This window comes from Treponema sp. B152, from assembly GCF_024181665.1.
Taxonomy (GTDB): domain Bacteria; phylum Spirochaetota; class Spirochaetia; order Treponematales; family Treponemataceae; genus Treponema_B; species Treponema_B denticola.
In genome coordinates, this window is the sequence record NZ_CP058668.1 from 1,499,208 (window position 1) to 1,614,550 (window position 115,343).

The 115,343-nt window shown below is 38.2% G+C and carries 105 protein-coding genes, 2 tRNA genes and 3 rRNA genes (2 of these 110 cut by a window edge); 38 read left to right on the top strand and 72 right to left on the bottom strand.

Annotated features, from left to right (window positions below; translation table 11 throughout):
• The 4 genes in view from purD to HYB91_RS06980 are tightly spaced (at most 51 nt apart) and all read left to right on the top strand, a layout consistent with a single transcriptional unit that may run on beyond the window.
• Positions 1–15 carry the 3' portion of a phosphoribosylamine--glycine ligase gene (purD, locus tag HYB91_RS06965; RefSeq protein WP_002677790.1) on the top strand. It extends 1,299 nt beyond the left edge of the window, so the window shows 15 of its 1,314 coding nt (coding positions 1,300–1,314); the start codon falls outside the window, past its left edge; its stop codon occupies positions 13–15.
• A 38-nt stretch (positions 16–53) separates the two neighbouring features.
• Entirely contained in the window at positions 54–1,154 is a 1,101-nt protein-coding gene (gene purM, locus HYB91_RS06970) for a phosphoribosylformylglycinamidine cyclo-ligase (RefSeq protein WP_002677789.1), read from the top strand.
• 51 nt (positions 1,155–1,205) lie between these two features.
• Entirely contained in the window at positions 1,206–2,369 is a 1,164-nt protein-coding gene (gene ispG / locus HYB91_RS06975; RefSeq protein WP_253719443.1) for a (E)-4-hydroxy-3-methylbut-2-enyl-diphosphate synthase, read from the top strand.
• Positions 2,366–3,490 (top strand): tetratricopeptide repeat protein, encoded by a 1,125-nt coding sequence (locus tag HYB91_RS06980; protein WP_002689495.1) that lies wholly within the window; start codon positions 2,366–2,368, stop codon positions 3,488–3,490. Before ispG ends, HYB91_RS06980 begins: the two co-directional genes overlap by 4 nt.
• Before the next feature lie 45 nt (positions 3,491–3,535).
• Here HYB91_RS06980 and HYB91_RS06985 read toward each other — a convergent pair whose 3' ends face one another.
• The 3 genes from HYB91_RS06985 to HYB91_RS06995 all read right to left on the bottom strand — a co-directional run bounded on the left by HYB91_RS06985 (position 3,536) and on the right by HYB91_RS06995 (position 7,786).
• Positions 3,536–4,339, bottom strand: a complete 804-nt coding sequence (locus HYB91_RS06985) for a zinc dependent phospholipase C family protein (protein WP_253719444.1) — start codon at positions 4,337–4,339, stop codon at positions 3,536–3,538.
• A gap of 91 nt (positions 4,340–4,430) precedes the next feature.
• Positions 4,431–5,999, bottom strand: coding sequence for a BCCT family transporter (locus HYB91_RS06990; protein WP_253719445.1), 1,569 nt, complete (start codon positions 5,997–5,999; stop codon positions 4,431–4,433).
• Positions 5,999–7,786 carry a phosphotransferase gene (locus HYB91_RS06995; RefSeq protein WP_010699206.1) on the bottom strand — a complete coding sequence of 596 codons (1,788 nt, stop codon included), beginning with the start codon at positions 7,784–7,786 and terminating at the stop codon, positions 5,999–6,001. The genes HYB91_RS06990 and HYB91_RS06995 overlap by 1 nt, the downstream gene beginning before the upstream one ends.
• 191 nt (positions 7,787–7,977) lie before the next feature.
• Between HYB91_RS06995 and HYB91_RS07000 the strand changes: the two genes are divergently transcribed.
• Both HYB91_RS07000 and HYB91_RS07005 read left to right on the top strand, forming a co-directional pair.
• Entirely contained in the window at positions 7,978–9,402 is a 1,425-nt protein-coding gene (locus tag HYB91_RS07000) for an alanine/glycine:cation symporter family protein (protein ID WP_002671600.1), read from the top strand.
• A gap of 62 nt (positions 9,403–9,464) precedes the next feature.
• Positions 9,465–9,860, top strand: coding sequence for a GrdX family protein (locus HYB91_RS07005; RefSeq protein WP_002677775.1), 396 nt, complete (start codon positions 9,465–9,467; stop codon positions 9,858–9,860).
• 47 nt (positions 9,861–9,907) lie between these two features.
• Here the strand turns inward: HYB91_RS07005 and HYB91_RS07010 are convergent, their stop codons facing one another.
• On the bottom strand, positions 9,908–10,387 hold the full coding sequence (locus HYB91_RS07010) for a hypothetical protein (protein WP_253719446.1): 480 nt from the start codon (positions 10,385–10,387) through the stop codon (positions 9,908–9,910).
• Positions 10,388–10,800: 413 nt separating this feature from the next.
• On the opposite strand from HYB91_RS07010, the gene HYB91_RS07015 reads away from it, so the two are divergent.
• From HYB91_RS07015 to HYB91_RS07030, 4 genes are all read left to right on the top strand, one after another.
• On the top strand, positions 10,801–11,877 hold the full coding sequence (locus tag HYB91_RS07015) for an IS30-like element ISTde2 family transposase (protein WP_253719447.1): 1,077 nt from the start codon (positions 10,801–10,803) through the stop codon (positions 11,875–11,877).
• A gap of 134 nt (positions 11,878–12,011) precedes the next feature.
• Positions 12,012–12,689 carry an HD-GYP domain-containing protein gene (locus tag HYB91_RS07020; protein ID WP_253719448.1) on the top strand — a complete coding sequence of 226 codons (678 nt, stop codon included), beginning with the start codon at positions 12,012–12,014 and terminating at the stop codon, positions 12,687–12,689.
• 37 nt (positions 12,690–12,726) lie between these two features.
• Complete coding sequence (locus tag HYB91_RS07025; protein WP_371922095.1) at positions 12,727–13,185, top strand: HD-GYP domain-containing protein; 459 nt, start codon at positions 12,727–12,729, stop codon at positions 13,183–13,185.
• A gap of 44 nt (positions 13,186–13,229) precedes the next feature.
• A complete protein-coding gene (locus tag HYB91_RS07030; protein ID WP_002677764.1) occupies positions 13,230–13,910 on the top strand; it encodes a hypothetical protein in 681 nt (226 codons plus the stop codon).
• A 3-nt stretch (positions 13,911–13,913) separates the two neighbouring features.
• On the opposite strand, the gene HYB91_RS07035 is transcribed toward HYB91_RS07030, so the two are convergent.
• From HYB91_RS07035 to HYB91_RS07065, 7 genes are read right to left on the bottom strand one after another with little or no spacing between them, the layout of a single operon-like run.
• On the bottom strand, positions 13,914–14,426 hold the full coding sequence (locus HYB91_RS07035) for a Smr/MutS family protein (RefSeq protein ID WP_002677762.1): 513 nt from the start codon (positions 14,424–14,426) through the stop codon (positions 13,914–13,916).
• A 17-nt stretch (positions 14,427–14,443) separates the two neighbouring features.
• Positions 14,444–15,874 carry an SH3 domain-containing protein gene (locus HYB91_RS07040; protein ID WP_002677761.1) on the bottom strand — a complete coding sequence of 477 codons (1,431 nt, stop codon included), beginning with the start codon at positions 15,872–15,874 and terminating at the stop codon, positions 14,444–14,446.
• On the bottom strand, positions 15,823–16,437 hold the full coding sequence (locus HYB91_RS07045) for a tetratricopeptide repeat protein (protein ID WP_002677758.1): 615 nt from the start codon (positions 16,435–16,437) through the stop codon (positions 15,823–15,825). Before HYB91_RS07045 ends, HYB91_RS07040 begins: the two co-directional genes overlap by 52 nt.
• Entirely contained in the window at positions 16,421–17,389 is a 969-nt protein-coding gene (locus HYB91_RS07050; protein WP_002677755.1) for a vWA domain-containing protein, read from the bottom strand. The genes HYB91_RS07045 and HYB91_RS07050 overlap by 17 nt, the downstream gene beginning before the upstream one ends.
• A gap of 10 nt (positions 17,390–17,399) precedes the next feature.
• Positions 17,400–18,383 (bottom strand): VWA domain-containing protein, encoded by a 984-nt coding sequence (locus tag HYB91_RS07055; protein ID WP_253719449.1) that lies wholly within the window; start codon positions 18,381–18,383, stop codon positions 17,400–17,402.
• Positions 18,376–19,311 (bottom strand): hypothetical protein, encoded by a 936-nt coding sequence (locus HYB91_RS07060; RefSeq protein WP_002677751.1) that lies wholly within the window; start codon positions 19,309–19,311, stop codon positions 18,376–18,378. Before HYB91_RS07060 ends, HYB91_RS07055 begins: the two co-directional genes overlap by 8 nt.
• Positions 19,296–20,240, bottom strand: a complete 945-nt coding sequence (locus HYB91_RS07065) for a DUF58 domain-containing protein (RefSeq protein ID WP_002668524.1) — start codon at positions 20,238–20,240, stop codon at positions 19,296–19,298. The genes HYB91_RS07060 and HYB91_RS07065 overlap by 16 nt, the downstream gene beginning before the upstream one ends.
• Positions 20,241–20,366: 126 nt before the next feature.
• Between HYB91_RS07065 and HYB91_RS07070 the strand changes: the two genes are divergently transcribed.
• Positions 20,367–21,356, top strand: coding sequence for a tetratricopeptide repeat protein (locus HYB91_RS07070; RefSeq protein WP_002677749.1), 990 nt, complete (start codon positions 20,367–20,369; stop codon positions 21,354–21,356).
• Between the two features lie 55 nt (positions 21,357–21,411).
• Here HYB91_RS07070 and HYB91_RS07075 read toward each other — a convergent pair whose 3' ends face one another.
• From HYB91_RS07075 to tpiA, 11 genes are all read right to left on the bottom strand, one after another.
• Positions 21,412–23,388: a tetratricopeptide repeat protein gene (locus HYB91_RS07075; RefSeq protein ID WP_002677747.1), complete on the bottom strand. Its 1,977-nt coding sequence runs from the start codon at positions 23,386–23,388 to the stop codon at positions 21,412–21,414.
• A 412-nt stretch (positions 23,389–23,800) separates the two neighbouring features.
• Positions 23,801–24,511, bottom strand: coding sequence for a DNA-binding domain-containing protein (locus HYB91_RS07080; RefSeq protein ID WP_253688464.1), 711 nt, complete (start codon positions 24,509–24,511; stop codon positions 23,801–23,803).
• A gap of 458 nt (positions 24,512–24,969) precedes the next feature.
• Positions 24,970–26,373, bottom strand: a complete 1,404-nt coding sequence (locus HYB91_RS07085; protein ID WP_002677744.1) for a leucine-rich repeat domain-containing protein — start codon at positions 26,371–26,373, stop codon at positions 24,970–24,972.
• Between the two features lie 390 nt (positions 26,374–26,763).
• Positions 26,764–26,976: a hypothetical protein gene (locus tag HYB91_RS07090; RefSeq protein WP_044909851.1), complete on the bottom strand. Its 213-nt coding sequence runs from the start codon at positions 26,974–26,976 to the stop codon at positions 26,764–26,766.
• A 108-nt stretch (positions 26,977–27,084) separates the two neighbouring features.
• Positions 27,085–27,861 carry a hemolysin family protein gene (locus HYB91_RS07095; protein WP_002677743.1) on the bottom strand — a complete coding sequence of 259 codons (777 nt, stop codon included), beginning with the start codon at positions 27,859–27,861 and terminating at the stop codon, positions 27,085–27,087.
• 2 nt (positions 27,862–27,863) lie between these two features.
• Positions 27,864–28,331, bottom strand: coding sequence for an rRNA maturation RNase YbeY (gene ybeY / locus HYB91_RS07100; protein ID WP_002677742.1), 468 nt, complete (start codon positions 28,329–28,331; stop codon positions 27,864–27,866).
• Positions 28,324–30,627 (bottom strand): HD family phosphohydrolase, encoded by a 2,304-nt coding sequence (locus HYB91_RS07105; RefSeq protein ID WP_002668515.1) that lies wholly within the window; start codon positions 30,625–30,627, stop codon positions 28,324–28,326. Before HYB91_RS07105 ends, ybeY begins: the two co-directional genes overlap by 8 nt.
• The gene (locus HYB91_RS07110) at positions 30,614–31,555 is read right to left on the bottom strand and encodes a PhoH family protein (protein WP_002671630.1); all 942 of its coding nucleotides are present in this window, start codon (positions 31,553–31,555) and stop codon (positions 30,614–30,616) included. Before HYB91_RS07110 ends, HYB91_RS07105 begins: the two co-directional genes overlap by 14 nt.
• Positions 31,556–31,732: 177 nt before the next feature.
• On the bottom strand, positions 31,733–32,083 hold the full coding sequence (gene secG / locus HYB91_RS07115) for a preprotein translocase subunit SecG (RefSeq protein WP_002668509.1): 351 nt from the start codon (positions 32,081–32,083) through the stop codon (positions 31,733–31,735).
• 79 nt (positions 32,084–32,162) lie between these two features.
• Positions 32,163–32,531, bottom strand: coding sequence for a hypothetical protein (locus HYB91_RS07120; RefSeq protein ID WP_002677739.1), 369 nt, complete (start codon positions 32,529–32,531; stop codon positions 32,163–32,165).
• Positions 32,532–32,660: 129 nt separating this feature from the next.
• Positions 32,661–33,413 carry a triose-phosphate isomerase gene (gene tpiA / locus HYB91_RS07125; protein ID WP_002677737.1) on the bottom strand — a complete coding sequence of 251 codons (753 nt, stop codon included), beginning with the start codon at positions 33,411–33,413 and terminating at the stop codon, positions 32,661–32,663.
• A 296-nt stretch (positions 33,414–33,709) separates the two neighbouring features.
• On the opposite strand from tpiA, the gene HYB91_RS07130 reads away from it, so the two are divergent.
• From HYB91_RS07130 to HYB91_RS07140, 3 genes are all read left to right on the top strand, one after another.
• A complete protein-coding gene (locus HYB91_RS07130; RefSeq protein WP_002677735.1) occupies positions 33,710–35,395 on the top strand; it encodes a hypothetical protein in 1,686 nt (561 codons plus the stop codon).
• A gap of 180 nt (positions 35,396–35,575) precedes the next feature.
• Positions 35,576–37,672 (top strand): formylglycine-generating enzyme family protein, encoded by a 2,097-nt coding sequence (locus HYB91_RS07135; protein ID WP_002677734.1) that lies wholly within the window; start codon positions 35,576–35,578, stop codon positions 37,670–37,672.
• Positions 37,673–37,818: 146 nt separating this feature from the next.
• Positions 37,819–39,546, top strand: a complete 1,728-nt coding sequence (locus HYB91_RS07140; RefSeq protein WP_002677732.1) for a hypothetical protein — start codon at positions 37,819–37,821, stop codon at positions 39,544–39,546.
• Between the two features lie 3 nt (positions 39,547–39,549).
• On the opposite strand, the gene HYB91_RS07145 is transcribed toward HYB91_RS07140, so the two are convergent.
• From HYB91_RS07145 to HYB91_RS07160, 4 genes are read right to left on the bottom strand one after another with little or no spacing between them, the layout of a single operon-like run.
• Entirely contained in the window at positions 39,550–39,972 is a 423-nt protein-coding gene (locus HYB91_RS07145) for a hypothetical protein (RefSeq protein ID WP_002677730.1), read from the bottom strand.
• A gap of 2 nt (positions 39,973–39,974) precedes the next feature.
• Positions 39,975–40,562: an MBL fold metallo-hydrolase gene (locus HYB91_RS07150; protein WP_002677728.1), complete on the bottom strand. Its 588-nt coding sequence runs from the start codon at positions 40,560–40,562 to the stop codon at positions 39,975–39,977.
• Positions 40,559–41,086 (bottom strand): pentapeptide repeat-containing protein, encoded by a 528-nt coding sequence (locus HYB91_RS07155; RefSeq protein WP_002677726.1) that lies wholly within the window; start codon positions 41,084–41,086, stop codon positions 40,559–40,561. Before HYB91_RS07155 ends, HYB91_RS07150 begins: the two co-directional genes overlap by 4 nt.
• 41 nt (positions 41,087–41,127) lie before the next feature.
• The gene (locus tag HYB91_RS07160; RefSeq protein ID WP_002677724.1) at positions 41,128–42,396 is read right to left on the bottom strand and encodes a YncE family protein; all 1,269 of its coding nucleotides are present in this window, start codon (positions 42,394–42,396) and stop codon (positions 41,128–41,130) included.
• A gap of 145 nt (positions 42,397–42,541) precedes the next feature.
• On the opposite strand from HYB91_RS07160, the gene HYB91_RS07165 reads away from it, so the two are divergent.
• Genes HYB91_RS07165 through HYB91_RS07185 form a run of 5 tightly spaced genes read left to right on the top strand, consistent with a single transcriptional unit; the run spans position 42,542 to position 46,984 of the window.
• Positions 42,542–43,480 carry a metal ABC transporter solute-binding protein, Zn/Mn family gene (locus tag HYB91_RS07165; RefSeq protein WP_002671643.1) on the top strand — a complete coding sequence of 313 codons (939 nt, stop codon included), beginning with the start codon at positions 42,542–42,544 and terminating at the stop codon, positions 43,478–43,480.
• Between the two features lie 26 nt (positions 43,481–43,506).
• A complete protein-coding gene (locus HYB91_RS07170; RefSeq protein WP_002668485.1) occupies positions 43,507–44,274 on the top strand; it encodes a metal ABC transporter ATP-binding protein in 768 nt (255 codons plus the stop codon).
• Positions 44,271–45,185, top strand: coding sequence for a transition metal ABC transporter permease subunit TroC (gene troC / locus HYB91_RS07175; protein WP_002677722.1), 915 nt, complete (start codon positions 44,271–44,273; stop codon positions 45,183–45,185). The genes HYB91_RS07170 and troC overlap by 4 nt, the downstream gene beginning before the upstream one ends.
• Positions 45,186–45,189: 4 nt before the next feature.
• Entirely contained in the window at positions 45,190–46,290 is a 1,101-nt protein-coding gene (locus HYB91_RS07180) for a metal ABC transporter permease (RefSeq protein WP_002677720.1), read from the top strand.
• Positions 46,291–46,315: 25 nt separating this feature from the next.
• Positions 46,316–46,984 carry a metal-dependent transcriptional regulator gene (locus HYB91_RS07185; protein WP_002677718.1) on the top strand — a complete coding sequence of 223 codons (669 nt, stop codon included), beginning with the start codon at positions 46,316–46,318 and terminating at the stop codon, positions 46,982–46,984.
• Here the strand turns inward: HYB91_RS07185 and HYB91_RS07190 are convergent.
• The 25 genes from HYB91_RS07190 to mraZ form a co-directional block, all read right to left on the bottom strand.
• Positions 46,977–48,179 carry a glycoside hydrolase family 3 N-terminal domain-containing protein gene (locus HYB91_RS07190; protein WP_002677717.1) on the bottom strand — a complete coding sequence of 401 codons (1,203 nt, stop codon included), beginning with the start codon at positions 48,177–48,179 and terminating at the stop codon, positions 46,977–46,979. The genes HYB91_RS07185 and HYB91_RS07190 overlap by 8 nt on opposite strands.
• 13 nt (positions 48,180–48,192) lie before the next feature.
• Positions 48,193–50,625, bottom strand: coding sequence for a tetratricopeptide repeat protein (locus tag HYB91_RS07195; protein WP_002677714.1), 2,433 nt, complete (start codon positions 50,623–50,625; stop codon positions 48,193–48,195).
• 14 nt (positions 50,626–50,639) lie between these two features.
• Positions 50,640–51,104, bottom strand: coding sequence for a flagellar export protein FliJ (fliJ, locus tag HYB91_RS07200; RefSeq protein ID WP_002677711.1), 465 nt, complete (start codon positions 51,102–51,104; stop codon positions 50,640–50,642).
• The gene (gene fliI / locus HYB91_RS07205; protein WP_002668473.1) at positions 51,104–52,528 is read right to left on the bottom strand and encodes a flagellar protein export ATPase FliI; all 1,425 of its coding nucleotides are present in this window, start codon (positions 52,526–52,528) and stop codon (positions 51,104–51,106) included. Before fliI ends, fliJ begins: the two co-directional genes overlap by 1 nt.
• Positions 52,529–52,537: 9 nt before the next feature.
• A complete protein-coding gene (gene fliH, locus HYB91_RS07210; RefSeq protein ID WP_002668471.1) occupies positions 52,538–53,464 on the bottom strand; it encodes a flagellar assembly protein FliH in 927 nt (308 codons plus the stop codon).
• A gap of 20 nt (positions 53,465–53,484) precedes the next feature.
• Complete coding sequence (fliG, locus tag HYB91_RS07215; RefSeq protein ID WP_002668469.1) at positions 53,485–54,534, bottom strand: flagellar motor switch protein FliG; 1,050 nt, start codon at positions 54,532–54,534, stop codon at positions 53,485–53,487.
• 1 nt (position 54,535) lies between these two features.
• The gene (gene fliF / locus HYB91_RS07220) at positions 54,536–56,239 is read right to left on the bottom strand and encodes a flagellar basal-body MS-ring/collar protein FliF (protein ID WP_002677709.1); all 1,704 of its coding nucleotides are present in this window, start codon (positions 56,237–56,239) and stop codon (positions 54,536–54,538) included.
• Between the two features lie 64 nt (positions 56,240–56,303).
• Positions 56,304–56,669, bottom strand: a complete 366-nt coding sequence (fliE, locus tag HYB91_RS07225; RefSeq protein ID WP_002671660.1) for a flagellar hook-basal body complex protein FliE — start codon at positions 56,667–56,669, stop codon at positions 56,304–56,306.
• A 34-nt stretch (positions 56,670–56,703) separates the two neighbouring features.
• The gene (flgC, locus tag HYB91_RS07230) at positions 56,704–57,159 is read right to left on the bottom strand and encodes a flagellar basal body rod protein FlgC (RefSeq protein WP_002677708.1); all 456 of its coding nucleotides are present in this window, start codon (positions 57,157–57,159) and stop codon (positions 56,704–56,706) included.
• A 23-nt stretch (positions 57,160–57,182) separates the two neighbouring features.
• Positions 57,183–57,602 carry a flagellar basal body rod protein FlgB gene (flgB, locus tag HYB91_RS07235; protein WP_002677706.1) on the bottom strand — a complete coding sequence of 140 codons (420 nt, stop codon included), beginning with the start codon at positions 57,600–57,602 and terminating at the stop codon, positions 57,183–57,185.
• 51 nt (positions 57,603–57,653) lie between these two features.
• The gene (hslU, locus tag HYB91_RS07240; protein ID WP_002677705.1) at positions 57,654–59,111 is read right to left on the bottom strand and encodes an ATP-dependent protease ATPase subunit HslU; all 1,458 of its coding nucleotides are present in this window, start codon (positions 59,109–59,111) and stop codon (positions 57,654–57,656) included.
• A complete protein-coding gene (hslV, locus tag HYB91_RS07245) occupies positions 59,111–59,647 on the bottom strand; it encodes an ATP-dependent protease subunit HslV (RefSeq protein ID WP_002671668.1) in 537 nt (178 codons plus the stop codon). Before hslV ends, hslU begins: the two co-directional genes overlap by 1 nt.
• 66 nt (positions 59,648–59,713) lie before the next feature.
• Positions 59,714–60,631, bottom strand: coding sequence for a tyrosine recombinase XerC (xerC, locus tag HYB91_RS07250; protein ID WP_002677703.1), 918 nt, complete (start codon positions 60,629–60,631; stop codon positions 59,714–59,716).
• On the bottom strand, positions 60,624–62,789 hold the full coding sequence (topA, locus tag HYB91_RS07255; protein ID WP_002677701.1) for a type I DNA topoisomerase: 2,166 nt from the start codon (positions 62,787–62,789) through the stop codon (positions 60,624–60,626). The genes xerC and topA overlap by 8 nt, the downstream gene beginning before the upstream one ends.
• Positions 62,790–62,807: 18 nt before the next feature.
• Positions 62,808–63,740 (bottom strand): DNA-processing protein DprA, encoded by a 933-nt coding sequence (gene dprA, locus HYB91_RS07260; protein ID WP_002677699.1) that lies wholly within the window; start codon positions 63,738–63,740, stop codon positions 62,808–62,810.
• 3 nt (positions 63,741–63,743) lie between these two features.
• Positions 63,744–64,466, bottom strand: coding sequence for a tetratricopeptide repeat protein (locus HYB91_RS07265; protein ID WP_002677690.1), 723 nt, complete (start codon positions 64,464–64,466; stop codon positions 63,744–63,746).
• On the bottom strand, positions 64,463–65,377 hold the full coding sequence (locus HYB91_RS07270; RefSeq protein ID WP_044909847.1) for a site-specific tyrosine recombinase: 915 nt from the start codon (positions 65,375–65,377) through the stop codon (positions 64,463–64,465). The genes HYB91_RS07265 and HYB91_RS07270 overlap by 4 nt, the downstream gene beginning before the upstream one ends.
• A 14-nt stretch (positions 65,378–65,391) precedes the next feature.
• Positions 65,392–66,675 (bottom strand): cell division protein FtsZ, encoded by a 1,284-nt coding sequence (ftsZ, locus tag HYB91_RS07275; protein ID WP_002677689.1) that lies wholly within the window; start codon positions 66,673–66,675, stop codon positions 65,392–65,394.
• 25 nt (positions 66,676–66,700) lie between these two features.
• Positions 66,701–67,945 carry a cell division protein FtsA gene (ftsA, locus tag HYB91_RS07280; protein WP_002677687.1) on the bottom strand — a complete coding sequence of 415 codons (1,245 nt, stop codon included), beginning with the start codon at positions 67,943–67,945 and terminating at the stop codon, positions 66,701–66,703.
• Positions 67,938–68,795, bottom strand: coding sequence for a cell division protein FtsQ/DivIB (locus HYB91_RS07285; RefSeq protein WP_002668441.1), 858 nt, complete (start codon positions 68,793–68,795; stop codon positions 67,938–67,940). The genes ftsA and HYB91_RS07285 overlap by 8 nt, the downstream gene beginning before the upstream one ends.
• Positions 68,796–69,929 (bottom strand): putative lipid II flippase FtsW, encoded by a 1,134-nt coding sequence (gene ftsW, locus HYB91_RS07290; RefSeq protein WP_002677685.1) that lies wholly within the window; start codon positions 69,927–69,929, stop codon positions 68,796–68,798.
• Entirely contained in the window at positions 69,930–71,360 is a 1,431-nt protein-coding gene (gene murF, locus HYB91_RS07295) for a UDP-N-acetylmuramoyl-tripeptide--D-alanyl-D-alanine ligase (RefSeq protein WP_002677683.1), read from the bottom strand.
• Positions 71,353–71,637, bottom strand: coding sequence for an FtsB/FtsL family cell division protein (locus HYB91_RS07300; RefSeq protein WP_002668438.1), 285 nt, complete (start codon positions 71,635–71,637; stop codon positions 71,353–71,355). Before HYB91_RS07300 ends, murF begins: the two co-directional genes overlap by 8 nt.
• A gap of 1 nt (position 71,638) precedes the next feature.
• Entirely contained in the window at positions 71,639–72,586 is a 948-nt protein-coding gene (gene rsmH / locus HYB91_RS07305; protein WP_002677682.1) for a 16S rRNA (cytosine(1402)-N(4))-methyltransferase RsmH, read from the bottom strand.
• A 5-nt stretch (positions 72,587–72,591) separates the two neighbouring features.
• On the bottom strand, positions 72,592–73,026 hold the full coding sequence (mraZ, locus tag HYB91_RS07310; protein ID WP_002671688.1) for a division/cell wall cluster transcriptional repressor MraZ: 435 nt from the start codon (positions 73,024–73,026) through the stop codon (positions 72,592–72,594).
• 194 nt (positions 73,027–73,220) lie between these two features.
• Here mraZ and HYB91_RS07315 point away from each other — a divergent pair, with 194 nt between their 5' ends.
• Positions 73,221–75,278 (top strand): prolyl oligopeptidase family serine peptidase, encoded by a 2,058-nt coding sequence (locus HYB91_RS07315; protein ID WP_002677680.1) that lies wholly within the window; start codon positions 73,221–73,223, stop codon positions 75,276–75,278.
• 37 nt (positions 75,279–75,315) lie between these two features.
• Here the strand turns inward: HYB91_RS07315 and HYB91_RS07320 are convergent, their stop codons facing one another.
• The 7 genes from HYB91_RS07320 to HYB91_RS07350 form a co-directional block, all read right to left on the bottom strand.
• Positions 75,316–77,886 carry a DUF2339 domain-containing protein gene (locus tag HYB91_RS07320; protein WP_002677678.1) on the bottom strand — a complete coding sequence of 857 codons (2,571 nt, stop codon included), beginning with the start codon at positions 77,884–77,886 and terminating at the stop codon, positions 75,316–75,318.
• Positions 77,887–78,097: 211 nt separating this feature from the next.
• A 5S ribosomal RNA gene (gene rrf / locus HYB91_RS07325) occupies positions 78,098–78,209 on the bottom strand.
• Positions 78,210–78,323: 114 nt separating this feature from the next.
• A 23S ribosomal RNA gene (locus tag HYB91_RS07330) occupies positions 78,324–81,283 on the bottom strand.
• Positions 81,284–81,468: 185 nt separating this feature from the next.
• Positions 81,469–81,542: transfer RNA gene (locus HYB91_RS07335), tRNA-Ile, on the bottom strand.
• 127 nt (positions 81,543–81,669) lie between these two features.
• A 16S ribosomal RNA gene (locus HYB91_RS07340) occupies positions 81,670–83,214 on the bottom strand.
• Together the 16S, 23S and 5S rRNA genes with 1 tRNA gene alongside form the textbook arrangement of a ribosomal RNA operon.
• Before the next feature lie 528 nt (positions 83,215–83,742).
• Positions 83,743–84,168, bottom strand: coding sequence for a hypothetical protein (locus tag HYB91_RS07345; RefSeq protein WP_002677676.1), 426 nt, complete (start codon positions 84,166–84,168; stop codon positions 83,743–83,745).
• A gap of 49 nt (positions 84,169–84,217) precedes the next feature.
• Positions 84,218–84,658: a Rossmann-fold NAD(P)-binding domain-containing protein gene (locus HYB91_RS07350; protein WP_002670742.1), complete on the bottom strand. Its 441-nt coding sequence runs from the start codon at positions 84,656–84,658 to the stop codon at positions 84,218–84,220.
• 197 nt (positions 84,659–84,855) lie between these two features.
• Between HYB91_RS07350 and HYB91_RS07355 the strand changes: the two genes are divergently transcribed.
• Genes HYB91_RS07355 through HYB91_RS07365 form a run of 3 tightly spaced genes read left to right on the top strand, consistent with a single transcriptional unit; the run spans position 84,856 to position 88,357 of the window.
• Positions 84,856–86,013: an NAD(P) transhydrogenase subunit alpha gene (locus tag HYB91_RS07355; RefSeq protein ID WP_002677674.1), complete on the top strand. Its 1,158-nt coding sequence runs from the start codon at positions 84,856–84,858 to the stop codon at positions 86,011–86,013.
• Positions 86,010–86,312, top strand: coding sequence for an NAD(P) transhydrogenase subunit alpha part 2 (locus tag HYB91_RS07360; protein WP_002677672.1), 303 nt, complete (start codon positions 86,010–86,012; stop codon positions 86,310–86,312). Before HYB91_RS07355 ends, HYB91_RS07360 begins: the two co-directional genes overlap by 4 nt.
• Entirely contained in the window at positions 86,309–88,357 is a 2,049-nt protein-coding gene (locus HYB91_RS07365) for an NAD(P)(+) transhydrogenase (Re/Si-specific) subunit beta (RefSeq protein WP_002677670.1), read from the top strand. Before HYB91_RS07360 ends, HYB91_RS07365 begins: the two co-directional genes overlap by 4 nt.
• A 14-nt stretch (positions 88,358–88,371) precedes the next feature.
• Here HYB91_RS07365 and HYB91_RS07370 read toward each other — a convergent pair whose 3' ends face one another.
• Positions 88,372–89,289, bottom strand: a complete 918-nt coding sequence (locus tag HYB91_RS07370) for a hypothetical protein (protein WP_002677668.1) — start codon at positions 89,287–89,289, stop codon at positions 88,372–88,374.
• Between the two features lie 152 nt (positions 89,290–89,441).
• Here HYB91_RS07370 and HYB91_RS07375 point away from each other — a divergent pair, with 152 nt between their 5' ends.
• Both HYB91_RS07375 and HYB91_RS07380 read left to right on the top strand, forming a co-directional pair.
• On the top strand, positions 89,442–89,942 hold the full coding sequence (locus HYB91_RS07375) for a hypothetical protein (protein WP_002670734.1): 501 nt from the start codon (positions 89,442–89,444) through the stop codon (positions 89,940–89,942).
• Between the two features lie 11 nt (positions 89,943–89,953).
• Positions 89,954–91,288, top strand: coding sequence for an SPOR domain-containing protein (locus HYB91_RS07380; protein WP_002677666.1), 1,335 nt, complete (start codon positions 89,954–89,956; stop codon positions 91,286–91,288).
• A 272-nt stretch (positions 91,289–91,560) separates the two neighbouring features.
• Here the strand turns inward: HYB91_RS07380 and HYB91_RS07385 are convergent, their stop codons facing one another.
• The 5 genes from HYB91_RS07385 to HYB91_RS07405 are packed head-to-tail and all read right to left on the bottom strand — an operon-like array spanning position 91,561 to position 95,863.
• A complete protein-coding gene (locus HYB91_RS07385; protein WP_002677665.1) occupies positions 91,561–92,322 on the bottom strand; it encodes an ABC transporter ATP-binding protein in 762 nt (253 codons plus the stop codon).
• Positions 92,319–93,338: a FecCD family ABC transporter permease gene (locus HYB91_RS07390; protein ID WP_002677664.1), complete on the bottom strand. Its 1,020-nt coding sequence runs from the start codon at positions 93,336–93,338 to the stop codon at positions 92,319–92,321. Before HYB91_RS07390 ends, HYB91_RS07385 begins: the two co-directional genes overlap by 4 nt.
• A 1-nt stretch (position 93,339) precedes the next feature.
• Positions 93,340–94,389: an ABC transporter substrate-binding protein gene (locus tag HYB91_RS07395; protein WP_002677663.1), complete on the bottom strand. Its 1,050-nt coding sequence runs from the start codon at positions 94,387–94,389 to the stop codon at positions 93,340–93,342.
• A gap of 22 nt (positions 94,390–94,411) precedes the next feature.
• Positions 94,412–94,861 (bottom strand): MarR family transcriptional regulator, encoded by a 450-nt coding sequence (locus HYB91_RS07400; protein ID WP_002671707.1) that lies wholly within the window; start codon positions 94,859–94,861, stop codon positions 94,412–94,414.
• Between the two features lie 6 nt (positions 94,862–94,867).
• Positions 94,868–95,863 (bottom strand): methyltransferase, encoded by a 996-nt coding sequence (locus HYB91_RS07405; protein WP_002677660.1) that lies wholly within the window; start codon positions 95,861–95,863, stop codon positions 94,868–94,870.
• Positions 95,864–96,047: 184 nt separating this feature from the next.
• Between HYB91_RS07405 and HYB91_RS07410 the strand changes: the two genes are divergently transcribed.
• The 8 genes from HYB91_RS07410 (at position 96,048) to HYB91_RS07445 (ending at position 103,468) form a co-directional block, all read left to right on the top strand.
• On the top strand, positions 96,048–96,962 hold the full coding sequence (locus HYB91_RS07410) for an ABC transporter substrate-binding protein (RefSeq protein WP_002671710.1): 915 nt from the start codon (positions 96,048–96,050) through the stop codon (positions 96,960–96,962).
• Positions 96,963–97,952 carry a FecCD family ABC transporter permease gene (locus tag HYB91_RS07415; RefSeq protein WP_002677656.1) on the top strand — a complete coding sequence of 330 codons (990 nt, stop codon included), beginning with the start codon at positions 96,963–96,965 and terminating at the stop codon, positions 97,950–97,952. It begins immediately after the preceding gene.
• Between the two features lie 15 nt (positions 97,953–97,967).
• A complete protein-coding gene (locus HYB91_RS07420) occupies positions 97,968–98,756 on the top strand; it encodes an ABC transporter ATP-binding protein (protein WP_002677654.1) in 789 nt (262 codons plus the stop codon).
• A gap of 27 nt (positions 98,757–98,783) precedes the next feature.
• Complete coding sequence (locus HYB91_RS07425; protein WP_002670723.1) at positions 98,784–99,287, top strand: flavodoxin family protein; 504 nt, start codon at positions 98,784–98,786, stop codon at positions 99,285–99,287.
• 43 nt (positions 99,288–99,330) lie between these two features.
• Complete coding sequence (locus tag HYB91_RS07430) at positions 99,331–100,599, top strand: coproporphyrinogen-III oxidase family protein (RefSeq protein WP_253719450.1); 1,269 nt, start codon at positions 99,331–99,333, stop codon at positions 100,597–100,599.
• A 130-nt stretch (positions 100,600–100,729) separates the two neighbouring features.
• Entirely contained in the window at positions 100,730–102,364 is a 1,635-nt protein-coding gene (groL, locus tag HYB91_RS07435) for a chaperonin GroEL (RefSeq protein WP_002670719.1), read from the top strand.
• Between the two features lie 232 nt (positions 102,365–102,596).
• The gene (locus HYB91_RS07440; RefSeq protein ID WP_002670717.1) at positions 102,597–103,346 is read left to right on the top strand and encodes an adenylate/guanylate cyclase domain-containing protein; all 750 of its coding nucleotides are present in this window, start codon (positions 102,597–102,599) and stop codon (positions 103,344–103,346) included.
• Positions 103,347–103,395: 49 nt separating this feature from the next.
• Positions 103,396–103,468 (top strand) — tRNA-Met (locus tag HYB91_RS07445).
• A 57-nt stretch (positions 103,469–103,525) separates the two neighbouring features.
• Here the strand turns inward: HYB91_RS07445 and aroC are convergent.
• From aroC to HYB91_RS07480, 7 genes are all read right to left on the bottom strand, one after another.
• Positions 103,526–104,611 (bottom strand): chorismate synthase, encoded by a 1,086-nt coding sequence (gene aroC / locus HYB91_RS07450; protein WP_253703794.1) that lies wholly within the window; start codon positions 104,609–104,611, stop codon positions 103,526–103,528.
• Positions 104,575–104,844 carry a hypothetical protein gene (locus HYB91_RS07455; RefSeq protein ID WP_002670713.1) on the bottom strand — a complete coding sequence of 90 codons (270 nt, stop codon included), beginning with the start codon at positions 104,842–104,844 and terminating at the stop codon, positions 104,575–104,577. The genes aroC and HYB91_RS07455 overlap by 37 nt, the downstream gene beginning before the upstream one ends.
• Before the next feature lie 21 nt (positions 104,845–104,865).
• A complete protein-coding gene (trmB, locus tag HYB91_RS07460) occupies positions 104,866–105,573 on the bottom strand; it encodes a tRNA (guanosine(46)-N7)-methyltransferase TrmB (protein WP_080612201.1) in 708 nt (235 codons plus the stop codon).
• Positions 105,574–105,582: 9 nt separating this feature from the next.
• A complete protein-coding gene (locus HYB91_RS07465; RefSeq protein ID WP_002677645.1) occupies positions 105,583–106,296 on the bottom strand; it encodes a hypothetical protein in 714 nt (237 codons plus the stop codon).
• Between the two features lie 24 nt (positions 106,297–106,320).
• Positions 106,321–107,490: a DUF8084 family protein gene (locus HYB91_RS07470; protein WP_002670701.1), complete on the bottom strand. Its 1,170-nt coding sequence runs from the start codon at positions 107,488–107,490 to the stop codon at positions 106,321–106,323.
• Positions 107,491–107,570: 80 nt separating this feature from the next.
• Positions 107,571–109,748 (bottom strand): tetratricopeptide repeat protein, encoded by a 2,178-nt coding sequence (locus HYB91_RS07475; protein WP_253719451.1) that lies wholly within the window; start codon positions 109,746–109,748, stop codon positions 107,571–107,573.
• Positions 109,741–110,481 carry a tetratricopeptide repeat protein gene (locus tag HYB91_RS07480; RefSeq protein ID WP_010696728.1) on the bottom strand — a complete coding sequence of 247 codons (741 nt, stop codon included), beginning with the start codon at positions 110,479–110,481 and terminating at the stop codon, positions 109,741–109,743. Before HYB91_RS07480 ends, HYB91_RS07475 begins: the two co-directional genes overlap by 8 nt.
• 37 nt (positions 110,482–110,518) lie before the next feature.
• Here HYB91_RS07480 and HYB91_RS07485 point away from each other — a divergent pair, with 37 nt between their 5' ends.
• The 5 genes from HYB91_RS07485 (at position 110,519) to HYB91_RS07505 (ending at position 115,262) form a co-directional block, all read left to right on the top strand.
• A complete protein-coding gene (locus HYB91_RS07485) occupies positions 110,519–111,892 on the top strand; it encodes a tetratricopeptide repeat protein (RefSeq protein ID WP_253719452.1) in 1,374 nt (457 codons plus the stop codon).
• Between the two features lie 10 nt (positions 111,893–111,902).
• A complete protein-coding gene (locus HYB91_RS07490) occupies positions 111,903–112,580 on the top strand; it encodes a metallophosphoesterase (RefSeq protein ID WP_253682316.1) in 678 nt (225 codons plus the stop codon).
• 73 nt (positions 112,581–112,653) lie between these two features.
• Positions 112,654–114,339, top strand: coding sequence for a PP2C family protein-serine/threonine phosphatase (locus HYB91_RS07495; RefSeq protein ID WP_253719453.1), 1,686 nt, complete (start codon positions 112,654–112,656; stop codon positions 114,337–114,339).
• Positions 114,340–114,364: 25 nt separating this feature from the next.
• Positions 114,365–114,703: an anti-sigma factor antagonist gene (locus tag HYB91_RS07500; RefSeq protein WP_010696721.1), complete on the top strand. Its 339-nt coding sequence runs from the start codon at positions 114,365–114,367 to the stop codon at positions 114,701–114,703.
• 16 nt (positions 114,704–114,719) lie between these two features.
• The gene (locus HYB91_RS07505) at positions 114,720–115,262 is read left to right on the top strand and encodes an ATP-binding protein (RefSeq protein WP_253719454.1); all 543 of its coding nucleotides are present in this window, start codon (positions 114,720–114,722) and stop codon (positions 115,260–115,262) included.
• A gap of 7 nt (positions 115,263–115,269) precedes the next feature.
• Here the strand turns inward: HYB91_RS07505 and HYB91_RS07510 are convergent, their stop codons facing one another.
• Positions 115,270–115,343, bottom strand: the final stretch of a protein-coding gene (locus HYB91_RS07510) for a hypothetical protein (RefSeq protein ID WP_253719455.1). The gene runs 754 nt beyond the window's last position; 74 of the gene's 828 nt are visible here — the last part of the coding sequence; its start codon lies beyond the right edge, outside the window; its stop codon occupies positions 115,270–115,272.

Sequence of the window (115,343 nt, forward strand, 5' to 3'; positions counted from 1 at the left end):
AACAAACTTAAATAAATATTTATTTAAATATAAAATAATAAGGAAGAAATAAAATGAACGAAATGAAAAATAAAAACCAAGAGCAGCCAAAGGGCAAGAGCGAAGAACTATCAAAAGATAAGAGTTCGGTATACAGCGCATCAGGCGTGAACATTGATGCAGGAAATGAGGCCGTCCGCTTAATGAGTGCAGCGGTTAAATCAACATTTAATAAATCCGTTCTTTCGGATGTAGGCACCTTCGGAGGTCTTTTCGGCACCGAAGAGCTTTTTAAAATGAAAAAGCCCGTTCTTGTAGGTTCTACGGACGGGGTCGGAACAAAGGTAAAAATAGCAGCCGAAGCCGGTAGATACACAACAATAGGCCAAGACATAGTAAATCACTGCATTGACGACATCCTCGTTCAAGGAGCCAAGCCCCTTTTCTTTTTGGACTATGTTGCAAGCTCAAAGTTGGACCCGCAAATGATTGCCGACATAGTAGGAGGCATGGCAAAGGCTTGTAAAGAATCGGGCTGTGCCCTCATCGGAGGCGAAACGGCGGAAATGCCCGGCGTTTATATGGAAGGAGAATTCGACATAGCCGGAACCATTGTCGGAGCTGTCGATGAAGAAAAAATTCTTCCCAAGAAAAACATAAAAGAGGGAGACCTCCTGATAGGCCTTGCATCCGACAGTCCCCATACAAACGGATATTCATTGATTAGAACAGCCTTTAAAGGCGTAGACCTTAATACCGTCTACCCCGAATTAAAAGCACCATTACATGAGGTTCTATTAAAACCGCATCGCTCCTATCTTAATGCAATCTATCCTATTTTGCAGGAGCATCCCGAAATTGTAAAAGCCCTAGCCCACATCACAGGCGGAGGTTTTATCGAAAACATTCCGCGCGTTATTCCTGCAGGTCTCGTCATCAAGGTAAAAAAAGGCTCGTGGCCCGTACCGCCTCTTTATCCCCTGATCCAAAAATTAACCGGTGCAAGCGGGGACGAAATGTACAGAGTCTTCAATATGGGTATCGGAATGATAGCCGTAGTTTCTCCCGACATGGCCGAAAAATATCGCGAGCTTGTCGGAGAAGAATCATGGATAATCGGCAAACTGGAAAAAGCTGACACTCAAACCCAAAAGCCTGTAACAATATTAGAGTGATTTTATAATAAAACTTGTATTTTGAATAATTTATGCCGATAATGAACTGATATGAACTCGATAAAACTACCGCGGACAATTCAGATAGGCGGCAAAGGACAGGTTAAAAAACTTACTCTCGGAGGCACTTCAGCGATTTTGCTTCAAACTATGTGGAAAGAAAGCCTATTGGGAGCTGATCTCCTTTCTATTGTAAAAAGCCTAAATGAATTGAAACAATTGGGCTGCGATATCGTGAGATTTGCAGTTCCCGACATGGATTCTGCGGAGCAATTTGTCAAACTCACCCGATTAACGGAGATGCCCCTCGTAGCCGATATCCATTTCGACTATAAACTGGCCCTGCGGTGCATGGACGGGGACACGGCAAAAATACGCATAAATCCCGGAAATATCGGTTCAAAAGAAAAAACTGAAGAAGTTATACGCAAGGCAAAGGATACGGGAACTGCTATCCGGATAGGGGTCAATTCGGGCTCTCTGCCTTCCGATCTAAAAAAGAAAATAGAAGAGGCAAATTCAAAAAGAAACTTAAGCAACGATAAAAAGGCCTTAGATGATGAAATTTCCATTTTGAGAGCTGATGCTTTAACCGAGGCGGCGGCAAGAGAACTGGAAATTTTCGAAAAAGCCGATTTTAAAGATGCCGTAGTTTCTATGAAGGCTTCCAATGTGCGGGAAACGGTTATGGCAAACGAAATATTTGCCAAAAAATTCGATAATCCCCTTCATTTGGGAGTTACTGAAGCAGGGCCCCTTATTCAAGGTATTGTAAAAAGCACAATAGCCTTTTACCGGCTTTTGGAACAAAACATAGGAAGCACCATAAGAGTAAGCCTTTCCGATTCTTGCGAAAATGAAGTTATAGCCGGAAGAGAAATATTAACCGAATGCGGTAAAAGGCAAGGCGGAATAAGGCTCATATCCTGCCCGCGTTGCGGAAGAAAGGGCTTTGATGTTCAAGCCTTTGTAAAACGATGGCAGACAAAACTCTTATCCGAAAAGAAGGACATAAGCATTGCCGTTATGGGCTGCGTAGTCAACGGCCCCGGAGAAGGCAAACATGCAGACCTTGGAATTACCGGAGCCGAAGACTCCGTTATAATATTTAAACACGGAGCAATTACCAAACGCTTGGATTTAAAAAAATTAACCGAAGAAGAAAAAATTGAGGCAGTGGATAAAGCCTTTATAGAGGAGCTTCAAAGTCTATGAAAAAACAATTAAAAATTATTTTTATCGTACTATCTATTTTTTATTTTTGCTCAAACCTTTTTTGTTTGGAAACCATTGACGAAAAAGAAAGGCCTTGGCATCTTTTAGAACAGGCAAAAATTCAAATGGAAAAAGGGGAGTTCGGCCTTGCCCTCCACTTAACAAATAAGGCACGGGATATTCATAAAGAACAAATGGAAGCAAAATATTCTTATATGTTCAATGCCCTAAAACCGAAAAGGGTAAAACTAGAGGGAGACAATATTTCGGAAGTCTATGCAATTTTAAATAAAAGGGAAGACCACGATGCCTGTAAAATTTTAGATGAAATCTTTTTAACTCATCCGCCCGTATTTTTTGATAAGTCTATTTCAAAATTAATGTCATGGCTCGAAAAACGCAAGGCCTTCCCTGAAACGGATTATTTGACAGGCCGAATTTATTTTGCAGAAGGAGATTATGAGCAGGCCATGCACTATTATAAGGAAGCATGGAATTTTCACAATTTTTTGGAAATCCCGGATGAAAGATTCAATATAATTTATGCACTTGCCGACACATCAAAACTTTTGCGCAAATACGATGAACAGGAAAAATACCTCTTGCTTGTTTTAACCGAAGATCCTATATACGGAACTACAAATTTGGAAAGCGATGCTCTTCAAGCTATGATTAAAACAATAAGCTCGGAAAAAACAACCGAAAAATTCTTTTTGCTGTATCGAAACCGTAATCCGATAGCCTTAAAAGCCTACATGGACTTAACGGAAATATATTTAGAAGCGGGCAAAAACAGAAGAGCTCTTGCAACCGCTGTTTTAGCTTCCATAATAACTATAACGAACCTTGATGACCTTATCTCAAAAGACGACTATAATTACAAATATACCGAATTTACAAACCTGCTTCACAGACTGAATAGAAGACAGGATGTAATATTATGGGCCGAAAAACAAAATTTTTGGAGAGCCTTTATGAATCTTGCGGATTCTCTTTCGAAAAACGGTAATACCGAACAGGCTTTATATCTTTATTCAAAACTGGCAGAATCTATTCCTTCCATAAAATATGCTCAGGAAGCCTCATATAAAAAAGAAGAACTTGCAAAAGGTAATAAATAAAGGGTATCTCTAAAAAACTGAAGTTTTTAGAGGTTCCCTAAAGTTTCACGCAAAATTATAGCCGAACCTGTCTAATAGAGGTTTATTTTCCGTAAGATTCTTATAAAAATTTTCCATCAACTCGGCCGTTATTTCTATCGAATTATTGTAAAGAGAAAAAAGCTTTTTATTTGTAATTTTACTTTTAATATGGTCAGCCGTTCTAATAATGTGCCCCTGCAAAAAATCATAAAGGCCTAAGATTTTAATTAAAGAAAGTTTTAGATTTTGAGATAATTTCGTAGGTGCATAGAAAAAATGTTTTCCCATTTTAAAACTACGAAAAGAACGCAAGATATCTTCTTTTGTTATAGAGGGAAGAAGACATCTGTAGATATTTGCAACGGCTTCAGCTTCTTTTTCACTTATATCGATATAATTATGGGCCTTGTATCTAAGAGGATGGAGCCCGTCCTGCTTTAATAAAAATTTTTCAAATTCCATTTCAATTTCGGCATGGTCTCTTTTCATCTCCTCGACCATAGCATTTACATAAGGGTGGCAGCAACTATCCAAGCCGAAGTGACCTATAAAGCCCATCATGTAAGAAAATTCATCCGTATTAGGCTCTATTCTAATTTTATTTAATACGGCATTAAAAACATCGGTACAATTTTTATTATGGATATCCTTTGCAAGCTGCAAAACAGGATTATTATTCTTTTTAAAGGGTTTATGAAAATACAAAAAATCAGGGCCCTGTAAGCCGAGATTATATAAATTTTTATTTGAAATTTCGGCAACGATTTCAGGAGATAATAGAGCAAAAACCCTTTGTCCATGTATATAATGTGCGTAAAAATCAGGCATAAGAACCTCCGATATATAAAATACAAGTTCTCTATATTCTATAATATCGGATATCCTGCAAATATTTTTACAATTTTATTTAAACATTAGGTTACCTATACCCTCCGTTATGTTTTAGTTCCTTAAAAAGACTTATCACTATCAGTATTATTATAATTCCCAAAGGAAAGGCGGCTATAATCGAAAGACTTTGAAGCTGGTTTAAATTAGTACCCACAAGGATTAAGGCTGCGGGAAGCATTACAAAGACTACAGCCCAAAAGGCTCTCAAGCCTTTTTTAGGCTCGGTATGTTTTTCCAAATTCTTTTGAGAATAGGAAGCTATTACAAGGGTAATTGCATCAAAGGTACTGGAATAAAAGGCTATCATAGTAATTATTAAAATGCCCAAAACAATTTTTGCGTAAGGAAGGGTGTTAAGAATTTGCAGGATGACTTGAGAAGCATCCGTTTCCTTTATTGCGGACGCTGCATCAAATATTCCGTGAGCCTGTAAATGAAGCCCATAATTTCCAAGGATTATAAAAGAACAATAAGTCCCCGCTATACCGCAGATAAGACCGCCGATTATGGTATTTTTTATTGTACGGCCTTCAGAAATCTTTCCTATAAAGAAAGGCGTTGCAACAAACCATGCTATCCAATAAGCCCAATAAAATATTGTCCAGTTTTGCGGGAAGCCGGCCCCTCCTTCTCCGGAAATACGCAATGGGTCCATCCATGTGGACATGCCGAAAAAGTTTTGAATAACCTTGCCGATACCGGTTATACTTGTTTCTATTATGTAGATTTTGGGCGAGGCTATAAAGACAAGGCCTAAAAGAACACAAAAAGAAACAACCGAAATCTTTGCAAGCTGAGAAATCCCTTTTAAGCCCAATAAAACGGCAGCCGTGTATACGGCAGCTATTATAAGAAGAATGGCAAGAGTCAAAATCTTTCCTTGAGGTATTCCAAAAATAGTAGAAACTGCCAAGGATAAAAGAGGAGTTGCAAGCGAGAATGTTGTAGCAGTTCCTGCCAATAAACCTATTACCGAAAAAACGTCTATCATCTTTCCTATAGGGCCGTCAATCCTGTCCCCAAAAATAGGACGGCAGCTTTCGGACAGCTTTTGCTTTGTTCTTCCCTTTACATGGAGCATATAAGCAAAGGCTATGGCAGGCACTATATGAAAAGCCCATGGTGTTATTCCCCAATGGAATAGAGGATAGGCCGCGGCCCAATCCTGTCTTTCTGCCAGTGAAAGAGAAGACAGACCGAAGGGACTTTCACCAAAATAATAGGCCCACTCTATCAGCGACCAATAAAGAATATCGGCTGCCATAGTCGAGGTAAAAATCATAGCCCCCCATGTAAAATTTCCGTATCGAGGTTTTTCAAGATTCCCCAGTTTTACAGTCCCGAAGCGGGAAAAGGCTAAACCTATGGCGGTAAAAACAAGCCCCAAGCCGAGTAAAATATAGAAAAAACCCAGTTTGTTTACAAAAACAGACCAAAGAGCATCAACTACCTTCATCGATTCTACAGGAAAAAAAAGAACCAATCCCGTCAAACAGATTATAACTGCGAGTGGTAATACGGTTATAAGCCAATCAATTTCATTTTTATCCTTTAACTCAAGTTCCTTTACACCAAGTTCATCTTCAGTGTTCATCATCAGTTACCTCCTCCTATAAAAACTTTTACCTTTTTATAATAATCCTTTGCGTATCGGTACATCTTTAAGCCGTAATCTCCAAAGCTTACCCCCAAAGCCTCCTTATAGCAAGTCCAAAGAGCCCATAAAAAGCCTGAAAGAGCAACATAACAATAGATACGCATTCTTTCCTCTTCTTTTACGGGCCTTTCAAAATAAAAAGACATCAAATTCTCAAGCTCTTCATTATCATAATGAGCATATATGGCAAACATAGCTATATCTATGAGGGGATCGCACATAGCGGCATATTCCCAGTCAATTAAATGAACATCGTTTCCGTTTATTATAAAATTGTCGGGAACAAGGTCTATATGACATAAAACATGAGGCTTTTCCGTATTTTCAATTAATTCCAAAAGCTCATTCATCAAAAGTCTAACCTCGTGGTAGTCATGATAGAAGATACCGTTTTTTTCGTTTGCAATTTTTTCGTAATAATTTATCCGTTCACGTAGATCAAAAGAATGCGCAACCTTTAAGCCGGACTCATGCAGACGGCGGGCTACCTTCATACATTTTTTTAAGTCTTCAGGATTACGGGCATCCGCAGTATGGGAGTTGGGAATAAACTTGGTAATTTTTACCCCCTTTTCAGGATCAAAATAAATAATGGAATCGCTTAAGTTTAAAGGAGAAATAGCCTTGTAGACCTCATATTCTTCCTTTCTGTTTATAAGGGCCTCGGTTCCCTCTCCCGGTATTCTAAAAATATATTCTTCACCTTCAAATTCAAACAAAAACGATTTGTTTGTCATTCCGAATTTTAAAGGTTTTAGATTTGTGATGCTGTGCTCAGGACGTTTAAATACATCCGATATAAGCTCAAGCCATTTATCATGGGAGGAAATAAGATAGGAAGAGTCAAAGAGGCGAATTTCGTCAAGGGATTCGAATTCATATACTTGGTGATCACCCTGCTTGTTTGCAAACATAGTTAATTCTTTTATGTTCCTCATATAGACATCTTCCCAGTACCAATCATCGGTATCATCTCTTTCATAGGCTTCTTCAATCAAAGGGCGTATCTTATCGGAAAATTCTTTTGAAAAATATACGGGGCCGTACATAACCCATCCGTTTCGCCCTCCGACTTTTACATCCATAATTTTATCGTGCAGGCCTAATTTTAATATCCACTCCTTCGTTTTTCCGGCTACCTTAACGGAAGAATACCATGAATCATACTCATGGGAATGATACATGTTTTCCCTAAGCCAATTATCGCTCGAAAGAATATAGGTGCTTTTAAGCTCATCCCTTACATGGTAAAGGGTGGAAAGATTGTTTTTATTCTTAAAATCGGGGTTATATACAAACTTTACGCCGTACTTATCTATCAGATATTCAAAGGTTTCCTTTAAATAGCCTACAACTATCGTTATGTCGTCGATACCGGCAGCTTTCAGCTGTTCAATTTGCCTTTCAATCATCCTTTCCCCAAAAACTTCCAACAAGCCCTTAGGTGTCGCATAGGTTAAGGGAACAAAACGCGAACCGAAACCGGCAGCCATAATAATTGCATTATCCACCCTGCACTCTTCAAAAGCTGTTAAAGCTTTTTTGCTAAGCCGCTTTTTACCAAAAGGAGGAACACCTTCGGTATACAAAAACCCATCATGCTCCATATCGAATAAAATTTTATTTACATAGGCCAAGGATATTTTTAACTTTTTTGCAATATCTCGTTGCGGGATATTCTTATCTTTTTGCATAAGTTTTATAATTTGAAAATATCTTCTTTTCATAGACTGACATTATACAAAAATAACGTTCAAAGTCAAGCCATTTTACATAAAAAAGTGAACATACTATAATAAAAGTATCTTATTTTTGTATATCAATATCTTGACAAGTTGTAATTTTGATTGTATAGTTAAAGGCGCTTGTTTTTAACAAGTCTATATCGCTATATGCGTAAAAGGAGTTTAATCGCACTATGGAACAATTTTTACAAAATCTTACTAGCCTTGTTTCTTCGGCTAACGGATTTATTTGGGGAGTTTACTTCCTTATTCCGCTTCTATGCGGTACCGGTTTGTTCTTTACAATCCGGTTAGGAGGAGTACAGTTTACAAAATTCGGAGCAGGCTGGAAACGCCTTTTCGGTAACTTTTCATTGAGCGGTAAAGAAGCCGGAAAACACGGTATGAGCTCTTTTCAAGCTGTTGCTACAGCTATTGCAGCACAGGTAGGTACAGGAAACCTTGTAGGTGCCATGACAGCCCTCATCATGGGCGGTCCCGGAGCCATCTTCTGGATGTGGCTTGCTGCCCTTGCAGGTATGGCAACCAACTTTGCAGAAGCTTCTATCGCTCAAATTTACAAGACAAAGGATGATTCGGGACAGACTGTAGGAGGTCCTGCATACTACATTTCTGCAGGTCTAAAAAATAAGGTAGGCGACGGCTTTGCAAAATTCCTTGCAGGTTTCTTTGCCATAGCCATCATTCTTGCTCTCGGATTCATGGGTAACATGGTTCAGGCTAACTCAATTTCAGACGCCTTCCAAAATGCTTTCCATATTCCTACATGGGTTACAGGTGCAGTTCTTGCGGTAATCGCAGGTATTATCTTCATGGGCGGTGTTAAACGAATTGCTTCGGTTACGGAAAAAGTAGTCCCCATTATGGCCATCGTTTACATTGTGGTCGGTCTTATAGTCATTATCATCAATGCAGCTCAGATCCCCGAAATGTTTGCTATGATCTTTAAGGGAGCATTTAATCCCAGGGCTGTTTGGGGCGGAGCTCTCGGTTTTGGAATGGGAAGAGCCGTACGATACGGTGTTGCCCGAGGCCTTTTCTCGAATGAAGCAGGTATGGGTTCTACACCTCATGCCCACGCTGTTGCCGATGTTAAACATCCCGTAGAACAGGGTGTTCTTGGTATCGTTGCCGTATTTATCGACACATTCATCGTTTTAAACATCACTGTATTTACCGTTTTAAGCTCAGGCATTGTACAATTTGAAGGTGGAGAAGCCACAATGAAGGGAATTAAACTCGTTCAAGAAGCTTTCGCACAGCACTTGTTCGGATCCACATTCGGCTATCTTTTCATTGCTATCTGTCTTTTCTTCTTCGCTTTCTCAACCATCATCGGTTGGTACTACTTCGGAGAAACAAACATCAGATACTTGTTCGGAACAAAGGGACTTATTCCCTATCAGCTTCTGGTAATTATCTTCATCTTTGTCGGAAGCTTGCTTAAGATTGACTTGGTTTGGGAATTGACCGACTTCTTTAACGGAATCATGGTTATACCGAACCTTATAGCCTTGCTATTCTTAAGCGGAACCGTTGCTAAAGTCTTAAAAGACTATAACAAGGGCCTCCCCTACGACGCAAGTCAGTACAAATAAGCACTAAAAAAGGGCAGCTTAAGCTGCCCTTTATCTTTACTTTTATTTCCAAAACACAAGATATGCAAAAAGATTCACAAACTAACAAAAGACTTATTATCACAAATAACCCTAAGGTTAAAACCTTCTATGAAGAAGATAGAACGGGCTTAAAAAACCGCTATGAACTTAAATTTTTAGATTCCAGAGATGAAGTTTTTAAGACGGTAAGGGATTTAATACACTCCAACTGGAAGCTCTTAAACCATGCCATGGCAGGAAATATTCCGCTTCATAAGCACCCTTATAGAAGCATGGCCTTGGAACAGCAGGAAAAGCTTGATACAAATTCTCTTATTCTTTGGGAATCGGCAATGGAAAGGGTAAAAAGAGGCAAAACGCCGCCCTACCCCGATGATGTCTTGGAAGATTTCCAAGAATTGGACTATAACTTGTTTTCAGGCTCGGTAAAATTTTAAAAAAATCTTCCGACATTCATTTATAGGACGAAAACAATTTTGTGAATTTAGAAGAAGAGCCAAGAAGTGACATCATCTATTATTTTTGTTAAAATCATTACATGTATTTCCTGTTTTTCGGACTCCGTATAAGCCTTCCATGACTCATAAGTATAGTTTTTATTTATTCTTGAATGCAAGAGAAGGGCTTTTGCTTTTATTTCCTCTTCAGTCAACTGTGAATAGGTTTGTAAAACGTTAACAACAAAATATGTACTAAGACACTTAATTAGAGGATTTTTTGCCGAATCCGATACCTTAGTGAATAAAGCGGCACTTTTTTCATAATTTTTCATCATTTGAAGGGAAAGAGCCGAATAAAATACAATCCATTCACTTGCTGTTGTTTTTAAAACAGGTAAAGACGAACTAAATTCAAAAACATCTTGATAATTCCCGGAAATCATCTTAGCTGCTGCAAATTTAGGACCCAGCTTTGATATATATTTTGGTTTATTATCCTTTAAAAAGTCACAAAATTTATTCATGGAAGTAAAATCACCTAAAAGAAGGAGAGATTCCGCCAAAAGAAGCGAACTTTTATAGGTAATCCGTTTTTTTGTATAGATTTTTTTCTCCAGTAAGGAGGCCAAAGAAGACCAATCTTCGGATTCAATATATTTGATCAAAAGTCTATTTTTTAAGAACATTATATTTACAAACAAAATAAGAATTAAAAATACAGGCCCAAAAAACCAGTTAGCTTTCCAAAATTCCCGCATAAAAGAGCCGTCAGCATAAAATAGGGGGAGGAAAAAAACGGTAAACAATAATAAAATTAAGACGATATTAAATATGGTAAGTTGTAAAATAAATTGCCCTAAAAATAAATAAAAAAGGTTCATCTGAACCAAAAAACCATTATAATGAAATTAGGAAAAACAAAGATAATGGGGAACAGATGAACCAAAACAATGATACCATAAAAAGTAAAAAATGGAAACACCTTAGCGAAAAAGAAAGATATGCGATAGAAGCATTATTCAAAAGCGACCATAACGCAAGACAAATTGCACAGTCTTTAAATAGGGATAGAAGAACGATACAGAGGGAGATAAAAAGGGGAATGGTAATAAAAGTAACAGAAAATCCATATGTAAGCCGTAATCCAAAAGTTCCTGACTATCTTGAAAAAATAGTTTACTCGGCACGAAAAGGACAACAAAGAGCCGATAAAATGAAATTACTAAAAGGCCGTGGTTTAAAAATAGGTAAGGATAAAAAACTTTTACATTATTTGGAAACATGTATAGCGGATAATAAATTTTCTCCTGATGCTGCTATAGGACAAATAAAAGAACTAGGCTTACAGTTTCCGGTTATGATATGCACCAAAACTGTATACAATATGATAGACAGAGGGGATTTTTCTAGGCTTACAAACAAAGATTTACCTGTAAAACGCAATAAAACTAAACGAAAATATAAAAAAATAAGCAAAATTGCTAAAAACAACATAAAAGGACGCAGTATTGAACAAAGAAGTGAACAGATAAATAAAAGACAGGAAAAAGGACATTGGGAAATGGATTTGGTGGTAGGTAAAGGAAGATGCTGCTTACAAGTTATGACTGAAAGAGTTACTAGAAAAGAATTAATATTTAAAATCCCCGATAAAAAACAGGAAAGTATTAAAAAAAATATAGATATGCTTGAGATGAAATATAAAGATGAGTTTAAAGAAATATTTAAAAGCATAACCATGGATAACGGGACTGAATTTTTAGACCAAGAAGGCCTTGAAACCTCTTGTTTAAAAGAAGGAGAAAAAAGGACAACTTGTTATTATGCACATCCTTATAGTTCTTGGGAAAGAGGAAGCAATGAGAATGCTAATAAATTAATTAGACGCTTTATACCAAAAGGAGCAGATATAAGTAAATATAGTGACATACAAATAAAACAAGTAGAGAATTGGATAAATAATTATCCTAGACGGATGTTTGGCTATAAAACGGCCAATCAAATGTATACATGAATTTCATAAAAATGGTATTTTTTGGGCAATACCTCTTACAATTTATAGACGATATTAAATATAACAAATAGTACTTTTAATTTCATATAAAATCCTTTATAATAATATATATTGTATCATAGGAGAGAAAATAAGTGAATACCTACAATGCAGAACATATAAAAGATTTATCGTTTTTTAATAAAAATGTTTATTTGGATAAAAAGTTTTTGCTTTTAATTCCGGAAACACCTCTTACTGCCGAGCTAAAGGCTATTTTAAACGAATGGGATTTTTCTCTCCTTTATTCTGACGGAGAACCTTCAAGTTTTATGAGTGTAAGGACCGATACTGCCTCAGGCAAGGATGTTTTGGACTCAAGCAAGGAAAACGAAATAATTTCCGACAAACTGAAAAAACAAAAGGAAATTATGGAAGAAACTGAAAATAAATTCTGGGATTTTTTACGATTTACGGATAAAATTTTTACCGATTATACTATGAAAAAAATTTTGGAACCTCGTTTAGTTTTTGATAAAATAAAAGAATTATGCGATTTTGTAAAAAGCGACAAAAAAAATATCCTTCTAATAGAAATGCAGAAATACAGCTCTCCGACAAATTATCTTGTCATGCATTCTTTGCGGTCTTCAATTTTTGCCATAATTATAGGACTTCAGCTTAAAATGCCTCCTCATAGGCTCATAGAGCTTGGAGCTGCCTGCCTTTTACACGAAATAGGTATGTTCAGGCTTCCGCCTCAATACTATATGTATGATGCCCCCTTGAGCGAAGAAGGGAAAAAGGCCTTATTTACACATCCTGTCCTATAATATTTTAAAAACCTCTTCTTTTTCTTTGCCCATATGTTTGGGAGCTCTGGAGCATCACGAAAGAGAAAATGGGCATGGATACCCGAGAGGCCTGACAAAAGAAAAAATTTCAATGTACGGCAAAATAATAGCCGTTGCATGTTCGTATGAAGCTGCTACAGCTCCACGTCCTTATAAAGAAGCTCAAGATGCATCATCGGGTATTGTGGAGATGATAAAGAATACTAACGGACAATATGATGAAACCATTTTAAAAGCCCTGCTTTATTCTCTATCCTTTTATCCTGTCGGAATGTATGTTTATCTTTCTAACGGAAAAATAGCAAAGGTAATAGATGTCAATCCTGATGACCCCAGATTCCCTATTGTTCAAATCTACGGAAAAACAACTCCTACCGGAGATCCGGTTATTGTACAAACAAAATCAAATAACGTAACCATAAAAAGACAATTATCCAAAGAAGAGCTAAAAAGTATTGATCGAAATACTGTATAAAAAAGTAAATTTAGTTTATAATCATGAAAATAAGAGGTAAGTAAATGAAAAAAAATAAGATTTTGTATTCCATATTTTTGGTATTTATTGCAGTATTTAGCCTTTGGGGAAATGAAGGAACAAAACTTTTAGAAGACTATAAAACCGTTCTTATGCGAATCAGGTATTCAAAAACTTCAGGCTTTTGTCATGACGGCAAAACAGAAATCAGGGAAGAAAAGGTAAAGGGTTCCGAAAATTCTTTTTTTACCGAACAGAGAAATATCTATTTAAAGGTAAAAAACATAAAAGAAAACAAGGTATATTATACAAGATGCTTTGAGCTACAAGAAGATAACGGAAAATTAGCAGCTGCTCCAAATTATCAAATAGAACCGGCCGTCAAAATAACGGGACATTGGAATTTTTTCAAAATAGGGAAAAAATTAAATATAACGGTATGCAGCGGTGAAAAATGTAAAAATACTGAGATAACTCTTTATGAAATAAATGAAACACCTAAAAATATAAAAGACGGCATATTTTTTGAATTCGATGAATCAGAAAAAAAGGAAGCCATGAATTTTAGTATAAGTCTTAACGCAAAGCCGATGCCTATCATAGATATTAAAGAGGAAGAAGCAAAAATGAATGAAATATTAAAGAAAATGGAAAAATATTTTACGGCAGCTCAAATTAAAGAAAAAAAAGACGCTTTTTATAAAGCCTTGGCATCTTTAAAATAATTTCTATTTTAATATAACCCAAGTGGAACCGGTGCCGCCGTCTGCATTTTTAGGATGACCGCACTCGCCTGCCCTTTTATGTTTTTCAAGATAGGAACGGACAAAGGGGGCCAATACGGCACCTCCGCCGGAGTGGTTTCCCTTACCGTGAATAATTAAAATTTTTTTAAAGCCGCGGCGTATGGAATTTTCAAAAAAAACATTTAAAGCGGCTTCGGCTTCATCGCATGTCATCCCATGTAAGTCGATCTCATCTTCGCAGTGCATCTCTCTTAATGTCTTGCGCTGCCTTGCATAATCGACTGAGGTAAACTCTTCTTGAGCATCCTTATCTTCAACGCCGTAACGCCTTAACCACATTTCCATGGGATTTATCTTTTTCGAATTATCTTCTTTTATAATCGTTTTATAGTTCTTTTTATTTAAATGCTCGTCTTTTTTTATCTGCTTTTTTCCATAAGGTTTTCCCGTTATTTTATCCCACTCGTCCAAGATGTCTCCGAAATTTTTACTCATGTAAGCCTCCCATCTTCCTAATCCGTTATAATAAAGCCGTTCTTTTTTTGCCAGCCGCCGGTACCGTCTTTTTTTTCTATAAAAAACCATTCGGAAGTTTTTTGTTTTATGATAACGGTTTCACCAATTTCCAGGGAGCTTACAATGGTTCCGCTTGTTTCGGGTATATGATAAAGTAAATACGGCTCATCATAGTTTAGCGGCCTATAAACAGCTCTTTCATATTGCCGCGAATATAAAAAGATAAGGACGGAAATCAAACCAAGACTTAAAATTAAAAAAAGCTTAAATACGATATTCTTCTTTTTATACAAGAAAAAATAGCTTGATAGCAGCAATAAAATAAAAAATAAAAACCATAATATTTTTTTTAGGATTACAGACCTGACGGCAAAGCTTTCTTTTAAATTAAGTTCTTTTTCATATTCAAGTCTTTGATTTTTTATTTTTCCCGGAAAAAAACTGCCGGCTTCCTTTGTACGTAGCTCTGCAATAAGTAAAGCCTTTTCTTTTTTTTCTTCAAAATTTTCTTTATGATTTTTCAGCTTAGTTTGACCAAGTTCGTTTTTCTTAGTGTTTAAGGCAGGGCCCAAAGTTTCATAAGCTTTTTTTTCGTCGTCGCTTATTTTTTCTTGTCCAAGGCTTCCCTTTATTACATTTACCCTTTGCTCTCTAACATAAATTTTGCGGGAATCTTTTGATTCGGAGGCTATACTTATTTGCGCCACCGGAAGACCTATATCGCCGGCTTTAAGAGGCGTCCAAAAAAAATAAGAAACAGCCTTCCAACCTGTTTCATCAATAATCGTACGCTCTATTTTTGACATATCGGATTCTTTAATTCTGACGGCAGCTTCGAAAATGGAATCTTCAGGAGCCTGACAGTTTATATCCAAACCGGAAGTCCTGCCCTCAGTTTGAACATAATCATAAAAAAAACCCATTAAAACGATGAGATATTTTTTCCCCTGTATAATTTTTTTAACCGGAGAATACGAAACAGCATCCAATATTTTCCATTTAAACGTTGTATTCTTTGATAGGGCCGGAGGTTCCACCTGAATAGAAAACTTTTTAAGTTTAGTCTGATACTTTCCCAAAGACAAGTAAGGAATAAGTTCAAAGTTTCCTATTTTTTTTAGCTTATACCTATTTGTGATTAAAATACCGCCGTATAATGAATTTATACTTGAATCCAAAAATTCAAGAACCGAATTCTCATCCAAAATAATCAGTTTAGGTTCATCCGATGACCTAGAAGAATATTCATCCAATTTTATTTTTATTTCAAAAACGGAATCTATAAATAGTGGGCCTGAAGAAAAAGATAGTTCCGGATCCTTCTCTATTCCGGCATAGATAAGTCCCGGATGAAGAGAAAAAAGAAAAAAAAGAATCAATAATCGAATGCCTGAGGCTGCTTGTTTTCTTGCTCTTTCTTTTGCCATTGTTCTTTCTCCTTTTGCCGTATTAAATTTAAAATCGTCTTTTCCAATAAATCGGCTTCTTTATTTTCAATAACGGCAGCACTTTTAGAATTAGGAAGTTTTTCCTTTTGTTTTTTTTGATAACGCATACTAAGCTCGAAATTAATCTTAGCATCAACACTATCCGGTTTAAGTTCCAGAGATTTTTTAAAAAGCCTTACAGCCTTTTCATATTCATGATTTTTAAATGCTATTATTCCTTTTTGATAATAAATATAGGAATTCAAATTTTTATCCATATTTTCATTTATCTTTTCAAAACGGGAAAGAGCCGAAGCATCTTCATTTTGCATAAGGTAGATGGAGCCGATTGCAAAATCCGAATAGTCTTTTATTTTTACATCTTTAACCTCTTCACTCAGGTCTATCGATTTAAAAAAGTTTGATGCAGCCTTATTCCAATCATTTTGTTTCCATGCAATATATCCCGAAAGAAAATTAAGCCTAGCCCTATCAACTTTACTACAAGAGGATATCAAAAAAACAAGGATGCTTATACAGATTATTTTATTTATTTTTACCATAAAAGGATACTCCGCCTAAACATAAAAAAATAAAAGCAAGTAAAAGCATTTCAAAATTTCTTTTTACAGGCTCCTGTATATAAACCATTTTTTCAACTCCCTCTACACCGGCGTCTATTATTTTTAAGATACTTTCTATAGACCCCGAACTTAAAGCCGAGATATACGTACTTTCACCTCCGGCTATACTTGCAGCCTTTTTTAAAAAGGCTTCTTCCAATCTTGCATCCTTTAATTGGATATTTCCCTTTTCATCAAGAACTTTTATTTTAGTTTCTTCAAGAGTACCGAAGCCCACAATAATTAGGATTGCATCCGTCTTTTTTATTTTTTCTGCAGCATGTAAAAGAGAACCTGAGGTTTCCCCGCCGTCCGTGCATAAAACTATTATTTTTGAGTTTCCCCTGTTTTCTCCAAAAGAATCCAATGCCCGTAAAACGCCCGCTTCAAGGTTCGTGCCTGTAGAAGAAAGAATTAAGGGAGATAAGGCATTTATTGCAGAGGATAGGGCATTTTTTTCAAAGCTTAAAGGCACCGATAAAACGCCCTCACCCTTTGTAATTACAAGGCCCACTGCAGGCTCGGCTGAGGTTTTATGCATCTTTTCGAACAAGATTTTTAAAAACTGTCTTTGTACGGCAATACGGCTGGGCTGAATATCTTGAAGGCTCATACTTTTTGAAATATCGGAGACAAACATAACCGATACTCCCCTTCTCCTGACGGAAACTGGTTTGGAACCCCAAAGAGGACAGGCCAAGCCCAAAATCAAAAAAATCCATGCAGCAGAAAAAAACAAGGCTCTTATTTTAGCTTTTTTGATTATCTTTTTTGTATTTTCCAAGCCTGAATATGCTTTTTGTATTTTTTTTAGGTTTATATAAAAAATAAACCAAACAGGAAACAAAAATAGGATAAAAAACAGGTATACCGAATTTTCAAAACTTATCATAGATATACCCTCATAAAAATTCGGCGCAAAAGCCACACAAGCACAAAGGAAAAAATTGAAGCCGACAAAAAGTACACATATAAATTTCTTCGATAATCCGGGTAAAATTAGACTGCGCTGCAGGGACCTGCTTGGATATTGTGTTAAATATATTTTCAAGTATTTCGGGTGAAGAGGCAGAGGCATATTTTCCGTTTCCGTATTGAGCGATTTTTTTTAACTCAACCTCATCGAACTTGGAAAAAATAGATCCCGAGTAGGTTTTCCCCGTTTTTCGATCTGTGTACTCCAAGGTAGTATATCCCGAACTTCCTATTCCTATAACATAAAAGCCGATGTTTTTATTTACTAAAACTTCTGCCGCAGTTTTTGGATTGATTTCACCCGTATTATTTTCACCATCTGTAAGTAAAACAATGTATGAAGAGTTCAGCTTAGTCCTTGTCATATAGGCTGAAGAAACCGCAAGCCCCATGCCGATTGCAGTTCCATCTCCTAATTCTCCTATACTCAAAGAATCGAGGCGGGATAAAAACACCTTATGGTCGATCGTAGGAGGAAGAATGAGAGCTGCAGAACTTGAAAGAGCCGTCAGGCCGAAAGAATCTCCGGGATACTTTGCAACAAATTTTCTTATAATTTTTTTTGCGGCTGCGATCCTCGTTTCTCCGTTCATATCCTTTGCCGCCATAGAAGGGCTTATGTCCAGTAAAAACATAATGGAACTTCCGGCATCGGTATAGACCTGCTTGTTTTTAAAAACAATAGGTTCCGATAGGGCTATTATTAAAAAAATAATACCGCAATACCAAAAAAAATAGCATAAGAAATTCCCAAATTCCATAAGTTTATTTTTTTTTGGGAAAAAGCCCTTCCAATTAACCAAATTTAATTTTAGCTCCGGAATTGCAACAAGGCCGCTTTTTTTTAATATAAGAAACAAGAAAAAAAACAAAATCAATAAAAGCATAAGGGGATGGTTAAAGCTAATCATTTGTATCCGCCTTGTATTTTAATTTTTCTTTTTGAGCGGCATTTACGATTTTTTGAATTTCGGATTCTGCTATTTTCATAAGTTTAAGTGTTTGATTTAAAAAATAAATACTTTCCATTTCAAAGTTTATTTCTTTTAGATCCGCAGCCCCAAAACGGAGAGCTTGAAGTTTAAAAAAGATTTTTTCAAATTCAAAGTAAACTCCGTAGGTGCTTTCAAACTTTCGTTTAAGGCTTTCCAATATTTCCGAGTATGTAAGACAGTCGCCCTCACCCGATTTTAAAACCTTTTCCGATGAAGTCAAGCTGAAGCAATACCTTCTAAAAGCAAACTCGAATTTTTTTAACCAATCCTTTCTTTTTGTAATTCCTTCAAGGCTGTCGGAAGAAGAAACGGAAGACACTTGCCGCTTTAACTTTCGCAAAGATTTATTTAAGGCCTTAATTCTTATTCTTTGAGCCCTCGAAAAAGAATAAACAAAAAAATATTTTCTTACAGCAGAAAAAACCATTATGGAAGTAAAAATAAGTACACCGCTTACGGAAGCTATAAGATAAAGCAAATAACTGGTACCCGGAAGTAAAAGAGGAGGACGCGGAGGCTGTATGACCTCAACCTTTGCCGTTTCCAATATTGAAGAAATAAAAACTTGGGGCATTGAATCGTAAATACCGGCCTCAGCCAATGAAGGAAAAAATACGGAGCCTGTTTCCCATGGAGTAAAATTTATGGATATGTATTCTTTTGTTTTCTGTTTTTTAATTTGAATGGAAGTTATATCCATCATAGTATTTTGTTTTATTTTATCAATCTTAAAAGAGCCGGACATTAAAATAGAAGGATCAAAAGATTTCAAATCATCTATGGGGAATAAAAATTCTGCGGAGTCTCCTACAAAAACCTGTTGAGGAATTAAAATGCCTTCCATCCATCCGCTCCAAACTTAGCTAAATTATCTTTTAAAACACGTTGATTGTTTTGTTTAGATAAAAAGAATTCTCCCAATACCTTTACGGTATCCTCATTTACATCGAGCAAAACAGGATTTGCAAGGGAATGCTTACAGGTATTCTCCCATCTTGATATTTCTTCAGTAAAATTCTTTTTATATTCCATCTGAAAAGTCTTAGAGTCCGTAGGCAAGAGCATTTTAAAATCGGTTTCCGGGTCTTTAAATCTTATAGCTCCGGCTTCCGGCAAAAAATAATCCATAGATCCGCTTATCTTAAGGCAAACAACATCATGTTTTGCCGCCAAGAGCCCAAGCTCCTTTTCATAGCCCTCAACCTTAAAATCAGAAATGATTATTACTAATGACCTTGAACGTAAAATCTTGGAGGCGGCAGTCATCGCAGACGTAATCTGTGTTCCCCTTACAGGTTTTCGATTTTTGCAAAAGGCAAAATCTTCCATAGATTTTAATATGGTCAAAATATTCTCTTCTCCCGTTCTAGGAAGAAACAAGGGGCCTTTTTCTCCATCAAAAAAAAGGGCTCCGACCGGGGAAAACATATGCCTCCCTGCAAAGGCTAAGAGGGCTGCCGTTTCGACAGCTTTTTCCTTAGGGCTGATTTTATCGAGCCCCGGCTCCATCGAAAGTGAAAAATCTACACATATAAAAATGCTTAGATCCCTTTCTTCACGGTACATCTTAACAAAGGTCTTACCGCTCCGTGCCGTAAGGTTCCAATCTATAGAGCGCACATCATCTCCCGTTTCATATTCCCGCACCGAATCGAATTCTATCCCTTGCCCGCGAAAAGCCGAACTGAAGCCGCCTGAACGTAAGCCTTCGGAAATAGAAAGAGAAGAGATTTTGAGTTGTTTTGCTCTTTCTGCGATAAAACCTGTTTTCATAAGTATGTATTTTAGTATTAAAACGAGTTTTATTCAAGATAGGTAAAACGGCATGATGATTACAAAATTGATTTCCGTGCCATCGGGCTCTTGATTTTTTTAAAAAAAAGACCGAAAATATAAGATATGAAGAAAGGATTTATTATATTTTTATTTGTTGTATCTTTTTACTTTACAGAACAAGCCGCTTTTACCGATGAAAGTCTTATCGGCGAAAATGAACTATCACAAGTTTTGCCGGAGGTAAAGCCCGATAAAACAGGTTCGGAAAAGATAGAATTCGCGGAAAATCCTCAAGAGCTGCAAAAAAATGAGGACTTTGCCTTTCTCTCATTTTCGATTCTCACAAGAGAAAGGTCTGTAATGATCAGCTGGAAAGCAAAACCTGAGGGGAGAAACTTAATTCTTTACAGATCGACAACGGGCTTTTCATCAATAAGCTCTCTTGCCGAAGCCGTCCCTATTGCAAATATAACCGATGACGGACTTCCCTTTTTTGACTACCCTATTCCCGGAATTCCCTATTATTATGCCATTGCCGAAGAAAACGAAATCGCTTCAGGCAAAATTCAATTTATAAACGGAATAAATACAATCAACAGCCCTGTAGAAGTTTTCGCTTCTCCTGAAGAACAAGAGAAAAAAAATGTTGCAGTACAAAACCGCCCTATTCCTCTGCCTTTTTTAAATCCTGCAAAGCAAATAAAAAAAAGAACGGAATTCTTTTCATCTCAAACCGAAACCCTTATAAACGCTCTTACGGCGGAAAAAAGGGATTTCAGAGAATTTATTATTTCTTCGCAAAGACTGGAGCCCTATGTCTTTCCTGATGACAAAAGAACTCCTGACGGCGGTGAGGGCATGGAATTACAACGAATTCTAAACGATTATTTTTATACAAAAAACTGGCAAAAATGTAATGTTGAGCTGAACAATTTTTTAAGAATACGCAGGACCTCCAGAGTTTCCGCGAGAACGCATTTTTATATAGGACAGACCCTCTTTTTTCAAAACCTCTATGACAAGGCCCTATTGGAATTTTTAACTGCCCAAGACCTGTATCCGTCTCAGGCAAAAGAATGGGCGCATTATTGTCTTGTAGAGCTAGCGAATTGAATTAGTTCAGTTCTTCGCCGGCGAATTGAATTAATTCTTCGCCGGCGAATTTCCGCTAGCGAATTTTCCTAAGGAGTAAAAGCAATAAAGAATTTTTTTGATAGGAATTCGTATAATCTTCCGCAGCTTTTTCTTTTGTATTTTCGCTAACAAGAATTACCGAATCGCCGGCATTCATTCTATCATAGTAACCGTTTCTCTTTAAAATTCCCTCGGACAAATTTTCCTCCGACTTTGAAGGTTCAAAATAACCTAAGAGATCGGATGGATCAAAGACTATGCCCAGGCCTTCTTTTTCGATAACCAAGCGGTCCTTGCGTATAACGGCAATTTTTAAATCCTTAAAATCCGAATCATGTTTTCCTATGTCGATAACGGCCTCATTTTGATAGCGGTTTATAAGCTTGCCTACTATGGGCATTGCCTCATTGAGCATTGAAGAAAGCCGCCTTATGCCGTTCGAAAAACGGTCATTACCTGAACGGTAAACGGTAAATGTTTTTGCCGGAGAACCGGTTCGCGAAACATAAAGTTCCAATATGATTTGAATATCCCTTCTATTCTCTTTAAGTTTTATAATGCCGAAATAGTCTTCATTCGCCGTACGCGATTTTTTCGAAGCCTCCCTATAAGTTGCAGGCTTATCCGAATAAGAAGTTATTTTTATTCCGGGATTATAAGAAAAAATATCCGAGGTAAGAATTTGAGTTATACGCTCGGCTTCAGGATGTAAAACATTTGAGCTTTCCATGGCATAAAATAAACCTATGGATATGTGGGCCTTATCCAAATAAAGGGGATCTATACGCCACTTTGATTGAATGGAACTTAAAAGATGTTTTTCATAAGCTTCAACTGCATCATTTACCTTTGTATTGCTCTTTACTATGGACTGAATAAAGAGCATTTGTTCCAAATATCTTTCGGGGTAACCGAGACGGAGCAAAATACTGGCATAGGCCTCTCTGCTTTCAACATCATAAGGATATATCTTCAAAGTTCGCCTGTACTCATAGAGGGCTTGCTCAGTCATATTTCGGCGGAAAAATCCGAGAGCTTTTTGTGCGTGATATTTTGAAAGCTCCATACGGAAAGAATCTTCAAAATTCAAATTTTCTATGGCAAGCTCTTCTAAAAGGCAGCGCATTATTTCATCGTCGGCATCCAAGGAAAGCCCTACCTTAGCAGCATTTATGGCCTCACCGTATCTTGCAAGCTGCCTTAAACTCAAAGTTTTTAAGTACCAAGCATCTGCCCTGTCTCTTTTTTTTGAAATCCTCATATCGGAAATCTTTATAACTTCTTCGTAACGCTTTTGTGCATATAAGACTGATGCAAGCAGGGCATAGGCCTCATCATAATCTTCTTTTAATTTAAGAGCCGAATAAATACGCCCTTCGGCCTCTTCAAGTTTTCCGTCAAGGGAATGTAAATAGGCTGCAAAATAATGAACCTGAGGATTATCTCCATGGTATTTTAAGGCTCTGTTTATGTAATCTTCGGCCTGCTTAACATTTCCGGCCTCATAGCTTACGAGGGCTAAAGAAAGAAGAGCCTTTCTGTTTTCGCCCTGACGCTGAAGGTTTTGCTTATACATCTCGGAAGCAAGATAGAGCTTCCCTTGGGAAACCTCTATTTCAGCCAAGCCGAAACGGGCTTCGGGATTGTTGGGATATTTTTTTAAAACCCCATTAAAAAGGGTCTTTGCCGCATCTATCTTTCCAAGGCCGACCAAAATAAAACCGTGGAGGTTTTGCAAATCGGGATCATCTTTTTTATATTTTCGGGCTGACTCTACAAAGGATAAGGCTTGGTCATATTCGTCAAGAGCATAAAAGCATTCGGCTAAGCCCTGATATACCAAATTATAGGAAGGGTTTTCCTTTAAAGCGGATTGGTACATTTCAATAGCCCCGTACCAATCTTCATTAGCCTGATATTCCGCACCCTTTTGATATAAATCTGCAGGGTTGCAGAATAAATAGGCCGACAATAAAGAAATAAACATAAATCCGAAAAAAAGCTTTTTCATACATTCCCCTCCCGTAAAAAGAATAGTCATATCATATCATATTTTCGGTATTGTTGCAATAAACTTATACCGATGATTACGAGATAATCGAGGCCGGTTTTGTAAAGCCTGTTATGAGCAAAAGTTTGTAAGAAACACCTGCATACAAAAAAACCGCCCTCGAAGTCGGAGTTTTGTCCGGCTGGGGGGCGGTCGATTCAATTGTTAATTTGTAATGTGTAATTTGTAATTCGGCCGGCTCGGGCTATGCACTACGACTGACATAGACTATGCACTACGGCCGGCGTAGGTTATGCTCTACGGCTGTCGTAGACTATGCTCTACGGCTGTCGTAGACTATGCTCTACGGCTGTCGTAGACTATGCTCTACGGCTGTCGTAGACGAGGGGCTTTGCCTGCCGTAGAGCCGTTGTTATGCGGCCGGAGTGAGCGGTTTATCAAATTTGCCCGTTTTAAGGGTTTTGCTTTTTTGCGATGAACCGATTATCTTCGTTCGTACCTCGATGTAATACGTTCCTGCCGCCAAATCTGCGGGAATGATGGCCATAAGGCGGGCAGGTTTGTTTTCGGCGATGACGGAGGCACGGACGGGGTTTCCCGTTTCGGGGACGAAGAAGATGCCTTGAGAGGCGTCTTTGGCGTCGAACTTGAGGCGGCTTCCGGTAATTTGTACAATGCCGCCTTTGGTCAGCACTTCGTTCGTCTTGCCGGAAACGATGTCGGCAACTTCGGTTATGTAGGGGTCGGTGCCGGCGGCTTCGGTCTTTTCGCATTTGACCTTGGTTACAGCGTCGCGAAGGAGCGTACCTGCGGTCATGTTCAAGTTGACCGTGTGCCGTTTTTTGTCGAAGGCGTCGTTTGCCCCGTTGAATACGCCCGCAATAGTCAAAGCGGTGTTGAATAAAGGCGTGTTGAGCGCCGAACCGTCTTTGATAAGGCTTGCGCAGACTTCGCCGTAGACTTGCAGCGTGGCGGCTACGTCTGCACGCGTAATGGTGGTGCCCTTGTCCATCATAAGGTCGATAATCTCGTCAAGGGTGTACGAGCGCACGTCCTGCGCCTGCGCCATGTAGTCGTCCGGCGCAGGGGTGAGTAAGTTTTCGCGAAGCGAGTATTTCAGCATAGCTTCCTCCTAAAAATGTTTTTTAAGGGGAGGTATCCCCTTAGACCCCCAACTGTTTTTGGGGAGGAAGGACACCCCGACAGAACAGGTTTTCCTCGAAGCTCCGCTGGCAGAACCTTCCTCCCCAAACCCCTCCTTCCTTTTCCGTCTGCCAAAGGGGACACCCCTTTGGAAACCCCGTTTATAGGCGGGGTTCTTAGGGGCAGAGCCCCTAAGCGGTTCTTTTGAAGAAAGGTGGGGTCATAGGGGAGGAAAGGAACTTTTATCCGAAAAAGTGCCGTTCCTCCCCTAATTTGGATTGACGGGTCTCAATCCGTAAGACCTAATGTACGCCGCACAGGACGTGCGGTGGTTTAAGCGTACGATGTTTTAGGCGGTAAGCCTAAAACTCGCGGTTAGTAAATATACAAGGACGTACATTTACTAACCTGACATCCTGTTCGCCGCGGCTTGTTCTCTTAAATGTCGCTCGGTACAAAAACGCCATTTACTTTTTGCATCTTCCAGTGCTTTGCGTCTTTCGCATTGTCAAAGGCTTTTTTAAGGCTTTCAGGCTGGCTGAAGTCTGTGCAGTTGCCTTCGGTAACGTTTGTTCCTTTCATATAAAGTACAGCCGTTGCACTGTCGCTTGTCTCACGTATCGGCAAATCGTTAAGGAGCTTTGTGAAGGCATCGGCATTAAGCTTATTCTTCCAGCATTCCAGCTTTTTCAAAGCGGTGCAACCTTGCACGTCAAGGGCAGGAAGCTGATTGCTTGCACAGTCAAGCTCTTGCAAGGCGGTTAAGCCCTGCACGTCGAGGGCGGTAAGCTGATTACCTCCGCACTTCAGCTTTTGCAATTTGGTTAAGCCGTGCACGTCAAGGGCGGTAATCTTATTGCTGTTACAGTAAAGCTCTTGCAATGCCTTTAAGCCTGACACATCAAGGGCGGTAAGCTGATTTCTGGAGCAGTTAAGCTCTTGCAAAGAGGTTAAGCCTGAGGCGTCAAGGGTACTAAGCTCATTGCTGTTGCAGATAAGCTCTTTCAAAGCAGTGCAGTCTGACACGTTAAGGGCGGTAAGCTGATTGGTCTTGCAGTCCAGTTTTTGCAATGCGGTGCTGCCCCGCACATCAAGGACGGTGAGCATATTGCTGTTGCAGTAAAGCTCTTGCAATGCAGTGAGACCTTGCACGTCAAGCTCGGTAATAAAATTGAACCGGCAGTCAAGCTTTTGCAAGGCGGTACAGCCTGAGGTGTCAAGGGCGATGAGCGGTCTGTTACCTCCTGGCGTTTCTTCACCCCTACAGTCAAGCTCGGTGATGTTTCCTATGAGGGTAACCTTTGTACCTATTGCGGTGAGTGTGGTTTCCACATCGCTTGTAAGTTCTGTTACGGTGCAGCCTTCCACCTTCATTGCAGAGCCGTCTTTTGTCTTTGCCTTCACTTTTACGGTGAACTTACCGGGGCTCAAGGTGAGTTTGACAGAGTAGGGCTCAAAGCTCACCGTAATGGCGGCCGGCTTTGTTACGTTGCAGGCGTAGGTGTTTGACTTGTGGCCTAAAATGGCGTTGCCGTCCACTTTCCACTCTTTTACGCGATAGCCTTCGTCGGCTTTGGCAGTAAATATTACCCATTTGCCCTCTTCAACCTTGTCGCCTGAAGTGATTTCGCTTGTGCCGAGTATCGCTTTCAGCGTGCCGTTAGGCGGCGTGCCTTCTACGCTGAAAGTGACGGCGTGTTTGGGCGGTGCAGGCGGGGCTGGCGGCTCGGGCTTCTCGGCACTCGCCGGCTGTTTGCAGGCGGTAAACATAAGTGCGATGAGCAGCATAAAAGCGGCTCCCAAAAAGGCATGTGCCTTTATCTTTGAATTACATGTTTTCATAGTAATTCCTCCTATAAAATATTTGAAATATAGCCACCGCACAGGATGTGCGGTCACTGCCAACTGTATGCGAGTTTGCGGAGCAAACTCGGATTGAAAATCGGACAGGATGTCCGATTTTCATACCGCCGCAGCTCTTTGGAAATCTTTGTTTGTATGCCTTTCTGTTTACGGATGGGGTTTCCAAAGGGGTGTCCCCTTTGGCAGCGTTGAAAAGGAGATAGGGGGCCGTAGGGGGAAAGAGGGAAACTTGCGTCTGACAAGTGTCTCTCTTTCCCTCTACAAAAAGTCGGGGGTTTAAGGGGGACGCAGCCCCCTTTACTAAACCAAGGTTGTTTTGAGTAAAATTGTACTGTTGTGTGTGAAAATTTACGCGGGCAGATTGCGCGCTTATGCCGCTTGTTGCTTGTTGCTTGTTGCTTGTTGCTTGTCGCTTGTCGCTTGTCGCTTGTCGCTTGTCGCTTGTCGCTTGTCGCTTGTCGCTTGTCGCTTGTCGCTAAAAATTATGAGGTGCGTTTCGGCTTTGTCAAGTCCTTTTGCAAAACTTTTTGCACTTTTTTTGTGAGAATGTTTGTAGCTTCTGTCGGTGCGTTTATCTATCATCAATATACAGTATAGCACGGTTTTGTGATGGTTTCAAGTTTTTGGGGGAGATTTTTAGGATTTTTTTTAATTTAACCCCAGCAGGAGCGTAGAAACAATGCACCTATACTAGTTCTCAAAAGAGTTTTTATTTTTAACAATTTTAACGGTCTTAACCTTATGTCCGTCCATATCCTGAACAATAAAGTCAAAATCATTCCAAGCTGTTTTTTCATATTTGGCAGGTATTTTTCCGAAAAGATCGAACACAAAACCTCCCAAGGTTTCAAACTCGTCTACAGGTAAGTCATCGCTTTTGATGGTTTCGGCAAGGTCGTCCAGATCGACACGGGCATCGCAAAGCCAGACACCCGGGGCGATTTCGGTAATATCCTCACCCTCATTGTCAAATTCATCCTGTATATCGCCTACAATCTCTTCTATGATGTCTTCCATACATACAATGCCTGAAACACCGCCGTATTCATCAACAGCAACGGCAATATGAACATGGCGTCTTTTAAATTCGGCTAAAAGAGCGTCAATTCTTTTTGATTCAGGAACAAAAAATGCTCGGCGCACTATCTTATCAAGCTCAATTTTTTGATTCTTTGTCAAAAGTTTTATTATATCCTTAACATAAAGAATACCTATAACATTATCGATTGACTCATCATATACGGGAAAACGGGAGTGGCCGCTTTCCGATATCCTGTCTAAAATTTCATCGCTAGGCGTATCAAGGGCTAAAAAATCAACATCTATACGCGGAATCATAACCTCTTTTACAGCCGTATCGGATAAGTCGACAACGCCGCGGATCATATCCCTTTTTTCCTCGTTTAATCCTTCTTTTAGAATATTGTTTACATTACCCTTCTTTTTAAATAAGTCTATTATACCCATAACTATACCCGATAAATTTCCATATTTTTATATTGCATAAGCAATTCTTCTTGAAATTTAAGCATTTCTTGTTCCGGAGAATTATCCGAATGATCCATTCCGTTCAAATGCAAAATACCGTGCACAATCAGTCTTTTTAGCTCTTCATTTATGTCTACGTTAAATTCTTCGGCATTAAAGCGGAGACTGTCAAGGCTTATAACTATGTCTCCGGCCATAAACCTTGTTTCACCGGCCTCGTCAAAATATTCGTCACCCTGTTCAAAAGAAAGGACATCTGTCGGCGAATCGATATCCCTGTATTGTTTATTAAGGTTTTGAATAAAAGCATCATCACAAAACAACAAGGAGATATCCCAATTTTTCAAGTTTAAATCTTTTAGGACTTCAGATATAAAATTTTCAACTCTTACGGGGTCTATAGACCCCGGAGGTTCATCATTAAATGACACACTAATCGAATTAGACATTATGATTTTCCTTTTGAGGCTGTACCTGAGAAGCTTCAACCTCTAGTTTTTGACCGTTTTTATTCTGCGGCTTTGTTCCCTCATCATCATCAACATTCTTTTGATTCGGATATTCTATTCTGGAATGATAGTAACCGGCTAAAATTTTTACGAAAGCGGCCTTGATTATTCTGACTTCGCGGAAAGTAAGCTCAGAGTTATCAAGCTGACCTGACTTTATCTTTCCGGAAACAAGCTCATCTATAAATTTTTCCAGACGTGGAACCGAAGGTTTTTCCAAGGTACGGCATGCAGCCTCAACTATATCGGCCAGCATGACAACAGCAGATTCTTTTGAGCGCGGAGGTATTCCGGGATAACAAAAATCTTCGATATCTACATTGGGATCAAGTTCTTTTGCCTTTGCATAAAAATAGGATATACAGCTGTTTCCGTGATGCTCGGAGATTATATCTATAACCGGCTGAGGAAGCCGTAATTGCTTTGCTTTTTCAATACCTATTTTTACATGACTTCTTATTACCGTAGCCGAAAGGCGGGGATTTATATCCATGTGCTTATTATAATTTGTCTGATTTTCTACAAAGTATTCGCCCTGCTCCATCTTTCCTATATCGTGATAATAAGCTCCTACACGGGCTAAAATCGAATTTGCTCCTATCTCACGGCATGCACTTTCGGCCAAGGAAGCAACCATCATCGAATGATTATAAGTTCCCGCAACCGTTATGAGCATTTTTTTCATAATTGGAGAATTAAGGTCGGACAGTTCCATCAGTCTAAAACTTGTAGGAACATTCATCAAGGTTTCTAAAATCGGCAAAAAGCCCAAAACCAAAATACCGCTTATAAACCCGCTCCCCGCAGTGCTCAATAAAAGCACCGATTTATCGCTTGCAGAGCCCGGGAAAATAGCAAACATACAGAGTAAAATTATAGGCTGCACCAAGATTAAACCTAAGGCAGTCTTAATCAGATCCATCCTTCGGCCCTTAATATTTACCATACCGGCTCCGGCAAGACCTGAAAGGATAGCAAACATGGCCGGCTGAATTTTAAAACCTGTTGCACCGAAAACGGCAAGAGAAAAAACAAAAACGGCAAATACGGAAATTTTTCTTGAAATTAAAGCCGCGATAAGCATGGTCAAAAAAGTAACCGGCAATATGGGAACAATATCAAGAGGATATGCAAATATCGAAAGCCTTGAAAGAAAAAGAATTAAAATATATATCAAATCAAAGGAGATTAAAATAAGCAGATTGAATTTAACATCCAAACTTTCCCCGATAATTTTTTTAGAAAACAAAAATAGGCTGATTATAACAGATAAGGTTAAAAAAATTAGAGCAGCAGCAATCTGGCTAAAATCTATGTATCTTCCGTCCCCTGCGTAGGCTTTTAAACGTGTATAGGCATCTTCAGATATTATAAATCCTCTTTTTATAATCTTTTGATTTTTTTCTATATTTATTTTTACAGGAGTAACCTTTTTTAAGGCCTCATCTACTCTTTTTTCGGTTTCTTCGGTATCAAATAAAATATTAGGCTGGGCAAATGGAAGCACAATACTCAACACATAGGATTCAAGTTTTGACTTTTTTACATCGGAAAGGAAAGTTTTAATCCTATCTCTCACATTATAAAATAAAACAAGGTTCGCAAGAAATACGTTTGTAGACGACAGCTTTTGGTCTTGGCTTGTCCTTAGACTTATTTCGGCATCATTTAATTCTCCAAGGCCTGTAAGAGGCATCTCTATTATGCCTATATCGAAAAGCTGTTTTAACATATTGAGCGAAACAGAGGTAATCTCATAAAAATCAACAGCCTTATATATGCTTTCCAAATCATTTTCTGAAAGAAGAACGGGATATTTTTCCATAACCATAAATTTAAAAGCCGTAAAACTCTTTGCCGAATCTTTTAGACCTATTATATAACTCGCAAATTCGGAGTACTCTCTTATCATTTTTTCCGAAACCGAGTCATCCTTATAAAAAACCGCCCTGACGGAATGTTTAGCTGCAACTCTTCTTATTTCTGTAGCTTTTTCATCAATCACCTCAATATTACGGTTTGATATTACATCCCTGTCGGAAACCATTCCGACTTCAAAATCGGAAATAGTCAATTTGGAAAATCCCGAATTTTCATAAGCATTGAGATAAATCATTACAGCCAAAACCAAAAAGCTTACCGCAACCGCTGTAACAAAGGCCTTATTTCTTTTAAATATCACACTGAGAAAAGATATTTTTTGTTTAAATTTACTCTCTTTTTTATTCTTTATCATAGGCTTTAATTATTTTTTGAACGAGAGAATGGCGTACAACATCTTCCGGAGAAAACCGGACGATACCGATCCCTCGAATTTTCGATAAAAGATTTGCAGCATGTACCAAACCGGAATTTTTTGACGATGAAATATCGGATTGTGAAGGGTCTCCCGTTATAATGAGCTTGGAACCCTCTCCCATTCTCGTCAAAAACATCTTCATTTGCTCTTTGGTAGTATTTTGAGCTTCGTCCAAAATTACAACGGCGTTATGCAGGGTTCTGCCCCTCATATAGGCCAAGGGAGCCACCTCAACCATATTGGACTCCTCCATTTGGCGTATAAGCTCAAAAGGCATTAAGAGCTCTATAGAATCATAAAGAGGTCTCAAATAGGGAGTAATCTTTTGAACGAGGTCTCCCGGTAAAAAACCTAAACTCTCGCCGGCCTCTACAACAGGTCTTGTAAAAACAATCTTACGCATTTGGCGCGACATAAGCATTTGAAGGGCGCATGCAACAGCCAGATAGGTTTTTCCCGTACCGGCAGCACCAAGGCCGAAACTTATATCGTTATTACGGATAGAAGAGATGAATTCAAGCTGATGAGGATTTTTGGGGTATACGGAACGTGTTCCCCTCGGAATATGGATACAGCCTGAAGAAAGGTCCTGCTCATCGGAAACATTTATGGTAGATATAAGAGATTCGATATATTCCGATGAATTTTCGGACTTGATTTCCGATGAATTTACTGCCTTATCAACAACATGCTGAAATTTTTTGCAAATCTCATCATCGGCACTTAAAACACTTACCTCATTACCGCGGCAAACGACAGGAACCCCAAGATATTGCTCAAGAAAGCCCAAATTTCTGTCATTGGTACCGCAAAGAGCGGAAAGCACTTGTTCATCTTTTAACACTATTGTATATGCGTCTTCCAAATATAAACCTCTAGTAGTCTATTTTAAATGGAAAAAAGCAGTTCAGTCAAGGCCTTTAGGCCTTATTTAATACTTTTTCTTTCAATATTAGGTATAAACTACATAAAATTAGGTATAAAATACATAAATTCGCACAAAAAAAAAAGAGATACCGGATTTATCGGTATCTCTTTTAAACTACTCACCGTCTTTTTTGGTTTCAGTGCCGCTATCCGTACCGTCGTCGCTTTTCCACCAGTCGGTTGACGTTTCGGTTTGTTTTTTCATTGCCTCTTCGGATAAACCTGAATCCGATGGGGTTTTTGTAATAAGGGCCAATAAAAAGGTCGTTACAAAAAACAGGGCAACAACAACATAAGTAGCTCTTGTTAATACGTTGCTCGACTTTGAGCCGAAGGCCGAGTTGCTTCCGCCTGAAAAAAGGCCGCCCAAACTATCGCCTTCTTCATTTTGTAATAAAACTAAAAAGATAATAATCGCACAAATTATGACAAAAAGTACTAACAAAGCAATACCTAAACCACCCATAATCTAACTCCAAATTATAAAAATACGCCCTACAGAATACACTAAAAACGGAAAAGTTTCAATAGCTCTTATTAAATTTTTAGCGGACTTTTCTAAAAATAACTCGTTTTACTACAGTTGTCTTTGTTTTTCCTACAGAAGCGGCTTTTAGATCTTCAACTTCAAATCTTGAAAAAACATTAGTTCTTTTATATTCGGCGATAAATTCCATAATAATTTTTTCGCAGTCGGCTTCATTATAGGTATCGTTATTTTCCTCATAGGTAAGGTAAAACTCAACCTGATTTTCCAACCCGGGAACATCCATCTTTGTCAAATACATTACGGCAGATGGTCTGTCTTTAATTTCAATTTTCTGTGTTTTGGTTGTTACATTTGCCGCATTTTGGGCAAAAACAGCCAAAGCTAATAAAGCCATAATACTAATCGCAAAAAATTTCTTTTTCATCTTAATAACCCTCCAATTTAAGTTATTTCATTATACTGTAAAGCTAAACAACTATCACAGCTCTTAAGATACTAGCATTTTATTCTCATTTTTTCAAGTAGAAAACAAGTTTAATCAAGAGTTTAAAGTCTACTCGGAAAACAAGGCTATAGGCAAAAATGTTTCCGTTTTAAGACCGGCTCCGCCTATTAGGCCTCCGTCAATATTGGGCTTTTTTAAAAGACCGGCGGCATTTTCAGGTTTCATAGAGCCTCCGTACTGGATTATCATATCTTTAGCAGCCTTTTCTCCGTAAAGAACGGCTAAGGTCTTCCTTATTGAAGAATGGATGGCATCAGCATCCTCAGGGCTCGCATTTTTTCCCGTTCCTATTGCCCAAACAGGTTCATAAGCAATCGTTACCTTATCCAAATCTTTTGCAGAAACTTCTGTAAGCCCTTTTTTAATCTGCCTTTCGCATACGGCTTCGGCATGACCGGCTTCACGCTCTTCGAGAAGCTCTCCCACACAGAGGATAACTTCAAGACCGTGTTTTAATGCAAGTTTTACCTTTTTATTGATAAGATCATCTGTTTCCTTGTATATATGCCTTCTTTCGGAATGGCCTAAAATTACGGCTTGAACCCCTACATCCAAAAGCTGAAGAACGGAAACCTCCCCGGTATGAGCGCCCTTTTCTTCCAATCCCATATTTTGAGCACCCAGCAAGATATTGGAGCCTTTAAGCACGGACGCAACATCTTGCAGAAGAGTAAATGAAGGAGCTATCATGTACTTATTTTTTCCGTCTTTGAGGCCGGCCTTCATTTCTGTTGCAAGCTGCTTGGCTTCAGCCCTATTCATATTCATCTTCCAATTTGCCGCAATGTAAAACTTTTTCACTTCTCCTCCTATAAAAACTTTTTGCAGCAAATATAAATTTGCGAAAAAAGTTTTTTCAAGTAGTTTTGCAAAGGCAAAACTACATACAAATGATACGATGTTTTGTGCGAAGCACAAAACTCGAAGATAAACAGTGAGGCTGAATTCCTGCCGAACTGTTTATCGAACCTCCTATAATTGAAGCCAAAAGGCCTCATTCATATTAAACAGGTTATCCTTTTATGCCGGCGTTGTCAAGACTATAATTGAATTTTATGGTTTATTGTGGTAATATGCCTAGAATATGAGAGGTTCTTATGAAATCTAAAAAATATATAATAATTGTCTTTCTTGTTATATGTTTGATAATCAAAACAGTCCAAACAGCCTTCGCAACTGAAAATGAATCGGAATATGATATACCTTATGCAAAAATTTTTTATGAAAAGAATACGGATATTTATGATGCTATATATTTTTTGGCTATCGAAAACGGATTTTCTCCTCTTTCCTATAAAAAGCCGCAATCTGCAGCAGAGCTTTATAAAGCATTAAGCCTTATTGATAAAGAAAATTTAAGCAATATAGGCTTACAGGTATATGAAAATACAAGAAAAACTTTAGAGCAGCCTAATTATCTTCTTAAACAAGAAATACTTAAATTCAATATAAATGGAGAGCTTGCAATTCAGGGAAGAATTGCTCATAAAGTAAACGAATATACTCCATATATAGATAAATTTTTATCTTATAATGCGATGCCTGATCCTATTGCAATCCCCTTCGATTTTTTAATTTCAAATTATTTTTATACTTACTGTTATTTAAGTCTTAATAAGAATTTTGCAGCAAGTAAATTTTCAAATACTTTTTTAAATATTCCATTAAAAGACAAAGATATGGATTTTCATTTTCCAAAAAGAGCAGGCATAGCCGTAGGAGGTTCTTTTTTTAACATAAATATCGGTAGAGGCTCATTAAATTTAGGCAGGACCTTGGGCGGCAGCATGCTCATAGCAGATACGGCTGACCGTTTTGATTATTTTTCAGGAACTGTGTTCACAAAAAACTTAAAACTGGACGTAACGGTTTTGGAATTAAATCCCACCAGATTTTTATTTATGCATGAGGTAAGCTTTAGACCAATAAAGCAAATTTCAGTAACACTTCATGAAGGTGTTTTAATAAATTCTTTTTTTGATCCGCGCTTTTTAAACCCTGCAATGATTTTTCACAGCCATGCCGCATGGAAAGAAGATTATCTGCCCGGAACTACACCGGCATCTGAAAATGGAGCAGTAGGAAGCCAATTCGGGATTACGATAGATGCAGTTCCAATAAAAAGATTGAGAATATATGGGCAATTCGGAATGAATCAGTTTCAAACTCCATCAGAGCTCAAGGGCTTAAACGAAAAAAATTATACCCCGAATTCTTTAGGAGGTCTTTTCGGTCTTGAATATGTTTACCCTACAAAAATAGGTTATATCATATCTTCCGTTGAAGGCATTTACGCAAACCCATGGTATAATATTCTTTCAAATAAAAAAATAAGCTATTATCATGAACGGAAAGAAATATCTTCTTCGATTTTAGACTATAATAAGTCTCAAATATATACATGGATTTCAAATCCCTATGGGCCTGATACAATCACAGCCATAGCCCAGATTTCTCTTGTTAATCCAAAAAAACATTCGGCATCCCTTACTTACAGGCTTGTGTGCAAGGGCGAAAATGAAGACAACTTTTTTGATAAAGATAAAGAAAATCCTCCGGGTGTGTATTATCCGGAAGCTAAGGGGAACAACCATCCTGAATGGCTTAATTGGAGAAGTCCAAGCGGTAATCCTATCTTTTTTAACACTATCAGAATATCAGGATCATACCAAATATTGCATAATTTACTTGCACGGGGAAGCTTTGCATGGACAAATGCATCGGGAAAAATTAATGGAAATGCAATTGACTTTTCGGTATCTTTAAAATATAGCATACGTTGATTCAAAATTTTATGAAATCTAGGTCAAAAGACCTCATTCATATTAAACAGGTTATCCTTTTATGCCGGAGTTATCACGAAGGTTGTTTTCCTTTGCTTGACATTTTAGAAAAAATTCACTATTATTTACTGTAACTAATCTGTGTGAATTAACCTTAAAATTGTGGAGATAATAAAAAAAATGAAACATATAACTAAACTAATACTGTTGGCAGTATTGTTATTTGCAAGCTGCAAAAACCCTGCAGGAAATAGCTCCGTACCGTCTTCACCGCAGCAAGGCGGCGGATCAACGCCCGCACAAATAACGATAACCGTTGCGGGGGACGAACACGTTGTGCTTAAAGCGGAAAAGACGTTTATGGCGGATAAGGGCAACACATGGCACCAATTAAAGGCTCAAGCGGAGGACAGAATCGACCAGTATGCGGCAGGACGCGGACCCGATAAATGGAAACTTACCGATGCCTCAGGTCAGAATTTAACCGATGCATATCTTTTTAATACGAATACGACGGTTTTTATTGTAACCAAACCGACTTCAACGCCTCCTACGCCTAAGATTACGATAACGGTTAAGGGAGATCAAAACGTCGAATTGATTTCTTCCGCACCTAATTTTCCTACATTAGAAGTGGATAAGGGCAAAACGTGGGGTGAAATCGAATCATTTGCAAAAACCAAAATCAAAAAATATAAGCCGCATTATGAACTTAAAAACTGGCACCTTACAAATGCGTCGGGTACGGTTTTGAATGCCAGCTATATCACACCATTTAATGCTGATGCAACTGTCTTTATAGAAACAAAACCTGTCGATATAACGCTTACCATTACCGGTACCCATATTACCGCTAATCCGCCGCAGCTGAAATTCCCCAGAGGGACCAAATGGAATACTGTAACTAAAACCGCAGTAGAAGCATGTATTACTTATGATCCGGGTTTTAAATTAAAACAATGGATGCGCGATAATGGAGGCGTTAAAAGGCCGCTTGTAAATAATTTTCCGTTTTCAAAAGATACGACAATATACGCCGAAACTAAACGTGAAAAAATAACGATAACGGTAAAGGGCGACAGTCAGGTTCATATAAAACCGGATAATACTATTTCCGATATAACAAGCGGAACGCCATGGCAGGACATCAAGGTTTTGGCAAAGGCAAAAATAACCGGCTACGATACGGGGTTTGTATTTTCTGCATGGAAAAAGGGTGCGAGTGGAAACGAACTGCTTAACGGCGATACCTTTGAAGACGATACCGTTGTATATGTCGCGGCAAAGCCGGTTCCCGCTTCGGACGGCGTAAAGATAAATAGTGAAACCATTGTCGGTAAAGATCCCGGTTGTGAGTTTCCCGCAATTACCGGTACTTCATGGACAGGTGTTTTCCCTGCGGGCCGCACCGTCACTTTAAGTGAATATACAATGGGCAAATACGAAGTAACGGCGGAATTGTGGAATACGATATACGTATGGGCAAAAGATAGGGGCTATGAGTTTGATTATAACGGCAATACCCCAAACAGTGACAAACCTATATCGGGTGTAAGCTGGCGCGACTGCGTTGTATGGTGCAATGCATATACCGAAGCAAAATTCGGAAACACCGCGCAATGTGTCTACACTGATTCTCGAACTACTGGAATCGTAAAAAGTATCGGTGATGACGATGATGATTACATTGTGTGTGATTTGACAAAAAAAGGCTACCGTTTGCCGACCGAAGCCGAATGGGAGTTTGCCGCTCGTTATCAAGGTAGCAATGATGTCACAGATAGCATAAATGCAGAAAAATACGGCACTGTCTATCTAACCAATGTAAATTCGGCAAGCGGAGCAATACTGCCTATCGGTTTTGAAGGTATGACACTGCCTGCCGATAAGAGTTATGAAACCTTACGTGCAGAGACGGCACGAGTTGCGGTTTTCGACAAGTATTACAACGGCTCGGCTTTTGTAGACCAGCCTGATTCCGTAAATGGTGTATCTGACGTCGGAAAAAGAGCGGCGAACAAATTGGGCATTTACGATATGAGCGGCAACGTAGCCGAATGGTGCTGGGACAGGTATTCGGCAACACTATCTTCCGGTTCGGTAAATGATCCGACCGGTTCCACGTCATCTGCCGATACCAAACGCGTTTTACGCGGCGGCTTTTGGTCAAAAACTGCGGAAAAAGCTGTCTACGAATGTATGACCGGAAAGCGGGAGAATGATACCGCAAGTGCAGCATATCAGTCTATAGGTTTCCGCCTGGTATGGCAGGAGTAGTGCATTTTTATTGATATTACCGTAAAAAAACTATATAAACATACGGCAATGCCCCCAATTGTGATATAAAAGTTTATATGTTGACTTTTTACATGCTATTATAGTAAACTCGCATAACTTTATAGTTATACTAATGAGGAACGTAAATGATGAAAAAACGAATTTTTGTTATACTGTTTATCTTTTTTGGATTATCGGCTTTTTCTCAAGCTGCAGTGGACATCTTCGATCCAATATATGAAGATATAGGTATTTGGGAAAGGATCGGGCTTATTAATGATGCCCCTTCAATACGTCCATACCCATTACAAGAAATAAAAAGAATCTTAGACATCGTTATAGAAAAAGGAACTGAAAATCAGAAAAAAAAAGCAGGTCAATATAAACAACGCTTATTTGGAAAGATCTTCCATTTTGGAGGCATGACCGAATTCGGTATTCGTTCTCCTAATGGGAATAAAAACTTCGCCTTGGCCCCTTTTATGGAAATAAATCTTTCATTGAATGAAATACTAACAGCTTCTGCTCATGTGAATTTTAGCTTATTAAGCAGATTACCAAAAGATGAATCTTTGCCGGCCTTTCAATTTTCAAAAAAAGATATAATGCCTGATAACAGCGTAGTAGGCTCATTTACTTTATTACCTATGTTTAATTCAGGAGTTGCAATAGGCACACCGGAATACTATTTTAGTGCAGGTATGAGCCGAGCCTCATTTGGCCCCTTTGATGAAAATAATATTATAATCGGAGAACAAGCATTCCATGCAGGGCAATTTATTTTTGTAATCAATAAAGATAAATTTACATATAACCAGATTTTTTCTTCTATATCGGCATCAAACGATTTCGGAAAAGGTTATTTTCCCAGCAAATTTATTGCCGGACATTCGCTTAGCTTCCGCCCGCTCCCATGGATATCAATAGGTATATTAGATTTGATAACATATGGTAAAAGACTTGAACCCATATATTTTATCCCTTTTTCAGCTTTTTTCCTAGGCCAAAGTATTTATAAATTTCCCGATAATAGTTTATTAGGCCTAACTTTTGGAATAAAACCGATTCAGGGGTTAAAAATTGACCTTGTGTTACTTGCAGATGATTTAGGCTTTAATGAAATAATAAAATTTAAGAGTGCCAGATGGAGAATAGCCTCTCAACTAGGTATTTCTTATGCTATGCCCAAGGATCATTGGTTTAGTTTTGCAGATATAAACTACACCTTCATTGCCCCATACTGCTATACTCATACGCATGACTCAAATTATGCAAAGCCGAATTATGAAAATTACACTCATAACGGAGAACCTCTAGGAAGCAATCTTCCTCCAAACTCCGACCGAATAAAAGTTAAAGCTCAATTTAGGCCTTTAGAAGGTCTTGCAATAAATATATCAAACACCTTTATCCGCCATGCTAATACAACTGAAAGTATTACCGATATCAATATTTTAAAAGATTATCTTACAAAAAATTATGCAACTGATGGTTCTATTTTTAATCATCCTACAATAACAGGTGATTCTGGAGGAGAAACTACATGGAAAGATCATGCTTTCCTTTACTCCACACCATTCCTAACCCAGCAGACAATTCAATATGTCAATCAGCTTGGATTAGAAGGAGTTATTAACCTCCCGATTTTAAAATCAGGCGGTTTAATGCAGTTTAAACTGGGCTATACCTTTGAAACAAATATAAATCCGGGAGTGAATAACCATATTTATAAAAAATCAGGCAGTATTAATGACTCATCATCTAACGATGATGTTTTAGCTGAAGCCAACAGACAATTAAAAGCTTGGAGAGAACAAGCCGTCGGAAAAGAGTTTAATCACTACTTTAACATAGGCGTAAAAATCTCTTATTAAATATTATTTTGCGGTCTTTTGCCAAACCTTATTTTTAATTTTCCATGTGCATAGACCGCTTTTTTCTTCTTCAAATTCAACATCTGCATAGTACCGGCTGCGGCAGCTCAAAATTGAAAAAACAGGAAGGCGTGTTTTTTGCTTTAAGCTCTCAAGTTGTAAAAATACTGTTTTTGCCTCTTCACGTGCATCACCTAAGATAAAACCTCCGTTAACCTCAAAAGAATCGGGAGAATTACAAGGTCTTACAATTAGAGAGCCTGACAAAATCGGCGGATAGATTGTAAGACAGTCAAACTTTTTCTTTGTTTTAAAAAGAGGAATTGTCTTACGAAAAGGAAAAGACACAAGACTTTGAATCAATTTTTGTTCCTCATAGAGAACGGCCATTAAATTATCGGGTAAAAAAAGACAAGTTTCCGTCATACTTAAAAAGGTTTATTTTCAAAATCTTGAAAAAACGAAGCATTGTATTTACGCTCTACCCCTATGGAAGTGGGAGGACCGTAAAAAGGCATGATAATAAGATTATCTTCAAAACACATGAGCTTTGTTTTTAAAATATTGCGTAGAGTCCGCTCTGCATACATATTTGAAGTTTGACCAATCATTCCTGCAGATAAGGAGGTTCCGGTAAATACCATATTCTCAATTTGAAACATGTAAGAGTATGATGAGTGTGCAGGAATTGCAAAATATCTTACAGAATAACCGGCTACATCTATGCAGGCGTCTCCTCTCAGTGTATTTATTATTACATTTTCAGAAAAGCAGCTTCCGGCATAAACCTTTGGACTGTAAATTTTTAAAATCGTATTGAGTCCCATTTCATAGGGATGTTCAAGATCGTGAGTCAATAAAACGGCTTTAAGATTAAATTCGTTTTTTTCAATTTGATGTATCATCTTTTCGGTAATTTTTGCAGGGTCAATTATAACAGCCTCTTTTGTAATTTCATTTCCGATAAGATAGGTGTTTGCAAAAAATTGCGGCGAAAAATGAAGATAAACTTTCATACAAATTCATCTCCTTCCGTAAAAACCGCCTCGCGTGTATTGGATGACTTATAAGAAACGCCATCTTCTTTCGAATATAGAAACAAGGTCTTTTTAAGATTACAGTTTTGAAAATAAACGTTTTTTAAAAACGAAAACATAAAACGTGAGCTATATAAATCAGAATCGTTAAAGGAAACATCTTCCGCCCTGATTCCGTTAAAATTATTTTGCAGAAGCTCGGAATTTTTAAAATCAGTGCGGATAATTTTTGCCCCTCCGAATGAAGAAAACTGAATATCGGAATTTTGAAAATTACAAGAGTCTATTTCGCAAAAATCAAAAAAACACATTCTAAGGTGTAGGTTGCTGCAATTACAGTTTTTAAATTTGCTGTTTGAAAAAGTACATCCGGTAAAAGATTTTTTTGAAAAGTCTAAACCTTCAAATTCCAAACCGGATAAATTTAAACTGTTCAAAGAATCCGATTTTTTTAAAAGTTCGAGAAAATCTTCATATTCAGTTTTTTTATCAAAATTAAACATCAGCTCCTTCTTATTATCTTATTCTAAACTTAAAAAAACTCCTATTCAAGTAGTGAAGACTTTAGTTCGTACACCCTTATTCTATTATCCAAAAAATCGGATAGAACTATTTTTTTTCCGTCGGGAGAAACATCCAAGCCTGTAGGTTGATTACCGGCTTCAATGCTTTCAATACGGGTAAAGGTTTTTGTATCGATTATATCGAGACGGCCGAAGACATAACCCTTATACAAATATCCTTTATCGGGATTATTCGGCCCCCTGCATGAAACATAGAGAAGGCTTTTATCAGGCGAAAGCTGAATAGTATTCGGATTAAAAAACACCTTGATACTTGCAACAAGCTCATCCTTATCAGTAGAATAAACTTCAACAATATCATTTCTCATATCCGAAACGTAGATTAGCTTACGCTCATAGTCGGTAACAATGTGCCGCTTTGCCCCCTTTACCCCGCCCTCGTAAACGGTTTTATAATCGGCTAAAGATTTTTTTATAAGTTTACATTGAGAATTACCGGCCGAATCTTCAAATTGTGCACAGTAGATAAATTTCCCGTCCTGAGAAAATGCCATACCTCTCGGAACAGCCTTGGTTTTTATCTTTTTTTCTTCTTTATAAGAAGAAGGATCGATAACGCTTATATCCTGTGAGGTCCAATTACTCAAATAGACCTTATCAAGGCCGGCATTATAAGCCATTACCTTGCTCCATGTACCTGTAGATTTTATAGTTCTTTTATACTCAAAAGACGTAAGATCAAAGATATGAATTGAGGCTGTGGGCATTTGGCTGACCCATAATTCGTTTTTATGTTTTAGCACGAGAGATTCTACAAAGCCGAATTTTTCGGCATATTCTTTTGGAGGAGAAATCCGCTTCGCCTCTCCGGTTTCAATATCTATCAAATCAAACCCAGAACCGTCAAGAAGGGCTACAGCAACAGTTTTATCGTTTACGAAGGTAACGCTCTTAGGTTTCCTTCCCGTGGGAAAAACTTTAACTACATCGTATTTTGAATCTATGGGAGAAAGAACAACAAAGGCTTTTTTATTTTCTATCGATGTTAAATCCAAACTATGAGTACGGAAGCCTTCTTTTTTTATCACAAGTGAAGTTGTCGTATCATTTAGAGTAAAACTCAAATGCCCCAGAGTCTTATCGGAAGATATAAGTTTAGATTCAACTTTAAGTCCGTCAGCAAAGAATTCCGCATTTTTATACGGCTGAAGATTAAGATCAAAAGCAAAATCTGCAAAACACAACATGGCGGAAAGAAAAAAGCAAAATATACACAAAAACTTTTTCATAAAAAATGGAGAATAAATCGAAAATCTCATAAACCTTATTTTGCTTGTTTTATAAAGCTTTGTCAATGGGATTCAGCTTGACATTTTCTTTATTTTTTTATATATTATAATCATAATTTTGATATATCAAAATAGGAGATTTGAAATGACAAAAAAATTAATAGTCTTATGTTTAACAGGACTTACCATATTAAGTTCGGTGTTTTTCTCATGTTCTAAAACAGAAGCAACGAATGAAGCCAAGGATTCAGGTAAGATAAAAATTACTGCAACAATAGGCATGGTTGCCGACATAGCCAAAGTTGTCGGCGGAGATGAAGTTAATGTGCAAGCTCTTATGGGTGCGGGAGTAGATCCCCACCTTTACAGGGCAAGTGCAGGAGACATGGAAAAACTTCAAAAAGCCGATATTATTTTTTACAGCGGGCTTCATCTTGAAGCAAAGATGGGAGAGGTTTTGCAAAAAATATCTTCTACCCGCAAAACCGTAGCAGTTGCCGAAAGCATTCCCAAAGAATATTTATTACCCTTTGAGGAATCCGAATTCGATCCTCATGTTTGGTTTGATGTAAAGCTATGGAAATATGCAACGGAATCGGTATATAAAACCTTAGCGGAATTTGCTCCGCAAAAAAAAGAAGTCTTTAAAGAAAATTATGAATTCTATCTTGCAAGACTTAACGAACTTGATGAGTTTATTAAAAAGAGAGCTTCCGAAATTCCGCAAGAAAAAAGGGTTTTAGTTACAGCCCATGATGCCTTCAATTATTTCAGCAAAGCCTACGGCTTTGAAGTCAGGGGGCTGCAAGGCATAAGTACTGTAAGCGAAGCAGGAGCAAAGGACGTACAGGAGCTGGCAGATTTTATTACAAAAAGAAAACTTCCGGCCATCTTCGTTGAAAGCTCGGTTCCCGAAAAAAATGTAAAAGCCTTGCAGGAGGCCGTAAAAGCCAGAGGCTATGATGTTTCAATCGGAGGAGAGCTTTTTTCGGATGCTATGGGTGATGAAGGAAGCTTCGAAGGAACATATATAGGAATGCTCACCCATAATATAAACACGATAATAGATGCCTTAAAAAAATAAAAGATTTATTTTAAAAGGATGATTTTATGAATACAGGTGCAGAACATTTAAAAGAGAACTTAATTCCGGCTTTTTGTGTTGAAGACCTTACATTGGCTTACCGCGAAAAGCCTGTACTATGGGACATAGATGTATGCGTACCCCAAGGAGCAATGGAGGCTGTAGTCGGCCCCAATGGAGCCGGGAAATCTACCCTTCTTAAAGCAATGATGGGTATTCTTCCTATAGCATCGGGAGAAATAAAAATATTCGGAAAATCATATAAATCTCAAAGAAAAAGAATAGCCTACGTACCGCAAAGAAGTTCGGTAGATTGGGATTTTCCGACAACGGTCTTTGATGTCGTTTTAATGGGTTCATATGGAAATTTGGGATGGATAAAAAGGCCGGGACAAAAGGAAAAAAACGAAGCTATGTCAGCCTTGGAAAAGGTAGGAATGCTCGAATTTGCAAAACGTCAGATAAGCGAACTTTCAGGCGGACAACAGCAAAGAGTTTTTTTGGCAAGGGCACTTGTTCAAAATGCGGATCTTTATTTTATGGATGAGCCATTTCAAGGAGTTGATGCAGCTACCGAACAGGCTATTGTAAAACTTTTAAAAGAACTAAAGGAAAATGGGAAGACTCTTTTGGTAGTCCATCACGATCTTCAAACCGTAAAGGATTACTTTGATCGGGTTCTCTTATTGAATGTAAGATTAATAGCTGAGGGAAGTATTGAAGAAGTTTTTACCGAAGAAAACTTACGCAAAACTTATGGAGGCAGAATAGCCTATAATTCTGAAAAAAAATGAACGGAATAATAACTTTTTTTGCCGATTATACTTTGAGAAATGTTTTTTTGGGAACGATGCTTTTAGGCATAGGCTCAGGTGTGGTAGGAAGCTTTGCCGTCTTACGAAAACAAAGTTTACTTGGAGATGCGGTTGCACACGCTGCTCTCCCCGGAGTTGTAATAGCATTTTTACTTACAGGTTCTAAAATGACACTGCCTCTTTTACTGGGTGCAGGTCTTACGGGTCTTATAGGAACATTTTTTATAAACAACATCGTACATAACTCAAAAGTAGATACAGATGCAGCTCAAGGTATTGTCTTGGGTGTATTTTTAGGTCTAGGTTTTTTACTTTTAACCTATGTTCAAAAATTACCTGGAGCCGGAAAAAGCGGTCTTGACAAATTTATCTTCGGGCAAGCGGCAACCATAACACAGCAAGATGTTATAATCATTTTTATAGTCGAAGCATTTGTCCTTATAATCATTGCGCTCTTATGGAAAGAACTAAAACTATCTACATTTGATCCGGGATTTTCGCAATCAATAGGTTTTTCACCTAGAATACCGGAATTAATTTTAACGGCTTTAATCGTAATTACAATAGTTATAGGAATACAGTCGGTAGGTGTAATTTTAATGAGTGCTCTTTTACTTGCACCTGCTGCTGCAGCAAGACAATGGACGAATAGACTGAGCATAATGTGTCTCCTATCTGCTTTTTTTGGAGCAGCATCCGGAATGGGCGGAGCTGCAATTTCTTCTCAGGTTTCAAAAATGCCTACGGGCCCTGTAATAGTTTGTTTTTTAACAGGTTTTACATTGATTTCCATTTTATTTAGTCCTCATAGAGGAATTATTCAATCAAAGATAAAAAAGTTTTATATAAAAAACAAATTACGAAAAGAAACAAATATGAAAAGGAGATAGCTATATGAATATGGAAATAATATTAATTGCAATTATTGTCTCTGCCTCATGTGCTCTCTGCGGAGTATTTCTAGTCTTAAGGAGAATGTCTTTGATGGGTGATGCAATAAGCCATTCTATCATAATAGGAATCGTATTAGGCTTTTTTATAAGTAAAACCTTATCTTCAAGCATACCATTGATAGGAGCCGTTATAGCCGGAATGGCCTCGGTTATCTTTACCGAAGTCTTGCAAAAGACAAAACTTATAAAAAGCGATGCAGCCATAGGGCTTGTTTTTCCATTTTTATTCAGCCTTGGAGTTATCTTGGTTTCACTCTATGCAGGAAATGTTCATTTGGATACGGATTCGGTTTTATTGGGAGAATTAGCCTTTGCACCCTTTGACCGTATAAGTTTTTTTTCGGTTTCATTCCCAAAAAGCTTGGTTCAAATGATCTGTATTCTTTTATTCGATTTTGTTTTTATCGTAGCATTTTTTAAAGAATTAAAACTGACAACATTTGATCCTAACTTAGCAAAATCATTGGGCTTTTCACCTTCAATTATGCATTACGGTCTAATGTTTGCAGTGAGCCTTACCTGTGTGGGTGCATTTGATTCGGTTGGAGCCGTTTTAGTTACGGCCTTGATGATTGCACCTGCCGCTGCAGCCCTATTATTAACAAACAGTCTTTTTTATATGATAATAATTTCAATTGTTATTGCTTCGGCATCATCGATAAGCGGCTTTTACCTTGCAGTAAAAATAGATGGAAGTATATCCGGCTCAATGGCTGCAATGACAGGCGTCTTTTTTTTACTTGCCTACCTATTCTCTCCAAAAGACGGATTGATAAAACGAAGGGCCGAACAAAAAAATCTAAAAATAGATTTTGCCGTCAAAATGCTCATTGTTCATCTTCTGCACCATCAAGGTGAAGAAAATATGATCAGTGAGTGTAGAGAAGAACATTTATGTGAACACATTAACTGGACGGAAAAAAAGGCCCATGCAGTAGTATTTGCAGCAAAACGGCTGGGATATATAAACAAAGAAAACGGTTTACTTCTTTTGTCTCCATTAGGAAGACAGGAGGCGGAAAAATCAATAACAAATATTTAAGTGAAGTGAATTCTTAGGAGGAAGAGTGAAAATCTCGCAAATTACAACCGAAAATTATTTAAAAGCTATCGTCAAATTTTTGTCGGAAAGTGATAAAGAAAAAATTACCACCGGTGAACTTGCAAAACTATTACATGTTACTCCCGGTACGGCAACATCAATGGCAAAGAAACTTGAAAAAGAAGGATACATAGAATATCAAAACCGGATAGGATGCAGGCTAACCGAAAAAGGTAAAAAGTACGGTCTTAATATTTTAAGGAGGCATAGATTAATTGAAACCTTTTTATTTCAGACACTTAAAATGGACGGAAAAAACATTCATAATGAGGCAGAGAATTTAGAACATGCAGCCTCGGATCTTTTAATAGATAAAATAGACAAATATTTAGGACATCCTAAAAGGGATCCCCATGGAGCAATGATACCCAGAAAAAATCAAAAGGAATATACATGTACAGATTCAAGTTTAGATAAAGTAAAATACGGAATAGAATATTCGATATCAAGACTTACAGGCTCAGACGCTCAATTTGAATATTATAAAACAATAAATTTAAAATTAAATTCAAAAATCATACTTCAAAATAAAAATGAAGAAAGCGGTTTAGCCGAGATAATAATAGATGGGAATAAAATATCTTGTTCCACGATGATTTTAAAAAATATATTTGTCGAAAAAATTATTATTTAGGTTCATTTGATTTTTTTAAAATATCTTCCGCAGCTTTTTTCGCCTTATAAAATTTTTCTTTATTAAATTTGTATTTTTCTATAGGCTTCAATGATTCATCAATAATGCCCATCTTTATTTTTGTTTTTAAAATATTAAATACCGCATCATCAATTCTTTTAAGAAAATCGGACTCGTTTTTCATTTTTTTTGAAATTGCTTCTACAAGCTCTTTAAACTTAGGTTCGGAACACATAACCATATCACAACCGGCATCAAGAGCTAAAAGCACATTATCTGCTGTCGTGCGCCCATCTGTCTTAAGAGCTTTCATTGCCATATCATCAGTAATAATTAAACCTGAAAATTTTAATTCAGTACGCAAAAACTTTTCTATTCCCTTTTTTGAAAAACAAAAAGGTTTTTTATCTATAAAAGAAACTTCAGCATGTGAAATTAAAACAACCTCATCGGTACCATAAAGAACTCGGCGAAAAGGAGAAATAAAATCCTTATAAAAAATATTTTCATCAACATCAATAATGCTTTTTGAAAAGTGCGGATCTGTTTCTGCATTTCCGGGAAAATGTTTAACGGTAGAAAGCAATCCACCCTTTTTCATTCCGGAAATAAAAGCATCTGCATATTTTACTAAAACATCTTCATCATTGGAAAAAATACGATCATCCAAGAAACCGGCATCTTTGGATCTTTCTTTTTCAACAATCGGAGCTAAGTTTAAATGTATACCCAATAGGTGTATTTGTTCTGCCGTATGAGTATATAGAGCTAAAGCCCCTTCTTCCGTTAATGTTTCTGCTACTTCTCTTGGTGAAGGCAGGGGCGATCCTATTTTTCGAATTCGATAAACACGCCCGCCTTCAAAATCGGATGCAAAAAAAGGCGGTACAAACGTTTTTGATTTAGATAAATTTTGTATAGACTGCTTAACCGATTTTATATAAGAAGCACAAGCTTCAGGAGTATCCGAAAAATTATATCCGAATAAAATAAAAGCACCGGGTGTATAAGAATTAAAATAAGAGCTTAAATAAAGAGGAAAAGTTTTTTTCCCTTCAATACTCATCATTAAAACTTGAGCAGCCTTGTCTTCTATACTCATTTCCGAAATATAAGCTTTGATACTTTCATTATCACTAAAAAGAGCCGTATAAATAAAAAAACAATAAAAAAAAGCGGGTATAAAACGTTTCATAAATATTCCAAGGTTAAATAAGTTTTTGATTCTTCGCAACCTTAAAAAGTTTTGAGTTCCATAAATTATTTTGCATATACTTGTCACGTATATCGTTTTCACCTATCGCCAATACATTTTTTTGCATTGATTTAAAAGCCTTGCTTAGATAAGCAATAGTTTGAGAAGAATTTTCCCCGTATAACTTAACAGATAAATCATAACATAGATACATATATAAAGATGAATAAGGATCATTTTGATACAGGGATTCAACAGCCGATGCTTCCAGATTTGATAAAAGAATCTTACATTCTTCAATATCATACATCTTTGAAAAGTTAATTTTACAATTATAATAATTATAAAAAGCATCAAACATCTTTTTCCCAATAGACATGTTATATATATTGGACCAGATCAGATCTTCAGCAATACTAAAACCTGATTTTAAGTTTATAAAATCCGTTAGGCCGGAATTATTATATGCACTATAAATAGAAGATATATCCAAATCCATTTTTTCAAAGTCATTATTTAAAACAGGATAGAATAAAAAAGATTCAAGCAAAAATAATAATGCATCATCGGTATAATCGATATATTTTATTAAAATCTCTTGACCGTTTTTTATTTGTCCCATATAAATTAAAGAACGGCCATACCAAGATTTACATAATGGTTCTATTTTATCAAAATATAAATCAGCAAAATCCGATGCCATCCTAAAACTGTCTGCAGCCTTATTAAATTCTCCTATTTGCAAATAAACACGGCCTTTCATAAAAAGATATGGAATTTTCCAATCCTGTTCAAAATATTCATCAACGGCAGCAGCTAAACGATCTAAAAAAGTTATAGATTGCTTTAAGTTATTTTGTAAGAAATAAACGATACTAATATTAAATAATGCATCACAGATAAAAGATGTATCATGAGAATGCTCGGCATTATCAAGAGCATAAGAAAAATAAGTAATAGCATCGGATATTTTATTTTGCATTAAATTAAAGAAAGCAAGCAAAGAAAAAGCTCTATACTCTCCCGATTCCAATTTATTTTCTTGAAAAAAACCGATTGCAGTTTTTAAATATGCATAGGATTTTGCAGTACTATCATCTATATTTGCAATAATAGAATTTTGATAATATTTTAATGCGTCATAAAAAATTTCATTTTTATATTTCTTTAGATCTAAACCTTCAATAGAAGAGTCGGAATAATTATGAAATATTGAAGCAAGTAAAAAGTCGGGTTTACATTTAAAATTTAAAGAATCGAATATTTTTTCTGCATCGGAATTTGCATTTAAAATTCCTTTTTTATATTTAGCCCATAAATATTCGGTTATATTTGAATCTACCATGTTTTTGCTAAGATTAATACGTCTTTCAATAATTTCAGGTAAGCCATAAGGCACGGCATAGATATTATTCTCAACTAAAATAATTCCCATTGAATACATCCAAGCATAAACATCATCAAAAAAAGCCTTGCTTTTATTCAATGAAACTAAAAAATCTGTAATCTCATCATAGAAAAAATATTTACTTGAAACAAGAATAATATATATCAGCTGTAATAAATCATCAGGAATATTATATATTGAAGGTAAAGAAGAATCCAAAGCCTCTATTTCCATATATTTATTAACTGCATATATTTTTTCAGCTTCATCCAAATTTTTTTTATCGTTAAGATTATCTATTAAAACTTTTACAGATTTCCTTCCATTTTGTTTTTTTATATAATTTTTCAAGTATATTGCAGCATTTGTTAAAAAAGCATCAACAAAATATTGAGGCATATCCTTAGAAAATCTATGTTTTTTTAGATAAATATAAACATTTTTTGTAGCTAAAAAAGAAATTCTATCTTCATTACTCGTGACTTTTAAACAATCATTATCCAAAGGATTTGCCAAGATAAAATTATATATAGCCCAAAAATAATTATCATTCCGATGCAATATTATTGAAGCATTCTTATCGGCATTTTTATTAGAAGTTAAATTAATATTTTCAAAAAATTTAAATGCATTACATAACAAAATTGAAGAATCCGTTTCATTAAAATCAATATATTTAGAAAGTTTATTGGCGGCCTCTCTTGAAGCAAACATTCCCATCTCCGGTATTAATTGTTTTTTATACAAGGATAAAGATTCGAATAAAGCTTCATTTGAAACATCTTCTTCATAATAGTCGGTAATACATCTTACTTCGGAAATTTTATTTTTATATGAAATTAATATTTTATTTACATTATATAAAAATCTGGCAGTAGAAAAGGCATAAGCAATCGATTTTTTTTTAAATAAAAAATAAAATCCGCCTTGAACCTGTATAAACTCTGCTCCGTTTGATAAAGATTCTTCTTTTATTAAGTTAATAAAATCGGTAAGGATTTTCAAATTAATTTTACGCAATTGTCTTTCATATATTATTTCTAAAAAAACACTTAACATGTACTCATCCTTAATTAATTATAGTTATTAACTGCAATTGTTTTATTTTGACCGAATTTATAAGTAACAATATCATCGATATATGTTTCTTCCGCTTTTATATTTTCTTTTTCCCATAGCGCCCGTTTTTTTTCTTTTAATTTTGAAATCACTTTACGTTTTGATGCAGCCTCAATGTAAATCTTTCTTTTTCCTTCAATAATTTGTTCCGCAAGAACTAGTTTTTCTAATAATTCATCTTTTTTTTTATCTAAGAGTATAATATAATTTTGGGCATTATGAAGATCGGTTATATCAATTTTATCGGTCTCAGGATTAAATTCGGTACCTGTCTTTACTTTTAACTTAGCAATCTGCTTTAATTGCAGATCTATATAATCTTTATGAGCAATGGCATGAGCCAAGTCAATTTCTGCCTGATGTTCATAAAATTCGCGTAAGTTTAAAAGTTTTTCAAGCCGAAACTCAAACCTTTTCATTAATTAACCTCTCGATCCGGTTTATATAATGCGGAGGCCTCAGAACTTTGAGCATATTTTTTTATAGCCCCAACACCCAAACCTGCTTCATCAAATTCTTCGGGAGGAATATCTATACCCGTAATATCCGAAAGTTTTTGTAAAGTGTCTTTTAGTTTTGCAGGATCATCCACCTCTTGTGTTAAAAAATCATAAATACGCGGATAGTGATCGATAGCATCATCGATTGCTGCACTGCTTCCTTTTTGATAAGCACCGAGATTTATCATATCTTCGGATTCGGTATAGTCTTTTAATAATGTACGCATTCGTTTTGATGCATCCTTTGTGTTTGGTCCCGATACTCTGTTGGATAATCTGGAAATACTTTTTAAAACATTAACGGCAGGATATTGTCCTCTTTCGGCAAGATTTCTATCCAATACAATATGACCATCTAAAATACCTCGTACGGCATCCGAAATCGGCTCGTTCATATCGTCACCTTCAACTAATACGGTATAAAATCCTGTAATGGAACCTTTTTCGGAGGTACCGCTTCTTTCAAGGAGTTTAGGAAGCGAACTAAAAACACTGGGAGTATATCCGCGAGTTGCAGGAGGCTCTCCTATGGCAAGTCCTATCTCTCTTTGTGCCATAGCAAAGCGTGTTACGGAATCAAAAAGAAGCATAACATCTTTTCCTTGATCTCTAAAGTATTCTGCAATGGCCGTAGCGGTGTATGCTCCTCTTATTCTTGCAAGAGCACTTTGATCGGAGGTTGCACTTACAATTACCGAATGTTTTAAACCTTCAGGTCCCAGATCATGCTCAATAAAATCCAAAACTTCACGTCCGCGCTCTCCTATAAGAGCTATAACATTTACGTCGGCATTTGTGTTTCGAGCTATCATTCCAAGCAATGTAGATTTTCCGATACCGGTACCTGCAAAAATTCCAAGGCGCTGTCCGCGCCCCACAGCCAAAAGACTATCGATAGCACGGATGCCGGTAACGATTCTTTGTCTTATAGGCTTACGGGTCATAGCATCGGGAGGAGGAGCTACAACAGGATATCTTTTTGCCGAATATGGTTCAGGTTTACCGTCAGCAGATTTACACAAGGCATCTACAACACGGCCTAGTAGAACATTTCCGACAGGGACGGATAAAATTTCTCCGCTTGCAATAACAAGGTCACCTATTTTTACACCTTGAACATCGGTATAGCTCATCAGCTGAACGATAGTTCCGTTTAAGCCTACAACCTCAGCCTTTAATCCATCAGGATTATCATCCGTAATAATCTGGCAAAGTTCTCCTACGGAAGCCACAGGACCTTCACTTTCAATTAATTTATCATGAACACGGACTACACGTCCGGTAAATTTTATCGGATCGGTTTCTGAGACAGCATTGGTATATTTATCAAACAGATCTACCATATCGGCACCTTAAATATTTCCGGTCTTTATCTTTGTTTTAATGGGAGATATTTCCAAAATCTTTTGCTCAAGTTCGTTAAGCTGACTTGCTATACGTGCATCCACTGCTCCGAAGTCCGTTTCAATGATACATCCACCTTGATCAACAGTAGAATCTTCAACCACTGTAATATTTTTAATATTTTCTGCAGCGGATATAAAGTTTTGAATGTGCTCCGTAGTCATCTTAACATCAGCAAGATTAACGCGTATGACCACGTCGCCCCTGCCTTTTACTTTTCGCAAAGCATGAACAACATTGGAAACTACAACATTTCTCTGATTTTCGGAAATAACTTTAACGACCTTTCTTGTCATCAAAAGAACAAGATCCACTATTTGCTGCTCGGTTTCAGAAAGAATTTCTTGGCGCCTATCCATTGTCTTATTTATTATTGTATGAAGACGATCGGTTAGGCGTTGCACTTCAAGATTTCCTTCTTTAAAACCTTCTTCACGGCCGCGGTTAAAACCTTCTTTATAAGCATCACGGTTTACGGAATCTTTGTTTTTTTCGGAATCGGCTATTATATCTCTGGCTTTTTGCTCGGCTTCGGCTATAATATCTTCAGCATCTTTTTTTGCATTTTGAGCAATAACTTGAGCTTCATCTGTCTGCCTTTTTACCTCATCAAAGGCTGCATTTTGAGCATCTTCAATAATTTTATCGGCTTCAGCTTTAGCATCGGAAATCATTTTTTCTTTTTGCTTTTCCCATTCGAGTTTAAAATCCTCAGCTTCTTTTTTTAAATCTTCAACAGTCGGACCTTCATAAACCGGAACCTTTTCTTCAATAATTTCTTCAGGTTCTTCTTGAAAAGTTTTATTAAGCTGTAAAAACACTACATCGTTATTGTTTTTGTTTACCTCAAAGCCTCTAAAAATAGTCTTAGCCATAAGCAATTCTCCGTTTTATTTTATACCAATTCATCCTCTTCGGATCTGGCGATAACAATTTCACCCTTATCCTCCAAGTGTCTGATAATCGAAACAATCTTCTGCTGAGCTTCTTCAACATCTTTAACACGTATCGGTCCCATGTATTCCATTTCATCGCGGAGCATGGCACCGGCACGCTTAGACATATTTCTAAATATCTTATCTTGAACTTCGGCATCAACCTGTTTAAGAGCCTTAGCCATTTCATCGTTATTAACTTCGCGCAGAACCTTACTGATGGATCTATCGTCAAGCATAACAATGTCTTCGAATACGAACATCTTCTTCTTGATTTCTTCTGCCAAGTCGGGATCTTCGTCTTCAAGAGATTCGATAATGGATTTTTCAGAAGAACGGTCAACAAGGTTAAGAATCTCAACGATGCTGTCGACACCGCCCGCTGCAGTATAGTCTTCACTTGAAACAGTAGACAGTTTCTTTTCCAAAACGCGTTCAACTTCACGGAGAACATCGGGGGAAGTTGTATCCATGGTTGCAACGCGTCTTGCTACATCGCTTTGAATTTCATCGGGAAGATTTTGCAAAATCACCGATGCTTTTTGCGGTTCAAGGTAGGCAAGGATCAAAGCTATTGTCTGCGGATGCTCTTGCTGAATGAAGTTCAATAAGTGCGCAGGATCCGTTCTTCGAATAAAATCAAATGGACGAACTTGGAGAGAGCTCGTGAGTCTGTTTATTATTTCGATAGCTTTTTGGCTACCGAAAGTTTTTTCCAGAACATCCCTTGCATAGTCTATACCGCCTGTTGTTATAAAGTTTTGAGCAGTCATTAAATCCTGAAACTCTTGGAGAACGGCATCTTTTAATTCCGCTTCCACAGTTTCGGTTCTTGCAATCTCAAAAACTATTTTTTCGACTTCATCTTCACGAAGTCTTTCCATTATTTTAGCGGAGATTTCACCTCCGAGAGATACTAAGAATATTGCAGCCTTTTGTCTTCCGGTAAGAGAATTAATATCCTTACCCTTTTTTGAACTGCCTCTTTCTTTTGCAGGTGCTACAGCCATATTATTCCTCCATGAGCCAAGTTCTAATTAAGAGAGCAACATCTTCAGGATGTTCCCTAGCCATATTGATAGCATTTTCTTGAAGCTCCTGACGTCTTCGCTCTTCAACCGTCATTGAAACATCGGCATCAGCCATCTGCTGATCATACAACATCCTTTCACGTTCCAACTGTGCCTGACGAAGAAGTTCTTCTTCGCGGAGTCTTTTTCTTCTTTCAATCTCACGGCTTATGATTCTATACAATATAAAGAAGAGCAATATTAATGCTATTCCTGCTAACGAAAGTAAGAATATGGTTTGTCTTTGCAGAGCCTTAAAATATTCCTTATCTTCCAGTTCAAACTGAGATGTTCTATCAACCTTAACATTTACGACACTTACGGAATCTTTTCGGCTTGCATCAAATCCTATGGCATCTTTAATTATTTTTTCGGCCTGCTTTATTTCTTCAGCTGAAAGAGGTTTATATTCTCTTTCAATCACACCGTTTTTAATAATATATTTTCCGTTAACATCTTTTTTCTTTTCCCAAACACCGTCAATGTTTACCGATACGGTTCTTCTTCCCATTTTTGGAAGGAAGACTTCCTTTATCTGGCTTGAACTTACAAGATGGTTTTCCTTTGTGATGGTCTGAGTCGAGCGTCCCACTAAATTTCTTGTATCTTGATAAGAAGGAGGAGTTTGTCCCTCAGTTCCCACAGGCCCTTGAGGATTTATTCCGCTTCCTTCCCAGATAGTCGTTGCATTTTCCGAACTTACCGTAACCGATTGCACTACTTGAGAATCATCATAAGAAGTCTCGGGATTATCTTCTTTGATAACTGTAGGGCGAATTTCGGTTGTATCGGCAGAACGTTCAGACATATCCATATCAATTTTAACGTTTATATCTCTAACTCTGTCTTCACCGTATATTTTTTGTAAAGGAGTCAATATGTTGGCCCCGTATTGCCTTTCAAGTTTAGCAATAAACTTTTGCTGCTTTTCAATTAGAGTTAAGCGGTCGGCATCTTTCATGATTTCAAAATCGTTTAAAGGAATTCCGGAAGCATCGCTTATCGTAATATCTTCATTTTTTAATCCCGGAACCGCAAGCCTGAGCATCTTTTGAATACCTTCTATTTTCTTTCGATTGGTCGAAATATCGCTTCCGGGTGCAGGAGTAATAACAACAGTCGCAGTTGCAGGAAGTTGTTCCGATTCAAATAAGGCCTTTTCAGGTATTCTGACGACAACATTGGCATCATCAATATCGTCCAATGCTTTTAAGTGTCTCTTGACTTCCTCGGTAATTGCACGGCGTACATCAATCTCACGCTCAAAATCGGTACGCGAATAACGCTCAACATCGAAGAAGGCCCAAGGGCTTGTATTCTTAGGTATCAAATCTTCACGCAACAAGATAGTCCTCATCCTTCTAGCTGTTGCTTCATCGGCAACAGAGATTATCCCATCGGAAGAGATTGTAGTTTTTACATTTTCTTCATTAATGCGCAATATAATTCTATCACGCAGATCAACGTCGGTTATCGCCATGTCTATTACGGGTACCGATGTCGGTTTTGAAGACCATCTACCGAGAACGACAACCAGCACCAGAGCAAGTACAATTACCCCGATGATGATTCCTTTTTGGAGCTTTGTCCATTTCCCCCAAAGCGTCCCAAACTTTGTTTTTAGATTGTTAAACTTTTCGTTCATGTTTCCCCCCATGTACTGAACGAGCTTTGCAAGGCTTCAAATTAAAAGTCTTGCAGCCTATTTTTTATCTCGTTGTAGTAATATCATTCCAAGTTTTTACTAAACGGTCGATTATGGTTTGTGCTAATTTAAGCGACAAACTTGCTTCGGCCATTCCCATCGTTATATCATGAACATCGACCGATTCGGGATCGACAATCATTTGTTCTCCCAACTTGTCCATGTTTGTTTGCTTTGCATTCATGCTGTCGAATGCTTTTAAAATTGTCTGTTCAAAACTTGCAGCTTCTTTATTTGCAGCAAGCTCAATCATGTCGGTATTTGAAACCATTTTGGCTCTAAAATTATCGGTAACAACAGCATTAATTTTCGGAACATCCAAAAGCCCAGGTACCGAATTTACATTTGCAACATTTACAGCGTTTACCATTTTTTCCTCCCACTAAAATATTTTATCGTTCATTTTATCTTGCAATATCCAAGGCTCTTTGGAACATATCCTTTGCACCGTTTACAACGGCAAGGTTTGCCTCATAAGCCCTTGAAGCCGAAATTAAATCCACCATTTCCGTAACTATGTTTACATTAGGATACTCTACATATCCTTCCTTAGGGCCGTACTTTAAGGCCTTAGGATGGGTCGGATCATAAACCCAACGGGTATCGGAAGTATCTTTTTCTATCGAAAGAACCTTAACGCCCTCACCTACTCCCCTTTCTACATTTTGAGGAGTAAAAGGAGTCTGCCAGTCGATACCGCTTTTTCTTTGGCCGACTATTACACGGCTTCTTTTAAAAGGGCCGCCTTCTTGGGTTTCCAAGCTTGAAGCGTTTGCAATATTGTTTGATATTACATCGGTTCTAAGACGCTCTACACCCATTCCCGTAGCTGCAATATTTATACTCGTAAACAATCCCATATTTTTTCCTCCGATTCCTTATTCTACTTTAAAACCGATTGTACCTGATTGTACTGAAAACCTGCCATCATACTTAAAAGCTGATACTGCATTTGAATCTTCAATACCTTCATAGCTTCATCTTCAGGGTTTACATTATTTCCGTTTGCTTTTTCGGTAGTCAAATAATCCAAAACACGCACAGGCTCAACCGTTCTATAATCTATAGGCTCATTTGATTTTATATGCAAGGGATGAGTCGTTGCAAGCTGAAAAGCTCCTTTTACATTTTTTTCCGAATCAAAGGCTCTTTTTAACTCCGATTCAAAATTTACCTCAGTCCTCTTAAAATTAGGAACATCCGAATTTGCAAGGTTATTTGATGTAACGGTATAGCGTAAAGAGTTTACATCCAAGGCTCTGTGCAATATATCCGTTGTTCTTAAAAAACTATTAAAACCCATAATTCACTCCTAAGGATATTTTCGGCAAATTTTAAATACCCCTTAACCATATTATAGAATATATCGGGATAAATCCTGATCCTGTACTATATCTTTTAACCTTTCATCCACATAGGCTACATCTATTTTTACCGTTTCGCCTCCCATTTCGCTTGCATTAAACGAAATATCTTCTAAAAGCATTTCCATAATCGTATGGAGCCTTCTTGCTCCAATATTTTCGTTTTTGCTGTTTACATCTGCAGCCAAAAAACTCATTCTATCAATGGCTTCATCTAAAAATTCTATTTTTACGCCTTCGGTTTCCAAAAGCTCTGCATACTGTTTGGTCAAAGCATTTTTAGGTTCAAGGAGAATGCGTTTAAAATCTTCTGCATGCAAGGCTTCAAGCTCTACCCGCAAGGGGAAGCGTCCTTGAAATTCAGGGATTAAATCGCTCGGCTTTGATACGCTAAAAGCTCCCGCTGCTATAAAAAGAATGTGACGGGTATCTACAACGCCGTATTTAGTGGAAACCTTAGAGCCTTCAACTATGGGAAGAATATCGCGCTGAACACCCTCTCTTGAAACATCAGGTCCGCCTCCTCGATCCGAACGGGAAGCAACCTTATCGATTTCGTCAATAAATATAATTCCCATCTGCTCGACCCTTTGCTTTGCCTCATCAGTTACCTTATCATGATCTACCATTCGGTCAAGCTGTTCGGCCATTATAATTTCGCGGGCTTCTTTTACGCTTACGTTTTTGCGTTTCGATTTTGCTCCGCCCATAAGCATACTGGAAATATTCGACATTGCAGATTCAATATCTTCCATGTTTGAACCGCCTGCAAAAAATTCGAATGTGGGAGTTCCCATGGATGGAGAAATAGTAACCTCAACCATCTTATCTTCAAGTTTATTTTCGCGGAGCATTACGCGGAATTTTTCCCTTGTGCCGCTCATATCGTTTTCATTTTGAGCCTTATGCTCTTCCGCTTGAGCCGTAGAACTCACACTTGGAAGGCTTATCGTTGTTCCGCTAGAGGCTTGAGAAACATCTTGCGGCTGAGCAGAAGTTGCGGCAGTTTTCTTTTTATTTGAACCGGGCAAAAGCAAATCCAATAAAGATTCTTCGGTATTTTTTTCTGCTTGCTCTTTTAGTTTTTCCTGCATTTCGCTTTTAACCATTGTGTAGCCGACAGCCATCAAATCCCTGATCATAGATTCGACATCGCGGCCTACATAACCTACTTCAGTATACTTTGTAGCTTCTACCTTTAAAAAAGGAGCTCCCGACAATTTTGCAAGCCGTCTTGCAATTTCGGTTTTACCTACACCCGTAGGCCCTATCATCAAAATATTTTTAGGAGCTATTTCGTCTCTGATTTCTTCGGGAAGTTTGAGACGGCGCATTCTGTTACGAAGAGCAATAGCAACGGCTCTTTTCGCCTTGTTTTGTCCTATAATGTATTTATCCAGTTCTGCAACCGTTTGTTTAGGCGTCAAATCTTTTAATTCTTCGTTCATTATATTTCCTCCATAACTATCTTTCCGTTTGTGTAAATACATATCTTTCCTGCAATCTGTAAACTCTTTTCCGCAATTTCACGGGCGGAAAGATTTGTGTTTTGCATCAAAGCCAAAGCCGAAGCATAAGCATAATTTCCTCCGGAGCCTATTGCAAGTACATCTTCTTCGGGCTCTATAACATCTCCGTTTCCCGAAATTAAAAGAGTAGTCTTTGAGTCGGCTACAAGTAAGAGGGCCTGTAAGTTTTTGAGCATCTTATCGGTGCGCCAATCTTTTGCAAGCTCTACCGCAGCTCTAGTCAGGTCGCCTGAAAATTCTTTTACCCTGATTTCAAACTTTTCCAAAAGAGTAAAGGCATCGGCCGTTGCTCCGGCAAAGCCCGTTATAATTTTTCCGTCATAAATTTTTCTTACCTTTCGGGCATTTCCCTTCATAACTGTTTCGCCCATGGTTACCTGTCCGTCTCCGGCCATAACAATTTTCCCGTCTTTTCTTACCGCAATCACCGTAGTACTTCTTATTTTTTGACTCATCTAAAACTCCTATTCCGATAAACAGTGAGGCTGAATTTCTGCCGAACTGTTTATCATAACTCCTATTTATGAATGAGGATGAGCAGTCTTATATAAATTTTGAAGCTGCTCAGCCGTAATATGCGTATATCTTTGCGTGGTCGAAACACTTTCGTGTCCAAGCAATTCCTGTACAACCCTTATATCTGCTCCGCGTGTAATTAATGTCGATGCAAAACTATGTCTAAAAGCGTGGGGTGAAAGATGTTTTAATTCGGGAGATAACTGAACATATCTGTTTATTATATACCGAATTCCCCTGCTTGTTAAGGCTTGAGCCTTTTGATTTATAAAAAGAGCATCTCTAATTTTTCCCTTGCCGTCTTTTTGAACTTGGCCTTTAAACTTTTCAACCAAGTTAGCCCTTTCTTTTAAATACTCCCTCAAATATTCTTTTGCAAATTCCGCAAAAAATACCTTTCTTTCTTTTTTGCCTTTTCCGAAAACGATGGCATAAGAAAGCGTTTTATCCAAGTCTTTTATATCGAGCCCAGCTAATTCCGAAACACGGCAACCCGTAGAATAAAGAGAAGCAAATAAGGCAGCATCCCTTGTTTCCCAAAGAATACCGGCATTTGAAGGCAGCTTACAAAACTCTTGTGCCTGTTTAGGAAACATAAACACAGGAAGTTTTTGAGCAAGTTTTAAATTCCTTACAGAAGATATAGGATTTATTTTTGTCAGATTAAACCTTAAAGCATATTTGTAAAAACCTCGTAGCGTGGACATCATTCTGTTAATTGATGCCGGAGCAATTTTTTTATCTGCAAGTTCTGCAATAAAAATCCTGATGTCCGAAGCCTTTAACTCAAAAACATTTAAGTCAAGTTCTTTTAACCACTCTTCAAAAATAATCAAATCATTTTTATAAGAATCTATTGTTGCTTTTGTAAATTGCCTTACTCCCGCACTATAGGTGAGGTAGTTTTCAAATACTTCATTCATTGCTTCTGTCTACCTCCACATCTTCTACACCTTCTACTACACTGTGTAAATAATCGCAATTAGGATTAATACAAGCCTTATAGTTTCCGTTTTTCTTATCATACTTTTCTACCATAAACCAGCCGCATTTGGGACAAGAGGCATTGATAGGTTTAAAGTGTGAAATAAAATCACATTCGGGAAAATGTGTACATCCGTAAAATTCTTTTCCTCTCTTTTTGGATTTACGTGCGATTATATCTCCTCCGCAGCCTTCACGCGGACATTTTGCCAAAGGAATCGATTTTGTATTTTTACATTCAGGGAAAGCACTGCAAGCCAAAAACACTCCGAAGCGGCCAAGTTTTTTTACCATTTTGTTTCCGCATTTTTCGCAGACTATATCCGTAACTTCATCCAACGAACCTTTAATGCTTTCTACATTTTCCAAAGCGGTATCTACTTTTTCTTTAAATGAATCGTAAAAACTTTCCATCAATTTAGGCCATTCTATTTTATTTTCAGCTACTTCGTCCAAGCGGTTTTCCATTCCGGCAGTAAAGTTTACATCTATTATTTCGGAAAAATTTTTGACTAAAAGATTGTTGATAATTCTTCCCAGCTGAGTCGGAACAAGCTGTTTATTAGATCTTGTTACATAATAGCGTTCAAGCAAAACGGAAATAATAGGTGCATAGGTTGAAGGTCTTCCGATTCCTTTTTCTTCAAGCATTTTTACGATACTTGCATCCGTATAACGGGCAGGGCCTTGAGTAAAATGCTGTTCAGGTCTTAAACTTTCAATACTTATTTCATCTCCCACCTTCATAGATGGAAGAGAAGTTCCTTTTTCGTCTTTTGAAATTAATGTTTTTGTAACCGTGTAAAAACCTTTTTCGGTTATCTTTGTAGAAGCTGCACGGAAAACTGCATCCCCTACTTTTATTTCATAACTCGATGTTTTTGTCTTTGCATTTTTCATTTGACTTGAAACGAAACGTTCCCAAATCAAAGAATAAAGTCTTAACTGATCACGGGTTAAGAATTCTTTTAAATAAGAAGGACTATACTCAATGTATGTAGGACGAATCGCCTCGTGTGCATCCTGTGCTTTTTTTCCTGCTGCGTATACATTCGGTCCATCAGGTAATTCTTTAGGATGATTTTCATTAATCCATTTACGGACAGCATCTATTGCCGTATCGGAAATTCTCACAGAATCGGTACGCATATAGGTAATCAAACCGACTCTGGTAGAACCGACAGCAACACCTTCATACAGCTGCTGGGCTACCTGCATTGTCTTTTTCGATGTAAAACCTATTCTGTTTGCCGCAACCTGTTGTAATGTAGAAGTTGTAAACGGAGGGCGAGGCTTTATACTTTTTTCCGTTATCTTGATATCATCTACAAAAGCAGGCAAGGACTTCAACTCTTCGATAATTGCATCAACTTCTTTTTGATTTTTTAATTCAGGCTTATTATCCTTGTATTTTACAAGCTGAGCTTCAAAAGAAGTTTTATTGTATTTAAAATCGCCGTCAAGGGTCCAGTACTCATCAGGAATAAAATTTTCAACTTCTTCTTCCCGTTCACAGATTAAACGCAATGCAACGGATTGAACACGGCCTGCCGACAATCCGTTCTTTACTTTTTGCCAAAGAAGAGGAGATAGGTTATAACCGACCAGTCTATCCAAAACTCTTCTGGATTTTTGAGCATTAACTTTTCCCATATCTATATCCATGGGATTTTTTACGGCTTCTTGAATTGCATTGGGAGTAATTTCGTTAAAAACTATTCTTTTTATCGGAGAAGAACATTCCGGAAGCAAGGCTTCATGTAAATGAAAGGCAATAGCCTCCCCTTCTCTATCATTATCACTTGCAAGAAATACGCCTGAAGATTTTTTTGCTTCCTTTTTTAGTTCTTTTAAAATTTTAGCACGCCCTCTAACCGTTATATATTCGGGAGTAAAATTATGTTCTATATCGATTGCCAATCTGGATTTAGGCAAATCTATCAGATGCCCCATCGAAGCTCTTACGATATAATCGCTTCCTAAATATTTTTCAATCGTCTTAGCCTTTGCAGGTGACTCGACTATAACCAAGCAATGCTGTTTTGTTTTTTTTGCAGTACGTTTAGTTTTTTTTGTTTCATTCATCGTGTTTTCCATAAATCAATACCTCATAATCTATAAATTAGTAAACAGCATATTTTGCTGATTATTTCTTAAATTATTTTCCGTAGGATATTTCCAATCATGTAAAATATCATCTATGGATTTTATCGCAAATGCGCCTTGTTCGTAAAGGGCTTTACCGCCTTCATTTTGTAAAGAATTAAGAAGAAGGCCGCATACATAAACATCTCTGCCCTGCTCCAAGGCAAAATCTGCAGTAATAAGAGCACCCGATTTTTTTGGAGCTTCTACAATTAAAACGGAACGCGAAAGTCCCGAAATAATTCTATTTCTTTCGGGAAAGCGGTAGGACAACGGTTCCGTTCCCGGAGCATATTCACTTAAAATACAACCGCTAGATTCCAAAATATTTGCAGCAAGTTTTTTATTTGAACGGGGATAAATCATTTCAGGCCCGCAGGCCAATACTGCCAAGGTCTTACCTTCTCCTTCAAGACAGCCCTTATGAGAAAAACAATCTATACCGAAAGCCAATCCCGACACAACAGGAATATTTTTTTCGGCGCATTCTTTTCCCAAATTCAAGGCTTGTTCAATACCGTCCCCCGTAGGCCGCCTTGTTCCTACCATTGCAAGCATGGGCTGTTCAGGAGAAGGAAGAAGGCCTCTATAAAAAACGGTAAAGGGATGATCGGGAATCTCCCTAAGCTGCGGAGGAAAATCCGAATCATAAAAATAAAGCATCCTTATGCCGTATGAGCTCATAAGTTTTATACTTGAATCCGTAAGGGATTTCAGTAAATCTTTATCCCATTTTTTGGGCCTTACCTGCCTGCCGATAATTTCCGAAATATCTTTTAGAGAAAGCGACACAAGAGAAGATAAGGAATCAAGCTTTTCCGACAGAACAAGCTTTTCCCTTCCTTTGAGAAAATAGCAATGAGATAATCCTATGTACAAACTTTCTTTTTCGGATATCTTCACTTTCTATCTTCCTCCCGAACTCCTAATCTCCCTAATATTGCTTTCCGCTTTTGCTTTTTTTTCTGCGCTGCTTGAAATTTCGATAATGCGCTCATAAACGGCAATAGCTTTTTCATTTTCACCTGTCATATAATAAGCAGCCCCAAGTAAAAATAAATGATCTATAGGTTTCTTTTCCCATTCGGTAATTTTTTCTAAAATAGGAATTGCTTCGGCAGGACGATTTAATTCGAATATGTACAATACCGATAGAGCATAAACAGCCTTTGCATGTTTAGGATCTATTTCAAGAGCACGCTTATAAGCGGAAACGGCAAGATCAAAATATCTTTTTTTCTCGATGTCGGTTCCGGTCAATTCAAAATCTAAAGAATTTTTTGCCGTTAAACTTGCAGCAAGACCGGCCTGATAAAATAAATTTTGATTCTCCGGATAATACTCCAATGCAGATTGAAAAGCTTTTAATGCTTTTTTATACATTTTTTGATCCATATATCTTGATCCGAGTATTTTATACCAAATACCTATCCTTTCTTCTGCAATCATTATATCGTCAACTCTTTTTTCATATTTTCTTATAGCATCTTTTAATTCGGCCTCCGTATTCGGATTGCTGACACCTTCCTCCAATTCTTGAAGTCTACGAATACTTGTAACCTTATTACAACTTTCCAATATAAAAATCAGTGACAAAATAGCTATTACGGAACAAAATCTTTTTTTCATTTTATACCTCGCTCTAACTTTTTAGTATCAAAAAATTTATTATGATACATTTGTAACGACTTATCCTCGATATGCGTATAAACTTGAGTTGTAGAAATATCGGAATGCCCCAAAAGACATTGAACAGATCTCAAATCCGCTCCTCCGGCAAGTAAATGCGTAGCATAAGAATGTCTTAAAGTATGAACCTTAGTCTCAATACCGGAAAAATTTGAAAGTTCATTTATTCTTTTCCAAATTCCCTTTCTGGTTAAAACAGCTCCTCTGTTATTTAAAAATACGGAACCTGAAATCAAAGTATTTTCAGGATGCTTAGGTTTTAATAGTTCGGTACGGGCTTCAAGTATATATTGCTTAAGCCAATACTTGGCGGCACTGCCGAAAGGAACAATTCTTTCTTTATTGCCCTTTCCCGTAACCTTAATTAAATCTTCATCATAAAAAATATCTTCCATTTTTAAATTAACAATCTCGCTGACTCTAAGACCTGCAGAATAAATAAGCTCAAATAAAGCTCTGTCTCTTATATTATTAGGCGAATCCAAAGGAATTGCAGCAAAAAGGCTGTCTACTTCATCCGGAGATAAAACTCTGGGCAAGGTCTTTTCCCTTTTTGGTCTTTCGATACTCTCACTCGGATTATCTTTTCTAACTCCTTCGATAATTAAAAATCTAAAAAAGGAATTAAGAGCTGCAATATCCTTGGCTATGGTTTTAGCCATAATTCCGGACTCGGATCTATGCAAAATAAAATCAATACAGTCGGCTTCCGTTGCATTTTCAATTAAACTATCGGACATATGCTCTTGAAATAATTGCAAAGTATTAATATAGGTTTGAGCTGTTGCTTTGGAATGAGATTCTGCTGAAATTAAAAATCCGTAAAAAGCCCGAAGCTGTATCTTTGTCAGTTTATTTCCCTCCCTTACCTTAAAACATTTTGATTTCTGTAATATGCAGGAGTTTCCAAATCACTTTCCATAGGCGGAACAATAGAGCTAAAAGAAGGCTTTCTTTCTGCAACATAGATATCTTCATAATGTTTTTCGGAAGATGCCTCACTCCTATTTCTTAATCCAAGCCCGGAAAGGGTAGGAGGCGTTGTTTTATTAACCTTAGTCCACTCTCTTGAGGTCATAAAAGAATCATCTGTAAATACCAAGTTTTCTACATTATCACGAACAGGCTTCCTGTTAGATGCTGCATCATCAATAGGAAACTTATCGTTTGATCTAAAACCTGTTGCGATAAGCGTAACAACAACTTTGTTTTCTACGGAAGGATCGATGGTTGCACCGAAAAAAGTAGCCACATCAGGATCTGCTCCGGCATTAATGATATCCATAATCTCAGAAAGCTCATACATGGTTAGTTTTTCGCTTCCGCAAATATTTACCAAAAGATTTTTAGCACCTTCAACTCTGGCTTCTTCAAGTAAAGGATTGTTAAGCGCATTTGTTGCAGCATCAACGGCCCTATTTTGTCCTTCGCCTATACCTACACCCATATGAGCATTACCCTGCGCTTTCATTACGGCTTTAACATCGGCTAGATCGACATTAATTTCTCCATGTTGGTAAATTAAATCAGATATGCCTTGAACAGCCTGACGCAAAACATCATCAGCCTTTTTAAAAGCTTCCACAACAGGAGTTGAAGGATCTACCATATTCAATAAGTGCTGATTAGGAATAGTAATTACTGTGTCTACGGATTCTCTTAATTTCTTTATTCCTTCTTCTGCAAGGCTCATTCTTTTACGGCCTTCAAATGCAAACGGCTTTGTAACTACGGCAACGGTTAAAATCCCCTGCTCCTTAGCAATTTCGGCAATAATCGGAGCTGAGCCGGTACCTGTGCCCCCGCCCATGCCTGCCGTTATAAAAAGCATGTCTGCATCTTTTATTGCATTTGCAATTATTTCTCGATCTTCGATTGCAGCCTGCTCTCCTATTTCAGGGTCTCCTCCTGAACCCAAGCCCTTGGTAATCTTTGTTCCTATAGGTAATTTTAAAGGAGCATTTGAATGACGTAAAGCCTGTAAATCGGTATTTGCAACTATAAAGTCAACATACCTCATATTGCTGGACATCATCCTGTTTACGGCATTTGAACCGCCTCCTCCGGCGCCTATAACTTTTATTATAGCCGGAGTACCTGCATCGACAACCTCGTTATTTACCTTGTCTTCCATTACTTCATATAACATACCAATAACCCTCCCGTATGCAATTTTAAAATAATTCTTTTATAAAATTTTTTATTTTTGAAACAACAAGCCCCGAATTTTCTTTTCTGGAACTTGAAACCTTACCTATTTTATTTTGATCATCTAATCTATGCAATATTAATCCCAACACCGTAGCGAACTCCGGGCTTCGATATCGCCCTACAACTCCTCCTATAGTTGAAGGAATTCCCAGTCTGGCAGATTGCATACCGAATATTTCATCAGCTAATTCCGTTGTACCGTTTAGCAAGGCGCCGCCTCCGCATATTATAACAGAACCGCCAAGGCGGGAACCTTGCGTAAGGTCATCCACCTTATTTTTTACCATTACAAAAATTTCAGCCATGCGGGCTTGCAATATTTCGCAAATCTCACTTCTATAAATTTCTTCAGGCCCCCTACCTCCAAAAGCCGGAATTAAAACCTGCTCATCTCTTTCAACAAAAGGCATCCAGCAGCATCCGCTTGATATTTTTATTTTTTCCGCCGTATCAAACGGAATACTTTTTACTATTGCAAGATCATTGGTAACCTGTATTCCGCCTACAGGTAATGAGGCCGTAATTACAGGTCCTCCGTTTTGCATAACAACTATATCGGTAGTGCCTGCTCCGATATCTATTAAAATTGAACCAAGCTCTTGTTCATCATTTGTCATAACAGCTCTTACATCCGCCAAACCGTTATGCATTAAGCCGTCTATATTTAAATCGGCTCTTTGGACACAGTTGGGAATATTTTTCATAGAGGTTGCTACACCCGTTATTAAATGAACCTCGGCTTCAAGTCTTGTACCTATCATATTTAGCGGATCTTTGATTCCACGCTGCCTATCTACCGTATAAGACTGAGGTACAACATGAATTATTTCTCTATCTCCTGTAAACTCAACAGCCTGTGCAGAATTAATTACTGCATCTATATCGGAGCGGTCGATTTCCTTATTATTTTTACCCTTGTCTCTTATAGGAAAAACACCCTTAGAGTTGACTCCCTCTATATGAACTCCGCCCAAGCCGACAGTACAATGGGAAATATCTACACCGGACATAACCTCAGCCTCATCAACAGCCTTATTTATACCCTGAACGGTATTCTCAATATTAGTGACAATACCCCGATGTATGCCCGTCGATTCACTCATACCGATACCCGTTATCTGTAAATGCCCTTCGTCATTTTTTTCGGCAACAACAACTCGAATATTTTTACTTCCTATATCCAAACCTACGATTATATCATCACTCATCTTTAGCCTCTCTTTTTATATAAACGGCATTAGCACCACGTAGATCAATTCCAATAATATTTTTTTCTAAATTTATATCCTTAACTACATCCAGAATAAGGATCATATATTGTAAAGATTCTTCCGTCAAAAATTTATTGGTTATAACCGATAATCTGCTCTTTACAGGATAGAGAATCAAATCATAACCTCCATATTTTTTAGGTTGAATTTTTATTTCCGATATTTCATTTAATAAAACGGGATGTTTTTTTTGTAAAATATCCAACTGAACAAAAAGCTGAGAAAGTTTTTCGTTAACCTGCATACCTTCACGAGGACTTTTAAATGTAAGCCCTGTAATAATAGGCAAATTTGATTTAATAATAGGAGAACCTATCCTAAAAACCACGCCATAACCGTCAATTTCCATTGGAACGGTTCTTCCTTCAACTTCGGTAAAAGCCAAAGCAACAGCCTTTCTTTCAACTATTTTAATTGAAACCTTATCGGGAAATTTCTTTTCTACGGTAACGGATGCAATTCCGGGATATGATACAAGTTTTTTAGAAATCTCAGAGGAATCTATAGAAAGCCATTTAGTATTACTTTCGATTCCTGCTAGTTTTTTTACTTCTATCGAACTTAAATCGGAACAACCCGAAATATTTACTGCTGCTATAGAACTATAGGGTAAAATTATTGCATAATAAATAATCTCTCCCAATAAGAGCAAGACAAAACTAATAATAAGAAATCTAACTACTGCCGATTTAAGCTTTGATGATTTATTATCATTAATAACTTTTTCTTTAACATATGCATCATTCAAATATTCATTTTTTTTCCAAGTATACAAAATATCAGCCATCTATTTCTCCTTTTTATTCACATATCCTGATGCATTTAAAATTAGACCGCATAAAGAAAACGTAACTACCAATGATGATCCTCCCGATGAAAAAAAAGGAAGGGGTATTCCTGTGGCCGGAATCATTTTTGAAACAACAGCACAATTTACCAGTGACTGAGATAGTATACAACTTACAGCCCCAAAAGCTACATAAGCACCGAATCTGCTCCTACAACCAAAAGCTATCCTATAGCCGAAAAATGCAAAAAAGGCAAGTAATGCAATATAAAACACAACACCTATAAATCCCATTTCCTCAGCCCATACAACAAATATAAAATCGGAATATATTTCAGGTACACTTGCTATTTTACGCAGACCATTTCCTAATCCTTGCCCCCAAACTCCACCGCTTGTCAATGCATTAAGAGCAGCCTGTATTTGAAAACCTGAATCTAAAGGACTCCTTGAAGGATCCAAAAAAGATAGAACTCTTTCCATTCTATATTCTTTTGTTATAATCATCAAAATAAAGATTGGTGCAAAACTTACAAATCCTTTAATAAACCATAATATCGGAACACCTGCTATAAAGAACATCAAACCGGCTATAAAAAAGATAAACATCGAAGAAGAAAAGTCATTTTCCAAATATACCAAAAAAGCAAACAAAGATATTATAACAAAAGGCGTAATAATCGAAACTAAAGGCTGATCATAATTACCGTTTTTCTTGTCGAAAAAATTAGCTAAAAATAAAATTAAAGAAAGCTTTAAAAGCTCCGAAGGCTGAAACATAAAACCTGCAATATTTATCCATCGGGAAGCACCGTTTCTTTCTTCTCCGATTCCGGGAATAAACGGAAGCAGGCAAAAAATAAAAGTTGCAAGCATAATAAAAGGCAGCATTTTTCTTATTGTAGAAAAATCTACAAAGAGAAAAAACGTCATTGCAATGATACCTGCAATAAAATGCTTTATTTGCTTACCGACAAAATAAAGATGATTGTCAAAAAAACGTTGAGCATAATGAATAGAACCCGAATACAAGGTCGCAAAGCCGACACCGAAAAGGAGAAGAACCGACATTGCAAAAACAAAGTCATACTTTTCAGAGTGAATATTTTTCTTTGCAATAATATGTTTCACCATTTAAATCTCCCCTTCTTTTAAAACGGATTCCAGTCTTTCAAGTTCCATTGATCTTGAACCTTTTAATAAAACAAAATCATCTTTAGACAAATTTTCTTTAAGCTGTTCTTTTAATGCATCGAATTGATTTGTTTTAAACTTATATATTTTTTTTGAAGAAGAAACGTTCAAACCTTCAAAAGCGGAACAAATATCATCTCCAAAAAAGTATAAATTATCGGCATTTGATTTTAATGCATCTTCAATTATTTTTTTATGTTCATATTCGGATTCAGACCCTAGCTCAAGCATAGATGCCAAAACATAATGTTTTGCACATTCGGTATTTATAGAATCGCAAAACTCTATTGCACTTTTCATCGAGTCGGGATTTGCATTATAGCAATCCAAAAAATAGGTTACAAAGCCGTGCAAGACCTGCGATCTACCAAACAGAGGCCGCACGGCTTCTAAACCAGATTTAATTTCCTTAGCCGAAAAACCTTTTTTTTCCGCCAAGGCTATACATAAAAGAGCATTTTTTACATTATACACTCCGGGTAATGGGAATAAAATTTCTTCTCCTTTATAAAAAATTTTAGAACCTAATACACCGGCATCTTCAACCTTTTGTACCAATGAAGAATCATTATCCGATACGGTAAAAACCGAACCATGAGGAATATCTTTTAAGAAATCCGTAAATTCACATTCAGGAATAAAGCCTAAAGAATCATCATCAAAAAATGAAAAAATTTCTTTTTTTTCCTCAGCAATTGCCTGCTTTGTGCCGAGAATACCGATATGGGCAGTTCCTATGTTTGTAATTATAGCGGCGTTTGGTAAAAGAACGCTTGCTATTTCGGCTATTTCCCCCTTACGGTTCATGCCAAGCTCAAATATTCCGGCTTCATGTTCGGGCCGTACTTCAAAAACGGAAAGAGGTAAGCCTGTTTCGGAATTTAAATTACCCTTTGTCGATACGGTATTATATTTTTTAGAATATATCGAAGTCAAAATTTCTTTTGTAGTTGTTTTACCGCTCGATCCCGTAATACCTATCTTATAAAGATTGGGGAACTTTGATAAATAATATCTTGCAGCATCCTGCAAAGCTTTTAAATTATTTTTTACGGCAACGCATGAAGCATCATAGTTTTTACACAATGACAACAATGCAGTTTCATTTTCGTCAAGATAATCAAAGTCAACAACAAAAAAATTAGCTCCATTCTTTAAAGCAGACTCTATATAAATATGCCCGTCTTGATTTTCACCTCGTAAAGGAATAAAAAGAGAATTATTTTTTACATTACGGCTGTCTATTACTACAGAAGAAAAAGCTTTAGAGGAATTCGATTCATAAACAAGCCATGCACCGGTACTTGTAAGCAATTCATCAAGAGTCATAAGAGAATAGTCTAAATTCTTGCTTAAGTTTTCTCTAACCATCCTTATTCTCCTTTGAAATTGAAACCCTCAAAATCTCGGCCGACAAAGCTTTTCTCATTTTTAATTCTTCAACGGCAATTCTTTCAATACGCTCAGGCTTCGATAAAATAGAAATACCGGAAATTTTCTTTTTATTTTCATCAATAATCTTAGACTGTTCCTTATTATAATCAGCCAAATCCCTTTCAACACTTGTATAACGCGAAGACTGCAAAACCACCGCAAATAAAAAAAGAGGAATAAACAATGTGAAAAGCACAGCAAGTATTTTTTTCATTTTAACTCTCCCGATAATCAATTTTACGCACAACCCTAAGGCGTGCACTCCTCGACGGAGGATTAAGCCTTATTTCCTCATCAGAAGCCTTAACGGCTTTTTTTGTTAAAACCTCAGCTCTAGGCCTGCCCCCGCACTTACATATCGGCATATTTTCGGGACAGGTACAGCTTTTCCCTAATTCTTTAAAATAGAACTTTACAATTCTATCCTCAAGAGAATGAAAAGTAATAACTCCAAGCCGTCCGTTAGGAGCCAAAACCGAAAAAGAAGCCTCCAAAAGACGGGGCAGCCTATCAAGCTCTCCGTTCACGGCAATTCTAAGAGCTTGAAACGTTTTTGTTGCAGGATGAATTTTTCCATGCCTGTAATTTTGAGGAACAGCCTTGTAAATACAATCAGCCAATTCTTTTGCATTACTAAAAGCGGCCGCAGCCCTTTGCTCAACTATACGGGAAGCTATCTTTCTTGAGTAACGCTCCTCGCCGTAATTAAAAATCAAATCCGCCAAATCTTTTTCGTTATAAGAATTGACAATATCGGCGGCACTTAGCCTAAGCTCAGGATTAAGCCTCATATCCAATGGTTCGTCAGAAGAAAAAGAAAACCCCCTCCCCGATTTTACATAATGAAACATGGATATTCCCAAATCCAAAAGAATTAAATTTGGAGGAGCAGAGTCTTTCGGGTAATTTTTAAAAAACTCATCGGACCAGCCTAAGTGAAACCGGATGCGTTCACCGAAGGGTTTTAACCTTTCTTTTGCCCGTTCTTGAATAGAAACATCGGCATCAACGCCTATTGCATTCAGTTGAGGATATCTTTTTAAAAAAGCTTCAGTATGTCCGCCTTCTCCCAATGTTCCGTCTACAAAAAGATTATCGGAAGCATCGGGTTTTAAGAATTCGAGACATTCCTCAAGCAAGACCGATGTATGGACTGGCTGCATAAGACCTAAAAACCTATTTCACCCAAAGCTTCGGCAGCTTCAGAAAAATCCGGCTCACTCTCCTTTAAATATTTTTCATATTGCTTTAGGTCCCACAATTCAAAGCATTTACCGAGACCTAAAATAATGCAGTCTTTTTCGAGCCCTGCACACTCGCGGAGGCTCTGGGGAATAGATATACGGCCGTTTTTATCAACTTCAACTTCTTGTGCCGGAGCAATTAAGCGCCTCATAACCAACAAGGATTGAGCTTTAAATAGGGAAGTTTTCTTCATAATCTCATCCGAAAACTTTTTCCATTTATCCGCAGTAAAAATCCAAAGACAGTTACCTACACCTCTTGTAATAACCAAATTTGAATCGGGTAATTCTGCACGAATTTTAGCCGGAAACATAATTCTTCCTTTTTCGTCAAGAGTATTCTTATATTCTCCGGTCATTGCAAAATTACCCACTTTTTACTACTTTCTCCCACTTAACCCCATTTTATCATAAAAAATTAGAATGTCAAGCGGTTTATATCGGAAAAGTGTATTTTTTTTGTTTTTTTTAGTATTTTTTTTAAACTACTTGAAAAAAAACGTACTTTCTTCTATTATTTATCAAGATTTTAACGTTTTTATAGGAGAAGATTATGCAATATAAAAAATCGGATGTTTCCGACAATTATTTTGGAACCATCGTTCCTGATCCGTACCGATGGCTTGAAGACGATAATGCACCCGAAGTCATAGCTTGGGTTAAAGAAGAAAATAAAAAAACCGAAGATTTTTTATCCAAAATCTCTTTCAGAGGAGAGCTAAAAAAACGGCTCGAAGAAATTTGGGATTATGAAAAACGTTCAGGCCTTTTTAAGGCAGGAAATTTCTATTATTTTTTTAGAACGGAAGGTTTACAAAATCAAAGCATTATGTGCCGCCAAAGCGGAAACACAAAGGCGGAAAGCTCTCCTGAAGTCTTTTTTGATCCGAATAAGCTAAGCTCGGACGGAACTACGGCCTTAAAAAATCTTGCCTTTTCCAAGGATGGAAAATACATGGCCTACTCCGTATCGGGAAGCGGCTCCGACTGGGAAGAAATCTTTGTCTTTGATGCCGAAAAAAAAGCCGATACGGGAGAACACATCCACTGGGTAAAATTTTCCAATATTGCATGGTATAAGGACGGTTTTTTTTACAGCTCATACGATGCTCCCGATAAAGGAAAATCTTTAACCGAAAAAAATGAATTCCAAAAGCTCAAGTATCATAAACTTGGAACAAAAGAAAGCGATGACCTTCTTATTTTTGAGGACAAGGAGCATCCCCTGCGCTCTTTTTCCGCAAGCACAACTGAAGACGAGAAAACCCTCCTTCTTACTGCTTTTGAAGTCGGAAGTGAGGGCAATATGCTCTTTGTTGCGGATCTAAGCGAAGGCCTTCCTAAATGTTCACACTGCTTTAAACAATACAACACTCATTTTAATGACAGTGTCTGGCCCCTTGAAACCGAAAACGGCTTTTTATATTTATTAACCAATAAACAAGCTCCATTTTACCGAGTTGTAAAGACATCTTTAAACAATATAAGTGAAAAGTCCATAGATGAAGTAATCCCTCAAAAAGACTGCCTTTTATCAAGCGCGGCCCTTTGCGGAGGAAAACTTCTTACGGTTTACTTGAGGGATGTTCAGGATGAGGCCTTTATCTGCGGCCTTGACGGAAAAAATAGCACAAAAATAAATCTGCCTGCAAATGGAAGTATTTCTTTTTCAGGAACACGAAAAAATGAAGACTCTTTATTTTTCAATTTTACCTCTTATACAACTCCCAACAAAATCATACGCTATGATATAAAAACAAACAGTTTAACCGACTTTTTTGTTCCTGCCATTCCAATCAACACAGGAGATTTTAAATGCGAACAGGTCTTTTTTAAGAGCAAGGACGGAACAAAAATTCCTATGCACATTGTTTCAAAAAAAGATATTAAACTCGATGGAAGTAACCCTACGATTATGTATGGGTACGGAGGCTTTGCTATTTCTCTTCCGCCCGCCTTTTCTGCAGCCAGAATGGCCTTTTTGGAAAAAGGCGGCATCTTTGTCTGCGTAAATTTACGCGGCGGCCTTGAATACGGAGAAGCATGGCACTCAGCCGGAAAAAAGATGAAAAAACAAAACGTCTTCGACGATTTTATTGCAGCAGGAGAATATTTGATAGAACACAAATATACTTCAAGCAAAAAACTTGCAATTCAAGGAGGCTCAAACGGAGGCCTTTTAATAGGAGCCGTAACAAACCAACGCCCCGATCTTTTTGCCGTTGCAATCCCTCAGGTTGGAGTCTTGGACATGCTCCGCTACCAGCATTTTACCATAGGCTGGGCTTGGGTCGATGAATACGGAAGCAGCGAGGACAGTAAGGAGATGTTTGAATATCTTTATGCTTACTCTCCCCTCCATAACGTAAAAAAAGGCATCAATTATCCTTCCATTATGGTATGTACGGGAGACCATGACGACAGGGTTGTTCCTGCACACTCCTTTAAGTATGCCCAAGCTCTGCATGACACTTACAAGGGAGAAAACCCTATCCTCATCCGTATAACCGAAAAAGCGGGCCACGGAGCCGGCAAACCCACTGCAAAGATAATAGAAGAAACGGCGGATATCTACGCCTTTATCTTTAAGCAAACCGGTCATATAATCTAAACCGATCAAGAGAGCCTTTAATTTTTTTTAGGGCTCTCTAACTTTCTTCAGTTTTTTCAATTTCAGTTTTCCCGAACTTTTTTAACATAGGCTGAATTGCATAACTCAGCAAAAGAAGGGCGACGCCAAAAACCAAGGATGTAATAACCTTCGATAAAATATTCAAAGTATTTAAGTCAATAATAATCAGCTTTGCCGCAACAAAGATTATCAGCCCAAGCGAAATATAAACCATCTTAGCCCTTCCCTTCCGCAAATAATAAACAAAGGAAGCTATAGAATAAAAAGCCCAAAGAAGGGTTAAAATGCCTCCGTTTTTTACGGGGAGATAAATATCCACAAAGCTCAAAAAAACAAAGATAAGACTGATAACTGCAAAGTAAAGAATTTGAGGCAGTTTTAGTATCTTAAAAAAAGCAATCAATATAAGGGCATTTAAAATATTTATTACAACCGAAAGAACATCTATATTCCAAATTTTAATGAGGATTGCATCCTGATACGGCATATGGCTGTAAACAAATATGTAATAAAGAAATGCAACGGTAATCAAAAATATCCGGCCGACATTTAAACTTACCTTATCTTTATTAAGCTTATTTTTATAAAATTTATCCAAGGCTAAAATAAAAAGACCCGAAAGTAAAATTCCGTATCTAAACTGCTCTGCTGCAATAGAAAAATCGAAGAGTAGAATTTTCAACATTAAAATAAAAAAGCAAAGTCTGTAAAAAAATCGGGCATTTTCAGTTTTTTCTTTTATTAGAGAAAGACCGTAAACGGCAAAACTTAAAACTGCTTCAATTCCAAGAAAAAGATATACATAAGAGCGGTTCCATTTAAAAAAACAATTTAAAGTGTCTGCAAACGAAAATAAAAATAAAATAAAAATTCCTGCATCTACCGCCCGCTCATAGAACCATCCTTTTTTAAGTTTATGATGCATAAGGTTATAAACAACTATGAGGATAAGCGTAAGGCCTTGAGCAAAAATTTCCGTCCTCTTTATATCAAGTTTATACAAACTGAAGATCAAAAATATAAAAATATAGGCTTGAAAAACAAATCCTTGATAAGCCTTTTTAAATTTTTCTTTTTGTACAAAAACCGATAAGCCCATCGGAACAAGATAAAAAGCTCCTTGAAGGAAAAAGAAGAGCGGCGTAAGATTGTCAAAATCCCGTCCAAGTGAAATTATCGCCATTATATAAGCTGCAGCAAAAAGAATGTGAAGCAAAATAAAAACTTTTAATTCTTCTTTTTTGCGGAAAAGCCAAAATCCTAAAAAGGCCATACTTAATATAAGGACGGGCTGAATATCGTATGTAAACCTGTCCACTACAGTTACATAAAGCGAAACCAATGTCCCTGCAAGGTAGATAAGCCCCAAATTATCCATTCTTTTTTTCCGGAAAGCAAGATAGGCTAAAACTATGTAAAAAAATGAAAAAATAAGATAGGTACTGCTTTGAGGTGCAAATTTATAAACCGAAAGTTTATATGTTAAAAATAAGGAAAAGCCTAAATTTAAAACGGCAAAAGCAGGAGACAGAATTTTATCTCTTTTCTTTTCATCATCTTTTAAATAAAAATAAAGATCCGGAATGGTATGAACGGTCATCAATAAAAGAACAAGGCCGAAAAACAGAACCGCATCATCGACATTCAAAGCCGTGGTAAGTAAAAGACGGGTTAAAATTCCTAAAAATGAAATCAGCGAGATAAACTGCAAAAGCCTCCATCGCTTAAAAAAATAAACCGCCGATGAAAGGGTTGAAACGGCGAATACATAGAGCCCAAAGCCAGTCAAACCTAAAAAACCTAGATCCACGGCAAAGGGTATTATAAGGGAACCAAGCAAGCCGATTATGGATATTGATGAAGATGTGGTCATAATTGAAAGGGTGTAAGAAAAAGCCGTAATCAAGCTTAAAAATATAAAGGCGGAAAAATCCCCTAAAATACCGTACCTTAAATAGGCTGCGTAGGCAGTAATATAAAAGACGGCTATACCTCCCCCAAATAGAACCTGACTTAACACAAGCCGCGATTTCGCCGAGGTCCTAAAGCCGAAAAAGCAAAGAGCAGCACCAATCAAACCGCCTATAATCAAGGCGACCTCTTGCGTTATATATCCCTTGTCATAGCTTAATTTAAAGATAAAGCCCACCCCTATCAAAAGAAGGATAATCCCCAGCTTGCTTATAATAGATTCTATTGAAAATAATTTCTTAAAATACGGAGAAAAAGCCGCATGTTTTTCTTTAATTCCTTCTTGCTTTAAATCTTCTTTTGCCGCATCATTAACAGATTCCTTAACAAACGAATTATTTGTATTATCTTCATTTTTAGAACCTTCTCCGGCCTTAATCCATACTTGAGCCTCAGGCTCTGCATTTACAGCTTCCGCCTTTTCATTGACGGGGATAGAAGCCTCAGTTTCAGGAGAAACATTAGAATATACTTGAAATTTAAATTCCAAATCCGAAAGTTTACTTTTTAAATGAATAATTTCTTCTTCTTGCTTTTTTATTTTAAAAGCATTTTTGATAGGAAATATAAGAATATATAATATAAGAGCAATTACAATTACAAGAACTAATACCATAACCTAACTCCAGTCTTAAAGACATAAGAGTTAGATAATATCATTTTTTAAAAAATAAAGCAAGGAATCAACAACCCCGACACGAAGCATCGGGGTACAGTGCTCAATGTTTCGCACTGTATGTTCTCATAAGGTGGTTACAGTCGGCTTTAATACCCTTTGTTACGACGCAGAGCATCGGGGTATTAAAGCCTCCGCACGAATAAAAAAAGCCAGGCAGCATCCTACTTTCCCACTTGATCAGCAGTATCATCGGCGTAAGAGAGCTTGACTTCCGTGTTCGGGATGGGAACGGGTATTACCTCTCCACTATGGCCACCTGGCAATAATAAACAAATTAAGGACTTAAAACTTAAAATAAGTTTTAAGTGTACTAAAAAAGAGAACGAAGAAGAAAAGTTAATTTTTTTTATTTACCAGAAAAAAGAAACAATAATATGGTCAAGCCTCACGACTTATTAGTATTGGTCGGCTGAACACATTACTGTGCTTAGACCTCCAACCTATCAACCTTGTAGTGTGCAAGGAGTCTTTAGGAGGGTTAAACCCTCAGGGATACGTAGTCTTGAGGCGGGCTTCCCACTTAGATGCCTTCAGCGGTTATCCCTTCCGAACTTAGCTACCCGGCAATTACCCTTGGCAGGATAACCGGTACACCAGAGGTTCGTCCATTTCGGTCCTCTCGTACTAAAAACAGCTCCTCTCACGTATCCAACGCCCATAGCAGATAGGGACCGAACTGTCTCGCGACGTTCTGAACCCAGCTCACGTACCGCTTTAATTGGCGAACAGCCAAACCCTTGGGACCTGCTTCAGCCCCAGGATGCGATGAGCCGACATCGAGGTGCCAAACATTCCCGTCGATGTGAACTCTTGGGGAATATCAGCCTGTTATCCCCGGAGTACCTTTTATCCGTTAAGTGACGGCGCTTCCACTCGCTACCGCCAGATCATTAAGACCTACTTTCGTATCTGCTCGAGCTGTCACTCTCGCAGTTAAGCCTCCTTGTGCCTTTACACTCGCTGCGCCGATTTCCAACCGGCGTGAGGAGACCTTCGCGCACCTCCGTTACTCTTTAGGAGGCGACCGCCCCAGTCAAACCGCCTGCCTATCACTGTCCCGCTTCCGGTTTCACGGACAGCGGTTAGAAACCTGATTTATCAAGGGTGGTATTTCACTTTTCGGCTCCACCCAACCTAACGGTCAAGCTTCATAGCCTCCCACCTATTCTACACATGATAAACCAAGTCCCAATAATAAGTTGCGGTGAAGGTTCACGGGGTCTTTCCGTCTAACTATGGGTAACCGGCTTCTTTACCGGTATATAAATTTCACCGAGTCTCGCGTTGAGACAGTGCCCAGAATCGTTACACCATTCGTGCGGGTCGGAACTTACCCGACAAGGAATTTCGCTACCTTAGGACCGTTATAGTTACGGCCGCCGTTTACCGGGGCTTCAATTCAAAGCTTCACATTGCTGTTAACCTCTCCTCTTAACCTTCCGGCACCGGGCAGGTGTCACCACCTATACGTCCCATTGCTGGTTCGCAGATGGCTGTGTTTTTGATAAACAGTCGCCTGGGCCTGCTTTCTGCCACCCCCTCATCTTTAAAAAAAAGGAGGTCACACTTTTTCCGAAGTTACGTGTGCATTTTGCCGAATTCCTTAACGCGAGTTCTCTCGAGCGCCTTAGATTTCTCATCCCATCTACCTGTGTCGGTTTACGGTACGGTCTTTTATAACCTAACCTTAGACAGTATTTCCCGGCACCTTGATTACGCCCGCTTCGCTCCACCGTAGTTTCACTCGCTGTCGCAGCTTACCTTGAATAGCGGATTTGCCTGCTACTCTTTATAACGGCTCGCTTACTTTGACCGGCATCCGTTAGCCGGCCGGGTTTCACCTCATGCGTCCTGCCATCGAAATTATAAAAGGTATCGGAATATGAACCGATTTCCCATCGACTACGACCTTCGTCCTCGCCTTAGGGGCCGACTTACCCTGGGGAGATTACCTTTACCCAGGAAACCTTAGATTTTCGGCGGGGAGGGATCTCACCTCCCTTTTCGTTACTTATACCTGCATTCTCTCTTCCATCTCCTCCAGAATCCCTCGCGGGTATTCCTTCATCAGTTAATGGAATGCTCCCCTACCGCCTTATGCTCAAAAATGCATAAGACCCGTAGCTTCGGTATACTGCTTAGCCCCGTTACATTATCTGCGCATGGACACTCGACCAGTGAGCTGTTACGCACTCTTTAAAGGAATTGCTGCTTCTAAGCCAACCTCCTGGCTGTCTTTGTATCCACACTTCATTTCACACTCAAGCAGTATTTGGGGACCTTAGCTGACGGTCTGGGCTGTTTCCCTTTTGACTACGAACCTTAGCGCACGCAGTCTCACTCCCATACGTTGATTATCGGCATTCAGAGTTTAACTGGGTTTGGTAGGCTTTGACGCCCCCTAGTCCAACTAGTGCTTTACCTCCGATAATTTTGTATGAGGCTGTCCCTAAAGGCATTTCGGGGAGAACCAGCTATTTCCGGGTTTGATTAGCCTTTCACTCCTAGTCACAAGTCATCCATACCTTTTTTAACAGATTATAGTTCGGTCCTCCACAAGGTTTTACCCTTGCTTCAACCTGCTCATGACTAGATCACTCCGGCTTCGGGTCTACGACATGCAACTATTCGCCCTATTAAGACTCGGTTTCCCTTAGGCTCCGGAACTTCTATTCCTTAACCTCGCTGCATATCGTAACTCGCAGGCTCATTCTACAAAAGGCACGCTACCACCCTTAAAAGGGCTGTAACATCTTGTTGGTTTACGGTTTCAGGTTCTATTTCACTCCCCTTACTGGGGTTCTTTTCACCTTTCCCTCACGGTACTTGTTCACTATCGGTAGCTAAGTAGTATTTAGCCTTGGATCGTGGTCGACCCGGCTTCCGACAGGGTTTCTCGTGCCCCGCCGTACTCAGGTACTGCATCAACAAGTCCGATTTATTTCGCTTACGGGGGTTTCACCCTCTGCGCCAGGCTTTCCCAAAACCTTTCTGCTATAAATCGAATTTGTAACTTGTCGGTCCTACGCCGATGCAGCCCTTCAACTCCCTTTAAAGGGTTTAGGCTCCTCCAATTTCGCTCGCCGCTACTTTCGGAATCTCTTTTGATTTCTTTTCCTTGAGTTACTTAGATGGTTCAGTTCACTCAGTATCGCTTTACCTCTCTATTTTATTCAAGAGCGTAATGTCAGTATCACTACTAACGGGTTACCCCATTCGGCTATTTCCGTATCACAGGATGTGTGCTCCTACACGGAACTTTTCGCAGCTTACCACGGCCTTCTTCGCCTCTTAGCTCCATAGGCATTCGCCATAAACCTATTCTCGCTTGACCATATTATTGTCCCTTCTTTCTTTACACTTTTCGCTTAAAAAAGAAGTTTTGTATTTTTAGTTTTCTTTTACACTGTTATGTTTCAAACATTCCAGCGTCTTCATTCCCTTCCCTAGTTATGTCAAATATCTGTTCGCTCAGTTCTTTAAAAGAACTAAGTTATTGAGCCGATTTTTCAATCGGTATGGGCCTGATTAGAGTTGAACTAATGACCCCTTCCTTATCAGAGAAGTGCTCTAACCGACTGAGCTACAGGCCCTATAAAAAAAGAGTTTCAGGAAAGAACGAAAAGGAAGTATCAATTTGTCTTGTGTACTTCAAGACTAATATACATTGTATATTTTGTAGAAGGTTAAAACAACCTTCTACACTACCCTTTCTCTTAGAAAGGAGGTGATCCAGCCGCACCTTCCGGTACGGCTACCTTGTTACGACTTCACCCTCCTTACCAAACGTACCTTCGGCACCGTCCTCCCTTACGGGTTAGACTAGCGACTTCGGGTACCCTCGACTCGGATGGTGTGACGGGCGGTGTGTACAAGGCCCAGGAACGTATTCACCGCACCGTGCTGATGTGCGATTACTAGCGATTCCAACTTCATGAAGTCGAGTTTCAGACTTCAATCCGGACTACGATTGCTTTTTTGCGTTTTGCTTGACCTCGCGGTGTCGCTTCGATTTGTAGCAACCATTGTAGCACGTGTGTAGCCCTGGACGTAAGGGCCATGATGACTTGACGTCATCCCCACCTTCCTCCGATTTGTCATCGGCAGTTCCGCCAGAGTCCTCAGCTTTACCTGTTAGTAACTGGCAGTAGGGGTTGCGCTCGTTGCGGGACTTAACCCAACACCTCACGGCACGAGCTGACGACAGCCATGCAGCACCTGTCAAGAGCCGTATTGCTACGCTGCCATATCTCTATGTCATTGCTCTTGATGTCAAACCCAGGTAAGGTTTCTCGCGTATCATCGAATTAAACCACATGCTCCACCGCTTGTGTGGGCCCCCGTCAATTCCTTTGAGTTTCACCCTTGCGGGCATACTTCCCAGGCGGTACACTTAATGCGTTTGCGTCGGCACCGAAGCTCTTGCCCCGACACCTAGTGTACATCGTTTACTGTGCGGACTACCAGGGTATCTAATCCTGTTTGCTCCCCGCACCTTCGTATATCAGCGTCAATCATCGGCCAGAAACCCGCCTTCGCCACCGGTGTTCTTCCAAATATCTACAGATTCCACCCCTACACTTGGAATTCCGGTTTCCCCTCCGTGATTCAAGTCAAGCAGTACCCAATGCAGTTTACGAGTTGAGCTCGTAGATTTCACACCAGGCTTACCTAACCGCCTACATACCCTTTACGCCCAATAATTCCGAACAACGCTCGCCCCTTACGTGTTACCGCGGCTGCTGGCACGTAATTAGCCGGGGCTTATTCGCATGACTACCGTCATCAAAGAAGCATTCCCTCTTCTTCTTATTCTTCATCTGCAAAAGAATTTTACAACCTTTCGGCCTTCTTCATTCACACGGCGTCGCTCCGTCAGACTTTCGTCCATTGCGGAAGATTCTTAGCTGCTGCCTCCCGTAGGAGTTTGGGCCGTATCTCAGTCCCAATGTGTCCGTTCACCCTCTCAGGCCGGATACCCATCGTTGCCTTGGTGGGCCTTTACCTCACCAACCAGCTAATGGGACGCGGGCCCATCCTGAAGCGGAGCCGTAGCTCCTTTCCTCATTTACCTTTATGTAAATGAGCACATTCGGTATTATCTAATATTTCTACTAGCTATCCCCATCTTCAGGGCAGGTCACCCACGCGTTACTCACCAGTCCGCCACTCTAGGGGAGAGCAAGCTCTCCCTTACCGTTCGACTTGCATGCTTAAGACGCGCCGCCAGCGTTCGTTCTGAGCCAGGATCAAACTCTCCATCATTATTATTTCAAGCCGCCCTTAAAGAGCGGTTGATTTCTAATTTTAGTTTGTCCTTCATGTTAAGGAATTTGGTAAAGGCTAATCAGCTTAACCCTTACCGGTTTTTGATACTTTCCTTACCAAAAGCTTTACGCTTTGGCTATTTTTGTTCTTTCCCTTCCCTCTTAATTTCAAATATCATCCGCTAAAAACTTGTAAAAGTTATGTAGCGAGCAAAAAGGAGTATACAGTATTTTCTCACTTTTTGTCAAGAGCTTTTTAAAAGTTTTTTTTATTTTTTTTAACCTTTTTTGCAGCTTTTAAACTGCTAAACTTAAGAAGCCTTGCTTTCATTGAAAACGCAAGACTTGCAAAACTTTTCTAGTGTTTTCTTTGCTTTTCTAGGCACACCGTCTTAGCTGACGGTGTGAGCGAATATACCCCTTTCTCAAACTTTTGTCAAGTGCTTTTTGCAAGGTTTTTGCTAAAAAAAATAATTTTTTAGATCTGTTTTAAGATTACTGTATTAAAAAGGGCTTAACTCTATTTTTAGTACTCTCCACTATTGAGCACAATAGTAAAAAGGTGCTCTTTATCTTTATCCTTGTAAACAAAACTCATATTAAGCTTATCCTTCCTAAATTGCTCAATATTAGTCTGGGACTTAAATTCAGTGATAAGAGCTTCTCTGGTAGCAGCCTCAATTATATTCCACACCTCAGGCGTATTATTTTCTTTAACCATTTCGGTAAAAGAATAAACATATTGAAGAGTATGAGAGCTTTCAATATATTCAACTGCATCAAGTTGAATATTCTCATCTATCTTTGTCGGACACTGTTTGTTTAAAGCATCTGCTATAGCTTTGTAATTAGTTTTATATCCGCCTTTATCGCTGTCTTTAGAACAAGCAAAACAGAATACAAAACAGATCATTATTGCCGCTAAAAAACTTATTTTTTTGATTATTTTCATCTTAATTTCCTATCTAAGTTTCCTAAATTTTAAGTTAATTGTTTTTTAACTAATATTCCGTATGCTTAAAATCAAATACAAAAAGATCTTTACCTTCCATATCTTTAAAAACATAAACAAGCTTTACCTTGTCTTTTCTAAACATATCCAGCGCAGCCTGACCTTTTAACTTGGATAACATAGTATCCCTCATCATTCCGGCTGCAAGATCAGTAGCATTAGCGGGAAGATCGGATTTTTTTACGTTTATTATGCTGTAATTATAAATTAGAGCATTTTCTTTCCCTTTGTATTGAACGGAATCAAGCCTTGTTATTTCATCAAGCATTACGGGACACTGTTTTGTTGCGGCCTCTGCTACCAGCTCATATTTACTTAAATCGCCATTTGCTTGAGCGGGAGCATTTTTTTTCTCATTTGTTTTACATGAAAAAACAAACAAAACAGAGATGGTTAAAACCAAAAGAATAATCTTTCTACATATTTTCATTTTTTTCTCCTATGAACGTCATTTTATCACAATTAAAAAAAATATATAAGAGCTTAAAATAAATTAGATGTAAAAAGAATTCCGGAAACCACAACACTAAAACCGAACCTTGACGGCAATGTCTTACTATGATATAATCGATTGAAATTAAGAGTTCAGTATGGCTATATAAAAGCTGTGCTTTATAGGAGGATTTTATGATTATTGGTATTCCTAAGGAAATCATGCATGGAGAAGACCGTGTTGCCGCTACTCCGGAAACATGCGAGCTTTTGGTTAAGGACGGACACAAGGTTTTAGTGGAAAAAGGGGCCGGTGAAGGCGCCTATTTCCATGATCCGGAATATGAAAAGGCCGGAGCGGAAATAGTTTCCGATGTTAAAAAGCTTTTTTCCGATTCGGAAATAATTTTAAAGGTAAAAGAACCCCTTTATAATGATGCAATGGGCTGCCACGAAATAGATATGATGCACAAGGGTCAGTATCTTATCACATTTATTCACCCTGCAGCTCCGGTTAACCACGAAATGGTTAAAAATATGGCAAAAAAAGGCGTTGTTTCTTTAACCCTCGACGGAGTTCCTCGAATTTCAAGAGCACAAAACATGGATGCTCTTACTTCGATGAGTACCTGTGCAGGTTATAAAGGAATTTTAATTGCTGCAAATCTCTTGCCGCGATTTATCCCTCAAATTTTCTGTGCCGTAGGTATGATTAAACCTATGAATGTTTTAGTAGTCGGAACAGGTGTAGGAGGCTTACAGGCTCTCGCAACTGCCAAAAGACTTGGAGCAGTAACCTATGCAGCCGATATCCGGCCTGCAGCCCGTGAACAGGCTCAGTCCCTCGGTGCTAAGATTATCGACTTAGGCGTTCCCGAAAATGAAGCCATCGGAGAAGGCGGCTATGCCCTTCATCTTAAAAAAGAAACCCTCGAAAACGAAAGAAAGCTGCTTGCTCCTCATATTAAGGATATGGACATAATCTTCCTTTCGGCCCTTGTTCCGGGAAAACTCGCTCCGGTTATAATCACCGAAGAAATGGTAAAGACCATGAAACCCGGCTCGGTAATCGTTGATATTTCAATCGACCAAGGCGGAAACTGTGAGTTAACACCTCCGGGCGAAGTCGTAAAAAAACACAATGTTCACCTTGTAGGTATTAAAAACATCCCCGGACTTCTTCCCTCAAGCTCTACATGGATGTTTGCTCAAAATATTTGCAACCTTACCCGCTATCTTATCAAGGACGGAAAAATCGAGCTTGATAGAAACGATGACATTGTCAAAGGTATTCTTACCACTATTGACGGTGAAATCGTTCATAAGGGAGCCAGGGAGGCAATGGGCATATGAGTTTGGAATTGATACTGGTTCTTGTCTTTGTTGTAACGACCCTTATAGGCTACAAGCTGATCAAGAACGTACCAAGTCTTTTGCATACCCCTCTTATGTCGGGTATGAATGCCTTATCCGGCATTACCATTTTGGCTACAATGACCGCTACGGCATATGCAGTTACAACAGGCAGCAAGATTTTCGGCTGTATAGGCATCATTTGTGCAACAGTAAATGTAGTTGCCGGCTTCGGTCTTACGGACAGAATGCTTAAAATGTTTAAAACGGGCAATGAATCTAAAGAGGATACAAAATGACGGATACGGTTTATTATATTATTTGCGGAGTACTCAGCATTGGGGTTCTTTTAGGAATCAATATGATGAGTAAGGTTAAATCGGCAGTTAAGGGAAACCGTTTAAGTGCCCTTTGTATGCTCGCGGCCGTATGCGTAACCCTGTATAAGTATAATATATTCTCTGCAGGAATGATGTGGGCGGGGCTTGCAATAGGAGCGGCAATCGGTATTTACCTCACAATAAAGGTAGAAATGATTACCATGCCCCAAACGGTTGCCTTACTCAACGGCTTAGGCGGAGCAGCTTCGGCTGTTGCAGCCCTCTTAACTCTGGCAGCAGTTGATACTAAAGCAGGAATCTTTGCTATCGTTACGGGAGGGATAGCTTTAGCAGTTGGAGCTTTAACCTTTTCAGGCAGCTTAATAGCCGCAGGAAAGCTTCACAAGCTTCTCCCTCAAAAACCTACGGTTCTGCCTGCTCATCAGGCTTTGACCACACTCAGCTTTTTAGGAATGATAGCCTTCATCGTTCTCCTTCCTATTAAGCCGGAACTAATGATAATCATTTCGGTTGCAGGACTTGTAATAAGCCTGCTTTTCGGCATCTTCTTTGCTATACGCGTAGGCGGAGCGGACATGCCGATTACGATTTCTCTTTTAAATTCAACTTCCGGTGTTGCAGCCTCAATTGCAGGTATGGCAATAAGAGATATTCTCTTGGTATCGGTCGGAGGCATAGTCGGAGCTTCAGGGCTCCTGCTTACCCAGATCATGTGCAGGGCAATGAATAGAAGCCTCGTTTCAATTCTTTTTAGCAAGGCGGCTTCTCCGGCTAAATCGGCAAAGCCTGCACAGCCTGCGAGCCCTTCAGCATCTTCATCAAAAGAAGCATCAGAGGCAAAAGCTCAGCAAACGGGAGAAGCAAAACCTGCTCAACAAGAGCTTACGGCAACAGGACATGCCGATAAATCGCAGCTTACCTCATGGTTTAACGATGCTAAGGAAATAATCGTTATACCCGGCTACGGCATGGCTCTTTCACAAGCTCAAGGCTTGGTAAAACAGCTTGCAGATAAACTTGAATCTATGGGAAAAAATGTGCGTTTTGCCATTCACCCCGTTGCAGGAAGAATGCCCGGCCACATGAATGTACTCTTGTGCGAAGTTGATATTCCTTATGACAAGCTCTACGAAATGGAAACCATAAACCCGGACTTTGATAAAACGGATTTAGCCATAATCATCGGGGCAAGCGATGTAGTAAACCCCGCTGCAAACACGGCAGAAGGCACGCCCATCTACGGAATGCCGGTCTTGGCTGCAGAAAAAGCTAAAAAGCTAATCATCTGTAACTATGACCTCCAGCCCGGATATGCGGGAGTTCCCAATCCCTTGTATGAACCTAATCCCAACACCATGATGCTTTTAGGCGATGCAAAGGAAAGCATAAACACCATGCTCGACTCTCTTAGAACTAAGGGAAGCACTGCAGGAAGTTCTTCAGGCGGAGAATCCGCCAGTGCAGAAATGGAAGCAAGCCAAAAACAAGCCGGAGCGGAAGCTCAAATAGGCCCTTGGTTTAAGGAAGCAAAGGAAATAATCGTTATACCCGGCTACGGCATGGCTCTTTCACAGGCACAAGGCTTGGTAAAACAGCTTGCAGATAAACTTGAATCTATGGGAAAAAATGTGCGTTTTGCCATTCACCCCGTAGCAGGAAGAATGCCAGGCCATATGAATGTGCTCTTGTGTGAAGTTGATATTCCCTATGACAAGCTCTACGAAATGGAAGCTATAAATCCCGACTTTGATAAGGCGGATTTGGCTATAATCATAGGAGCAAGCGATGTTGTAAACCCCGCCGCAAACACGGCAGAAGGCACGCCCATCTATGGAATGCCGGTCTTGGCTGCAGAAAAAGCTAAAAAGCTAATCATCTGTAATTTTGACCTACAGCCAGGCTATGCAGGAGTTCCCAATCCCTTGTATGAACCTAATCCCAACACCATGATGCTCTTAGGCGATGCAAAGGATAGCTTAAACAAGATATTGGAAAATCTATAACTTTTAAGGGGCTTTTAAAAGCCCCTTTTTTTTGCAGCTTGACTATCTATTTCTTCCCATAAAACATTATTTTCATGCGGTACACAGTCTTGCACCCAATACCACCAAAAATAACCGCCTATAAAATTCTTTGTATATTTAGGCATACCATAATAATGGCGTATCATGCTAAGTTTTGTTTTTTTATCGGCGTTTTCATCAGTGCTTCCGCATTCCCCTATACCCAGCTTTGAGTTTGGAAAGATACTTTCCAAAACTGCAAAAATTTTCCACCAGTCAGGCTGAAAACCTTCATTATCGTCTTCGTAATAGCTTACCAAAAGATAATCTACATTATTTTTTATGCGGGAAGTCAGATAGGTTTTAAGCCAATCAATCATCTCAATTTTTTGCATTTTGGGGGCAAAAGCATAAGCGGTTAAAACAGTAATTCCCTCCTTTGATTTGATAAAGTCATAGGCTGCCGCTACCTTATCAGCAATCAGTTTAGGATTTTTGCCGAGCCAATCCTCTCCGTTAATTTCGTTTCCGATCTCCCACATAGCGGTGTATTTTCCAAGGACCTCATATGCCGTCTTAAAACGCTTTTTATACGAATAAACCGTTTTGTAAGATTTCATGTCATAAGAATCCACGGGACATGCCAATATGTAAGCAACCTTGCCGATTTTTTCAAAAATAGGAATATACATGGAAACGGGTTCATCCTTAGACATAACGATACGAACTGTGGGTTTTGTTTTCATGTTTTTTAGGGCATTTACCACAGCTTCAAGCTTAACGGTTTCGTACCACGAGTCATCTATGGTAATACCTAAAATAAAGTCTTGGTCTTGAAACCGTACCTTTGAACCTTGTTCTTGAGCAAATAGCATACCTGCAAAAATACAACTTAAAAAAAACAGGCAAAGTTTTTTATATTTAAACTTCATATCTTTTACCATCCGCAGCGTATTGTAAATTCTTCCATAACAAACCTGCCTTACATTATATTACTTATTTCAAATTTTTTCACCTGCGTCGGCTTTTTTAAATTCTCTTAATCTTTTTTTTGGAATACCGATAATCTATCACGAGGACTATTATGTTAAAAAAATACATAAGCTGTATATTATTTTTTATTTTTTTCGGGTTAGCTTTTGCGGATACGGCAGCCTTCGCTTGCTTTCAAAATAAAGATGCACACGAAAAATGCAGAAATATTACCGAAATTTTTGAAGACAACCTTTTTGACAAGTTTTTTGATGAGGGTTTTATTGCTACCAGTATTCCTATCAGCGAAGTAAAATCGGAAGAAGAAATTTCGCTTACATCAATAAAGGCTTTTTTTGAAGAAGGCCCGAATTATCTGATTATCTTTTATATGCAATACGGTACCGAACTCCTATTTAACGAAAAAAAACAATTAAAAGAAGCGGATTGGCAAAAAATGACCGTCCGTATGTTAGATTGTGCGAGCGAAAAAGAAATATACAAAAAAACCATCGATATCACTAAACTAAAAGAAAAAGACGTAGAAAAAAAGGCCGAAAAAATGGCTGATCAAATATCAAAAGAAATATTCGAGGCAATCAGCAGGAGATAAGGAGAGGGATTATGAACAAAAAAATTTTATTTTCATTGATATTCATTATATCGTTTTCATGTATATGGGCGGTTTGGGAAGGAAACGGAGGAATCGGCTCTTCTACCGATTTTCCGGCTGAAGGCTTATTTGTCAGAAGCGATATGTTTCCTAAACACACCCTTTTGGAAATAACAAACCTTGAAAAAAATGTTAAGGCAAGGGCCGTTGTTATAGGGCCGTCAGGAATTCCCGGTCTTCTGGCCAGCCTGTCACCCGAATTGGGAGAAAAGCTCGGAGTTCCGAGGGGAAAGGTTATCAGAATAAGGGTTCTTACGCCTAGTCCGGTAAATGAAGAAGGAGATGACGGTAAAAGTATTTCGGCCGCCGGCCCTGAGTCTCAAGACTTAGATAACAACCCTGCCCTATTTGTAGCATCTCATTCGGATTTACCGAATGCAAATCTCAAAAAAGAAGAAGCCGAATCCGTATCCGAAAATACAGGCTCAGACACAATTCTCTACGATGATCTTAAAAGTCCTATTGAAGATACACCCGCGGAAACGGCTGAAGATGTTCCTGTAGTAGAAGAAGTTCCTGATGTAGATGCTATAATTGATCCTGTAGTTGAAGAACCTGCCGAGCCTATTGTAGAGGAAACAGTTTTACCCGAAGAAGTTGCTCCTATTGAAACCGAAACCTATATGGAACCGGCAAAGGAAAATCCGCCTGTAACTGTAGACCCTATAATTGAACCTGCAGCAAAACCGGAAGATGCCCCTGCTCCTGTAACCGAAATATCGGAACCTCAAGAGCCTGAACAAGCTAAAGAAGAAATAAAGGATGTTGAAGTTGTAGATCCTGTAGTAGAACCTGTTAATGAAACTCCGGCTGAAAAAAAGGTTGACACAGTTGCCTCCGTTACCCCAAAAAATGAGCCTGTTGCAGATAAAAAAGAAGACCTTCCGGCTCCTGGTGGGGAGACATCGGTTGAAGAGACTCCGGCCGAAGAAGCCGAAGATTCAGGCACGTATGAAGAAACCGATTCGGATATATATACCGCAGTCGAAGAAAAGCCCGAAGAAGAATCCGCAGTTCCTGTAAATGAAATTAAGCCTGTTTCAAGCAAACTGGAAAAAGGCAAAACCTATGTTCAGATAGTAATCTATGACGATAAATACAACCGCGATGATGTTCTAAAAAAATACGGGAAAAAATATCCTATGGTAGTGGAAGAAAGGCTTGTAAAAAACAACACAAGATATACCATATTTGTAGGACCTTTAAAGCCTGATGAAACCGGTGCTGTTCTTGAGCGCTTTAAGCAGCTGGGCTTTAAAGATGCCTTTTTAAAGAAGGGAAGATAAAGTCCGGGAATTGATAGTACCCTGTCATTAAAGTGTGTAGTCGGTAATTAAACCGATTACACATTTTTTTTGCGAAGAACCGCATGCCATATTTTACCGGTTGGGCTATTCCAAAAAATCCATACGTATAATACTCATCTTCATAATCCCATCTCCATCCTTTGCAAGGAATCGATGCATTCCGCGGATACCGGGATTTTTCATGTCATCCAAGGATATATCCCTTGAGAGAGAATTTTTCTATATCATCAAAAACAATAAATTTAATCCTGCTAAAGTTTTACTACAAATGTTTTAAAACTTTGTCCCTCATGCAAAACGGGTAGCACAAAAACATCGGAGTTAAAAAATGTTTTTATGTTTTCATTTGTAATAAGCAAATCAATGCTGCCGAACAAAAAGTGGCCTTCCGAAAGCAATAAGCCCTTATCGGCAATGATCAGCATATTTTGTATGTGATGAGAATTTATGATTATTGTAGTTTTATTTTGGCGTGAAAGTTTTTTTAACGTTTTTAATACCCGGCCTTGATTATAAAAATCCAAATTGGATTCCGGCTCATCAAGAATCAAAATACGGGGCTTACAAACAAGAGCCTTTGCAATGTAGGCAAGCTGTAATTCTCCTCCGCTTATTTCATTACAAAAACGATTTTTTAAGAAGGCTATATCGAGTTCTTCCATAACGGCAAGGGATGCCTCATAATCTTTTTTTGACGGAGAAGCAAAGTACCCGTTTACGGAACTTCTTCCGAACGAAACAAAATCAAGGACCGTGTACGAAAAAGAAGGCACCTTTGCCTGAGGAACATAGCCTAAAAAGTTTGTCCGTTTTTCTAAAGGTTTTCCCATGATTAAAGAACACCCTGATGACCATGTAAGAATTCCCGCAAGACATTTTATAAAGGTGGTTTTTCCGATGCCGTTGCGTCCCATAACGGCAAGGATTTCACCCTCCTTTAAATAAAAAGAAACCGATTTAAAGACCGATTTTTTATTCTTGTAACTAAAAGATACATTTTTAACATCTATCATTCTTCATTCATTCCTTGTTTTTTAAAAATCCACAATAGAGCAAAAAGGGGAGCACCCAATAGGGCTGTGATAATTCCTATGGGTACTTCCGCAGCACTTACCGAACGGGCAAGATCATCGCAGATAAGCATAAAAAAAGCCCCGGACAATCCTGAAAGCGGAATGACATAACCATGATTAGCACCTATTATTTTCCGTGTAAAATGAGGAATAACTAAACCTACCCAGCCTATAATACCGCTTACCGTTACTGAAGATGAAATTAAAATTGTTGAAGCGATGATGATTGTTTTACGCAAGCGGAAAGGATTTATTCCGCTTGTTTTTGCCTCATCATCACCTAATGAAGCAATGTTTAATTTCCAGCGTAATAAAAATAAAACGAATGTACCCAGCACAAACGGAATAAAAATAAATTGAATATTCCGATAGGAACTTGAAGTAAAGCTGCCCATAAGCCAAAAGGTTATTGCAGGAAGGGTATCGTTCGGGTCAGCCGTAAATTTAAGGATCGAAATAAAGGATATAAACAATGAAGAAACGATAATACCGCTTAAAATTATCGACAACACGGATACATCTTTTTTGATTTTACAAAGAGCAAATACCAACAAGATACTTCCTAAACCTGCCAGGAAAGAAAGGCCGAAAACTCCTGCAACGGTTTTTCCGAACACAATAATGCCCAAAGCTGAACCAAACCCAGAAGCGGATGCCGTTCCCAAAACATCGGGACTTGCAAGCGGATTTTTCAGTACTGCCTGTAGACCTGTTCCCGCCATTGCAAGCGAAGAACCTACAATCATTGACAATAAGATACGGGGAATGCGGATGTCAAATAAAATATGCCGTTTCAAATCGATGGTTTCAATACGTTTATCTCCTATACAAATTGCATATATATCCTTGAAATCTATATTAAAACGTCCAATTAAACACGAAAAAAGGGCAGCAGTTATTATCATTAAAATAAGGACAATAACCGCCTGCCTATATTTAAGACCATGATCTTCCATTTTATTTTACGGGAGAAAGCATTTCATCAATGACCGCATCCGCAAGCTCCGTATCATAAACTTCTTTATAATAGGTTTTTATTTTTTTCTTAAATTCAAACTCACTATATTTTTCGGGTGCTATCTTTGTGAGCATCCATAAGGGCATTAGAGGCGAATCGGCACAAGGCATTCCCCAGCTAAAAGTGCCTTGCGGAATATCAAAAACTTTTTTATCTTTTACAGCCTTTATAAACGACCAATTCCTTGTATCCGTATTTTCTAAAATCATTTTTGCACTCGTATTGTTTTTACCGATTCTGATACTGTTTATAAAAATAATATCCGGATTCCACTCATTTATTTGCTCCATTGACACTTCAACCTGTCCTGCACCCTCGGCAAAACCGTCAAGTTCCGCAACATTTTCAATACCGGCCTTGCGTAAAAAATTTCCGCCGTAACTTTTATTTCCGCTTACCATAATTTTACCGCCGACAGTGCTGAAAATAAATAGCCCGCGTATGTTTTTTCCGTCTTTTAAAGTTGCCGAAAGAATTTCATTTGTTTTCTTCCATTGCTTTTCCATTTTATTGCCGTTATCGGTTTTAAAAATATCAGCTATCATTTTTTCCCATTTTTGCGTAAGGCTTTCACTATCCATGTCATTGATTTGCATATTAACCATAGGGATGCTTAAATTATCTAGGCCTTTTTTTTCAAATTCTCCGTAATAGAGAATAATCGTAGGTTCCAAGGCAGCAAGGCTTTCGGCATTAACGGAAAAATCATTGTTCAAAAAAGAGCTGTTTAAGTTTTTAGCATTCGGATTTACTGCCGCTAAAACTTTAGGATTTGAGGTTGAAAAAGTTCTCGGGTTTACACCTGCAACCGAATCCTTTAAGCCGGGAAAGGTTTGAAGCATTGAATAAACCGGCGGCGATAAGTTTACAATTATTACCTCGCCTTGCTTCTTTACATGAACCGTTTCCGTTTTATCCTTTGTTCCTCCGGCAAAAATACCGGCAGCCAAAACGGTATAGAAAACCGTCAACATAATTTTTTTATTCATATATACCTCCATGTATATGCAATTAAAAATGATGCTCAATCATTTCATTTGCCCTTATTAAAAATTGTTCTATTATGTGTCGTTTATCGGCATTAAGTGAAGATAAAAAATCAAAAAAGGCTTTGTCGTGTTCATCATGATACTGTTCATGAGCCTTAGCTGCTGCAAGACCTTTTTCGGTTAAAAAAAGTTTTTTAATTTTTTTATCCTTTTCACAATCTTCTTTTTTTATAAGATTCCGCTTCTCAAGTTTTAAAAGCGTTTTATGAATGACCGCCCGTGTTATTCCCATACTGCGTGCAATTTCGGAACTGAAAATACCGGGACTGTCCCCTATTTTTTTTATAATGTGAATTTCGCCTCGGTAAAAGTTCATGTCTTCTCCTTCAAAATTAAGGATTTTAGATTTACCGTTTGCTATTTTTTCTACAAGTGAAATATAAAGATCAATAAGGTTTTCGGTATTTTTCAATTTAGATTACTCCTTACATTTTTGATAAATAAAAAGAGGATAAAGATCATCGGCAGTTTTTTTTATTAAGCTGAAACCGACTTTTTGTAAAACGGCATCTAAATTTATATCTTTCTTTATAGGCCGCCCTGCTTTTAAATTTCCTAATAACCACCGTTTTTCAAATACGAGTCTTCGGCCTTTTTCGGCAAAAGAAGTATCGTAAACAAAAAGAAAGCCGTCTTTTTGCGTTGCCGTATATATTTTTTCTGCAAGGCTTTCAAGAGCATTTCCGGCAAAAGGAAAGATGCCGGAAGCGATTATTAAATCGTAATCATTCCGTATGTCGTCTTTTAGAAAATCGCCTTCTATTATTTTAACCGTATTTTTTAAGGAAATCTGTTTTATGTAATCATAGGCAATTTTTGCAACAACGGGACTTTCAAATAAGGTATAGGAAGCACAGGGGTATTGCTTCGCAATTACACCGAGCATGGCACCGGCTCCTCCGCCAAGGTCAAGTACGTTTTTAGGTCCTTTTTTACATGATGAGTTTACGGCGGCCAGCAAGGTTTGTTTTCTAAAAGTTAGAATTTCTTGGATATTAATTTGTGCCATTTCCGCAAAATCAAAAAACTTATTTTGAGAGAGCTTTTCAGTATTTTTTTCTTGATTAGAATCTATAAGTTCTTTTATGTTTACAAGGGCGGATAGTTTTTTCCTAAAAAGTAAAACTTCTCCTATGTATTCGGAACTTTTTTTAGATAAAAACCGAGCACTTTCTTCTGCAGGGAAAAACACTCTTCCTTCTTTGTATAAAAGCCCCTCGCCTAGCAAAACGTTCAAAAAATACTGCAAGGCAGTGCTGTTACAGCCGAGAACTTCGGAAAGAACTTCTACGGTTTTACCTCCCTCCAGCTTGGTGTAAATATCCAATTCTAGTGCCGAAAAGAAAATCTGAGCATCAAGTAGTGTATCCAATTTTGAATAAAATTTTAACGCCGTATTTTGTATGCCTAGCATACAACCAGTATAGCAAGTTTTAGTGTTTTTGTCAAGTTTTCAGATAAATTTTTATCAATAACCATTTTTTTTTCATTTCCTATTGACAGAAAAAATAAATAATGTTATCCTGTGCAAACTTAGCTATGGCTAACATCTTTCTTTTATAAGAAATATGGTTAAAACTTTTGTTTTGGAGGTTTTTATGAAAAACAAATTATTTATTATTTTGGGTTTCCTTTGTATGAGTACCCTGCTGTTTGCAGGAGGAAGCAAGGAAGGCAGTACGAAACAGGAAAAAGGCCGTGAAATGTACGGCTATATGGTTCCTGCATCCGTTCCTCAAAGGACTGCTGTAGGACAGGTTGTTCTATTACAGATGCTTGACATGCTTGATGTCGATATAGTTGCAAGACCTTCGACAAAACGGGAAATAAGTGCAAGGTATAAGGATAAAACGGAAATCGGTATGCCGATGCGCGTTGATCTTGAAAAGCTTAAGGAAGTAAACCCCGACTTTTATTTGGCAACCGGTGATAGGGGTGCACCTATTGCAGAACAATTAAAGGCTTTAAATATCCCTGCGGAGTTTTTGCAGACTACAACCTACACCGACATTTTAAATTCGATGAAGTACTTAGGTGAGGTTTACAACAAGCAAAAAGAAGCCGCAGCTTATGTAAAAGAAGTCGAAGATGTGGTTGCAAAGGTTAAAGCTGCCAATAAAAATAAAAAACCTCTTAAAGTTTTAATTATTGCGGGTTTTCCCAACAGTATGAGTATACATACGGAAGGTTCTTTTGTCGGCAGTTTAATAAAGGTCTTAGGTGCGGAAAATATCTGGAAGGACAATACGGTAAAAAATACTACGGTTCCTATGAATCTGGAGCTGGTAAAGGCTTCCAATCCCGATATTATTTTGCTTACCAGCCACGGTGATGCAAAAGATACTGCAAAAATGTACGAAAAAGAATTTCAAAGTGATTTTTGGCAAAAAATTGATGCCGTTAAAAATAAGAGATATTATAGTTTGGATACCCGAATATTCTTTATTGCAGGGTCCCCTTATATACCGGAAGCTCTGGAAACTTTAGGCAACTACTTTTATGGAAGTAAGTAGATGGTAATACAGGTGAAAAAAGCAGGTGTTTTTATTGTTTTATCTCTATTACTTATAGTTTTGTTTTTTTCATCTGTTGCATCGGGTTCGCTCAAATTTTCATTTGCACAAATTTGGGCGGCCCTGTGCGGCAGAGGGGAGCAGCTCGTTACCGATGTAATCTTTAATTTAAGGCTTCCGCGTGTCCTTGTTGCCCTTGTCGTCGGAATGAATCTTGCATCTGCCGGAGCTTTGATGCAGGCGGTTATGCAAAATCCTTTGGCGGATCCCGGTATTATCGGCGTTTCTGCAGGAGCCAGTGTCGCCGGGGTTATATTGATGCTCGCTCTTCCTCAGTATGCATACTTGGTACCGCCTGCGGCTTTTGTCGGGGCGATATTTGCAGCCTTTTTAATATATCTTTTAGCATGGAAAGACGGGTTTACTCCCGTACGAATTATTCTATCGGGAGTTGCAATCAATGCTCTTTTGGGAAGCCTTACCGGTTTGGTTACCATTTTATTTAGCGACAGGCTTCAGGGTGCGTTGATGTGGCTTAACGGAAGTTTGTCAGGAAAAACGTGGCGACATTTTCAAGTGCTTATTGTATACAGTATTCCGGCCCTGATACTTGCTCTTCTTTGTATTAGGGCAGCGAATGTCTTATTGCTGGGAGATGAAAAAGCAAAAAGTCTTGGGGTAAGTGTCAACCGCTGCCGTGTATTTCTTTCGATTATCGGGGCTTTTTTGGCAGGGATATCGACTTCGACTGTCGGAATCATCGGTTTTATAGGTTTGGTTATCCCCCATATCATGAGGATGCTGGTCGGCTCGGATTATAAGAGTCTATTACCGTTTTCAATGTTCAGCGGAGCAGTTTTGCTGCTCGGAGCGGATACTTTTGCCCGTACTATTGCTTCACCGATTGAATTGCCTGTAGGAATTGTAATGTCGATATTCGGAGCACCGTTTTTTCTGTACCTTTTGAGAAGTTCCGGTAAAAGGAAATAAGGAGGAACTTTTGTTATGACAGCTGTTTCTGCAAAAGACATTTCGTTAAGATACGATAAAAAAGATGTAGTAAAAAGTTTTTCTGCGGATTTTACGCAAGGAAAAATTATTTCGATAATAGGGCCTAACGGCTCCGGAAAATCAACCATTTTACGCAGTTTTGCCCGCCTTTTAAATACTGCATGCGGCCAAATATCCCTTTTCGATACCGATATCGCAACAGTATCAAAAAAGGAATTTGCAAAACGATTGGCAATTTTATTGCAGCACAATATCTCGCCCGAAGATATTACGGTAAAAAATCTGATATACTTCGGCAGATGTCCGCATAAAAAATGGTACCAGCAATTTGAAAAAAGTGATGAAGACATTTTACAACAAGTCCTTATCCAAACGGACTTAGTCGACTTTGCCGAAAAAAAAGTTTGCATGCTTTCAGGCGGCGAAAGACAGCGTGTCTGGCTTGCAATGGCATTGGCACAGCAGCCTCAGGTGCTACTGCTGGATGAGCCTACCACCTATTTGGATATAGGTTATCAGCTGGAACTTTTGGACCTTGTTTACGATTTAAATCGAAACACTAATCTTTCGATTATTATGGTATTGCACGATTTAAATCAGGCAGCACAATATAGCGATGAAATTATCGTATTAAAAGACGGCAAACTCTACAAAAAAGGGACACCGCAAGAAATTTTTACTTCAGAACTTATAAAACAAATTTACGGTATAGACTGTAAAGTTATTTATGACGAAGAGGAACATTTTCCGATCGTATTGCCTAAAAGAAAAGGCAAAATCTAAATCAAAAATCAATTAGGAGAATTATTTATGAAAATTTTATTGACTTATTCAAGTAAAACCGGGAACACCAAGGCTGTAGCAGAAGCCGTATTAAAAACTCTTCCTCAGGGAACCGATTTTTTTGCAGTGAGCGAAGTTAAAGACGTAAACAATTATGATGCGGTCATTGTAGGTTTTTGGATCGATAAAGGCCTTCCAAATGAAGAAGCATTAAATTTTATGGAAACGATTAAAAACAAAAAAACGGGCTATTTCTTTACATTGGGAGCCTATCCCGATTCTCCCCATGCGGAAGATTGCCATAAAAGCGCAAAAGATCTTTTAACAAAAAACGGAAATGAAGTGCTTGCAGGATTCGGCTGTCAAGGAAAAATAGATCCGGCTCTTACCGAAATGTTTAAATCCTTACCTAAAGATCATCCGCACTACATGAATGAAGAAAGAAGAAAACGCCATGAAGAGGCAGCAAAACATCCTGATAAAAAAGATTTTGAAAATGCAAAAAAAGCATTTGAAAATTTCGGAAGATAATTAAAATCTGCCGGTTAAAATTAACATAAGGAGCATTCTATAAATGACTGCAGAAGATATTTTAAATTGTTCATTTAAAGACCGCAAAAAATCTCATCACGATGCAGGAATGGGTTCCATGAAATATTCAAAAGGAATGAGGTCTTTGGAAAAAGCCCTTTCAGAACCCAATACACAAAACGGGAAAAAATCCATTTACATCCACGTACCCTATTGTAAAAAAATTTGCAACTTTTGCAGCATGAGGCGGACAATAAACCCGGTACCGGATGACTACGCCGCCCTTGTGATAAGGCAGATTGAAAATTACGGTAAGACGGAATATGTAAAAACCTCAAACATAAATTCGGTTTATTTCGGAGGCGGAACACCTACAACCCTGCCTGCAAAACAGCTTGCCGAAATACTTAAAGCTCTTCAAAAAAATTTTAACATAGCAAAAGATGCCGAAATTTCGATGGAGACTACCGTTTCTGAATTGGATGACGAAAAGCTTAAAATTCTTTTTGAAAACGGTTTAAACAGAATAAGTGCCGGTATTCAAACCTTTAATGATGAAGGACGAAAAACATTGGGCAGAATCGGAAACGGCGAAAATGCGGAAAATTTTTTGAGACGAGCTTTTAAAACCGGCTTTAAAAATGTCAACATCGATATTATTTATAATTATCCCGGTGAAACAAAGGAAATATTAAAGGAGGACTTACATAAGGCCTTTGCCTTAGATATTGCAGGTTTTTCTTTTTACTCTCTCATCGTAATGGATACTTCCAAGATAGGCCGCAGTGTCGATAAAGAAGAATATGCCGAAAAAACGCTTCATCAGGATGCAGAGTTCTTTTTGACCATTTTAGAAGAAAGCCGAAAAGCAGGTTACGATTTTTTAGAGATAACAAAACTTGTAAAACCCGGCAGAGACAACTACGAATATATCAGAAGCGGGCACCTAGGCGGCGATATTTTTCCTGTAGGAGCCGGAGCAGGAGGCTTCGTAAATAATACGGCCGTAATGAATCCCCTCGACAAAGAAAAATTTGCGGATCAAATTAACGGCTTTGATAAAACTTCGGGCATGTGGATAAGCGAAGATTACCGCAGAATAAAAAGATTTTCAGGACAGCTTCAAGAAGGATTGTTGGATTTAAGTTTTTTGACAAAAGAAGAGTCGGATAAAATCTATGATATGCTTACCGGATTGGAAAAAGAGACTTTGATCAAAAAAGATGAAGGCTCTAAAAATTATAAATTTACCGACAAGGGCTTTTTTTGGGGCAATAGTCTTGCAGCCGAACTTGGAAAAAGCATTTTTTAATAACAAAAAGAATTAAAGAAGAAAGCGGCATAAAGGCAATTCCCCCACCCTCTTGCCGTTTTGCCGTTTTTTTTGTATCTTATACCCACGATAATTACTAAATTAATATAGATTCTTAAGGAGAACTAAAATGGCTAAACAATTATTGTTTAATGAAGAGGCTAGAAAAAGCCTTCTCGCCGGTGTTGAACAAATTTCAAATGCAGTAAAGGTTACACTCGGCCCCAAGGGACGGAATGTTCTTATCGACAAGAGTTTCGGTGCCCCTACAGTTACAAAAGACGGTGTATCCGTAGCACGCGAAGTTGAACTTGAAAACAAATTTGAAAATATGGGTGCCCAGCTTTTAAAAGAAGTTGCAACAAAAACAAATGATGTTGCGGGTGACGGAACCACAACAGCTACCGTTCTTGCATACTCCATGGTAAAAGAAGGCTTAAAGGCCGTAGCTGCCGGAATGACTCCGCTTGAATTAAAACGCGGTATCGACAAGGCTGTAGCTATTGCCGTTGAAGATATTCAAAAAAATTCGAAAGAAATTAAGGGCTCGGAAGAAGTTGCCCACGTAGCATCCGTTTCTGCAAACAATGATGCGGAAATCGGTAAAATCATCGCCGACGCCATTGCCAAGGTAGGAAAGGACGGCGTTATCGATGTAGGCGAAGCCCAGACAATGGAAACCGTTACAGACTATGTAGAAGGTATGCAGTTCGATAGGGGATATATTTCTTCTTACTTTGTAACCGACAGAGACAGAATGGAAACCGTTTTTGAAAATCCCTACATTCTTATCTACGATAAATCAATTTCAACAATGAAGGACCTTCTCCCCCTCTTGGAGCAGGTAGCCCAGTCAGGCCGCCCTCTTTTAATCATCGCAGAAGATGTTGAAGGCGAGGCCCTCGCAACCTTGGTTGTAAACAGCCTCCGAGGTGCATTAAAGACATGTGCAGTTAAGGCCCCCGGTTTCGGCGACAGAAGAAAGGAAATGCTTGAAGACATAGCCGTTTTAACGGGCGGACAGGTTGTTTCGGAAGAATTAGGCTTTAAGCTTGAAGCAGCTCAAATTTCAATGCTGGGACAGGCAAAGAGCATAAAAATCGATAAAGACAACACTATGATTATCGATGGAGCCGGAAAATCAAAGGACATTAAAGACAGAGTTACCCAGATCAAGGCCCAGCTTGATGCAACCGATTCGGAGTACGACAGCGAAAAACTAAGAGAAAGATTGGCTAAGCTTTCAGGCGGCGTTGCCGTTATCAAGATCGGTGCCGTAACCGAAGTTGAAATGAAAGAGAAAAAGCACAGAGTTGAAGATGCTCTTTCGGCAACAAGAGCCGCTATCGAAGAAGGTATCGTTGCAGGAGGCGGTCTTGCAATGATTCAGGCCATTGCAGCCTTAGAAAAGGCCGATATGAGCTCTCTTACAGAGGACGAAAAAGTAGGCTTTAAGATCGTAAAACGAGCCCTCGAAGAACCGATCCGCCAAATTGCAGAAAATGCCGGTTTGGACGGAGCAGTTATTGCAGAAAAGGCTAAGGAAAAGAAGGGCGTAGGCTTCGATGCCGCTAAAATGGAATGGACGGATATGGTAAAAGCCGGTATCATCGACCCTGCCAAGGTTACCCGTTCCGCATTGCAGAACGCAGCTTCAATTGCAAGCCTATTGCTGACAACCGAATGTGCAATTACGGACATCCCTGAAAAACAGGCAGGTCCTGCAATGCCATCACCCGACATGGGCGGCATGGGAATGTATTAAAAGCTTAAGTAAACCGTATGCGGGAATGTACTAAATCTTTAGATTGCCGTATGCGGGCATGTATTAAAAGCTTAAGTTTACCGTATGCGCAGGCATGTATTAAACTTTTAGCTTACCGTATATAAGAAAATGAAGACCGTTATGATGTTTAACATAACGGTCTTTTTTTATATTCTTGTAAAATCATAAAAATTACCTTGCTATTTTTTTAAATATATATTACAATGCTTTTATGAGTGATGATATAATTTCAGAATTAGGGATAAATGCATCAAGCAAAGATACTGTTGAACTTGATTCTCTTACATTGGAAGCCTTAAAGAAAGGCCCTATAGATATATTTGATAATGTATACCTCGGTGAAACAAGACCGCATTCTCTTATCCTTTGTATAGATGTACGCGGCTTTAGCGATTTTATGTGTAATAACGAAGAAACGGTTGTTTTCGGTCTAATTAAATCTTTTACATCCAACTTCCTTTCCTGCCTTAATCAGTTTGGTTATAATTGTTCTTATTATAAACTGCTTGGAGACGGAGCCTTAGTTATATGGGATAAGTTGGATGGGGTTGCAATAAAAGAAGCCGTTACGGTTTTTACCACATATGTAGAATTTACAAGAGAAGAACTATTTAAACCCTACGGAAATCTGGCAATAGGAGGAGCTTTAGTCCTAGATAAGGTATACAAATATGAAATTTCGGCAGAAGCATCTCAATTAAAATATAGAGATTATGTAGGTTACGGCATCAATCTTGCATGCCGCCTTCAAAACCTTGCAGCAGGCGGAGAACTTATCGTAAGTAAAAAATTGGTTGACATCGGTGCAATATATGCAACAAAAAATACAAACCCTGAAGTAATGAAAAAACTCAGAGCCCTTAAAGGAGTTAAACCTGAAGACAGGGAAGCTATCTTTTTGTACAAGGATATAAATCCGAAAATTATTTCGATATTTAAAGTTTTAAGCTTAGATTTCTAAATTAGGACTTGACATAAATGTATATTTTTTATATACTCAAAGCTCTTACGGCGGTATAGCTCAGTTGGCAGAGCAAACGGCTCATATCCGTTAGGTCATAGGTTCAAGCCCTATTGCCGCTAGCTAAATTTAAAGGCACTCATTTGAGTGCCTTTTTTGTTTCCTAATTTTTAAAAACGCTAAAATCTTTCTATTTTTGAGACCAGAAAAGCATCTGCAAGAACTAAATAACACATTGCTTCGACAACCGGGACTATGCGAGGGAAAAGACAGATGTCGTGATTTCCTCCGACAGAAAGCATACATTTCTCCCCTCTTTTGTTAAAGGAGGATTGGTTCATTTTTATTGAAGGAACGGGCTTTACGGCAATTCTAAAATCTATTTGACAAGTGTTCTCATCTTTTCTTCCATTCTCATGGTTTAAATTTAAGGGATAGTCCATATTACAGGAAATACCGCCCAAAATACCGCCAGAATAATTTTTTGAAATGTCATTATTCTCGCTGCCTGTAATAGAAGCCGAGTAAAAGCCGCCCCCGATTTCTATCCCCTTAACGGCACCTATAGACATTAAGGCTTGAGACAAGACCGCATCAAGTTTGCCGAAAACAGGAGAACCGAGCCCCTCGGGAACATTTAAAACAGAACAGGATAAAATACAACCGGCCGAATCTCCATTAGAAGCCAAATTGCTTAACCTTTTAAAAATCGGCTCAGGCAGAGCATCATCTTCTTTAAGAGGAAGACCTGTTTTAAGTCCTGCAATTTCTTCGGCTCTTACCTGCACCTCAACGGGCTTTTTACCGATTTTGAAGGCAAAGGTTTCGAGGATTTCTTTTGCAACAGCTCCCCCGATGAGCCGGCCTATCGTCTCCCGTCCGGAAGATCGGCCGCCGCCTCGGTAATCCCTATGCCCGTATTTTACATCATAAGCATAACCGGCATGCCCCGGACGGTAAACATCTTTTAAGTTTTCATAATCCTTGGAGGAGGTTTCTTTATTTCTAACCAGAACGGCAATAGGGGTTCCCAGGGTCCTGCCTTCAAAAACGCCGGATAGAATTTCGCAAATGTCATCTTCATTCCGTCTTGTAGAAAAAGGACCTAAGGAGCCGGGTTTTCTGCGGTTAAGCTCTTTTTGAATATCATCGGCACAAAGGGGAATACCGGCAGGGCATCCGTCAATTACAGCCCCCACCCCTGCACTCCTGCTTTCTCCAAAAGTTGTCAAGGTAAAAAAACGCCCAAAAGAATTTGCCCCCATAGATTACTCCTATAAAAACTTTTTGCAGCAAATATCAGAGCCTTTCGGCTCTGTTCTGTAAGGAAATTTTTCATCGTATCCGCTAAAGCGGATAGCGAATCAATTTGCGAAAAAAGTTTTTTCAAGTGTGTGCCGAAAAGCACACACATATAATAATGCGAAGTTTTGTACTCATAAGTGCAAAACTCGGCAGATAAACAGTGAAGCTGAATTTCTGCTGAACTGTTTATCATACCTCCAAGTTTCAAAACTGCTTAATCTTTTTCGAATATAAGCTCATTTATCACGTGTTCTTTTTTTAAGCCTTTTTTTTCAAACTTTGTTGTAGGCCGCCAGCTTTGACTTGGAGCGAATTTTTCGTATTTGGATTTTAGATTTGGAGTTTCGCTCAACTGCTCAAAGGCATCCTCTGCATAATTTTCCCAATCCGTTACCATGTAAATATAGCCGCCCTTTTTTAATTTTTTTGAAAGCAAATCGGTTCGAGGCCTTCTTACAAGCCGTCTTTTGTGATTCCGCTTTTTTTGCCACGGGTCAGGAAAAAAAATATGAAAGCCGTCAACACATTCATCATTTATCATATTTTCTAAAACTTCAATTGCATCATGTTCGATAATCCGTAAATTATTCAATTTTTTTCCTTCTATTTCACCTAAAAGTTTTCCCACTCCGGCCTTAAAAACTTCTATACCGAGATAGTTTTTATCGGGATTATCCTCGGCAATTTGGGCAGTTGCAGTTCCCATGCCGAACCCGATTTCTATGATTACGGGATTATCGTTTTGAAAAAGAGTTTGAAAGTCGATTGGGCTTTCAGTATATGGAATACACCACTTTTGATAAAAAGCTTCGTAATTTCTTTTTTGGCCTTCGGTCATCCGCCCCGTCCGTAAAACAAAGGTTTTTATAGATCGAAAATGAGACGGTACAGCGGTATTTTGAGTAATTTCAGTACTATTCATCCTTTGATACTAATACAAACTATGGTACTTTGTCAAATAGGCTGTATCGCCTTGGGCATTTTGGGCCATACATTGAATATAACGGGTGTCCGGATATTTTTCGAGCAGGGAAGAAATAGAGTCTTCGAGTTTAGAACCTTCAGGTAAACCTTGAACAAAAAGCGGCTGCTTATCGGCCCCCAAAAGAATAAGAAAAAACGTTTTAAATGTAGAATTCTCGGAAGCTTCAATCCGCCATCGTCCGTCCTGAATCCGAAAGACAAAGGGAATAGATAAAAGCATTTCAGGCTCTTTTAAGGTAAGTTTTTTTATAGTCCTATTTCCCGACAAATCTTCCAGCACAATGGAATATTCTCCTATGGGAATTTGTCCGAACGGCGACGCTATCTTATTGGAACCGGCCCATAGAGTTTTCTCGGAATCCGAAGCTCTAAGCTGTGAGGAAGAAAAAAAGGAAGTATTTTCCCTGTTCAAAACCCATGTAAGCCCCGACTCCAAATGGACCAGCTGTATGGAAGAATAATCGTTACGTCCGTTTTCATCCTTGTACATTAAAAATACGGAAAGCCTTTCTTCAATTGTTCCGGCATCCGTTTCTATCTTTAAAATTTTTACGGAAAGTTCGGGTATCTCAGGCTTATCAAAGGAACATGAAAGTAAAAGAGCTGCAATAAAAAAAAACAAAGTTTTTTTTAGCCATTCTTTTTTTTTGCTTTTGTTCATTGAACCATCCGAATCTTCTTTATGTTAAAACATAAAGGACATATTCATTACGGTAAGATCCGTATCCTCAAAGCGGTTTGCGCTCGATTCAAAGCGGACATTTACCTTTTCACAAGCGTCATTTAAGTAAGAAATATAATACATTCCCAAATTTAAATCTTCGGAACCTTCAGGAAGGGCTCGATAAAAGTCAATTAAAGAATTTTTGTCGACATCTGCCATCTTTAAGTCATTTAAGTTTGCTCTGACGGCATCCGACTGTTCATTTTTACTGTAAAGGGTTATCTGAAGCTTGCCCTGTGTACCTATCGAGGCAACGCCTCCGCTTCCAAGTTTCCATGAAACAAATACCAGCTCTTGTTTTTTTTCAAGTTCGGCAACAAGACGGCGGCGTATTTCCGGATCAAAGAGAGCTTCTTGAGGGTCATCCAATTCAGGAAAAAGAATTAAGGCTTCTTTACGCAAATTCATGTTTTCCGCACTTAGGATCAACTCCATAAGCATCAAGGCTATGTACTCGGCTATCTTCGTTTTATCCATGTATTCGGTAAGGGAAGTCCGTATTGTTTTTAGAATCAGGTCAAAGTCTTTGTGCATCCTAAATTTAGTTATGATAAACCAAGTAAACGGACGCATCATGTTTAGAAATTTTTCGGCCAAAAAAAGCTGAATATTTTTTTCTTCGGGAGATAGAGCATTATTCTTTGTTATAAAAGAAAAAAGAGGTTTAACAATTTCCTGTTTTGCTTCATAAATCATTTCTTCGTTTTGCTGCAATACATTTGCCAAATACTTTTCATTTATGTGGGTTTTTTCATCAATTATACTTGCAGGGTTTTGTCTGTTCCATTTTTTTATAACGGGAGAGTTTAAGATTTGCTTAAAAATATAATCGTCATATTGTTTATATAAAACCGAATATACTATAAGCTTTGAAAGATCCATAACCTCCTGTCGCGAAGAAACGAATTCGGGTTTCGATATTTCAATCTTTGAGATATAATCCGCCAAAAGAAGGCGTTGAATGGTTTCAGGAATAAATTTTTCGAGAGAAATGCCGTATTCTTCGATATTTCCGGCAAGCTTAAATTTAAGGAGTTTCTTATTTCTTTTTATAAAGAATGTAGAACCTTCCTGAGTCAAAATAAGCTTTAATGGAAGGTCCAAAATTCTTTTTTTTTCACTTGCAGCCATAAATCTTCTCTCCCTATATTAAGTACGATCAACTACATCTTTAATTCTAATATAATTTTATGAAAAATTCTATAGGTTAATTAAAGGGATGAAAGTATCGATCGAATTTCCGCGGCTTTTGGATAATTCGGATTTTTATTCAATACGCCTTCCAAAATAAGCTTTGCATCAGCCTTTTTATTCAGGCTTATGTAAAGTTTACCCAGTTCATAATAAGCATCCCAGTTTTTAGTATCAACCTTTATAATCTGTTCATAAACGCTTACGGCATTTTCTTTTAGATCAGCAGAAATATAGGCCGCCGCCAAATTCTGCTTTGCCGTAATATTACGAGGCTGGGTTTTTACGGCATTGGAGTAATGATTAACCGACTTGGTGTAGTCTCCTTTTAAGCCGTATAACTTGCCCAAATTTGTGTTTACTTCAAAATTATTGGGCTCAAGCCTATAGGCTGCCAAAAGGTTATCTTCGGCTTCGCCGAATTTTCCCTCATCCAAGTACATACGCCCCAGATTTATTCTGGGCTTAGCATAGTTTTTATTTGTAGCCGCAGCCTGTGTATAATAATCATAGGCTTCAGATTTTCTTCCGTTTTTTTCCAAAGTTAAACCGTATGTATATAAAACTCTTGCATCAGAAGGCTTGAGCCTATAAGCTTTTTCGGCATTAGACAGGGCTTCGCCGTATTTTTCTAAATCAACCTGTACCGTTGCCAAGTTATAATAAGTTATGGCATCATCCTCTCCCAGAGTGATAGCTTCCTTAAAGTGCCGCTCGGCTAAATTATTTTGTCCCAAATCCGCATAAACTTGGGCCATTTCCCGTAATGCCGGAAGATTGGTCGGTTCATAAGAAATAGCCTTCTTATAGTTTTCTATAGCTTGATCAAATTTCCGTTGGGCTTTGCGTATACGGGCCATTTCCAAAAAGGCTTTTACGTAGTCGGGCTTTATCTTTACGGCTGAAGAAAAAGCGGAAAAAGCTTCATTTTCCAAACCTAATTTTCTGCAAGACATTCCCAAATTAAAAAAAGCATTATCGAATTTGGGATTGGATTTTACGCTTCTTTCAAAGGAAGTCTTTGCTTTTTGATAATGACCTCTTGCGTAATATTTTTTACCGAGTTCATAATTGTATAAATAATTATCGGGATCCAAACTTTGAGCCTTTTCCAACTCTACAAAGGCAACCTGAGGCTGTTTTTGTGCGTCTGCAATTTGAGAATAAACATAATGAGCTCTTGCATTTTGTCCGTCTGCATTTACGGATTTTTTTATGTATGAATCGGCATCCGAAAGAGCTTTCTCTGCATCTCCGGTTCCTTCACGAGCCGAAGCATAGTCGTTTAAAGCAGAAGCCATATCCAAATATTTTTTTGCAGTAAATGAAGTTTCAGAATCGGGCATTTTAGATGAAGCCTTTGAAAAACTACTAAGAGCAGAATTTAGATTTCCGTTTTTTAAGAAATTTACACCTTCTGAAACCAGGCGGTCCACCTCTTCCATTTGAGCTCTGGTCTTTGCATCGGCATTTTGCTTTGCAAGTCTTTCAGCTTCTTGAGCTTTTTGCGCATCTAAAGCAGCCTTCTTTTTGGCTTCTTCTTCGAGCCTCTTTTTTTCTCTTTCTGCATCAGCTGTCTTTTTTGCAGCCTCGTCTTTTGCTCTTTGTTCGGCTGCTAATTTTGCCTTGCGCTCCTGTTCAGCCTTAGCCTTACGCTCTGCTTCTTCTTTGGCTTTACGCTCCTGTTCGGCCTTTGCTTTGCGGTCTGCTTCAGCCTTGGCAGCAGCGATTTTTTTTGCTTCGTCTATCGACGCTTTTTTCTTTGCTTCAGCTTCTTTTAAGGCCTGTTGCTGCTTAATCAATTCTTCTTGCCGTTTTCTTGCTTCTTCAGCCCTTTTTAGAGCCTCTTCAGCCTTTCTTTTCTTTTCTTCTTCGGCAGCCTTTTTTTCCTTTTCGGAAGCAGCGGCAAGATTTTTGTTAATTTCCTCGGCTTTTTTAATGCTTTCCGCCTCTAAAAGCTCTCTCTCTTTTTCGGCTTCTTTTTTGGCCTGTTCAAGCTCAGCTTCTTTTTTAGCTATTTTTTCTTGAAGACGGGCAAGTTCTTCTTTTTCAGCCTCAATTTTAGCAAGGATCTGCGTATCGGCAGCAGCGGAATCAGAGGTCTTGTTTTTTGTAAAAAATAAGATGCCTACAACAACTAAAACGGCTATAAAAATACCCGCTAAAATACCTATTAAGAATTTTTGAAAATCAGTCAAGTTCGTTTTCCTCCGAATAATCTATTGTATTGTCGGCACCGGCCGATAAGGCATCTGCATTGTCAACCGAAGAAAGGTTGGCATTTACATCTTCCATAAGTTTTTTATACCTCGCCTCAGCAGCCAAACGTTCGGCCTCTTCGGCAGCCTTTTTTGCTTCAGCCAAGGCCCTCGCTCTTTCCGCTTCTTCGGCAAGGCCTTCCAAAAGCGATATCATTTTTTCTATTGAAGATCTTTGAAGCGTATCAGGTTTTAAGTTTAAATAAATTTTATAATCTTGTAAAGCACCCTCAAGTTTTTCCAGTTTTATCCGTGTATTGGCCCTGTTTAAAAAAGCCGGAGCATAGAGGCCGTTTGAAGAAATAGCCTCATTATAAGCCGACTCGGAAGCTTCAAACTGATTTTGTAAAAAATAAACATTACCTATATTGTAATAATATAAATGCCCGTTGAGGATATCCTTATCCTTACCTTGAGAAAGATAGGTTAAGGCCTCACTGTACTTCCCTACCCTAAAATAAGCAACACCAAGATAAAGATAAACCGATTTAGGGGTTCCGGCTTCCTGACTAGCCTTAAAAAGAGCCGAAACAGCCTCTTGAGGCTTATCAGCATACAAAAGTTTTTTGCCTTCTTCAAAATAATCTACGGCAAAAAGCAATGAAAAAAAAGATAAAAAAACAGCAAAAAAAATGCTTTTTTTTAATTTTAATCGATAAAAATGTGTTTTCATATTTGACATTCCCTCCTAAAAACTATACCATATAGATATGTCTTCATTAACGATTATTTTAATTGCAGCGATAAGTGCGATCCTTATTTTTCTTATTATTTTTTTGTTAAAATCGGTTCTTTTTCCCAAAAAAAGAGCAAGAATCGAAAAGAACTTAAAATCCGGAAAATACGGAGCCGCAATCAAGGATGCAAAATCAATACTCTCAAAAAATCCCAGAGATTCGGAAGCCCGATACCTTTTGGGCAAGGCCTACCTTGCAGACAAAAAAGCAGATCTAGCCTTTATAGAGTTTAAAACTCTAAACAAGACAGCGGTATTTAACAATCCTGCAACCGAAATCGAATTCAGAACCATTATAGCAGATTTATATTTAAAATTCCAGCAACCGGACGAGGCTTTAAAGGAATTTATGCTTTTAAATAAAAAAGATCCGAAAAATCCCAAGCCTTATTTTCAGGCCGGTCAAATTTATGAAAATAAAAACATGTCGGATCAGGCAATAGCTTATTTTCAAAAAGCTATAGAAGTTGACTCACGCTTTGCAGAAGCCTATGCTTCATTAGGCCTTTTACTTTTTAAAGCAAATCAGATTCCTGAGGCCGAAAAGGCGATTGCCACAGCCTTAAAATTAGCCCCCGATAACAGTGAAACCCTTTATTATCACGGAAGAATCTTAAAAAGCAAAAAAAACTACGCCCAAGCTCTTTCAGCCCTTGAAAAAGCGGCAAGAAAGCAGGAGATAAGAACAAAATGCTTTTTTGAAAGAGGATGCTGCTACTTGGAAACAAACAGCCTTGAAAAGGCCGAATTCGAATTCACTAGGGCGATAAAATCTTCAAAGCAGCCCTCGGCTCCTGAAGTTCTTTATTCGAGATATCTTTTAGCGGAATGTTACGAAAAACAAAGAGACATAGATAAGGCAATAGAGCAATGGGAAGCCATAAGCACAGTCAATCCTAAATTCAGGAACACGGCTCAAAAACTTGCCGAATATTCAGATCTTCGTACCAACGATCATATGAAAGAATATTTAACCCTCATCAAGGAAGATTTTTTCAAAATGTGCAGAGATATTACCGAACAGCACTTCGATTATCCGGTTCAAGCCTTAAAAGAAACAAAGATGGGCTGTACAATACTTGCAGTCGAAAAAGGTTCGGAACAATGGCTTAATACAAGAAAAAAACCTCAGCTTTTGATTTTTTCGAGGGATGGGCACACAATAACGGAATCCTTTTTACGATCCGTACATGAAGAGATGAAAAAACAAGCCGTTGTAACCTCTCACATTATAACATCCGGCACTTTTTCGCCTGATGCGGTAAAGTTTGCAGAAAACAGACCCTTTAACCTTATTGACAGACAAAAGCTTGAAAGAATAGTTGAAAAAGTAAAATTTACATTTTAGGAAACGTACAATGAAAAAAATTCTATGTATTTCGGACCAGATAGACCCTATGATTTACAGCAAAGACATAAAAGAAAAATACGGAGATGTAGATTTTATAATATCGGCAGGAGATTTACCGATCGACTACCTCGACTTTGTACAAACATCCTTAAATAAACCGCTTTATTTTGTTTTTGGAAGCCATCACTTAAAAGCCCTCACTCACTATCATCCCGAAATGGCAGAAAAGACAAAGGATGGAGAGGTAAATATATTTAAAAAGGGAAATACAAAAAAAAGCAATCAGGGAATCTATATAGGTTTTAAAAGCCTTAAGTATGAAAACATGATAATCGCCGGCGTTTCGGGTGCTAAAAAGCACAACGACGGTAAAAATCAATTTACGGAAAAACAAATGAAGCGAAAGCTTTCAAAAATGATTCCGGCATTATTTTTTAATAAGATAAAATACGGGCGCTATTTGGATATCTTAGTAACCCACTGTCCTCCATTGATTGAAGGTGAAAAAGAAGAAAACAAACAAGAATCTTTTGAGTGTTTTACCAAATTTATAAATTTTTTTAAACCTAAATATCTTATACATGGACAGGTTCACATATATGACCCTCAACAATCCCGCAGCACAAGGTATGGAGAAACCGAGATAATTAACGCATACAGCAGACATATTTTGGAGTTACACTAAAATTTACAAATTGTTACCATTATTTTCAAAATAAATCTTGACGATATTCCCTTTAGATGATAGAATTACTACAATGAAAGAAATTGATTCTCTTGATTTTTATGCATTGATTACTCTTTCGGTATTGACTATTTTATTATTATTATTTCTCATAAGAATTACGGCTATAAACAAAAAGAAAGCTAGAGAGGTATCAAGGCCCTTTGTTTTGTTGACATATTCGACCTTAGCCTCTGCGTTTATAATAAGCATAAGTGCTGCAGCCTCGGTATTTTTTAAAAGCTATATGATGTTAAATATAGGATTATCGGTTGTCCTCGTTGTTTTTACTGTCTGTATGGTCTTATCCGAAAAGATATACCTGAAAGATCAAGTAGAAAAAGTAAAAAGAGACAAGGCAAATGCAGATTATATTAAAAAATTACAAAATCTCCCCTCTGAAGAATCTTTACGTGCACGTAAACTTATAAACACAACCCGCCTTTTACTCCAAAAAACTAATGGATTAATCGCAGGAAAAAAAGATATCTCATCCGAAATGTTTCCATATATCACAGAGTCTTTTTTAACGGAGTTATCGGCTGACGGAGCCGTAGTCCTTGCAGTACAAAGTTTTGAAGAGGTCTTGGCTGTAAAGGCCTTGGCCGGAACCTTTCCTCCGCCTTATAAATTACCTGATGACCTTGCACGCAAAGAAGATCACGTATTTTCCAACTTTAAATATGCGCGGTTTGAGATGGGTGAGTCGATATTTACGGAAGTTGCCTCCAAAGGCAAAACCCTCTTTATTAAAGATTGTAAAGGCAGCCCCTTACTTCCTAACAATGGAAACGAAAAATTTTTACAGCACGGAAGCCTAATATTCTTCCCCCTAATGGTCAGCTCTGTTGTAGTTGGAGTGGCGGCCGTATCCCGTAGCCCGGATAAGGTTTCTTTTTCAGAAAATGAAGTCAAAATAGGAGAATACTTATCGGATTTTGCGGCAGAAATGATTAACCTTACTTTAAGTATATCCGAAGCTTCCGAACATGCTGAAATTGAAAATATAACCGATACGGTTGCAAAAATTCAAAAGATTCTTTTACCTAAAAACTTTAAAAAAGTTCCCGGCCTTGAAATAGGAGAATATTTTTTACAGGAGAGAGGTATCTGCAGCGACTATTATGACGTAATTGTTCAACAAAAAAGAGTATTTATCGTTCTTGCAGATGTTGCAGGTAAAAGTATTCAATCTGCAATTATTATGATTATGATTAGGGCAATTCTCTACCTTATAACAAACACCGATCAAAACATGGAATCTATTTTAGACTGGCTCAATAAGGGTATTACCGGCAAGATAGATATAGACCACTTTGCAAGTATTTCTCTTTTATCCTATGAACCCAAGACAAATACAATAGAATTCATAGGGGCAGGTAATCAGGCAATGATGATATGGAACAATGAAAAAAATAAAATCGAATTATTCCAGCAAAAAACGGACCCCATAGGAATAGACGTCCGTTCAACATATAAAAGTATAAAGGTTCCTTTAAAAAAAGGTGATGTAGCAGCACTTTATACGGACGGTATTATCGAAACGCTTAATGCCGCAGGCGAGCAGTATGGAACTACCAGACTCGCACAATTAATAGCCGATAATCATTCCCAAAATTCAAAGGATATCGTAAATAAAATAAAAAACGACATGACTTCGTTTATAGGAAAGGCCCAGACTCATGATGATCGCACTTTGCTGATTATTAAGGCTAGGTAATAGAGAGGTTGTTAAGGAGATTGTTATGGAACTAAAAATCCGAAAAAACAAAGAGGTTTACATTATTGACGTAAGCGGTGAAATGGACCTATACAATTCATACAGACTAAAAGAGCTTGTTATGAAGATGATCGAGCGTCAAATAAAATGTATGATTATAAATCTTGAAGATGTGGACTACATAGACTCTTCAGGAATAGGAGCATTGATTTATATCTGCTCTACCGTAAAAAAGATGAATCTGCGGCTATTTATAACCAATATTCACGGTTCAGTGAAAAAGGTTATAGAACTGACAAAGCTGATGGGCTATTTTCCCATAACGAACAGCTTGGAAGAAGCATTACAAAAAATGGAAAGCTAAAGCGGAGGACAGAAATATGACAGCTATAAAAGAACTTAAAGTTGATGAAAAAATCCCCTTATTCGATAAAACAGGGATGTTATATAAAGAATTTCCTTCTGATTTCAGACAAATCAGATATTTTACACTTTTGATAGTACAATCAGCCCCCTTAGAAATAAAGGGAATCAACCTCTTAGAACAGCAAATCAGCGAGATTATTAAAAATGCGGTAAAACACGGAAACAGATGTAATCCGTCCAAAAAAGTCAAGGTATGGTACGAATTCAGCTCTACCCACGCACATTTAATAGTTGAGGATGAAGGAGAAGGCTTTAAAGAAATCGACAAGTGGAACGAATTCAATAGAAAACGCTTGGAGTGTCTGCATAAGCAGGACTTTGCAAACCTTGGAGCCTATGTTTCTTTTAGAACAGCCCGAAGCGATGAATATGACGGAGGAAACGCCCTCTTTGCGGCCCTCGAATATTGGGACGGAGGTTTTATTTTTAACAAGAAGAAAAACGGCGTTGCGATGTTAAAAAAATATCCTCAAAAGAAACACGGTATTTCGCTGTAAGATTAAATTAAGACTCAAGTTTCGGATATCCATATTTGCTGGCGTGAGCTTTTTCATGTAAAAAACGTTTATCTTCTTCGT

Excerpts from the sequence above, each read along its gene's own strand:
- purM (WP_002677789.1), top strand. The coding sequence starts at position 54 with ATGAACGAAATGAAAAATAAAAACCAAGAGCAGCCAAAGGGCAAGAGC.
- ispG (WP_253719443.1), top strand. The coding sequence starts at position 1,206 with ATGAACTCGATAAAACTACCGCGGACAATTCAGATAGGCGGCAAAGGA.
- HYB91_RS06980 (WP_002689495.1), top strand. The coding sequence starts at position 2,366 with ATGAAAAAACAATTAAAAATTATTTTTATCGTACTATCTATTTTTTAT.
- HYB91_RS06985 (WP_253719444.1), bottom strand. The coding sequence starts at position 4,339 with ATGCCTGATTTTTACGCACATTATATACATGGACAAAGGGTTTTTGCT.
- HYB91_RS06990 (WP_253719445.1), bottom strand. The coding sequence starts at position 5,999 with ATGATGAACACTGAAGATGAACTTGGTGTAAAGGAACTTGAGTTAAAG.
- HYB91_RS06995 (WP_010699206.1), bottom strand. The coding sequence starts at position 7,786 with ATGAAAAGAAGATATTTTCAAATTATAAAACTTATGCAAAAAGATAAG.
- HYB91_RS07000 (WP_002671600.1), top strand. The coding sequence starts at position 7,978 with ATGGAACAATTTTTACAAAATCTTACTAGCCTTGTTTCTTCGGCTAAC.
- HYB91_RS07005 (WP_002677775.1), top strand. The coding sequence starts at position 9,465 with ATGCAAAAAGATTCACAAACTAACAAAAGACTTATTATCACAAATAAC.
- HYB91_RS07010 (WP_253719446.1), bottom strand. The coding sequence starts at position 10,387 with ATGAATAAATTTTGTGACTTTTTAAAGGATAATAAACCAAAATATATA.
- HYB91_RS07015 (WP_253719447.1), top strand. The coding sequence starts at position 10,801 with ATGAACCAAAACAATGATACCATAAAAAGTAAAAAATGGAAACACCTT.
- HYB91_RS07030 (WP_002677764.1), top strand. The coding sequence starts at position 13,230 with ATGAAAAAAAATAAGATTTTGTATTCCATATTTTTGGTATTTATTGCA.
- HYB91_RS07035 (WP_002677762.1), bottom strand. The coding sequence starts at position 14,426 with ATGAGTAAAAATTTCGGAGACATCTTGGACGAGTGGGATAAAATAACG.
- HYB91_RS07040 (WP_002677761.1), bottom strand. The coding sequence starts at position 15,874 with ATGGCAAAAGAAAGAGCAAGAAAACAAGCAGCCTCAGGCATTCGATTA.
- HYB91_RS07045 (WP_002677758.1), bottom strand. The coding sequence starts at position 16,437 with ATGGTAAAAATAAATAAAATAATCTGTATAAGCATCCTTGTTTTTTTG.
- HYB91_RS07050 (WP_002677755.1), bottom strand. The coding sequence starts at position 17,389 with ATGATAAGTTTTGAAAATTCGGTATACCTGTTTTTTATCCTATTTTTG.
- HYB91_RS07055 (WP_253719449.1), bottom strand. The coding sequence starts at position 18,383 with ATGATTAGCTTTAACCATCCCCTTATGCTTTTATTGATTTTGTTTTTT.
- HYB91_RS07060 (WP_002677751.1), bottom strand. The coding sequence starts at position 19,311 with ATGGAAGGCATTTTAATTCCTCAACAGGTTTTTGTAGGAGACTCCGCA.
- HYB91_RS07065 (WP_002668524.1), bottom strand. The coding sequence starts at position 20,240 with ATGAAAACAGGTTTTATCGCAGAAAGAGCAAAACAACTCAAAATCTCT.
- HYB91_RS07070 (WP_002677749.1), top strand. The coding sequence starts at position 20,367 with ATGAAGAAAGGATTTATTATATTTTTATTTGTTGTATCTTTTTACTTT.
- HYB91_RS07075 (WP_002677747.1), bottom strand. The coding sequence starts at position 23,388 with ATGAAAAAGCTTTTTTTCGGATTTATGTTTATTTCTTTATTGTCGGCC.
- HYB91_RS07080 (WP_253688464.1), bottom strand. The coding sequence starts at position 24,511 with ATGCTGAAATACTCGCTTCGCGAAAACTTACTCACCCCTGCGCCGGAC.
- HYB91_RS07085 (WP_002677744.1), bottom strand. The coding sequence starts at position 26,373 with ATGAAAACATGTAATTCAAAGATAAAGGCACATGCCTTTTTGGGAGCC.
- HYB91_RS07090 (WP_044909851.1), bottom strand. The coding sequence starts at position 26,976 with ATGATAGATAAACGCACCGACAGAAGCTACAAACATTCTCACAAAAAA.
- HYB91_RS07095 (WP_002677743.1), bottom strand. The coding sequence starts at position 27,861 with ATGGGTATAATAGACTTATTTAAAAAGAAGGGTAATGTAAACAATATT.
- ybeY (WP_002677742.1), bottom strand. The coding sequence starts at position 28,331 with ATGTCTAATTCGATTAGTGTGTCATTTAATGATGAACCTCCGGGGTCT.
- HYB91_RS07105 (WP_002668515.1), bottom strand. The coding sequence starts at position 30,627 with ATGATAAAGAATAAAAAAGAGAGTAAATTTAAACAAAAAATATCTTTT.
- secG (WP_002668509.1), bottom strand. The coding sequence starts at position 32,083 with ATGGGTGGTTTAGGTATTGCTTTGTTAGTACTTTTTGTCATAATTTGT.
- HYB91_RS07120 (WP_002677739.1), bottom strand. The coding sequence starts at position 32,531 with ATGAAAAAGAAATTTTTTGCGATTAGTATTATGGCTTTATTAGCTTTG.
- HYB91_RS07130 (WP_002677735.1), top strand. The coding sequence starts at position 33,710 with ATGAAATCTAAAAAATATATAATAATTGTCTTTCTTGTTATATGTTTG.
- HYB91_RS07135 (WP_002677734.1), top strand. The coding sequence starts at position 35,576 with ATGAAACATATAACTAAACTAATACTGTTGGCAGTATTGTTATTTGCA.
- HYB91_RS07140 (WP_002677732.1), top strand. The coding sequence starts at position 37,819 with ATGATGAAAAAACGAATTTTTGTTATACTGTTTATCTTTTTTGGATTA.
- HYB91_RS07145 (WP_002677730.1), bottom strand. The coding sequence starts at position 39,972 with ATGACGGAAACTTGTCTTTTTTTACCCGATAATTTAATGGCCGTTCTC.
- HYB91_RS07150 (WP_002677728.1), bottom strand. The coding sequence starts at position 40,562 with ATGAAAGTTTATCTTCATTTTTCGCCGCAATTTTTTGCAAACACCTAT.
- HYB91_RS07155 (WP_002677726.1), bottom strand. The coding sequence starts at position 41,086 with ATGTTTAATTTTGATAAAAAAACTGAATATGAAGATTTTCTCGAACTT.
- HYB91_RS07160 (WP_002677724.1), bottom strand. The coding sequence starts at position 42,396 with ATGAAAAAGTTTTTGTGTATATTTTGCTTTTTTCTTTCCGCCATGTTG.
- HYB91_RS07165 (WP_002671643.1), top strand. The coding sequence starts at position 42,542 with ATGACAAAAAAATTAATAGTCTTATGTTTAACAGGACTTACCATATTA.
- HYB91_RS07170 (WP_002668485.1), top strand. The coding sequence starts at position 43,507 with ATGAATACAGGTGCAGAACATTTAAAAGAGAACTTAATTCCGGCTTTT.
- troC (WP_002677722.1), top strand. The coding sequence starts at position 44,271 with ATGAACGGAATAATAACTTTTTTTGCCGATTATACTTTGAGAAATGTT.
- HYB91_RS07180 (WP_002677720.1), top strand. The coding sequence starts at position 45,190 with ATGAATATGGAAATAATATTAATTGCAATTATTGTCTCTGCCTCATGT.
- HYB91_RS07190 (WP_002677717.1), bottom strand. The coding sequence starts at position 48,179 with ATGAAACGTTTTATACCCGCTTTTTTTTATTGTTTTTTTATTTATACG.
- HYB91_RS07195 (WP_002677714.1), bottom strand. The coding sequence starts at position 50,625 with ATGTTAAGTGTTTTTTTAGAAATAATATATGAAAGACAATTGCGTAAA.
- fliJ (WP_002677711.1), bottom strand. The coding sequence starts at position 51,104 with ATGAAAAGGTTTGAGTTTCGGCTTGAAAAACTTTTAAACTTACGCGAA.
- fliI (WP_002668473.1), bottom strand. The coding sequence starts at position 52,528 with ATGGTAGATCTGTTTGATAAATATACCAATGCTGTCTCAGAAACCGAT.
- fliH (WP_002668471.1), bottom strand. The coding sequence starts at position 53,464 with ATGGCTAAGACTATTTTTAGAGGCTTTGAGGTAAACAAAAACAATAAC.
- fliG (WP_002668469.1), bottom strand. The coding sequence starts at position 54,534 with ATGGCTGTAGCACCTGCAAAAGAAAGAGGCAGTTCAAAAAAGGGTAAG.
- fliF (WP_002677709.1), bottom strand. The coding sequence starts at position 56,239 with ATGAACGAAAAGTTTAACAATCTAAAAACAAAGTTTGGGACGCTTTGG.
- fliE (WP_002671660.1), bottom strand. The coding sequence starts at position 56,669 with ATGGTAAACGCTGTAAATGTTGCAAATGTAAATTCGGTACCTGGGCTT.
- flgC (WP_002677708.1), bottom strand. The coding sequence starts at position 57,159 with ATGGGATTGTTTACGAGTATAAATATTGCAGCTACGGGAATGGGTGTA.
- flgB (WP_002677706.1), bottom strand. The coding sequence starts at position 57,602 with ATGGGTTTTAATAGTTTTTTAAGAACAACGGATATATTGCACAGAGCC.
- hslU (WP_002677705.1), bottom strand. The coding sequence starts at position 59,111 with ATGAACGAAGAATTAAAAGATTTGACGCCTAAACAAACGGTTGCAGAA.
- hslV (WP_002671668.1), bottom strand. The coding sequence starts at position 59,647 with ATGAGTCAAAAAATAAGAAGTACTACGGTGATTGCGGTAAGAAAAGAC.
- xerC (WP_002677703.1), bottom strand. The coding sequence starts at position 60,631 with ATGAATGAAGTATTTGAAAACTACCTCACCTATAGTGCGGGAGTAAGG.
- topA (WP_002677701.1), bottom strand. The coding sequence starts at position 62,789 with ATGGAAAACACGATGAATGAAACAAAAAAAACTAAACGTACTGCAAAA.
- HYB91_RS07265 (WP_002677690.1), bottom strand. The coding sequence starts at position 64,466 with ATGAAAAAAAGATTTTGTTCCGTAATAGCTATTTTGTCACTGATTTTT.
- ftsZ (WP_002677689.1), bottom strand. The coding sequence starts at position 66,675 with ATGTTATATGAAGTAATGGAAGACAAGGTAAATAACGAGGTTGTCGAT.
- ftsA (WP_002677687.1), bottom strand. The coding sequence starts at position 67,945 with ATGAGTGATGATATAATCGTAGGTTTGGATATAGGAAGTAAAAATATT.
- HYB91_RS07285 (WP_002668441.1), bottom strand. The coding sequence starts at position 68,795 with ATGGCTGATATTTTGTATACTTGGAAAAAAAATGAATATTTGAATGAT.
- ftsW (WP_002677685.1), bottom strand. The coding sequence starts at position 69,929 with ATGGTGAAACATATTATTGCAAAGAAAAATATTCACTCTGAAAAGTAT.
- murF (WP_002677683.1), bottom strand. The coding sequence starts at position 71,360 with ATGGTTAGAGAAAACTTAAGCAAGAATTTAGACTATTCTCTTATGACT.
- HYB91_RS07300 (WP_002668438.1), bottom strand. The coding sequence starts at position 71,637 with ATGAAAAAAATACTTGCTGTGCTTTTCACATTGTTTATTCCTCTTTTT.
- rsmH (WP_002677682.1), bottom strand. The coding sequence starts at position 72,586 with ATGCAGCCAGTCCATACATCGGTCTTGCTTGAGGAATGTCTCGAATTC.
- mraZ (WP_002671688.1), bottom strand. The coding sequence starts at position 73,026 with ATGACCGGAGAATATAAGAATACTCTTGACGAAAAAGGAAGAATTATG.
- HYB91_RS07315 (WP_002677680.1), top strand. The coding sequence starts at position 73,221 with ATGCAATATAAAAAATCGGATGTTTCCGACAATTATTTTGGAACCATC.
- HYB91_RS07320 (WP_002677678.1), bottom strand. The coding sequence starts at position 77,886 with ATGGTATTAGTTCTTGTAATTGTAATTGCTCTTATATTATATATTCTT.
- HYB91_RS07345 (WP_002677676.1), bottom strand. The coding sequence starts at position 84,168 with ATGAAAATAATCAAAAAAATAAGTTTTTTAGCGGCAATAATGATCTGT.
- HYB91_RS07350 (WP_002670742.1), bottom strand. The coding sequence starts at position 84,658 with ATGAAAATATGTAGAAAGATTATTCTTTTGGTTTTAACCATCTCTGTT.
- HYB91_RS07355 (WP_002677674.1), top strand. The coding sequence starts at position 84,856 with ATGATTATTGGTATTCCTAAGGAAATCATGCATGGAGAAGACCGTGTT.
- HYB91_RS07360 (WP_002677672.1), top strand. The coding sequence starts at position 86,010 with ATGAGTTTGGAATTGATACTGGTTCTTGTCTTTGTTGTAACGACCCTT.
- HYB91_RS07365 (WP_002677670.1), top strand. The coding sequence starts at position 86,309 with ATGACGGATACGGTTTATTATATTATTTGCGGAGTACTCAGCATTGGG.
- HYB91_RS07370 (WP_002677668.1), bottom strand. The coding sequence starts at position 89,289 with ATGAAGTTTAAATATAAAAAACTTTGCCTGTTTTTTTTAAGTTGTATT.
- HYB91_RS07375 (WP_002670734.1), top strand. The coding sequence starts at position 89,442 with ATGTTAAAAAAATACATAAGCTGTATATTATTTTTTATTTTTTTCGGG.
- HYB91_RS07380 (WP_002677666.1), top strand. The coding sequence starts at position 89,954 with ATGAACAAAAAAATTTTATTTTCATTGATATTCATTATATCGTTTTCA.
- HYB91_RS07385 (WP_002677665.1), bottom strand. The coding sequence starts at position 92,322 with ATGATAGATGTTAAAAATGTATCTTTTAGTTACAAGAATAAAAAATCG.
- HYB91_RS07390 (WP_002677664.1), bottom strand. The coding sequence starts at position 93,338 with ATGGAAGATCATGGTCTTAAATATAGGCAGGCGGTTATTGTCCTTATT.
- HYB91_RS07395 (WP_002677663.1), bottom strand. The coding sequence starts at position 94,389 with ATGAATAAAAAAATTATGTTGACGGTTTTCTATACCGTTTTGGCTGCC.
- HYB91_RS07405 (WP_002677660.1), bottom strand. The coding sequence starts at position 95,863 with ATGCTAGGCATACAAAATACGGCGTTAAAATTTTATTCAAAATTGGAT.
- HYB91_RS07410 (WP_002671710.1), top strand. The coding sequence starts at position 96,048 with ATGAAAAACAAATTATTTATTATTTTGGGTTTCCTTTGTATGAGTACC.
- HYB91_RS07415 (WP_002677656.1), top strand. The coding sequence starts at position 96,963 with ATGGTAATACAGGTGAAAAAAGCAGGTGTTTTTATTGTTTTATCTCTA.
- HYB91_RS07420 (WP_002677654.1), top strand. The coding sequence starts at position 97,968 with ATGACAGCTGTTTCTGCAAAAGACATTTCGTTAAGATACGATAAAAAA.
- HYB91_RS07425 (WP_002670723.1), top strand. The coding sequence starts at position 98,784 with ATGAAAATTTTATTGACTTATTCAAGTAAAACCGGGAACACCAAGGCT.
- HYB91_RS07430 (WP_253719450.1), top strand. The coding sequence starts at position 99,331 with ATGACTGCAGAAGATATTTTAAATTGTTCATTTAAAGACCGCAAAAAA.
- groL (WP_002670719.1), top strand. The coding sequence starts at position 100,730 with ATGGCTAAACAATTATTGTTTAATGAAGAGGCTAGAAAAAGCCTTCTC.
- HYB91_RS07440 (WP_002670717.1), top strand. The coding sequence starts at position 102,597 with ATGAGTGATGATATAATTTCAGAATTAGGGATAAATGCATCAAGCAAA.
- aroC (WP_253703794.1), bottom strand. The coding sequence starts at position 104,611 with ATGGGGGCAAATTCTTTTGGGCGTTTTTTTACCTTGACAACTTTTGGA.
- HYB91_RS07455 (WP_002670713.1), bottom strand. The coding sequence starts at position 104,844 with ATGATAAACAGTTCAGCAGAAATTCAGCTTCACTGTTTATCTGCCGAG.
- trmB (WP_080612201.1), bottom strand. The coding sequence starts at position 105,573 with ATGAATAGTACTGAAATTACTCAAAATACCGCTGTACCGTCTCATTTT.
- HYB91_RS07465 (WP_002677645.1), bottom strand. The coding sequence starts at position 106,296 with ATGAACAAAAGCAAAAAAAAAGAATGGCTAAAAAAAACTTTGTTTTTT.
- HYB91_RS07470 (WP_002670701.1), bottom strand. The coding sequence starts at position 107,490 with ATGGCTGCAAGTGAAAAAAAAAGAATTTTGGACCTTCCATTAAAGCTT.
- HYB91_RS07480 (WP_010696728.1), bottom strand. The coding sequence starts at position 110,481 with ATGAAAACACATTTTTATCGATTAAAATTAAAAAAAAGCATTTTTTTT.
- HYB91_RS07485 (WP_253719452.1), top strand. The coding sequence starts at position 110,519 with ATGTCTTCATTAACGATTATTTTAATTGCAGCGATAAGTGCGATCCTT.
- HYB91_RS07490 (WP_253682316.1), top strand. The coding sequence starts at position 111,903 with ATGAAAAAAATTCTATGTATTTCGGACCAGATAGACCCTATGATTTAC.
- HYB91_RS07495 (WP_253719453.1), top strand. The coding sequence starts at position 112,654 with ATGAAAGAAATTGATTCTCTTGATTTTTATGCATTGATTACTCTTTCG.
- HYB91_RS07500 (WP_010696721.1), top strand. The coding sequence starts at position 114,365 with ATGGAACTAAAAATCCGAAAAAACAAAGAGGTTTACATTATTGACGTA.
- HYB91_RS07505 (WP_253719454.1), top strand. The coding sequence starts at position 114,720 with ATGACAGCTATAAAAGAACTTAAAGTTGATGAAAAAATCCCCTTATTC.